The sequence below is a fragment of the Pseudomonas sp. 1152_12 genome (genome assembly GCF_052850675.1).
This window is the reverse complement of sequence record NZ_VXCW01000009.1, coordinates 55,620-170,962: the sequence shown is the minus strand read 5'-3', so window position 1 is coordinate 170,962 and position 115,343 is coordinate 55,620. Positions and strand designations below refer to the sequence as shown.

Below are 115,343 nucleotides of genomic sequence, written 5' to 3'. Positions count from 1 at the left end.
CCCATGCCCTGAGACATCCCGAACATGAACAACAACAAGTCATGATCAGGCTTGACCGCCACACTCGCCTTGGCGACGCGCGGTAACAGGCATTGCCCGCTACCTTGCACCGCACTGAGCACTTGTGTGCGAGGCTGTTCCCACGCAGCCAGCGCAAGGGCTGCTATACCCAACGCCCCGACCAGGAACAAACCTCGTGCTATTTCTAGCTTCATCTGGTTAAACCCTTGATGGCGCTGCCAAACGCCGTTTCATAAAAGTAGCTGAGTTTTTTCCAGTCAGTATCACTCCACGACGAATGGCGCCGCAGTTGCTGCATGTCATGGGACGCGGCCCGATAAGCGGTCAAACGCTGACGGCACTTTTCAAAATCCAGCAACGCTACTTCCACGTTGGCCGAGTCGCCCTCACCTGTCACCCGTACAAAGATGTGCTTGATGTACAAGCAGCCATGCTGCCAGCGGCCCTTATGCATGCGCGCCAAGGTGCCCGCCACTTCCTTGAGCAAGCGCTCATGCACGACCTCGCCGTACTGGTCACGGCCACCGGCGGCATACCACTTTTCGATCTCGTCGTAACCATCAAGGGACGCCGTCACCAACAGCGCCTTCCATTGATGTTCCGGGTCGCGACGCGCCTCGCAGAACACCAATTCCGGCACCCGTACATCCAATGAGCGCAGGCCCTTGAGGGCATCGCGTTCGCGCAACACAGTCGGGCGCCCGAACGGGTGCAGTAAACTGCGGTAGATATGCCCGGTCTGGCGTTTGCTGTAGAGCAAGCGGCCGTTAGGGCTCAACACACGTTGCACACCACTTTCACCACCGCGTCGACGATTAGGCTCTTCAACCCACTCGCCCTGCTGGCGCCAAAAAAAATCAAACCGTTCTTCGGGAGCTACATGACTGCCTACTACGCACTCAACTGCCATCCTGTTACCTCTTACGCAATACATACACACGCCACATGGCGTAAAGCGGTATGAAGTCCAGGGATTCCTGAACACGGAAACCGGCTTGCTCAAACTCTGCCTCAACAGTAGCAGCCGGTAACACGAACCGGTTTTGGTAACCTGCCTGCTCACCTTTACTACGACGTTTCACTTCGGCGCGCTTGCGTTTCCAGGCTTTGAAATTGCCATCCACCCACAGCGAAATAATCACGCTATCGCGAGTAACCCGCTGAAACTCCCGCAAAATCGCTAGTCTGTGCTCCGGATCACCAATATGGTGCATCAAGCGCATGCAGAAAATGCTGTCGACCGAGTTATCAGGCAAATCGATATCGAACGCAGAGGTGTGCAAAGGGCGTACCCGTTTCACCACGTCCGCCGGCTGAGCGACGGTCGCGACCTTCAGCATCGACTCGGAATTGTCAGCCCCGATAATCACACGGTTGGGTTTCTCTGCCAACAACGGCCAGAAACGCCCGGCCCCGCATGGTAAGTCCAGCACCAGGCCCGGCTCGCCGGCCATGGCCAACGCACCGCGGGCCAATTGCTCGTCGCGTTTGTGGGACAACCGGCGAGCCAGATTGTCCTGATGCTTGAGCAAATAATTCTGCGCGTGATGATCGTCGTACTTTTCAGAAAAATCGAGCTTGATCGGGGTAGACATCAGCGGATCTCCAGTAGCTGTTGCCTACAACCTTAAGCAGCAACCTGTGATCAACAGGTCAACCCGTTGTGAAAAACTTGTCCTGTCCAATCTCATACATTTCAAGACTTTACAGAAACAACCAATGGCATGGGGCCATCTTCGCCGAAAAGCACGGTATCTGCCGCAGGATAGCGGCAGGGTGGGAAGTCAGGATTTGACCTGGCTCAACTCGACATGAAAGCGGCATCCGTGAGGTTCCATCGTGCTCAGGCTGACGCTCCAGCCTTGGCTCTCGCAGATGCGTTGCACCAACGACAAGCCCAAGCCCAGGCCCTCGCCGCGCTTCTCGCTGCCACGCACGAAAGGCTCGAACATCGCTTCACGTTTGTCTTCAGGAATACCGACCCCGGAGTCTTCCACCACGAACCCGCTGGGTTCGAGGGTCAACCGGATAAAGCCCTGTTCGGTGTAATGCAGGGCATTGCGCAGCAGGTTACCCATCACCGCGTGCAAGAAGGTGGTGTTGTAGCGGGTGCCCAGGGGGTTACCCGGCAGGTAGATCAGCTCCAGGCCCTTTTGCTCAATGGGCTGGCGCCAGATGCCAAGCAAATCGTCGGCCACCTGAGTCAGATTGACTTGGGGTGACATGGCCGCATCATCATGCTTGGCACGCGCCAGCATCAGGAAGGTTTGCACCAGTTCGCGCATCTCTTCACAGGCACGGGCGATTCGCAGTACCTGGTTGCGACCGCGCTGATCAATCGCCGGATTTTCCAGCAGCAGTTCGCAAGAACTGGCCAGTACCATCAATGGGGTGCGTAATTCATGGCTTACATCGCTGGTAAACAATTGCTCGCGGGACAGCGCCTGGCGCAAGCGGCCCAGCGTGGCGTCAAAGGCCACGGCCAGCTCGCCGACTTCATCGGCTGCATAATCCGGCGCCAGTGGCGGCGCCAGGCCAAGCAACTGGTCGCGATGACGCACCTGGCGGGCGAGACGCACAACCGGCGCCATCACTTTACGGGCCAATACCCAACCTAGGAACACCGCCAGCGCCAGACTGAGCACAAAGCCCACCAGCACCACGGCAAATAACACGCGCTCACGTTCTTCGAAATCGCTCTGGTCTTGCAGCAGTACATACCGACGACCATCCACCACTTCGACCATAGAGTGGTACGAGAGCGACTCGCGAAACACCTCATGAAAGCCCGGTTCCAGATGGCGCAAATCCTTGGGCAGCTCGAAATCCCCAGGCCCGCCACTGAAATAAAACAGCTGGTCAGGCTCCGGCCGGTGGCTCCAATCCTCGACACTGTCCATCAATAACAGGCGTTGCAAATCCCCGCCCAGACCTGCCGAAATCAGTTTTTCTTCCACCAGGTGCACCGTCGCAACGATGCCCATGGCGAACGCCCCAGCCACCAACGCACTCATCAAGGCAAAGGCGATGATGATCCGCTGAGCAAGGCTTTGCTTAAACTCCATCACGTCCCTCGGCCAGGCGATAACCCACACCGTGCACCGTTTGCAGCAGCGGCTTGGCGAAAGGTTTATCGATCACTTGGCGCAGTTGGTGAACATGACTGCGAAGGCTATCGCTATCAGGGCAGTCATCACCCCACAGCGCTTCTTCGAGAATTTCCCGACGCAGCACATGTGGGCTCTTCTGCATCAACACCGCGAGCAACTTCAGCCCCACTGGGTTGAGCTTGAGCAAACGCCCTTCGCGGGTGACTTCCAGGGTATCGAGGTCGTAATGCAGGTCAGCCACTTGCAGGGCGCGGCGTCCACCCCCTTGGGCACGGCGAAGCACGGCTTCGATGCGTGCGGCCAATTCCGACAAGGCAAAGGGTTTGAGCAGGTAATCGTCAGCGCCGGACTTGAAGCCCTGCAGCCGGTCATCCAACTGGTCGCGGGCGGTGAGCATGATCACCGGTGTGTCGCGACGGGCGTCTTCACGCAGGCGTTTGCACAGGGTGTAACCATCGATGCCGGGTAACATGATGTCGAGTACGATCAAGTCGTAATGTTCTGTAGCAGCCAAGTGCAGGCCTGACAAACCGTCCTGCGCACAGTCCACTGTATAGCCTTTGAGCCCCAGGTAGTCGGCCAGATTGGCCAGAATATCGCGGTTGTCTTCAACCAATAGAATTCGCATGGGCAGTGTCTCCGTTCTTTCGTGCCAGCCTTGTTGGCTCGCGCAGCTTAAGGCCAAGTGAGGCTCAGGGATAGACCTGTGGCGCGCTTCGATAAATGTTTTCAACCAATCACCCAAACCGACAAGTTTTTCACTATAGCTTCACAAACTGACTACAGTGGCCGACCGAAGATCACACCCATCGATATAAGGAAAATGGACATGGGGTTTCTCAAAACAGCGCCTATGCGCTTTTTGCTGCTTGTAACCGGTGCCTGGTTGGTGGTTTTTCTGCTCACGCGCAGCGTGCTGCTTGTTACCCATCTGGATGAAGTCGGTGGCAACCTGCTGCCGGTATTTGGCGTGGGCTTGCTGTACGACCTGGCTTTCCTGGCCTTTGCCGCCTTGCCGCTTGGGCTGTACCTGCTGCTCTGCCCGCCCGCATTGTGGCGCCGCCGCGGCCACCGCTGGTTCCTGCAGGCGGTGCTGACCGTCAGTCTGTTCGCCATGCTGTTCACGTCAGTGGCCGAATGGCTGTTCTGGGATGAATTCGGCGTGCGCTTCAACTTTATCGCCGTCGATTACCTGGTGTATTCCAACGAGGTGATGAACAACCTGCTCGAGTCCTACCCGATCGGCAAGTTGCTCAGCCTGTTGGCAATGCTCGCGATTGTGTTAAGCGTGGTCCTGCGCAAGCCCTTTAACAGCGCGATAAACGCGCCTGTGCCGCCGATGCGCGGCCGGCTGCTGAGTGCCTTGGGCCTGTTCGTAGTCGCCGGCCTCAGCCTGCAACTGATCAGCCAGGACAGCCCACGTGCCCAAGGCGGTAACGCCTACAACAATGAACTGGCCAGTAACGGCCCCTATCAGTTTTTCGCCGCCTTCCGTAACAATGAGCTGGATTACACCCAGTTCTACAAGAGCCTGCCCACTGAGGTGGTCGCCAAACAATTACGCGCCGAACTCAGCGAACCCAACGCACGCTTTATCGGCACAGACCCACTGGACATCCGCCGCGTAATCACCAACCCAGGCACCTTGCGCACGCCCAACATCGTGCTGGTGACCATCGAGAGCTTCAGCGCCAAGTACATGGGCAGCAATGGCGACGGGCGCAACCTCACGCCCAACCTGGATGCCCTGCGTAAACAAAGCCTGTACTTCAATAACTTCTATGCCACCGGCACCCGCACGGACCGTGGCCTTGAAGCGATCACCCTGGCGATTCCACCCACGCCCGGCCGTTCGATCGTCAAGCGCATCGGCCGTGAAAGCGGTTTCGCCAGCCTTGGCCAACACCTCAGTGCTATCGGTTATGACAGCGTGTTTGTCTATGGTGGGCGCGGTTACTTCGACAACATGAACGCATTTTTCAGCGGCAACGGTTATCGGGTCGTGGACCAGAGCAGCGTGCCGGAAACAGACATCTCATTCAAAAACGCCTGGGGCATGGCCGATGAAGACCTCTACCGGCAAACCCTGAAACTGGCCGACGCCGATTACGCCAAGCAGCAGCCCTTCTTGCTGCAACTGATGACCACCTCCAACCATCGCCCCTACACCTACCCAGAAGGGCGCATCGATATCAGATCCGGCAACGGCCGTGACGGCGCGGTGAAATACACCGACCACGCCATCGGTGAGTTCCTCGACGCGGCGCGCCAGAAACCCTGGTTCGATAACACTATTTTTGTGTTCGTCGCCGACCATACCGCTGGCAGCGCGGGCAAAGAAGACCTGCCCATTGCCAACTACCAGATCCCGCTCTTTATTTATGCACCTAAACTGATCGACGCCCGGGAAACCGCACAACTGGCCAGCCAAATCGACCTTGCGCCCACATTGCTGGGCCTGCTCAACCTGAGCTACGAGTCGACCTTCTTTGGCCGTAACCTGTTGCAAGACAACCCGCTGCCGCCGCGCGTGGTGGTCGGCAACTACCAGCATCTAGGCTTGTTTGACGGCAAAGACCTGGCGATCCTCAGCCCACGCATGGCCTTGCGTCGGCACGACCAAGCCCTGGCTGAGAGCCAGGAATTGCGGGTGGGCGGTGAGGATCCGCTGATCCAACGGGCAATTACCTACTACCAGGCCGCCAGCTATGACTTCAAACAGCAATTGTTGAGCTGGAAAGCACCGAAAGCTGAGGCTCCCGCGATCAGCGCCCGCTGACAGCCCACTTGAGCCCTTGCCTGCCACAGGGCAAGGGCGTAACACTTGCGCCATTCTCCGGCGACGACGCCCTTTCATGTCTAACACCCTGCTGCTGATTGAAGATGACCGCCCACTGGCCGCGCTGACTGCCGAGTTTCTGCGCGCCGAAGGTTTCACCGTCGCCATTGAGCACCGGGGCGACCGTGCCGCCCAGCGTATCCGCGACGAGCAGCCTGCGCTGTTGATCCTGGATGTGATGTTGCCGGGTATCGACGGCTTCACCCTGTGCCGCCAGATTCGCGACGAGTACCCCGGGCTGATCCTGATGATGACCGCACTGGACGAAAACGCCGAGCAACTCACCGGGTTCAACGTTGGGGCGGACGATTACGTGGTCAAGCCTGTCGACCCATTGCTGTTGCTGGCCAGGATTCGCTCGCTGCTGCGCCGCCACCCGCAAACGCCTCGCGCGTATTACCAGTGGGGCGTATTTCGCCTGGACCTGAACAGCCATTTCGCCTGGCTGAATGACACACCCTTGCAGTTCTCGGTCGCCGAGTTCGAACTGCTGGCGATTTTTGCCCGCCATTGCGGCGTCTTGCTGACGCGGGAAAAACTCCTGCAGAGCCTGCGCGGCCTGGAATACGACGGGCTCAATCGCTCCATTGATATGCGCGTATCGCGCTTGCGCAAAAAACTGATGAGCCTGGATTGCCCCGTGACCATCCAGACCATCACGGCCCAAGGCTACCTATTCGTCGAAATCCCGCAGGAACCTGCGCATGTTATCTAAACTGCGGCCTTGGATGGTGGCGATGGCTGGCGCGGGCTGGACCGGCTTGACCCTTTATCTGCTGTGGCTGTGCACCAACGCCTCAGTGTTTGTCGGCGAAGACAGTTTTTTGCGCCTGATGGCCGGACCGGGTTATCTGGTGGCCGAACAGCTCAAAGGCTTGCCCGCCGACCAGCGGGAAGCGCGGATGGACATCCTGCGCGCGCACTTTCAGTACCCGGTGAATCTGATCACGCTGGACGATGTCGAGCTGCCCCCGGAAGCCATGGTCATGTTGGAACATCAACAACCGGCGCTGAACAGCGACGAAGACATCAGCTACTTCCCGCTTGACGACGATACCGTAATCCGATTCGGCCCCATGTGGGGGAGCGCCGAGGTCAAGGACCTGCTGAAATTTCCGGTTTTCTGGATCACCGCCTGCGTCGCAGGCTTGCCGGTCATGCTCCTGCTCGGGGTGGGTTTGCTTATACACCGGCGTCGTAACACCGACCTGATCACACTCAATACCTGCCTGGCCACACTGGCGCGTACCCCTAACGTGATGTTACCCGCCATGAGCAAGGAATGGACGCCGTTGCTGCTGACGTTGCAACAACATGCGCGGGACATCAGCGCCATGGGTGAACGCCATCGCGAAGTCTCCCAGGCGGTATCCCACGAACTGCGCACGCCCCTGGCACGCATGCGTTTTGCGTTGTCGCTGCTGAGCAAAAGCGAAGACCCGATCACCCGCACCCGCCTACAGGAACGCTTGCTCATCGATGTCGAAGAGCTCGAAGCCTTGGTACGTGCCAGCCTGGCGTTTGCGCGCCTTGCCGGTGCCCCGAACGATTTGCAGCATGAGCCGATCAACCTACGTGACTGGCTGCACCAAGAGTTTGCCTTGCTCGACGGGCACCATCGTCGGCTGAGCCTGGAAACCGAGCCTGCCCACCTTGAACTGATCGGCGACCGAGCCTTGCTGCACCTGATCGTGCGCAACCTGTTGAGCAACGCCATCACCTACGCCCGCGATCACGTGTGCGTCAGCGCCGCTTATCAGGGCCAACACCATCTGGTGCTGCACATCGACGACGACGGGCCGGGCATCCTCGCGGAAAACCGCGAAAAAATCTTCGAACCCTTTGTGCGGCTGGCCATGGGCGGCGATGCGCCCGGCGGCTTCGGTCTTGGCCTGGCGCTGGCCAAACGCGCGACCCAGTGGCACCGCGGCGAATTGTCGGCGGCCCGTAGCCCGTTGGGCGGTGCGCGCCTGACACTGGTTTTGCCACTGCGCCCGCTGTAGGCAGCGTGTTACAGCCTGTGACAGCGAGACGTCGCCACTGCCCGTAGTCTCTGCCGCCTGAATCCCAGGTTGGAGAGCCCGTTCATGCATCCCCCCAAAAAGCATGTGTTCACACTGATGCTGTCGTTGTGCATCGTTACCGGCTCGCTCGTGCCCGCTACGACGATCACAAATCAGCCATCGCAACGGGCGCCAAATAAAAACCAAAGTGCGAATGCCTGGACCCCAAGCACGCCGGGCTCGGGGGTGCCAGCCGAGCGCCGGAGGAGGCCCAGAGCCACCGCTGCTGAAAAACTCGCGTACCTGCTTGTCCCTCACCCACTCTACGAAGCTGCTGCATCGCAACCCCTGGCACTGGTGTCGAATGCCCAACTGACCCTGGCGCGCGGCATGACCTTCAAGAGGCTGTTGCGCCGACGTTCAATCGGCTGAGCCCTCAGCGATATATAGAGAGCCATCAGTTGCGCATAAAAAAACCCCGCCTGCATCACTGCAGGCGGGGTTTTTCAGGTGCCGGGTGAGGCTGGCTTACATCATGCCGCCCATGCCACCCATGCCGCCCATACCGCCCATGTCTGGCATACCGCCGCCAGCCGAGCCGCCTTCAGCCGGTGCATCAGCGATCGCCGCTTCGGTGGTCAGGATCAGACCGCCGATAGAGGCCGCTGCTTGCAATGCCGAACGAGTCACCTTGGTAGGGTCCAGGATGCCCATTTCGATCATGTCGCCGTAGACGCCAGTTGCGGCGTTGTAACCGTAGTTACCTTTGCCGTTCTTGACTTCGTTGACTACAACGCTTGGCTCGTCGCCGGAGTTGGCAGCGATCTGGCGCAGTGGAGCTTCAACAGCACGACGCAGTACAGCGATACCGACGTCCTGGTCAGCGTTGTCGCCTTTGAGGTCGACCAAAGCTTCCAGAGCACGGATCAGCGCAACGCCACCGCCAGGTACCACGCCTTCTTCAACGGCTGCACGGGTTGCGTGCAGGGCGTCTTCAACGCGGGCTTTCTTCTCTTTCATTTCAACTTCGGAACCCGCGCCAACCTTGATCACTGCAACGCCGCCGGACAGCTTGGCCAGACGCTCTTGCAGTTTTTCACGGTCGTAGTCCGAGGAAGTTTCAGCAACCTGGGCACGGATCTGAGTGATACGCGCCTGGATGTCCTGCTCTACGCCAGCACCGTCAACGATGATGGTGTTTTCTTTGGAGATGGTCACGCGCTTGGCGCTACCCAGGTTTTCCAGGGTTGCGCTTTCCAGGCTCAGACCGATCTCTTCGGAGATAACGGTACCGCCGGTCAGCACAGCGATGTCCTGCAGCATGGCCTTGCGACGGTCACCGAAGCCTGGCGCCTTGACGGCTGCGACTTTAACGATGCCACGCATGTTGTTCACAACCAGCGTCGCCAGGGCTTCGCCTTCAACGTCTTCGGAAACGATCAGCAGTGGGCGGCCGGCTTTGGCAACGGCTTCCAGTACTGGCAGCATTTCGCGGATGTTGGAGATTTTTTTGTCGACCAGCAGGATCAGCGGGCTGTCCAGCTCGGCAACCATGGTTTCTGGCTTGTTGACGAAGTACGGGGACAGGTAGCCACGGTCGAACTGCATGCCTTCTACAACCGACAGTTCGTTTTCCAGGCCAGTGCCTTCTTCAACGGTGATCACGCCTTCTTTACCGACTTTTTCCATGGCTTCGGCAATGATGTCGCCGATGGAGCTGTCGGAGTTGGCGGAGATGGTGCCTACCTGAGCGATCGCCTTGGTGTCGGCGCATGGCTTGGACAGGTTTTTCAGCTCAGCCACAACGGCGATGGTCGCCTTGTCGATGCCGCGCTTGAGGTCCATCGGGTTCATGCCGGCAGCGACGGCTTTGTAGCCTTCGTTGACGATTGCCTGAGCCAGAACGGTAGCGGTGGTGGTGCCGTCGCCTGCGTCATCGTTGGCACGGGAGGCAACGTCTTTGACCAGCTGCGCGCCCATGTTCTCGAAGCGATCTTTCAGCTCGATTTCTTTTGCTACGGAAACGCCGTCCTTGGTGATGGTCGGAGCGCCGAAGCTCTTCTCGATGATCACGTTACGGCCTTTAGGGCCCAGGGTCGCTTTTACTGCGTCAGCCAGGACGTTGACACCGGTGAGCATTTTCTTGCGGGCGGAATCGCCGAATTTAACTTCTTTAGCAGCCATGATCGATATTCCTTAAATACTTTGTAGTAACGGGAAAATGAGCGGGGAATCAGTCTTCCAGAACGGCGAGAATTTCGTTCTCGCTCATTACCAGCAGGTCTTCGCCGTCGACTTTCACAGTGTTGCTGCCGGAGTAAGGGCCGAAAACAACCTTGTCACCCACTTTCACAGCCAGCGCACGTACTTCACCGTTTTCCAGAGCCTTGCCTGGGCCAGCAGCGATGATCACACCGTGGTTGGCTTTTTCAGCAGCCGAACCTGGCAGAACGATACCGCCAGCGGTTTTCTTTTCTTCTTCGCTGCGACGGATTACGACGCGGTCGTGCAGAGGACGAAGCTTGCTCATTGTCGATCTCTCCTAATTGTGTTTTGCATCGGCCGGTATCGGTACCGGCGGGTTGTATTCCGGCTGTGCCGGTCGCGCCTCGCCAAGCAAGACGCGGAAGTCTGTCTGGTGTCGCCACCAGAAACCTTGCGGTGACCGTTACATAAGGGCGCATAAGCTTATTACAAGGGGCCGCAAAGGAATTTTTTTGTGTCTGCTGTCGACCAAAAGCAACACGGCACCCGAAGGTGCCGTGCCCATAGAGCGGTTATTTGCCGTCGCGGTGTTCGAACTCGCCTTCGAGCACATCCCCTTCACGCCCCAGCGGCTGGCGCGGAGCCGGGCCTCCACGCGGTTGCAGGTCGTCGGCGAACGCACGTTGGCGAATCGCCGCCTCTTCGGCGCGCTGGCGCATCTTGCCGGCCAGCAGCTTGCGGGTAAACGGCAGCAGCATGACCAGGCCGACCACGTCACTGATGAAACCCGGCAAGATCAACAGGCCACCGGCCAACGCCATCATCAGGCCTTCAAGCATGGTCTGAGCAGGCAGTTCGCCGCGGTTCAAGCTTTCACGAGCACGCAACGCCGTGGCCAGGCCGGCGACGCGCAGCACCAGAACGCCGAGCATCGAGCCGAGAATGATCAGTAACAGGGCCGGAAAAAACCCGATCGCGCTGCTGACTTGAACGAATACGAACAGCTCCAACACCGGGAACAGCAGAAAGAGCAATAAAAAAGGGCGCATCAAATGGTTCCTCAACGCAAGAATGCCTTGCCAGTCCACCCTAGATGACGTCGCCGTTTCGTGAATTCAAGCGCTGGCAGGCTCTTTTTTCGGCCACACCTCGGCGTGAGCCAATAAAACCAGGGCTTCGCGTACTTGTGTCGGATTATTGCAAGGCTCCGCGAAAGGCAACCAATGCAAGGATTGGCCAATGCGCAGGTGCATGCCTTCGCTGTCGATGCCAGCCAATTGCGCAGGCTCGGTGGTCGGCAAACCGGCCAGGTCGACGTAATGCGCGATGGCCTTGGTGTGATCGCTGTTCATGTGCTCGATCATGCTGCGCTCAGCCTTGCCCGCGAACGGGTTGGCCAGTGTCAGTTGGTCGACCCAATGAATCGCACCAAACCCACCTATATAACGGTGACGCACCGGTTTGAGCACCCAGAAGTCGAAATCGTGGGCCTTGTGATAATTGGCTGAATCGGGGAAGTAGCGGTAATAACGCTCGGCGGCCGCTTCAATGGCTGCGGCGTCTTCGAGCTTCTCGGCTTCGGCCAAGTAGGTCAGGCGTCCCACTGCCTGTACATCGTCGGCCTCGCGCTCACCCACCAGCAGCGAACACTTGGGGTCTTTTTGCAGGTTATGGGTGTGCTGGGCAATACGGCTGATCAGGATCAGCGGGCGGCCCTGCTCGTCGAGGCAATACGGCACGACGGAGCCGAAGGGAAACCCGGGCATGGCTTTAGACAATGTGGAGAGAGCCCCACGGTATTCCTTGAGCAACAGCTCTCGGGCGTTCTTGGCAACGTGCGCGCTCAACGTATGACTCCTCGGGTATTCCGCCGCCCATAGCATATGGGAATGGATCTCAACACAAGGTAATCAATATCCGCGCAGGTTGCCAGAGTGCTCTTACCAGGCCACGCCAAACCCTGCGGTGTAACGGGTCTTGCTCAAGCTGCTTTCCGATTCGCCACTGATGATGTCGCGCTCAGCCTTAAGGTTAAGCGAAGCCCATTCGGTGACTTTGTAACGCAGGCCCATTTCCGCATCCAAGGAGTATTCGGACGGCCCGGAGAGTGGCTTGCCCACCTCGCCATTGGTGAAAAACTCCACGGTCTTGCCTACGAGGTAGCGGTTGTAGTTCCACTTCATGGCCAGCGAGTAGAAGTTGGTCTTGCGGCCGTTTTCATATTCATAATCGGTGCGGTTTACCAAGGAGCCGAGGGAGAATGCACCCAGCTCATCATCCCAGAATTGGTAACCCGGGCCGGTACCGACGGTGCGCTGGCGGGACAAGTCTTCAACCTTGTCACGCTTGTAGGTCAGGCGACCCTGCCAGTACCAATGCTCGGTGATGAAGCGGTCCAGATCATATTCCAACGCCCAGTTATCGGTGGTGGTGACGTCGTCCTGGAACTCGCGGTTGTATTCGCCCTGGCCGGTATGGCGCCACTGACCATGACGGGCGGTGGTCTTGAAGTCGATGTCGTAGTCGTTGGTGTCTTTGTCGGCACGCTTGTAGTCCAGTGCCAGGTCGACGTTACCCTTCCACACCAAGTCTTCGATCACAGGTTTGGGCTTGATGATTTGCTGGATGCTTGCCAACTCAACTGTTTTCGGTGCCTCGCCATTGGCAAGCACCACCTTGCCGTCATCCGCCGCCTTCAACGATTTGGCCTTCTCGCCGGTGTAAGCGTCCTGCTTGACCAGCAGTTCCTGATCGCTTTCCAGGGTTTTCACCTGTTTCCAATCCACCGGGATTGCCCCTGCGTAGCTGGTCTGAATCAACAGCTTGCCACCGTCAAAGACTTTGATCTTGCCGGTCAGGCGGTCACCGTTTTTCAACCAGACGGTGTCGGCGAGCAGGGGCGTGGAGGCGCTGAAAACAGCAAGGCACAGCAGGGTTCTGGACAACATAAGCGTATTCGGGGCTCAAGGTTGGCGAAATGGGGGCGCTATCGTGTTAGATAGCTAGGACTGACTCAAGGATTTATGTTGAGTTCAATTCTCAACAGCATGATTACAGACGTTTCTTACAAAGACCCTGACGATGCCCAGAGTGAATCAACCCGCCGATATCCCCCAAAGCCCGGCCGAAATGCGCCGCACGTCGTTGTACCTGACCTTGGCGCAAGTGCCCGAAGGCTGCGTGGTGAGCTACGGCGAATTGGCGCAGCTGGCCGGGCTTGGCCGCGCAGCCCGCTGGGTAGGGCGTACGCTGAGCCAATTGCCCGAAGACACCCGGCTGCCTTGGCATCGGGTGCTGGGTGCCGGTGGTCGGATAAGCTTGCCAGCGGGCAGTGCCTCAGGCGACGAACAACGTGCGCGTTTACGCAGCGAAGGTGTCAGTATCCTGAACAATCGCGTTGATATTCAGCGTCATGGCTGGCGCCCGGTAGAGCACAGCGGTTAGAGTGCGCGCTTTGTTTCCGCAAATCTGAGGCAGACTCCAGCCCATGCCCCGTAAAACCTGGCGCGCCGCGCTCGCCGCCTATGCCAGCCCCTCGACGTTAGTGTTGTTGTTGCTCGGTTTCGCCGCTGGCTTACCTTACATGCTGGTGTTCTCGACGCTTTCCGTGTGGTTGCGCGAGGCCGGTGTGGCCCGCGAGACCATCGGTTATGCGAGCCTGATCGGTTTGGCCTACGCCTTCAAATGGGTCTGGTCGCCGCTGCTCGACCAATGGCGCTTGCCACTGCTCGGTAAACTCGGACGTCGTCGCTCCTGGCTGGTACTTGCCCAGACGCTGGTGATCCTCGGGTTGATCGGCATGGGCTTTTGCGACCCGCAAAAACACCTGTCCTGGCTGATCGCCATTGCCGTAATCGTCGCCTTCGCGTCGGCTACCCAAGACATCGCGGTGGATGCCTACCGCCTGGAAATCGCCGACGACAGCCGCCAGGCTGCACTGGCCGCCAGCTATATGTCCGGTTATCGCATCGCCGCCCTGCTGGCCACAGCCGGCGCACTGTTTTTCGCCGAAGGCTTCGGCTCCACCGGCTTCAACTATAAACACTCGGCGTGGACCGGCACTTACGTGCTGTTCGGCTTACTGATGATCCCGGCGCTGCTGACCACCTTCTTTATGCGCGAGCCCAATGTGCCACTGCGCACCCAGTTGCAGGCCGGCCGCTACAGCTTCGTGCATCAGCTTGTTTCTGTATTTGTGCTGATCGTGCTGCTGGTGTCGGTCCCGGCGATGTTCACCCAGTTGTACAACACCGATTTCGCCAGCGTGCTGTTCCACGGCGTAAGCCTGTGGGAGCTGTTGATGGAAGACCGCGCGTTCCTGCGCGCCATCCTCTATATCCTCCTCACCGCACTGTGCCTGTCGGCCATGGGTCGCCGGGGGCTGGCGCCGGTGCTGACGCCGGTCAACGACTTTATCCTGCGCTACCGCTGGCAGGCGTTGCTGCTGCTCGGGTTGATTGCGACCTATCGCATGTCCGACACGGTGATGGGCGTGATGGCCAACGTGTTCTACATCGACCAAGGCTTTACCAAAGACCAGATTGCCGGGGTCAGCAAGATTTTCGGCCTGATCATGACCCTGGTCGGCGCCGGCATGGGGGGCCTGCTGATCGTGCGTTTCGGGATTCTGCCGATCCTGTTTATCGGCGGCATCGCCTCGGCCGCCACCAACCTGCTGTTCGTGATGCTCGCCGACATGGGCCCCGACCTGCAGATGCTGATCTTCACCATCTCCCTGGACAACTTCAGCTCGGGCCTCGCCACATCGGCATTTGTGGCTTACCTGTCGAGCCTGACCAACCTCAAGTTCTCCGCCACCCAATACGCCCTGCTCAGCTCGATCATGCTGTTGCTACCGCGTTTGATCGGTGGGTATTCGGGGGTGATGGTGGAGAAGTTCGGGTATCACAACTTCTTCATGATCACCTGCTTACTGGGTGTGCCGACGCTGTTCCTGATTGCGCTGCATTGGTTTCAGGAAAATCGACGAATTCGTTTGAACCCGCCCACTGAAGACTGACTCACCTCAGTCAATGTGGGAGCGGGCTTGCTCGCGAAGGCGCAGTGTCAGTTGATACATGCATGACTGATACACCGCCTTCGCGAGCAAGCCCGCTCCCACAGACCCCTCTGTATTCTGATACCTGTACTCCAGCAGTTTGCGCCCGTACAATCCCAAGTCATTTCAAGTCCAAGCAACCGACAACGGCCTACCATGCGTACCAGTCAATATTTGCTCGCCACACAGAAAGAAACGCCTTCCGATGCGGTCGTGATCAGCCATCAGCTGATGCTGCGCGCCGGTATGATCCGCAAACTGGCCTCCGGCCTGTACACCTGGCTGCCCATGGGCTTGAAGGTGATGCGCAAGGTCGAAGCGATCGTTCGCGAAGAAATGAACGCCGCCGGCTCTCTGGAAGTATTGATGCCGAGCACCCAACCGGCTGAGCTGTGGCAGGAATCCGGGCGCTGGGAAGAGTACGGCCCTGAGTTGCTGCGCTTCAAGGACCGTCATGGCCGCGATTTCTGCGCCGGCCCGACGCATGAAGAAGTGATCACTGACCTGATGCGCAACGAGCTGAGCAGCTACAAACAGCTGCCGCTGAACCTGTATCAGATCCAGACCAAATTCCGTGACGAAATCCGCCCACGCTTCGGTTTGATGCGCGGCCGCGAATTCATCATGAAGGACGCCTATTCGTTCCACGCGGACCAAGCCTCGTTGCAGGCCACCTACGACCGCATGCACACTGCCTACTGCAACGTGTTTACGCGCCTGGGCCTGAAATTCCGCCCGGTTGAAGCGGACAACGGCTCCATCGGCGGCGCCGGCTCCCACGAATTCCACGTGCTGGCCGAGTCCGGCGAAGACGATATCGTGTTCAGCAACGGCTCCGACTACGCGGCGAACATCGAAAAAGCCGAAGCCGTACCGCGCGAAACGTCCCGCCCTGCGCCAAGCGAAGAGCTGCGCCTGGTCGATACGCCAGAAACCAAGACCATCGCGGCCCTGGTGGAAAAATTCAATCTGCCGATTGAAAAGACCATCAAGACCCTGATCGTGCACGCCGAAGAAGAAGGCAAGCTGATCGCCCTGGTGATCCGTGGCGACCACGAACTCAACGAAATCAAGGCTGCCCAGCAACCTGGCGTGGCCAGCCCGCTGGTCATGGCCAGCGATGCCGAACTGCGCGACGCCATTGGCGCCGGTGCCGGTTCGCTCGGCCCGCTGAACCTGCCTCTGCCGATCATCATCGACCGCTCGGTCGAGCTGATGAGCGACTTCGGTATCGGCGCCAACATCGACGACAAGCACTACTTCGGCGTGAACTGGGAACGTGACCTGCCGGTTCCGACCGTGGCCGACCTGCGTAACGTCGTGGCCGGCGATCCAAGCCCGGACGGCAAGGGCACCCTGGAGATCAAGCGCGGCATCGAAGTCGGGCACATCTTCCAGCTGGGCAACAAGTACAGCAAGGCGATGAAGTGCGAAGTGCTGGGCGAGAACGGCAAGCCGATCACCCTGGACATGGGCTGCTACGGCATTGGCGTTTCCCGCGTGGTGGCGGCTGCCATCGAGCAGAACAACGACGAGAAAGGCATTATCTGGAGTGACGCCCTGGCGCCGTTCCAGGTGGCGCTGGTTCCGCTGCGCTACGAAACCGAGCAAGTACGCGAAGCCACCGACAAACTGTATGCCGAACTGACGGCTGCCGGTTTTGAAGTGCTGCTGGATGACCGGGACAAGAAAACCAGCCCGGGCATCAAGTTCGCCGACATGGAGCTGATTGGCATCCCGCACCGGATCGTGGTCAGTGACCGCGGCCTGGCCGATGGCAATCTGGAATACAAGAGCCGGACCGAAGCCGAAGCCCAACCGTTGCCGGTGGCTGACGTGCTGTCTTTCCTTCAGGCGCGTATTCGTCGCTGAAAACCAGATCAAGAGAAGTCATGTTCAAGCGAAACACCAGAGCCCTGGGGGGCGCCGCCTTGGGGGGCGCCGCCTTGTGCGGCGCCCTGCTGGTCAGCGGCTGCGCCAACCAAATGTCGCAACGCAGTGAGCACGAGGAGCGGATCGAGCGTAAGTTGCTCGACCACAGCCTGCAGATTGATGTAGGCGAACCCAAAGTGCTGGAGCTGCCGCAACGCCGGGTTCGCATTCACGAGCAAAAGACCTTTGAGGTCACCGAGTTCGAAGTCACCCGCCGTTACGACCGCTACACCCCTTACCAACCCTGGCGAAAACTCTACGAGATGCCACTGGGCGCGGTCGCATTAGTTGCGGGCGCGGGCGCCAACGTGGCGAATATCTTCGCCCTCGGCAACCTGCCCACCAGCATGACCCGCGACTGGCTGAGCTACGGAGTGGAGGGCATAAACCCATTCATGAACGTACAGTCCCACGGCCGTGCGCAACAGAACCTGGCGGGTATTGATGAAGTCCAGCGCGACAAGCGCACAGAGTATTCGAGCCTGCCCTGGAGCGAACGCCCGGTACAGGTCACCGCCGGCAAGCAAACCCACGAGCTGACCACCGACCGCAATGGCGTACTGCGCTTGAACCTGTTGGACAGCCCGTTCGCCGAGCAGGACTTGAACCGCATAACGACCTTGAAGATCAGCGTGGAAGATGGTCAGGACGACGTGCATTCGGACTCAACCCTGGCGATCAGCAACACCCTGCGCGGCAAGCTGCTGGAAGCCCATGACCTTATCTACGACGATCTGGAAGACGATGAGGTCAACCAATGGGTACACCGGGTCAAGCGTCTGTCGGCGCTGGGACTAGAGGAAGAAGCCAGTGAGCTGGAACAGAGCCTAATCGAACTGACCCGCAATGATCCCGAGTTGCAGCAGGAGTTTCTGCAAGCGCTGACCAAGGATGCGGGGCGATTGGTGGCGGACCCTGGGGCGCGCTAGGCCCTCAATACGGGCGCAGATCTAAATGTGGGAGCGGGCTTGCTCGCTCCCACATCTGGCTTTCGGTTTTTACCAGGGAAACTGCAGCTGTTCATTGCCGCTGCTGAGGTCGAGCAACCGCACCCCAATCCCCAACAACCGCACCGGCTTCCCACCGCGATTGAACGCCTGGGTCAACAGCTGTTGATAACTCTCCAGGTCCCGCCCCGCCCCGGCCTGCTCCAAGGTGGTCTGGGTAAAGTCATGAAACTTCACTTTCACAAACGGCTTGCCCGCCCGATAGCTGCTGTCGATACGCGCCATGCGCCCAGCCAGGGTTTCCATTAGTTCGGGCAGTTTTGCCAAACAACTTGAGAGATCCGGCAGGTCCACGTCGTAGGTGTTTTCCACACTGATGGATTGCCGGCGACTGTCGTTCTGCACCACGCGATCATCAATCCCACGGGCCAGGCTCCAGAGCCGCTCGCCGAAACTGCCGAATTCACGCACCAGCGCCAGCTTGTTCCACTCACGCAATTGCAGGCAATCCTCAATGCCCAGGCGCGCCAGCTTGTCGGCCGTGACCTTGCCGACACCGTGCAATTTTTTCACCGGCAACTGCGACACAAAGTCTTCGACCTGATCCGGAGTGATCACAAACAAACCATTGGGTTTTTTCCAGTCGCTGGCGATTTTGGCCAGAAACTTGTTCGGCGCCACACCGGCGGACACGGTGATGTGCAACTGGTTGGAGACCCGACGACGAATGTCTTGGGCGATACGCGTGGCACTGCCGCCAAAATGCGGGCTATCGGAGACATCCAGATAGGCTTCATCCAACGACAGCGGTTCGATCAGGTCGGTGTAATCGCGAAAAATCGTCTGGATTTCCTTCGACGCCTCCTTATAAGCATCCATGCGCGGCTTGACGATGGTCAGGTCCGGGCACAGCTTCAAGGCGTGGCGTGAGGACATGGCCGAACGCACACCATAGGCCCGCGCCTCATAGTTGCAGGTAGCGATCACCCCTCTTCTGTCCGCCGAGCCGCCAACGGCAAGAGGCTTTTGTGCCAGGCTCGGGTCGTCGCGCATCTCGATGGCGGCGTAGAAGCAATCACAGTCGACGTGGATAATTTTGCGCTGCGTCATATAAACAGAGGGTGTAATCCTACGGGCGGCCAGTATCGCACTCACCCCTGTATATAGCACCAGTAGTTTTATTCTTCCGCTTCAGCGGTAGGAAATCTCCAAGATGAATTTATTTTCTCAATCGAAATCAGGCTGCCGATAGAGCTGAAACCCTCAGCCCGACTGGGCCAGAGCCCCTTCAAGAGCCGTCTTGCAAACCTAACCGATTGAACCACAAGCGCTTTTCTTCGATTCACCGGTTGACACACCTGCGTTCCGCTGTAGAATGCCGACACACAGACGCGGGATGGAGCAGTCTGGTAGCTCGTCGGGCTCATAACCCGAAGGTCGTCGGTTCAAATCCGGCTCCCGCAACCAAACATCAAAAAAGGCTACTCGAAAGAGTGGCCTTTTTTGTGCGCGCCTGTTTTTTCTAAAGATCAGACCGCGTGAGCTTCACGACGCGCAACTCCACAGCCCATCGCGGGCGGTGCGACGATTCGATAAGCGCACTCACTACAAAACCGTTTCCAAACGAGAACTTAGGTCGCCTGAGCAACTAATTCACACTTTTTTGACCCATCGGCCGATTAACGGTTGACACCCCGTCGCTGGACTGTAGAATGCCGCCCACAGACGCGGGATGGAGCAGTCTGGTAGCTCGTCGGGCTCATAACCCGAAGGTCGTCGGTTCAAATCCGGCTCCCGCAACCACACATCAAAAAAGGCTACTCGAAAGAGTGGCCTTTTTTGTATCCGCTGAAAAAGTTCTTCTGAAACAATGGCATGGCATCTTTCATGAAACCCTGCGCGGTTTGTTGAGTCCATGTCTTGGCACGCTATGCTCAACGCTCAAGCGCTACCCTCTACGACCAATGGCCGCAGTCGCCGCCCCCGGCGATAAGCGTTAATATTTGTAATTATTTTGTCCATAGGGATTGGTAACTTGGCTGGATACCTCCATCCTGTCGCGCACAATCCACGAGGTGATTGATGCGCGCCAACTCGTCTGAACCACAAGACACCGTCACAGCGACACAACCGATCACACCCAGCCGTTTGCGTTGGCTGGATCTGTTGAGCAAATACCGTCAACCCATCGGGCTGGCCGTTACCCTATTGCTATTCGCCATCGCCCTGGTCGCCTGCCGGCACCTGCTGCTGGAGCTGGACCTGTACGCCCTCCACGACTCGATCCTGGAAGTGCCAAAGCCAGCCCTGCTGGGCGCCTTTGCAGCGGCGGTCGCCGGTTTCATCATTCTATTAGGCTATGAATTCTCCGGCGCACGTTATGCAGGGGTGAAGTTACCTGCCAAAACACTGGCCCTGGGTGGTTTCACTGCCTTCGCCATCGGCAACGCCATTGGCCTGTCAATGCTCTCGGGCGGTTCGGTGCGTTACCGGTTATATGCGCGCAATGGGATCGGGGCTTCAGAAATTGCCCACATGACCGTGTTCGCCAGTCTCGCACTGGGTACGGCGCTGCCACCGTTGGCCGCATTGGCCACGCTGAGCAACTTGCCGGCGGCCTCGACCTACCTGCATTTGTCGCAAGGCTTGCTCGGCGGTATTGCCGGAGCGGTGCTGCTATTGTCGGCCGCGCTGTGCATCGGTATTTATCGCCGTCGCCTACCAGAACAACCCTACCCGGACAACCTGCTGGTCAAAGCCGGGCGCCGCACCCTGCGCCTGCCTGGCCGGCGTCTGACGCTCCTGCAACTGATCATTACCGCGCTGGACGTGGCCGCTGCCGCCACCGTCCTCTATATGTTGCTGCCCGAAGCGCCGCCATTTGCCCCCTTCCTACTGGTGTACCTGCTGGCCCTGGCTGCCGGTGTGCTCAGCCATGTGCCGGGCGGCGTGGGGGTATTCGAAGCAATTCTGCTCGCAGCATTCGCCGATAAGCTCGGCGCCGCACCATTGGCCGCCGCCTTGCTGCTGTATCGCATGATCTATGTGGTGCTGCCGTTGCTGATCGCCTGTGTGTTCCTGCTGGTCAACGAAGCCCAGCGCCTGTTCCAGACCCAGCAAAGCCTGCGGGTTGCTTCCGGCCTGGCCGCACCCGTGCTGGCCGTACTGGTTTTTTTGTCCGGCGTGGTCCTGCTGTTTTCCGGCGCAACGCCGGAAATCGACTCACGCCTGGAAAACATCGGTTTCCTGATTCCCCATCGTCTGATTGACGCTTCGCACTTTGGTGCCAGCCTGATCGGCGTACTGTGCCTGTTGCTCGCCCAGGGTTTGCGTCGGCGTTTATCCGCCGCCTGGATGCTGACCATGGTGTTGCTGCTGACCGGCGCCCTGCTCTCGCTGCTTAAAGGCTTCGACTGGGAAGAAGCCAGCCTGATGACCATGACCGCCGTGTTGCTGGCGATCTTCCGGCGTTCGTTCTACCGCGCCAGCCGCCTGACCGAGCTGCCGTTCTCGCCGCTGTACCTGGTGGCCAGCGTGTGCGTGTTGGGGGCCTCGATCTGGCTGCTGCTGTTTGCCTATCAAGACGTACCCTACAGCCATCAACTGTGGTGGCAGTTCACTCTGGATGCCAACGCCCCACGCGGCCTGCGCTCGTTGCTGGGTGCGGCGGTGCTGCTGGTGATCGTCTCGTTGACCTGGCTGCTGCGCACCGCACGCCCAGTGATCCATCTGCCGACCCCGGATGAACTGGAACGCGCCACCAAGATCCTGATGGCCTCGTCGCAACCCGATGGAGGCTTGGCGCTGACCGGCGACAAGGCGCTGCTGTTTCACCCTAACGATGAAGCCTTCCTGATGTACGCCCGTCGCGGGCGCAGTCTGGTGGCCTTGTATGATCCGATCGGCCCGACCCAACCGCGCGCCGAGATGATCTGGCAGTTCCGTGATCTGTGCGACATCCATCACGCCCGCCCGGTGTTCTACCAGGTACGCGCCGAGAACCTGCCGTACTACATGGACATCGGCCTCACCGCGATCAAGCTGGGTGAAGAAGCCCGCGTCGACCTCAAACGCTTTGACCTGGAAGCCAAGGGCAAAGAGATGAAGGATTTGCGCTACACCTGGAACCGTGGCACTCGGGACGGTCTGTCCCTGGAGATCTTCGAGCCGGGCCAGGCGCCGATGGATGAACTCAAAGTCATCTCCGATGCCTGGCTGACCGGCAAGAACGTGCGGGAAAAGGGCTTCTCACTGGGCCGTTTCAGCGACGACTACCTCAAGCACTTTCGTATCGCGATCATTCGCTTCGAAGAGCGACCAGTGGCCTTCGCCAACTTGCTCGAGACTTACAACCACGACCTGGCCAGTCTCGACCTGATGCGTGCGCACCCGGACGCGCCGAAGCTGACCATGGAATTCATGATGGTTGGCCTGATTCAACATTATAAGAATCACGGCTACGCCCGGTTTAGCCTCGGCATGGTGCCATTGTCGGGCTTGCAACCACGCCGTGGTGCGCCACTGACCCAACGCCTGGGCTCAATGGTGTTCCGCCGTGGCGAGCAACTGTATAACTTCCAAGGTTTGCGCCGCTTTAAAGACAAATTCCAGCCTGACTGGGAACCCCGTTATATGGCCGTGCCCGCAGGACTTGATCCGCTAGTGGCACTGGCCGATACCGCCGCCCTGATTGCGGGCGGCTTGACTGGATTGGTGAAACGCTGATGATTCGACGCTCCTGGCGGTATGTATTGGCCTTTGTAGTGCTGCTCGCGCTGATCGCGGCGGGTGGCTTTTGGTACTGGAACCGCCCTGCCCCGCAACCGACCGTGGAGCAACTGCCCCAGGCCGACGGGTCGGTGATGACCCGTGTGACGCCTAACGGCTCGGCAAAAGCCCGTGTGGCCGTGGCCGTGATGGCCGATGAAACCCTGACCGACAGCCAGCTGATTGCCCTGAGCCAGGGCGGCGCGGCGCAGATTGTTCAAGTGGTCCTGCCAAAAGATGACTGCAAGCTGCAGGAACAAGCGCTGCAAAGCGCACTGGCCCAGCTTAAAGGCCCGGCGACCTTGGTCAGCGGCATTGGCCCTGGCGCCGCGCTCGCCTGGCGCTGGTTGGCCACACAGAACGATGACAAAGCCAACGCCATCTCCGTCGGCTTCACCTTGGTACAGGAAGGCTGCAAGGACCCGCTGCCGAAAACCTCCGCCCATGGCAACTGGCTGGTGGCCTGGAACGACAACCCTGACGATGAAAGCGCCAGTTTCGTACGCGACACCCCGCGCGCAACAACCAGCATCAGCGACTACGACATTCACTACCCGCAAGTGCTGAACAACGAATTGCGCAAGCAATTGGTCGGTTCGGACAACGGCGGCCTGGCGATTCCTGTGGTGGAAGTACCGGCCGGCCAAGCCAAAGACACCGTCACCCTGTTCCTCTCCGGTGACGGCGGCTGGCGTGATCTGGACCGTGACGTGGCCGGTGAAATGGCCAAGATCGGTTACCCGGTGGTCGGCATCGACACCCTGCGCTACTACTGGCAGCACAAGACCCCGGAACAGAGCGCCAAAGACCTCACCGAACTGATGCAGCACTACCGGCAGAAGTGGGGCACCAAGCGCTTCGTCCTGACCGGCTACTCATTCGGCGCAGATGTACTGCCGGCGATCTACAACCGCATGCCGGAAAACGAGCAGCAGCGTGTCGACGCGATCATCCTGTTGGCATTCGCACGTACCGGCAGCTTTGAAATCGAAGTGGAAGGTTGGTTAGGCAACGCCGGCAAAGAAGCCGCGACCGGCCCGGAAATGGCCAAGCTGCCCGCTGACAAAGTGGTGTGCATCTACGGTGCCGAAGAAGTCAACGAGAGTGGCTGCACCGACAAGACCGCTGTCGGCGAAGCGGTGAAGCTGCCGGGCGGGCATCACTTTGATGAAAACTACCCGGCGCTGGCGCAGCGGCTGGTGGATATCATCGTGAAGCACCAGGCCAAGGACAAAGCCGAGTAACGCTAGGCTTTATGCAAAACCAAATGTGGGAGCGAGCTTGCTCCCACATTTGTTTGCGGCGTACCGAATAACTAACGCGGTTCGATATGCGCAATCATCAACTGCACCGTTTCATTGCCACGAAACTCGTTCACGTCCAGCTTGTAGGCCAACTCCACCCAACGCACCGTCGGGTTAGGCCAGACCTCACGGTCCACACCAAACGCAATGCCATCAAGCTTCACTGACCCGCATTCGCTCTTGAGCACCACCTTCAGGTGCCGCTCGCCAACGACGCGCTGCTCGACCAACTGAAACACACCATGAAACAGCGGCTCGGGAAAATGCTGCCCCCACGGCCCGGCATGCCGCAATGCGCGCGCCAGTTCCAGGTGAAACTCTTCCACCGCCAACGTACCGTCGGACAGCAGTCGGCCAGTCAGGTCTTCTTCGCGCAGCTGCCGACGCACTTCAGCATCAAAAGCCTCGGCAAACAGTGGGAAATTCGCCTCGGGCAAGGTCAGACCGGCCGCCATCGCGTGACCGCCGTATTTGGCGATCAGGTTGGGATGCTGGCTCGCGACGACCGCCAGCGCATCACGAATGTGAAAACCCTGCACAGAGCGCCCTGAGCCCTTGAGCAGGCCATCACCGGCATCGGCGAAGGCGATCGTCGGGCGGAAATAGCGTTCTTTCATGCGTGACGCCAAAATGCCGATCACGCCTTGATGCCATTCAGGGTCGAACAGGCACAAGCCGTAAGGCATGGATTCCACCGGCAAGTCCTTGAGCTGGGCGAGCGCCTCTCGCTGCATGCCCTGCTCGATGGATTTACGGTCCTGGTTCATGCCGTCCAGTTGCGCCGCCATTTCCCGTGCCGCCGCGAAGTCGCTGGTCAGCAGGCATTCAATGCCCAGGCTCATATCATCCAGGCGCCCGGCAGCGTTCAGGCGCGGCCCGAGAATGAACCCGAGATCGGTTGAGGTAATGCGGGCGTGGTCGCGCTTGGCAACTTCAAGAATCGCCTTGATCCCCGGTCGCGCACGACCAGCGCGAATACGCTCCAAGCCCTGATGGACCAGAATGCGGTTGTTGGCGTCCAGGGGCACCACGTCGGCGACACTGCCCAAGGCCACCAGGTCGAGTAACTCGCCAATGTTCGGCTGGGGTTTGTTGTCATACCAACCCTGGCTGCGCAAACGCGCACGCAAGGCCATCAGCACGTAAAAAATCACGCCGACACCTGCCAGCGCCTTACTGGGAAACTCACAACCTGGCTGGTTGGGGTTGACGATGGCATCCGCCGCTGGCAATTCATCTCCCGGCAAGTGGTGGTCGGTGACTAACACCTTCAACCCCGCCGCCTTAGCCGCCGCTACACCTTCGACGCTGGAAATTCCGTTATCTACCGTGATCAGCAACTGCGGCTCGCGCTGCAGCGCCACCGCGACGATTTCCGGGGTCAGGCCGTAGCCGTATTCAAAGCGGTTGGGCACCAGGTAGTCGACATGCGCCGCCCCGAGCAAACGCAGGCCCAGGGTGCCCACGGTGCTGGCAGTGGCGCCATCAGCGTCGAAGTCGCCGACGATCAGGATGCGCTGGCGCTGCTCCAGGGCAGTCACCAGCAGGTCCACCGCCGCGTCGATACCCTTGAGCTGCTGGTAGGGAATCAACCGCGCCAGGCTCTTGTCCAGTTCGGCTTCCGACTGCACCCCGCGCGCGGCGTAGAGACGGGTCAACAGCGGTGGCAATTCACCGAGAAACGGCAGGACAGCGGGCAATGGGCGAGGATCGATACGCATGGGGTGACGGGCGCTTCTCTTCTAATACAACGGTTAAACAACAATTCAGAAATCAACAGCTCCCACAGTTTTCAACCGCGTTCGCCAACCAACCATTGCAGTTGCACTTCGTGCTGGCCACGGTCGTCAGTGACGAAAATGGTGCCCTCACTGATCATCACATCCCACTTGATCACGCGCGGCATGTCCTTGGCCAGGGTCTCGAGGACTTCCTGGGGCACGGCGGCGATGTGTACGTTTTTCAGGTTGCTGGCCACCGGCACCACCTTGCCTTCCCACACACGCAGGCTGCCGTAGGTCAGCAAGCTGGTGCGTTCGGTACGGCGCGAACACCAGGTGAGACGATCGGTGTCAGGCTGGCCGACCTCAATCCAGTGAAGAACACGGTCATCCAGGCTTTTTTCCCACAGGGCTGGCTCGTCTACATCTGACAGACCACGGCCGAACGACAATTGCTCGTTGTACCAAAGGGCGTAGGCCAGCAGACGCACGGTCATGCGCTCTTCGGTTTCCGATGGGTGGCGGGCGATGGTCTGTTTGACGCTCTCGTACACCGAGCGATCGAGGTCGGTGAGGTTGAGTTCGAATTTGTAGGTCGTGGACGGCTGGGCCATGAACGGGCTTCTAGAGACAGGAAAAGGCGGTCAGTCTAACCGATGGCGAGAGCAATCAACGAATACTGCGCTGTATCATCCTTATCCCTGGGCCGCAGGCTATGTTAAAAGGCATCACACCACCGCCCCACGCGTGCTAAGGATCCTCATGTCGTTGAATGCCAAACCGCTTGCCGGCCTGAAAGTCATCGAATTGGGCACCCTGATCGCCGGCCCGTTTGCGTCACGCATCTGTGCCGAATTCGGTGCCGAGGTGATCAAGGTCGAATCCCCGGACGGCGGCGACCCGCTGCGCAAATGGCGCAAGCTGTATGAAGGCACGTCGCTGTGGTGGTTTGTACAGGCGCGCAACAAAAAGTCGCTGACACTCAACCTCAAGCACCCCGATGGCCTGAAAATCCTTAAACAGCTGTTGGCAGACGCCGACATACTGATCGAAAACTTTCGCCCCGGCGTGCTGGAAAAACTCGGTTTGAGCTGGGAAACCCTGCACGCGCTCAACCCGAAATTGGTGATGGTGCGTCTTTCGGGCTTCGGCCAGACCGGACCGATGAAAGACCAACCGGGGTTCGGCGCAGTGGGCGAGTCGATGGGTGGCTTGCGCTATATCACCGGTTTCGAAGACCGCCCGCCGGTGCGCACCGGGATTTCCATCGGCGACTCAATCGCCGCCTTGTGGGCGGTGATCGGCGCGCTGATGGCGCTACGTCATCGCGAGGTCAACGGCGGGCTTGGCCAGGTGGTGGATGTGGCGCTGTATGAAGCCATTTTTGCCATGATGGAAAGCATGATCCCGGAGTTCGATGTGTTCGGCTTTATCCGCGAGCGCACCGGCAACATCATGCCCGGCATCACACCTTCGTCGATCCATACCAGCGCCGATGGCAAGCATGTGCAGATTGGTGCCAATGGCGATGCGATCTTCAAGCGTTTCATGAGTGCCATCGGCCGCGAAGACTTAGCCAACGACCCGGTATTGGCCAGCAATGACGGGCGCGACAGCCGCCGTGATGAGCTGTACGGCGTGATCGACCGCTGGGTCAACTCACTGCCGCTGGAGCACGTGGTTGAGCAGCTCAACAAGGCTGAGGTCCCGGCAAGTCGCATCTACAGCGCCGAAGACATGCTCGGTGACCCGCAGTTTCTGGCGCGGGAGATGTTCCTCAAGGCCAAGTTGCCCGACGGCAAGGATTTCAAGATGCCGGGGATCGTGCCCAAACTCTCGGACACGCCAGGCAGTTGTGAGTGGGTCGGCCCGCAGTTGGGTGAACACAACAGCATGGTGCTCAGTGCGCTGGGCTACGACACGGCCGCCATTACCCGCTTGCGCGAGGACGGCGCGATCTGATGGCTCGCCCGCGCATGCGTCGATTCATTCATCTGTGCCTGCTTGGCTCGGTGTTCGGCGTATGGCCACCAACCTCGCACGCGCAGGACACCTTGACCTGGCTGCTGCGCGACTTGCCGCCAGTGACCATCTTCGAGGGGCCACAAAAAGGCCAAGGGGCGCTGGATCAGTTGCTGCCGGAGCTCCAAGAACGGTTGCCGCAATACCGTCACAAGGTGATGCACGTCAACCGTGCCCGTGGCATCCAGATGTTGCGGGCAGCGTCCTTGACCTGCGACCCATCGCTGCTGTGGACCGCTGAGCGTGCGAAGTACGTTGTGTTCTCTGCCCAGGCATTCGCGGTGGCCAGCAATGGGGTAACGATCCGACGCAGCCAGCAAGCAGAAATGGCGCCCTTTGTTGCCGAGGGGCAATTTGACCTGCAGGCCTTTCTCGATTCCCATAAAGCGCGAGTTGGCGCAACCGCCGAGCGCAGTTATGGCCCTTTTATCGATGAGCAGCTCAAGGGCATCGACCCACCCACGTTAGCGCTCCATTACGGCAATGATGCCCTTGGCAGCTTGCTGCAAATGCAACGCCTTGGGCGGCTGGAAGCGGTGCTGGGTTATTGGCCTGAAATCCGCTATCACGCCACTCAACAGGGCATCAACACTGAAGACCTGATGTTCTATCCAATCAAGGGCTCAGCGCCTTACCAGCTTACGCGTATCGGCTGCTCGGATACACCTCAAGGCCGCCAGGCTATCGCGCGGATCAATCAGGTATTACGCAAGATCCCGCAGGAGCGGCTACAGCAGTCTTACGCTTCGTGGTTGGACCCAGTCATGCGTGCGCAGTATTTGCGCGATAACCCGAGCTTTTTTCAGGACTCCCCGGAGCGCTGAGCACTCGCAGGGCAAATCGCAGGCAAAAAGAAACCCCGAAGAGTGGGGAGACACTTCGGGGTTAAACGTGGCCTACAAAGACCAGTACAGCAAGCCACAAACACCGGAGCACAATGTCTGCTCTTGCTGTTACAAAATCTGACCGGCCATGTCGTAGGAAGTTTCCACGATTAAATTTTTCTTCATGCAGCGGCAACGCCACGTGTTTGGGCAGCGTTACGCAGGGCTGCGATAACCGAAGGTTCGAGGCGTCCTTCGGCGATTTTCAAGTCGCGCAGCAAGCAATCCACCACATCCACCAGCACGCGCTTGTCAGTCAATTGCGCGCGGTCGACTTGACGCTCGACAACGATGGCGCCGACAGGATTTTTCACGGTCACCAGGCACTCGCCCTGCACGCCAGCGGCGGTCAACGTAACCTGATAAGGGCTCAGTGCTTCTTCGAGCAATAGGCTGATACTTTCCATCTCGATCACCACTCAATAGTTCGGGAACAATCGTTTCAACGGCAGCTGCCTCTATCCTAAGTGACTGGTTATGACGTAGGAAAGTTCGCTTTATCGTCTTTATGGGGCCGTCAGGGAGTGAGGTGAACCAGCATGCGCTTGCAACATGACAGGCAAAAAACGAGTCCACATACCGGCTTACGCAATGGGCGGCGGTTTTGGGGGTTACCGGGCACGCGGGCCAGGACTGAATCCTATACTCGGTAAGCACTGATCACGCTGCCTTATGGGCAGGAGCACATGTCAAAAGGCCCTGATCACGAAGGATAATCAGAGGTTGGAACACGATATAGAACAGGCGGCACTCGAGAAGATTCACGCTGACATATCACGAATCTATGCCGAGCAACGCAAACTCAACGCCGACGCTCACAAAGATAACCCGAGAGAATTTCTGGTACCCCGTGAGCATCGTCCTGGCCATGTTTACGGCTATCGGAACAATAATGGCCCTGGCGCAAAAACTACTCTCATAACGATCAGCCAGCCGGGTCTGCCAGAAACAAAAACGCCGCTGACCCAAGGAAGGGAAAGCGGCGCTTTTACCTACGCAGTCAGCCTTACAACGGCTTACCACGATTGCCATGCTGGCTCACAAACGCCTGCACTGCTTTCAAGTCATTGGCCAACACCGTGCAACGCTCTTCGCGTTCGAACAGGTCAGCCAAGTGCTCCGGCAATTCCAGCGCTTTGCCTACGCCGGCCTTTTCCACCGCTTCCGGGAATTTGACCGGGTGAGCAGTACCCAGAATGACCATCGGAATATCCAGACTGCGACGGCATTCGCGCGCGGCCTTCACGCCGATAGCGGTGTGCGGGTCCAGCAGTTCGCCGGTCTGGGCGTAGACCTCAGCAATGGTTTCACAGGTCTGCGCGTCGTCCACGGCCAGCGAGTCGAACAGCTTGCGGGTTTCGGTCCAGCGCTCTTGTTCGACGCTGAAACCACCACCTTGCTTGAAGCTGTCCATCAGGCCAGCCAGGGCGGCGCCATTGCGACCGTGCATGTCGAACAGCAGCCGTTCGAAGTTCGACGACACCATAATGTCCATCGACGGCGACAGTGTGGCGTGCAGGGTTTCCTTGACGTACTGGTTGCCGCTCATGAAGCGGTGCAGGATGTCGTTGCGGTTCGTGGCGACGATCAACTGGTTGATCGGCAGGCCCATGTTGCGCGCCAGGTAACCGGCAAATATATCGCCGAAGTTGCCGGTCGGCACCGAGAACGACACCGAACGCGCCGGGCCGCCCAACTGCAGGGACGCATGGAAGTAGTAGACGATCTGGGCCATGATCCGCGCCCAGTTGATCGAGTTCACCGCCACCAGGCGCGTACCTTTGAGGAAGCTCTGGTCAGCGAAGCTGTTCTTGACCATTTCCTGGCAGTCATCGAAGTTGCCTTCGATGGCGATGTTGTGGATGTTTTCACCGAAAATGGTCGTCATCTGGCGACGCTGTACTTCCGACACGCGCTTGTGCGGGTGCAGGATGAAGATGTCGACGTTTTCGCAGTGCTTGCAACCTTCGATGGCGGCCGAGCCGGTGTCACCAGAGGTCGCGCCAATGATCACCACGCGCTCGCCGCGCTTTTCCAGCACGTAGTCCAACAGACGACCGAGCAGTTGCAGGGCGAAGTCTTTGAACGCCAGGGTCGGGCCGTGGAACAGCTCAAGCACCCACTCGTTGCCGTTCAGCTGACGCAGTGGCGCGATGGCGCTGTGGGAAAACACGCCGTAAGTCTCTTCCAGGATCTTCTTGAAATCCGCGTCCGGAATGCTGCCAGTGACGAACGGGCGCATCACTCGGAACGCCAGCTCGTGGTAAGGCAGGCCAGCCCACGAAGCGATTTCTTCCTGAGTAAAACGTGGCAGGTTTTCCGGCACGTACAGGCCGCCGTCAGTGGCAAGGCCTGCGAGCAAAACGTCTTCGAAATTCAGGGCCGGTGCCTGGCCGCGGGTGCTGATATAACGCATGACTGGCTCCTCTAAAACATTCTCGAACAGAGGCCGCCGAACACACGGGGCCCCTGGATCAAATCGGTTAGTTCAAGTGTTCGACGCGAATCCGCACCACCGGGCCGACCACGCCTTGCAGGGCTTCGAGGGCGGCAATGGCATCGTTCATGCGTTGTTCGAGCACGCGGTGGGTCAACAGGATCATCGGCACCTGGCCGTTTTGCTCCTCGACTTCCTTCTGCATGATCGACTCGATGTTGATACCGCGTTCCGACAGGATGCTCGCCACCTGGGCCAACACGCCCGGATGATCCTGGGCCTGGATGCGCAGGTAGTAGGCACTTTCGCACGCTTCGATCGGCAGGATCGGGTGAGCCGACAACGAGTCCGGCTGGAAGGCCAGGTGCGGCACACGGTTCTCCGGGTCGCTGGTCATGGCGCGAACCACGTCCACCAGGTCGGCAATCACCGACGAAGCGGTTGGCTCCATGCCGGCACCGGCGCCGTAGAACAGTGTGGAGCCGGCAGCATCACCGTTGACCATCACGGCGTTCATCACGCCGTTGACGTTGGCGATCAGGCGGTCGGCCGGGATCAACGTCGGGTGCACACGCAGCTCGATACCGGCCGGGGTGCTGCGCGCCACACCGAGGTGCTTGATGCGGTAGCCCAGGGCTTCAGCGTAATTCACGTCGGCAGTAGTCAGCTTGGTGATGCCTTCGGTGTAGGCCTTGTCGAACTGCAGCGGGATACCAAAGGCGATGGACGCCAGAATGGTCAGCTTGTGTGCGGCGTCGATGCCTTCCACGTCGAAGGTCGGGTCGGCTTCGGCGTAACCCAGGGCCTGGGCTTCGGCCAGCACGTCTTCGAAGGTACGGCCCTTCTCGCGCATTTCAGTGAGGATGAAGTTGCCCGTGCCGTTGATGATACCGGCCACCCAGTTGATACGGTTGGCGGACAGGCCTTCACGGATCGCCTTGATCACCGGGATGCCACCGGCCACGGCAGCTTCGAACGCAACGATCACGCCCTTCTCACGCGCCTTGGCGAAGATCTCGTTGCCGTGCACGGCGATCAGCGCCTTGTTGGCGGTGACCACGTGCTTGCCGTTCTCGATAGCCTTGAGCACCAGCTCGCGGGCTACGGTGTAGCCGCCGACCAGTTCGATGACGATATCGATTTCAGGGTTGGTGGCCACGGCGAAGACATCGTTGGTAATCGCAATACCGGTCGTTTGGAACTGAGGCTTTGGCGTACGCGTGGCAATTTGCGCCACTTCAATCCCACGCCCTGCACGGCGGGAAATTTCTTCAGCGTTACGCTGAAGTACGTTGAAGGTGCCGCCACCGACGGTCCCTAACCCACAGATGCCTACTTTGACCGGTTTCACTGAAGAACTCCCCATGAAACGGCCGACTCAAGGTCGGCCGTGGAAAACAGCCGCACAACTGCGGCTCTCAATTAATGCCCCGCCGACTGTTCGGCGGGGCATGATCGTCAAGGCTCGACGATTACTGCTTACTCGCACCCAGTGCCAGTTTGGCAACTTGTGGCGCCGGCTGGTAGCCCGGAATCACTTGGCCGTCAGCCAAAACGATGGCCGGCGTACCGTTCACGCCAATCGACTGGCCCAGGGCAAACTGTTTGGAAACCGGGTTGGCACATTTGGCCGCCTTGATTTCCTTGCCATCGACCATTTTGTCCATGGCGGCTTTCTTGTCGGCCGAGCACCAGACTGCCTGCAACTGTTCGTCACCCGGCGAGCCCAGGCCTTGGCGCGGGAAGGCTACATAGCGCACTTCCACACCGGCCTTGTTCAGCGCAGGCACTTCGGCGTGCAGCTTATGGCAGTAGGGGCAGGTGGTGTCGGTGAACACAGTGATGTGGGTCTTGGTCTCGCCGATGGCTGGGTAAACCACGGTTTCAGCCACGGGAATACCATTGATCAGCTTGGACACACCCAGGCGCTCGGCTTTCTCGGTCAGGTTGACCGGCTTGCCGTCTTTGAGCTGGAACAGATAGCCCTGGACGATGTACTGGCCATCGGCGCTGGCGTACAGCACGCGGCTGCCCTTGAGCTTGACTTCATACAGCCCGGCCATCGGGCTGGCACTGATGCTTTCGATTGGCGTGTCGAGCGCCAGGTTGGCCAGGCTCTTGCGAATCGTTTGCTCGGCGGCGTCGTCGGCGACAACAAAGGTGGAAACCAACGCAATCGCTGCGGCGGCAATAATCTGGGTCAAGCGCATGGGAACTCCTGAAGGCAGATGCAGGGACGGGGGTGGAGCACCGTTCTGGAAATACGGGCTGAGACCGTCCCCTTTGCTAACCGGCAAAGCCTACCACAGTTGGGCCGCAGGGCAGACTACAGTGGGTAAATAGGGCCTTTTCCGACGTTATTTTATCCGCGCGGGTGATGCTTGGCGTGCATGTCCTGCAGACGTGCGCGCGCGACATGGGTGTAGATCTGGGTGGTGGATAAGTCACTGTGCCCCAGCAGCATTTGCACGACGCGCAAATCCGCACCATGGTTGAGCAAATGGGTGGCAAATGCGTGGCGCAATGTGTGAGGCGAGAGTGCCTTGCCGATCCCGGCCACCTTGGCCTGGTGCTTGATACGGTGCCAGAAGGTCTGGCGGGTCATCTGCTCGCCGCGCAGGCTGGGGAACAGCACATCGCTGGGCCGCCCGCCGAGCAATTCAGCGCGCGCATCACGCAGGTAGCGCTCGACCCACACAATCGCCTCTTCGCCCATGGGCACCAAGCGCTCCTTGCTACCCTTGCCCATCACCCGCAACACACCCTGACGCAGGTTGACTTGCTCCAGGGTCAGACTGATCAGCTCGGTCACGCGCAGGCCGCAGGCGTAGAGCACTTCGAGCATGGCGCGATCACGCTGGCCGATGGCCTCGCTCAAGTCGGGCGCGGCGAGTAAGGCGTCGACGTCAGCTTCCGACAGGGACTTGGGCAATGGCCTGCCGAGTTGTGGCATATCGATTTGCAGGGTCGGGTCGACGGCGATGAGTTTTTCCCGCAGCAGGTAGCGATAAAAGCCACGCACGCCCGATAGAAATCGCGCAGTGGAACGGGGTTTGTAGTTCTGCTCCAACCGCCACGCCAGGTGATCGAGGATCAACTCACGTCCAGCGTTGATCAGCTCGAGGTTTTTCTCCTGCAGCCAGCCGTTGAACAGGGCCAAATCACTGCGATAAGCCTGGCGGGTGTTGTCCGACAGGCCTTTTTCCAGCCACAGGGCGTCGAGGAAACGGTCGATCAGGGGATGGTCAATGGCGGGCATGGGCACTCAAGCAGCGCAGCACAGGGCTTTGCGCAAATTATTTAGTGAACTGTGACAACGGCCACTAGTCTTTCATAGCCCGCTATTTCAAGGAACAGGGAGCTTCAATGAGCGAACAACAGATTCTGCTGGCGTTTGGTGGCATTGGCGTCGCCGCGTTGGCCTGCCAATGGCTCGCATGGCGCCTGAAACTTCCCGCCATTCTTTTTCTGTTGGTCAGCGGAATCCTGGCAGGGCCGGTGCTGGGCTGGCTGAATCCTCAGGAAATGTTCGGTCCGTTGCTGATGCCATTGGTATCCCTGGCCGTGGCACTGATCCTGTTTGAAGGCAGCCTCACACTGCACCTGTCGGAATGGAAGGAGATCGGCAGCGTCGTGCATCGCCTTGTCACGGTCGGCGCCCTGTCGACATGGGCCGTCATTACCCTGGCTACCCACTGGCTGCTGGGTTTTGACTGGATGCTCGCGCTGCTTTTCGGCACCTTGACTCTGGTGACCGGGCCTACCGTGATTGTGCCCATGTTACGTGTCGTGCGGCCAAAAGCCTCGATCGCCAATATCTTACGCTGGGAAGGCATTGTCATTGACCCGATTGGTGCGCTGCTCGCCGTGGTGGTCTACAGCTTTATCATCGCTCGCGCGTCAGGCGACGGTTTGAGTCACAGCCTGCTGACCTTTGGCGGCGTGATCCTGTGCGGCAGCCTCTTCGGAGTCGCCGGTGGCTGGGTGTTGGGGCAGATCATGCGCCGGCAATGGCTGCCGGAATACCTGCATAACCTGGCTACGCTGGCTGGCGTTCTGGGAATCTTTATCGCCTCCAACGAGGTGATGCATGAGTCCGGCCTGCTGGCCGTGACGCTGATGGGCATGTGGATGGCCAATATGAAGGGCGTTGACGTACGCCACATCCTGCACTTCAAGGAAAATCTCAGCGTCCTGCTGATTTCCGGGTTATTCATTCTGCTGGCCGCGCGCCTGGACCTGAACGCCCTGATTGCCTTGGGGCCGTTCGTACTGATCCTGTTACTGATCATTCAGTTTATTGCGCGACCTTTGAACGTCGCGCTTTCGACCTTCGGGTCCGGCCTGAACTGGCGTGAACGTGCCCTGCTGTCTTGGATTGCACCACGCGGGATCGTGGCGGCAGCCGTGTCGGCGATTTTCGCCATTCGCCTGGATGAGGCCGGTCATGAAGGCGCACTGTTATTGGTGCCGCTGACATTCGCCGTGATTATCGGCACCGTCGTCCTGCAAAGCGCCACTGCCCGCCCGTTGGCACGCCTGCTGAAAGTCGCCGAGCCTGCGCCCAGCGGCTTCCTGATCGTCGGCGCGAACGGCCCGGCGCGGATCCTGGGCAAAGCCTTGCAACAACTGGGCAGCCGTGTGCTGCTGACCGACTCCAGCTGGGAAAACATCCGTGCCAGCCGAATGGAAGGGCTGCCCACCTACTTCGGCAACCCGGCATCACAGCATGCCGAATCGCATTTGGATCTGGTCGGCCTCGGGCATTTGCTGGCGCTCTCACCTTCAGGCGAACTGAACACCCTGGCCGCCATGCGTTTTCGCCACGATTTTGGGCATCGTCTGTTCGCCCTGGCCAGCAGCCAGGAAAGCCGTCGCACCGATAAACACCGGGCCAGCCACGAGCACCGTGGCCATTTGCTGGGCAGCCAACCCCTGAGTTACACCAAACTTGCCAGCCTGCTGGGCCAAGGCGCAGAGCTGTATAGCACCAACCTGACCGAAGGCTTCAGCTGGGAACAGTACCAGGCGCTCCATGGTGACCGCGCGACGCTGCTGTTTGCCCGCGATACCGGCGGCTGGGTACACGTGGTGACCCCGGACAGCAACTTGACGCCCGTAGCTGGCTGGACCTTGCTGGCCATGATTCAACCAGAAAACAACACAGCCGAATAAGTCAGTCGGTAAAACCCGGTAAGACCGGCACAGGGCGTTTGTCAGCATCAATTGCCACGAAACTGAACACGCCCTGGATCGCCTTTTCGCGGCCATCGGCGCTCATGCTCTCGACGAACACTTCGACTTCCACCTTGAGGCTGGTATTACCCACTTTGACCACGCGTCCGATCAGCTCAACGATGGAGCCGGCTGGAATCGCGTGATTGAAATCGATTCGATCAGTGGAAACCGTCACCAGCGGCAAGCGGCAAAAACGCGTGGCGGTGATAAACGAAACTTCATCCATCCACGCCAGCGCAGTGCCACCGAACAAGGTGTTGTGGTGGTTGGTGGTCGGCGGAAACACGGCTTTGGTCACGTGGGTCACGGACAGGTCGGTGCGACGCTGGATTTCTTCGAGGCGGGTGGTCATGGGGAAATACCGGCAAATTGACAAATTTCAGGCACAAAAAAGCAGCCCGCAGGCTGCTTTTTTCTGCATCGGGAAGCTGGACTTAAGCCAGTTTTTCCTTGATGCGAGCTGCTTTACCGGACAGGTCACGCAGGTAGTACAGCTTGGCTTTACGCACGTCACCGCGACGCTTAACGGCCATGCTGTCGATTTGCGGGCTGTAGGTCTGGAAAGTACGCTCTACGCCAACACCGTTGGAGATTTTACGAACAGTGAAAGCACTGTTCACACCACGGTTACGCTTGGCGATTACCACGCCTTCGAACGCTTGCAGACGCGAACGGTCGCCTTCCTTCACTTTCACCTGAACGACAATAGTGTCGCCCGGGGCAAAGGTAGGGATCTCTTTGGTCATCTGCTCTGCTTCGAGTGCAAGGATGATTTTGTTAGTCATGCTGTGCTCCTAAGGTAAGTCGTCGGACCTACCATCGATACGTTGTTAACTATCGTCCCGCGCGAGGATGTATTCCTCGAGCAGCTTCTTCTCTTCTCCAGAAAGCGAGCGGCTTTCCAGAAGATCGGCGCGTCGTTCATAGGTCCGACCAAGGGACTGCTGTAAACGCCAACGCCGGATGTGTGCGTGATTGCCACTTAGCAATACGTCGGGAACACGCTGATCCGCATACACCTCCGGTCGGGTGTAGTGCGGGCAATCCAGCAAACCATCCGTGAAGGAGTCTTCCTCCGCGGAGTCCGCATGCCCTAAAGCTCCAGGCAGCAGTCGTGTAACCGCATCTATCAGGACCATCGCCGGCAGCTCGCCACCAGACAGAACATAGTCCCCAATCGACCACTCTTCATCGACATGAGCTTCAATAAACCGCTCGTCAATGCCTTCATAGCGACCGGCAATCAGGATCAGTGCTTCCTCATTCGCCAGTTCGCGGACCCCAGCCTGTTTCAGCTGACGGCCTTGAGGGGACAGGTAAATTACCTTCGCCTTCTCCCCGGCGGCGGCCTTGGCCTGAACCAACGCGTCTTCCAGGGGCTTGATCTTCATCACCATGCCCGGGCCACCGCCAAATGGGCGGTCATCCACAGTGTGATGTCGATCTGTCGTGTAGTCTCGCGGGTTCCAACAGGTAAGCTGCAACAGCCCCTGTTTCACCGCCCGACTGGTGATGCCGTACTCGCTGATGGCGGAGAACATCTCGGTAAACAAACTGATCACTTCAATGCGCAAATTAGCCACGCTTAGAAGTCCGCGTCCCATTCCACCTTCATCTCGCCCGCTGCCAGGTCGACGGCCAACACGCATTGCTCGGTATACGGCAACAGGCGTTCGCGATCATCCAGGCTGCCAGCGCAAGGCTTGACCACCATTACATCATTGGCGCCGGTTTCCAGAAGATGGTCGATTTTCCCGAACAATTGCCCGAGTTGATCAATAACCTTCAGACCTTCCAGCTGGTACCAGTAGTACTCGCCGTCGGTCAATTCAGGGAACAGGTTGCGCGGCACACAGATCTCATAACCGGCCAGAAGACGCGCTTCTTCACGATCATCAAGACCCTTGAGCTTTGCGACCAGGAACTTATCGCTCCCGCGCCCACTGACCAGCTCGACCTGTTTCACACTACCTTCGCGCTTGAGCGTCCAGGTTTTGTACTGCAACAGGTTTTCAGTCGGATCAGTAAAGGAATACACCTTCACTTCGCCGCGAACGCCATGAACAGAGTAAATCTTGCCAATAACGATCAAATCATCGGCAACAGCTGGCGTCGCGTTCATATTGCTCAGGCTGCGGCCTTAGCCGAGTCCTTCAACAACTTAGCAACACGCTCAGACGGTTGTGCACCAACGCTCAGCCAGTAGGCTACGCGCTCTTGGTTCACGGACAGACGAACTTCTTGACCGCGAGCGATCGGGTTGAAGAAGCCAACTTGTTCCTTGTGAGAGCCGTCACGCGGGTTGCGGCTGTCAGTTACGGTCAAGTGGTAAAACGGGCGCTTTTTGGAGCCGCCAAGGGCAAGACGGATTGTTAGCATGTGAACATCGTTCCTGTAGTCGGTGCTGCAAATCTAAATGCACAGCGGGCATAGGTGCCCGAAAGGCCGCATATTCTAAGGAATATCCGGACTTTTGCAAATGTCTTTTTCTGGCGCCTATCAGCGTGCCACTCAGATCTGCTATAGAGCCGTCGGTTAAAACGGCGAGTCAGCGCCCGCCAATGGCGGGTTTGCTGGAGATCCCACTTCCGTGTGGGTCGGAGCGCAAGCGTGCTTGCGCTCGAATACTTTACATTTTCGGCATGCCGCCGCCGGGCAACATACCACCCATGCCGCGCATCATCTTGGCCATTCCGCCTTTCGCGGAGAATTTCTTCATCATCTTCTGCATCTGCTTGTGCTGCTTGATCAAGCGACCGATGTCCTGCACCTGGGTGCCGGAACCCATGGCGATCCGACGCTTACGCGAACCGCTGATCAGCTCAGGGTCGCGGCGCTCGGCCGGGGTCATGGAGTTGATGATGGCTTCCATCTGCTTGAACTGCTTCTCTGCCGCGCCCTGGGCATTGCCCATTTGCGCCAGGTTCACACCGCCGATGTTCGGCAGCTTGTCCATCAGGCCGCCGAGGCCGCCCATGTTCTTCATCTGTTGCAGCTGATCACGGAAGTCTTCGAGGTCGAAGCCCTTGCCCTTCTTCAGCTTCTTGGCCAGCTTGTCGGCCTTGTCTTTGTCGAGCGTGGCTTCGGCCTGCTCGATCAGGCTGAGCACGTCGCCCATACCGAGGATACGCGAGGCAATACGCTCAGGGTGGAACGGCTCGAGCGCGTCGCTCTTTTCGCCCATGCCGATGAACTTGATCGGCTTGCCGGTGATTGCACGTACCGACAGCGCAGCACCGCCACGGGCGTCGCCGTCGACCTTGGTCAGGATCACGCCGGTCAGCGGCAGTGCATCACCGAAGGCCTTCGCGGTGTTGGCCGCATCCTGGCCGGTCATGGCGTCGACCACGAACAGCGTCTCGACCGGGTTGATCGCGGCATGCAGCGCCTTGATCTCGCCCATCATCTCTTCATCGATGTGCAGGCGACCGGCGGTATCGACGATGACCACGTCGATGAACTTCAGTTTGGCTTCTTTAATAGCTGCGTTGGCAATGTCGACCGGCTTCTGGCTCAGGTCGGACGGGAAGAAGGTCACGCCCACTTCACCCGCAAGCATTTCAAGCTGCTTGATGGCCGCCGGACGGTACACGTCGGCCGAGACCACCATCACGGATTTCTTCTTGCGCTCTTTAAGGAAGCGCGCCAGCTTGCCGGCGGTGGTGGTCTTACCCGCACCTTGCAAACCCGCCATCAGCACGACGGCCGGCGGCACGGCGCTGAGGTTCAAATCTTCGTTGGCCGCGCCCATCAGGCTTTCGAGCTCGGCCTGCACGATCTTCACAAAGGCCTGGCCCGGAGTCAGGCTGCGGGACACTTCAGTGCCGACCGCACGTTCCTTGACCGAGTTGACGAAGTCCTTGACCACAGGCAAGGCCACGTCGGCTTCCAGCAACGCCATGCGTACTTCACGCAGGGTGTCTTTAATATTGTCCTCGGTCAGCTTGGCCTTGCCGGTTACGTGGCGCAGCGTCTGCGAGAGACGGTCAGTCAAGTTTTCAAACATGCGCGATCCTTTCAGGCCCTATTCAACGAAGTGCATTGGTAGACCGAGGTAATGACGGCCCAGGCTGTGGTAAATCGCTATTAAAAACAGCGCTCGGCGAGCCTGCGGCGTGGGCAGGTCGCGGATTATAGCGAAGACTGCGCCTGTGCACACCCGCTGTCTGGCCCAGGAGTCTTTCGTGCAGCGCAGGTGTGTGCCAAACTCAGCGCCTTTCGGGCTTGTCTATCAGGATTTATGGTCCCCTTGTCACCCAGTTTGCTACCCAGCCTCGCCGCCGCCGTCTTATATGCCGCTGCGACTCTTTATCAGGGCACTCGCCTGGCCAAAGGCGCCAAGGCGGACAAACGCCTGTTGGTGGGCCTTGGTGTCGTCGCCCTGCTGGCCCACGCTGCGAGCCTGTACACCCACTTGATGACGCCGGTCGGCCTGGGCCTGGATTTTTTCAGCGCCGCCAGCCTGATTGCGGCCTCCGTTATCGCACTGACCCTGCTGGCCTGCTACCGCATTCCGGTCGAGAACCTGCTGGTGCTGCTATTCCCGCTGGGTATGCTGACGGTGTTGCTGGCGCACTTCACACCGACCGGCACCGTGCAGGTGATTGACGAAGAACCGGGCATCCTCGCCCACATCCTGTTGTCGATCCTGGCCTACGGCATGTTCACCATCGCGGTGTTCCAGGCATTGCTCGTACTGCTGCAAGACCACCAGCTGAAAAACAAACACCCGTCCGGGCTGATAAAAAATTTCCCGCCACTGCAAACCATGGAAAGCCTGCTGTTCGGTTTCCTGTGGGCCGGCTGGACGTTGCTGTCGCTGTCGCTGATTTCGGGTTGGCTGTTCGTCGAAAACCTGTTCGCCCAGCACCTGGTGCACAAAACCCTGCTGGCGTGTCTGGCGTGGGTGGTGTTCAGCGTGTTGCTGTGGGGGCGTAACCGCCTCGGCTGGCGTGGGCACAAGGCGATCCGCTGGACCCTGGCCGGTTTCTGCCTGCTGATGCTGGCCTATTTCGGCAGCAAGCTGGTTCGCGAATACATCCTGCATATCTGACGGGCAGCGATCATGGACAACTTGCCCCTTGGGCCGATGCTCGCAGTAATCGCCTTACTGGTGTTATGGGCGGCGCTGTTTACCGCCATCGAGGCCGCGCAACAGCAGTTGCTGGCCCTTCGCCCCGGTACACGCCAGGGCGACAAGGCTGCCGCCCGCCTCAACTTCCCGCGTCACAGCTTGATTCTATGCAACAGCCTGTGTCGCGCCGCCGTGGTAATTCTGTGTACGCTGCTAGCGATCTACGCTTGGGCGCAGAACGGCCCGTGGCTCGGCTGGCTGATCTCTTGCGCGATTTTGCTGGTGCTCGCCGACTACTTGCCGCGCACCCTCGCCGTTCGTCACCCTCAGGCCGTACTGGGCTTTGGCAATGCACTGCTGGGCGTGCCGCTGAAAATCCTCTACCCCCTGGCGTGGCTGCTCAATGGCATCAGCCTGTTGTTGTTGCGCCCGTTCGCGCGCAAATCCGGCGTGGTGAAAAAGAGCGACGAGCCACTGCCTGATCACGACGATGAACCGGAGCCCGAGGCCGACGACAATCGCACGCCCGGCATGCCCGGCATCCATGCACTGGACAACATCACGGTCAACGACATTCTGGTGCCACGCAGTGAAGTGGACGGCATCAACCTGGATGATTCGCTCGAAGAAATCATCGAGCAACTGCGCACCTCCCAGCGCACCCGCTTGCCAGTGTTCCACAGCGATATCAACCAGGTCGAAGCTGTGCTCAACACGCGGCAGATCCAACACCTGCTGCCCGACGCCAGCCTGACGAAGGAAGCCTTGCTCGCGGCCTGTCACGAGCCCTACTTCGTCCCAGAGAGCACGCCTCTGCAACTGCAACTGCTGAACTTCCATAAACAGCAGCGGCGCCTGGGTATGGTGGTGGACGAATACGGCGAAGTGCTGGGCATCGTCACCCTGGAAGATATTCTCGAAGAGATCGTCGGCGAGTTCGAAAGCGATCAGGCAGCGGACAACCCGCATATCGAAGCGCAGGCGGATGGCCGCTACATCATCGACGGCGCCGCTTCGATCCGCGAACTGAACAAGAGCCTGGGCTGGCACCTGCCCAGCGACGGCCCCAAGACTCTCAATGGCTTGGTCACCGAGGCGCTGGAGACCATTCCGGATTGCGCGGTGTGCCTGAAAATCGGCCGCTATCGCCTGGAAATCCTCGAGACCGAAGACAACCGCGTGAGCAAAGTGCTGATCTGGCACACCAGCCGCATGCCGGTCGCCGCATAACCTCTTGGCATAACACAATCCAATGTGGGAGCGAGCTTGCTCCCACAGTTGATTTGCAGCGTTTGATAGATCGTGATTGAGCCCCTTGTTGTCTGCTCAAACCCCTTCCTATAATCGGCTTGGCTTACCCAAGCCCCGCCCGACCGCGTGCTACCCGCACTCAGCGCGTCCAGGCACCGCTTTACCGTGTCTGACCGGTGTTTGCTCCCATCCCGAGCCGCCCCGCGTGCCCCCTGATCCATGGGTGTTCGACCAATAATAATCCGCGTCCAAACGCGCAATGACTGCCAGGGATACCTCAATGAGCACCACCTATAACGAGGCAGCGACCGCCGCCCCGCTCAACTCGACCGCACGGGTCGCGACCGCAAGCATCGTCGGCACCGCCATCGAGTTCTACGATTTCTACATCTACGCCACGGCTGCTGCGCTGGTGATCGGCCCGGTGTTCTTCCCGCAGACCTCCGGCACCGCGCAGATGCTGGCGTCGTTCCTGACCTTCGGCATCGCCTTTATCGCACGCCCATTGGGCTCGGCGCTGTTCGGCCACTTCGGTGACCGTATCGGGCGCAAATCAACCCTGGTCGCCTCGTTGCTGCTGATGGGCGTGTGCACCACGCTGATCGGCTTACTGCCGGGCTATGACAGCATCGGCGCCTGGGCCCCGATTCTGTTGTGTGTGCTGCGTTTCGGCCAGGGCCTCGGGCTTGGCGGGGAATGGGGTGGCGCGGCATTGCTGGCGACCGAGAACGCCCCAAAGGGCAAGCGCGCCTGGTTCGGCATGTTCCCGCAACTCGGCCCGTCGATTGGTTTTCTGGCCGCGAACGGCTTGTTCCTGATCCTGGCTATGAGCCTGAACGACGAGCAATTCCGCAGCTGGGGCTGGCGCATCCCGTTCATCCTCAGCGCAGCGTTGGTGATGGTCGGCCTGTATGCGCGCTTGAAGCTGCATGAAACCCCGGTGTTCGCCAACGCCGTGGCCAAAGAAGCACCGGTGAAAGTGCCGTTGGTGGAACTGTTCAGCCAGCATTGGCTGCCGGTACTGCTGGGCGCGGCGTCAATGGTGGTGTGTTATGCACTGTTCTACATCACCACCGCGTTTTCCCTGAGCTACGGCGTTTCCACCCTGGGCTACAGCCGCGAAACGTTCCTTGGCTTGCTGTGCTTTGCGGTGTTGTTCATGGGTTTGGCCACACCGCTGGCAGCCTTGGCCAGTGATCGTTACGGGCGCAAGCCGGTGCTGATTGTCGGCGCAGTGCTGGCGATTCTGTCGGGCTTCACCATGGAACCGCTGCTGACCCACGGCTCGACCTGGGCGGTGGCGTTGTTCCTGGCGCTGGAGCTGTTCCTGATGGGCGTGACCTTCGCGCCGATGGGCGCCTTGCTGCCGGAACTGTTCCCGACGCGCGTGCGTTATACCGGCGCTTCGGCGGCGTATAACCTGGGGGGAATTGTCGGTGCGTCGGCCGCACCATTCTTCGCGACCAAGCTGGTGGCGATGGGCGGGCTGAGTTATGTCGGCGGGTATGTGTCGGCAGCAGCGTTGCTCAGCTTGATTGCTGTGCTGTGCCTGAAAGAGACGCGGGATAATGATTTGAACAAGGTCGCCTGATAGACCGCCTTCGCGAGCAAGCCCGCTCCCACATTCGACCGCATTTATCCTGTAGGAATGCGGTCAACTGTGGGAGCGGGCTTGCTCGCGAAAGGCGCGCCTCGGTTACAGCTCTACGACAACAGCTTTGGAAGCACGGGTAGCCTTCGCCCGAGCCGCCTCAATCGACTCATCCCGCGCCAACGCCACACCCATCCGACGCTGACCATTCACTTCTGGCTTACCAAACAGACGCAACGCCGTGTCCGGCTCGCTCAAGGCGGCGCCGAGGTTGGCGAATGCCGTCTGGGTGGACTGCCCTTCCACCAGAATCACTGCCGAAGCCGAAGGCCCGAACTGACGGATCAACGGAATCGGCAGCCCCAGGATGGCGCGAGCGTGCAGCGCGAACTGCGACAGATCCTGAGAAATCAGCGTCACCAAACCGGTGTCATGCGGGCGCGGCGACACTTCGCTGAACCACACCTGATCGCCCTTGATGAACAATTCCACGCCAAACAGGCCACGGCCACCCAGCGCCTCGGTCACGGCTTTGGCCACCCGCTCGGATTCCGCCAGGGCAATCGGGCTCATGGCTTGCGGCTGCCAGGATTCCTGGTAGTCACCCTTCTCCTGACGGTGGCCGACCGGCGCGCAGAAGGTGGTGCCGCCGATGTGGCGCACGGTCAGCAGGGTGATTTCGTAGTCGAAGTCGATGAAGCCTTCGATGATCACTCGGCCTTTACCCGCCCGCCCGCCTTCCTGGGCGTAATCCCAGGCTTTGCGCACGTCATCAGTGCTGCGCAGCAGGCTCTGGCCCTTGCCCGAGGAACTCATCACCGGCTTGACCACGCAGGGGAAGCCCAGATCCTGAACGGCCTTGCTGTAGTCTTCGAAGGTGTCGGCAAAGTGGTACGGCGAGGTCGGCAGGTCCAGCTCTTCGGCGGCCAGGCGGCGAATGCCTTCGCGGTTCATGGTCAGCGAGGTGGCACGCGCGGTCGGGATCACGGTGAAGCCTTCGGCCTCCAGCTCCACCAGCGTAGCGGTGGCGATGGCTTCGATTTCCGGCACGATGAAATGCGGCTTTTCGGCTTCGATCACCGCACGCAGGGCGGCGCCGTCGAGCATGTTGATCACGTGGCTACGGTGCGCGACCTGCATGGCCGGCGCGTTGGCGTAGCGATCCACGGCAATCACTTCAACGCCCAGGCGTTGCAGTTCGATTACCACTTCCTTGCCCAGCTCACCGCAGCCACACAGCAAAACGCGGGTCGCGGTTGGCGACAATGGAGTTCCGATTCGGGTCATCTCAGGTCCTCAGGGGAGCGGATCATGGGGAGAAAGGCCGGCATTTTACATGAACTGCAAGAATTGGCCTCAGTTGGCGACGGCGCGTTTGCGCATGCGCCAGGCCATGATCAGCCACACCACGGTGACCCCGGCGAATTTCGACACCAACGCCGTGCCGGCCACCGCTGGCGTCAGCGCGCCGATCAGGCCAAAGAAGATAAAGGTATCGATGGGAATGCTCAGCGCCGAACTTATCCACAGGCGATCGTGCAGCGGGCGCTTGGTGATGCTGAACACCAGCCAGTCGATGCACTCGGACACGGCAAACGCCGTGGCGCTGGCCAGGGCGATAGACGGGTCGGAGGTGATATACGACAGCACCAACGCCGCCAGCATGGCGATAATCGCGCCGTGGCCGAAGCGGGTTTGCACCATGTCGCGCAGGATAAACACCAGGCCGCCCCAGGCCGACCAGATGACATCCAAGTGCGGTGCAGTGGAAAAGGCGAAGTTAATCAGCACGACACTGCTGATGTAGGCGATCAGGAAGAACATGAGGGGATTGGCCTGTGGGTAATGCGCAACAGGGTACACAAATAAAGGGATATCGTCTGGCAGGGCCTCTTCGCGAGCAAGCCCGCCCCCACACTTTGACCCTATTCCTACAGGATAAACACGATCAAATGTGGGAGCGGGCTGGCTCGCGAAAGCGGTCTATCAGGCACCCGACTTACCGGGCATCATCCACACCAACCCACTCGCCTTCGCCCGCTCATGGCACAACCCCAGCACTACCCGGCGTTCGGCATTGTCCATGCGGCTCCAGCGCGTGATCTCGCCCACCGTGCGCTGGCAACCGGTGCACACGTCGTCATCGTCCAGCGCGCAAATGTTCACGCACGGTGAGGCAACAGGCCGTTCAATCGGGTTCATGTTTCCTGCTCAACCAGGTCACGCGCATAGCGCTGCGCGTTATGCACATAGTGCGCGGCGCTGGCTTCGAGCATGCGTTTTTGCGCCTCGGTCAGCTCGCGCACCACCTTGCCCGGCGAGCCCATCACCAACGAGCCATCGGGAATTTCCTTGCCTTCGCCGATCAACGAATTGGCGCCGATGATGCAATGCTTGCCGATCTTGGCGCCGTTGAGGATCACCGCGTTAATGCCGATCAAACTGTAGTCGTCGACGGTGCAGCCATGCAGCATGGCGTTGTGGCCGATGGTCACACCAGTGCCCAGGGTCAGCGGATAGCCCATGTCGGTGTGCATCACGCTGCCGTCCTGCACATTACTGTTCTTGCCGATCAGGATCAGCTCGTTGTCGCCACGCAACACCGCGTTAAACCACACGTTGGCGCCCTCTTCCAGCTTGACCTTGCCGACCAGCGTGGCATTCGGCGCCACCCAGCTGTGCGGGTGAGTCTCGACGCGGGCGTCGCCCAGGCGGTATTTCATGGTGTGTCCTCACGGCGGTGCCATTCAAACGATGGCTTAGGTATTGATGAAACTCTTGGGCGGCTGGTGCAGGCTGATGTGGGTGTCGTCATAGAGCAGGTTGATCAACTCGACGATCATGATTGCCGTCAGCCCCCAGATCTTGTACTCGCCAAACCGATAGCTGGGCACATACCAACTGCGGCCCTGGTAATCGATGCGGTGGGTATGTTCGCGCGGGTCCTGGCGAAAAAACTCCAGGGGCACGCTGAACACGGCGGCAATCTCGGCGTCATTGGCCAGGTATTCAACGTAATCAGGGATAACACCGACATAGGGCGTTACACGAATACCGTGCAAGGAGATCAGTGGGCTCAACGGGCCGATGACTTCCACCAGGCCGGGCGGCAAGCCGATTTCTTCTTCGGCTTCACGTAGCGCGGTGAATATCAGGTCCGGGTCCTCCGGGTCACGCCGCCCACCGGGGAACGCCACTTCGCCGCCGTGGGTCGACAGGCCGCTGGCGCGCAGGGTCAAAATCAGCTCAGGTTCGTCGCTGCGGGTAATCGGCACCAACACCGCGGCCTCGGGGAAACGCCCGTCAGTTTCAAGCCGATGAGGGGTGTGATTGCTTACCCGGCGAAGTAGCTCGTCCAGCATGAGTCATCTCGGTCTGTTGGCTACCTCGCATCATGCACCAAAGCTGGCAGGCACCCAACCCCAAAACCCGGCGTATATCGCGAAACGACAACTTGCAGGGCCCTGCCCGCCAAGCCAAGATAGGCCCACTCTCCAGGAACCCCAGCATGAACTTCTGCAGCCAGTGCGGTAAACCGGTTACCCAGCGCATTCCCGAAGGCGACGCACGCCTGCGCTTTGTGTGTGATCACTGCTCGACCATTCACTACCAGAACCCCAATATCGTCGCCGGCACCGTGCCGGTGTGGGGCGATAAAGTGCTGCTGTGCCGGCGCGCCATCGAGCCGCGCCTGGGTTACTGGACCTTACCTGCAGGCTTTATGGAAAACGGCGAGACCGTAGAACAGGCCGCCCTGCGCGAAACCCAAGAAGAAGCCTGCGCCCGCGTGCGCAACCTGAGCCTCTACACCCTGATCGACGTGCCGCACATCAGCCAAGTGCACATTTTCTACCGCGCCGAATTGGTCGACCTGGACTTCGCCGCAGGCCCTGAAAGCCTTGAAGTAAAACTGTTCGATGAAGCCGACATCCCTTGGTCAGAGCTGGCTTTCCGCACGGTCGGGCGTACCTTAGAATGCTTCTTCGCCGACCGTAAACAACAGCTGTTCCCAGTACGCAGCGAGTCGGTGCCGCCGATGACGCGGCCGGCCACATAACACTTCCAGGCAGCACCGTCTTACAAGGAAAACCGTTTTAATGCGTTGGTTGCTCGCTTTTATCTGCCTGTCGTTCGCTACCCTGTCTTCGGCCTCCACGGTGGAAACCCTGGGCGGCAAACCTGTCGAGAAAATCCTGGTGCTCAAGTCGGCCCACCAGTTGCAGTTGATCAACGACGGCAAGCCGCTGAAGACTTATCGCATCTCGCTCGGCAAAAACCCCAAGGGCACCAAGCTGGTCGAAGGCGACCGCCGCACGCCGGAAGGCTTGTATTGGATCGACTGGCGCAAAACCAGCGACCGCTTCAACCTGGCCATGCATATCTCCTACCCGAATATCAGCGACTCCGCGCGCGCGCGCCGTGAAGGCGTGAAACCGGGCAGCATGATCATGATCCACGGCACCCCCGACACCGAGGAATACCCGGAGCAGTGGTTCCACACCCTGGACTGGACCGACGGCTGCATCGGCATGCGCAATGTGGATATGCGCGAAGTCTGGAACCTGGTCAAAGACGGCACCCTGATCGAGATTCGGCCGTAAACACCTACCGTTGGTAAAATAATCAAAAAATAATTCCTGCCCCTGGCAGCGCCTGCCGGTGAATACCAGTTCACCGCGCCGGGCTGCGTAGTTCTGCGCGCGATACAGACCTCTCTAATACCACTTGATACCAGGCACCAATAAAGCGCCCTGAAGCCGGGCTCCGCACCGTTTTGGCAGCATTGACATGGTATTTAAGTGGTATTAATTTCCGGCCATTACCGGGCGACAACACTCCAATAACCGCATCGGAAACTTCACAGATGAATCCCATCCAGACGCTGCGCCCCGACGACAAGCAATCCACGCCGCTCTACCTGCAACTGGCCCGCAACCTTGAAGCGGCGATCCATGCCGGCCAGTGGAAATCCGAGCAGGCTTTGCCCTCGGAACGCGCCCTCAGCGAGCAACTGAGCATCTCGCGGGTGACCGCGCGTAAAGCGCTGGAAGTGTTGTTTGCCCAAGGGCTGATTCGCCGTAGCCAAGGCTCCGGCACCTTTATCACGCCGCGCTTGGAACAACCGCTGTCACGCCTGTCGGGCTTCAGCGAGATGCTGCGTCTCAAGGGTTTCGTGCCCACGTCTCAATGGCTGGAACGCGACATCAGCCCGCCAACCCATGAAGAGCTGATCCGCTTGTGCCTGTCGCCTACCGACAAAGTCGCGCGCCTCAAACGTCTGCGTAAGGCCGATGACACGGTGATGGCAATTGAAATGACCGCCATGCCCGCCTCGGTGCTGCCGCACCCGCAAGCCATCGGCAATTCGCTGTACGAATACCTGGAAAGCATCGGCAAGCCTATCGTGCGTGCCCTGCAGCATATCCAGGCGATTAACGCCTCGGATGAGTTCGCCAAGCTGGTGGGCATTGCCCCCGGCACCGCCATGCTGCTGATGACGCGGGTCGGCTACACCGCCGACAACACGCCGATTGAAATCACCGACACCTACTGCCGCAACGACTACTACGACTTCGTCGCAGAACTGCGCCGCCACGACTATTCCGCTGAACTGCGAACTTAGAGAACTGCCCATGTCCGAAGACAATATCCTCACGCCCAGCGGCTGGATGCGCGGCCGCCTGGTGCACGAACACGGCAAGGTGGTCGGCATCGACGGCACGCCGTGCGACCCGGCTGACAACGACCTGCCCTACTTGCTGCCAGGTTTCATCGACCTGCACGTACACGGCGGTGGAGGCAAAGACATCATGGAAGGCGTGGCTGCCTTCGAGACCATCACCCGCACCCACGTGCGGTTTGGCACGACGTCACTGCTGGCTACCACGATGACGGCACCGGTGGATGAAATCTCCCGTGTGCTCGGCGAACTCGGCACCTTCTGCGAACAGCGCCCGACCGGCAGCGCCCGTGTACTCGGCGTGCACCTGGAAGGCCCCTACATCAACCCCGGTAAACTCGGCGCCCAACCCAACTTCGCCCACACCGCGTTGATGGCCGAAGTGGAAGCCTACCTGCGTCTGGCGCCGATCCGGGTGATCACCATCGCCCCGGAAATCGCCGGCCACGACGCACTGATTCGCACATTCAGCCAACGCGGCGTGCGCATGCAAATCGGCCACACGTTGGGCAGCTATGAAGAAGGCGTCGCCGCCCTCGCCGCCGGGGCCACCAGCTTCACGCATTTGTACAACGCCATGAGCCCGCTGCATCACCGCGAGCCGGGCATCGTCGGCGCCGCCCTGGCGCACGCCAAATACGCTGAGTTGATCCCGGATTTGCTCCACGTACACCCCGGCGCCATCCGCGTGGCCCTGCGCTCGATCCCGTGTCTGTACTGCGTCACCGATTCCACCGCCGCCGCCGGCATGCCCGACGGCGAATACAAGCTGGGCAGCCACACCGTGACCAAATGCCTGGGTGGCGTACGCCTGGCTGACGGCACCCTCGCCGGCAGCACCCTGACCATGGATCAGGCACTGCGCAACCTGGTGAAAATCGGCCTGCCGATCAGCGAAGCCTCACAACGCCTGTCGCAATTTCCTGCGGACTACCTGGGCCTGGAAGAACGCGGGCGCCTGCAACCCGGCAGCTTTGCCGACTGCGTACGCATGGACCGCTCCCTGCACCTCACCGACGTAATGGTCGAAGGAGAAACCATTGACTTCAAAAATGCTTGAAGAGGCCTTGGCCTCTTGTGATGCCGTCGCGGCGCAACTGCAACGCCTGGACCCGCTGCTGGAAGAGGTCGCCGGGCGCCTGCGTCGTCAGCCACCGCAAGTGGCGATGACCATCGCCCGTGGCAGCTCGGACCATGCCGCCAGCTACTTCGCCTACCTGGCCATGCAGCACGTGGGTATCCCGGTGGCGTCGTTGCCAATGTCGGTGGTGACCTTGTTGCAGGCACCGCTGAAGGTCAGTGGGCAGGTGGCGTTTGGTTTCTCGCAGTCGGGGCAAAGCCCGGACCTGGTCAACAGCCTGCGCCTGTTGCGCAAACGCGGTGCCCTGAGCATTTCGCTGGTCAACGCCGAAGACTCGCCACTGCAAGCCGCCTGCGAATTCCACCTGCCGCTGTGCGCCGGGCCGGAACACAGTGTGGCGGCGACCAAAAGTTTTATCGCCACCCTCAGCGCCAGCGCGCAGTTGATCGGCCACTGGAACCAAGAAGCCGACTTGCTGCAAGCCTGCCGCGCCCTGCCCGATGAGTTGCGTGCCGCCGCCAAACAGGATTGGAGCCGCGCCATCGAGGCCCTGCGCGGTTGCCAGCAATTGATGGTGATCGGCCGTGGCGCCGGTTTTGCCATCGCCCAGGAAGCCGCGCTCAAGCTCAAGGAAACCTCGGCGATCCAGGCCGAAGCCTTCAGCAGCGCCGAAGTGCGCCACGGGCCGATGGCCCTGATCGACCAAAACTACCCGCTGCTGGTATTCGCCCCTCGCGGTGCCGAACAGCCCGGCCTGCTGAGCCTGGCCGCCGACATGCGCCAACGCGGTGCCCGTGTACTGCTGGCTGCGCCGGACGATATCGCCGAACGCGACCTGACCCTGAGCCGCGCCGAACACCCAAGCCTGGACCCGATCCTGGCGATCCAAAGCTTTTACGTAATGGCCGCTGGCCTGGCGCAAGCCCGGGGCATGGACCCGGACCAGCCGCGCCACCTGAGCAAAGTTACCCGCACTCACTGAGTCGCGTTTTCCTGATGAGTACCGTGCCCATGTCTTACAACAATAATGAATTGACCCTAAGCGCCCCCCTCAGTGGCCCGGTGCTGAGCCTGGGCAACGTTCCCGACGAAGTGTTCGCCAGCGGCGCCATGGGCGACGGCATCGCCATCGACCCGCTGAATGACTGCCTGCACGCGCCCTGTGACGGGGTGATTATCCATGTCGCCCGCACCGGGCATGCGCTGACGATTCGTGCCGAAAACGGTGCGGAGGTGCTGATGCATGTGGGCATCGACACCGTGGAGCTGAATGGCGAAGGGTTTGCGCTGCTGGTTAAGGAAGGCGCGCGGGTGAGCAAGGGTCAGGCCCTGGTGCAGTTTGATCTGGACCGGATTGCGCGCCAGTGCAAAAGCCTGATCAGCCTGATCATTCTGACCAATGGCGAGCGCTTTGAGCTGCGGCCGGTAGCGGGAAAAACCGTCAAGGTGGGTGAGCCGTTGCTGCACATTGTTGCGCGCTCGGCAGCAACGTCGCCAGCGGCTGTGGATAACTCGGTCACCGAAGTCCGCGCCAGCGTGCGCATTACTCACCGTGGCGGTTTGCATGCGCGCCCCGCCGCGCTGGTCCGCAAAACCGCCCAAGGGTTCAGCAGCCAGGCACAGCTGCATTTCGCCGGTAAGTCGGCGCCGTGTGACAGCCTGATTGGCTTGATGGGGCTGGGGATCGGCGAAGGCGACGAGGTGCGTGTCACCTGTCGAGGCAAAGATTGCGAAGCGGCGTTGCAGGCGTTGGTTGCCGCGCTGTCCGTGGCCGTCAGTGAAGAAAAGCACGCGCCGGTAGCCGTTGCTCCACCCCGCGTCCATACCGAAGTCGGCGTACTGCAAGGCGTGTGTGCTGCACCGGGCCTGGTCTGTGGGCCGCTGTTGCGCCTTACCGGTATTGAATTGCCGGCGGACACCGGCAACCACTCGGCCGAGGAACAACTGCAGCGGCTAGATACGGCCCTTGAACACGTGCGTGGCGAAATCCGCAACACCCTGGACGACGCTCACCAACGCAAAAATGTCGAAGAGGAAGAGATCTTCGCCGCCCATCTCGCTCTGCTGGAAGACCCGGCCCTGCTGGAAGCGGCCACCGTTGCTATCGAACACGGCAGCGCCGCCACCCACGCCTGGCGCGACGCGATCCAGGCGCAATGCGCAGTGTTGCTGGCGTTGGGCAAACCACTGTTTGCCGAGCGTTCCAATGACCTGCGGGACTTGCAACAACGGGTGCTGCGCGCACTGCTGGGGGAAACCTGGCATTTCGAATTGCCTGCCGGGGCGATTGTCAGCGCCCATGAGCTGACGCCGTCCGACCTGCTGCAACTGAGTGCGCAACACGCCGCCGGCATCTGCATGGCTGAGGGCGGAGCGACGTCTCATGTGGCTATTTTAGCCCGTGGTAAAGGCCTGCCGTGTGTGGTCGCCCTTGGCGCAGAAGTGCTCGACGTGCCGCAAGGCCAGCGCGTGGTGCTTGACGCAGTCAATGGGCGCCTGGAACTGGCGCCCAGCGACGCACGCCACGCCGAAGTGCACCAGATTCGCGACGAGCAGAAACTGCGCCGCCAGCAACAACAAGCCCAAGCGCAGGAACCGGCGCGCACCACCGATGGCATCAGCATCGAAGTCGCCGCCAATGTCGCCTCCAGTGCCGAAGCCCAGGTGGCCTTTGAAAACGGCGCCGATGGTGTCGGCCTGCTGCGCACCGAGTTCCTCTTCGTCGACCGCCGCACCGCGCCGGATGAACAGGAGCAACGCCAAGCCTATCAAGCCGTGCTGGATGCCATGGGCGACAAGTCGGTGATCATCCGTACCATAGACGTTGGTGGCGACAAACAGCTCGACTACCTGCCGCTGCCCGTGGAGGCTAACCCGGTACTGGGCTTGCGCGGTATTCGCATGGCCCAGGTGCGGCCAGAACTGCTCGACCAGCAATTGCGTGCGCTGCTGCAAGTCAGTCCGCTGCAACGTTGCCGCATCCTGCTGCCGATGGTCAGTGAAGTGGATGAACTGCTGCACATCCGCCAGCGCCTGGATGAGTTGTGTGCCGAGCTGGGGCTGACCCAGCGCCCGGAGCTGGGCGTGATGATCGAAGTCCCCGCTGCCGCGCTGATGGCTGAGCAGCTTGCGCAGTATGCAGACTTCCTGTCCATCGGCACCAATGACCTGTCCCAGTACACCCTGGCCATGGACCGCGACCACGCAGGCCTTGCCGCACGGGTCGATGCCTTGCACCCGGCGCTGTTGCGGTTGATCGCCCAGACCTGCGCCGGCGCGGCCAAACATGGGCGTTGGGTGGGTGTCTGCGGTGCCCTCGCGTCCGACCCACTGGCCACGCCAGTGCTGATCGGCCTGGGCGTCAGCGAGCTGTCGGTGAGCCCGCCGCAAATTGGAGAAATCAAGGACCGCGTCCGCCACCTGGACGCGGCTCAATGCCGGCAACTCAGCCTGGGCCTGCTCGACCTGAGCAGCGCGAAGGCGGTTCGCCAAGCCTGTCAACACCACTGGCCGCTGAGCTGACAACAACAAGAAAAAGGGAGACATGCCATGTACCAACATTTTATCGAAGGCTTGCAACGCCTGGGCCGCGCGCTGATGCTGCCGATTGCGATCTTGCCGATCGCCGGGCTTTTGCTGCGCCTGGGCGACACCGACTTGCTCAACATCGCGGTGATGCACGACGCCGGGCAAGCGATATTCGCCAACCTCGCGTTGATCTTCGCCATCGGTATCGCCGTGGGGTTTGCCCGCGACAATAACGGCACGGCGGGGTTGGCCGGGGCGATTGGTTACCTGGTGATGGTCTCCACGCTCAAGGTGATGGACACCAGCATCAACATGGGCATGCTCGCCGGTATCGCCAGCGGCTTGATGGCGGGCGGGCTGTACAACCGCTTCAAGGACATCAAGCTGCCGGAGTACCTCGCCTTCTTTGGCGGGCGACGGTTTGTACCGATCGTTACCGGTTTTTCGGCGGTGGCCCTGGGCGTGATCTTCGGCCTGATCTGGCCGCCGATCCAGCACGGCATCAACAGCTTCGGCGTGCTGCTGATGGAAAGCGGCAGCTTCGGTGCCTTTGTGTTCGGCGTGTTCAACCGCCTGCTGATCGTCACCGGCCTGCACCATATCCTCAACAACATGGCGTGGTTCGTGTTCGGCACCTTTACCGACCCGACCACCGGCGCCGTCGTCACGGGCGACCTGACCCGCTACTTCGCCGGCGACCCAAAAGGCGGCCAATTCATGACTGGCATGTTCCCGGTGATGCTGTTCGGCCTGCCCGCCGCGTGCCTGGCGATGTACCGCAACGCGCTGCCCGAGCGCCGCAAAGTCATGGGCGGGATTTTCCTGTCGATGGCGCTGACCTCGTTTTTGACCGGCGTGACGGAGCCGATTGAATTCGCGTTCATGTTCCTGGCGCCGTTTTTGTACCTGATTCACGCAGTACTCACGGGCCTGTCGATGGCCGTGACCAACATGCTGAATATCCACCTCGGTTTTACCTTCTCCGGTGGGTTTATCGACATGGTGCTCGGCTGGGGTAAGTCCACCAACGGCTGGCTGGTGTTCCCGGTCGGGTTGGCGTACGCGGTGATCTATTACAGCGTGTTCAACTACTGCATTCGCCGCTTCAACCTGAAAACGCCGGGCCGGGAAGACATCCAGGTGGTGCAGGCCGAGGCGATGAGTGATAACCAACGGGCCAGTGCGTATATCCGTGCGCTGGGCGGTGCGGCGAACTTGCTGAGTGTCGGCGCCTGCACCACGCGTCTGCGCTTGGACATGGTGGATCGCAACAAGGCGGTAGATGCAGAGCTCAAAGCACTCGGCGCGATGGCCGTGGTTCGGCCGGGTAACGGCGGCAGCTTACAGGTGGTGGTCGGGCCGATGGCCGACAGCATTGCCGATGAGATTCGCCTGGCCATGCCGTCATTTGTTGCCAGCGCGCCGGTGGCGGTTGCGCCTGTGGATAAGCCGGTTGCGGTGAATGTGCAGGAGGCCGAGAAATGGCTGAAGGCCTTGGGTGGCCGTGAAAATGTACGGCAGTTGGACGCCGTGGCGGTGACCCGATTGCGGGTGGAACTGGGCGATGATTCGGTGTTGTCTGAAGCTGATCTGACGGCGCTGGGCTGCCAGGGTGTGAGCCAGCTGGACAGTGGTGTTTGGCACCTGTTGATTGGTGACAAGGCCTTAGGTTTGGGTGAGGCTTTGGAGCGGTTGGTTACCCGCCCTATCAACGCCTGACCAACCGCTTGATCGTTCCCACGCTCTGCGTGGGAACGATCAAGCGGTTGGTCGGTGGCCACGGGGTCGGCGCCAGGGTTTACAAGAGTAGCGGCGGCTCTGGCCTCTTCGCGAGCAAGCCCGCTCCCACATTTTGATCCCTGCCCGACGTGGCAATGCGGTCAAATGTGGGAGCGGGCTTGCTCGCGAATGGGCCTCATAGACGCCCGATTACTTCTGTTCAGGCACCTCAAATAGATCCCGCACCCGATCCACCATCAACTGAATACCTTCCAGCATCCGATGAATCCCCAGCACCGCATCACGCTGTGGGCCGTCGATGTCAAACGCCAGATTGCCCGCCAGTGCTTGTACTGATGCCAGGTCTTGGGAGGCGTTGGCGAGCAGGGTTTCGCTGTTCAGATTGGAGAGTATGGTGAAGATTTGGTCGGTGGGTTGATCGCCTGCTAGGTGGGACGCAGCTTGAGGCATGGTTAAATCAGGTCGTAAGTTGTCGCTGATCATCGTAAAACTCCATACAGAATAGGCTCCTGGTGAAATTTCAGGCTTGCAGTCCCGGTCACCACATTGGCAGCGACCCGAGAAGATTAGTGACGCCAGTTCCGAGGGACAACCTGAAAGACCTGTGGGGAAACCTCCGAGACTTGAAGATATCGCAGACAATAAAAAACCCGGTCCAAGCCGGGTTGTTTGTTTGTGATCTATGCCTAAGCAGACGCCGCGCGCTGTTCGGCTTCGTAATGGCGAGTCTGGAAAGGCATCAGCGCTTGAGCCTTTAAACCCAACCCCTCACTCAGCCCCCAAGACACCGCCAGTTCATCACGACGGCTGCGCAGCGCAACGGCGCCTTGTGGCTGCACGTTTTGCTTGGCAGCAGAAGCCGAAAACAATTCAAGCGCCTTCAACGCTTCCATTACCCTGGAATCCGTCGCACATGAAAAGCGCGTAAAGCGCTCAAGCAAGTAGCCTGCGCGACGAAGCTCCACTTCACTGGAATGCGCCTTCAGAAAAGCCCTCACCTCGCCCACAAGGTTCGCGTCCGAGTACCAGACTGCTTTCGCTGCACTGACAAGCGCGGCGTCGTCAGCCTGATTCAAAGGGCTTTTGACCAGCGTATCCAAGGCGGATGAGAGGACGGGAGCGTTAAAAGGCTTCGTCAACTTCAGTCTCCAGATAATCGTGCAGAATATTGGTCAGGATGGATCTAGGTGGTTCCTTGTTGCCAACATACATATCAATCGCCTGCAATGCCAGCCGACGGAACTCAGTGGTCGCAATGAAGCCTGCCCTGAGCAGCGCCATGATGTCGCTTACATCCTGATCAGTCGCTCTGCCCAGTTTTGAGATCGCAATATCGATAGGCGCTGCTATGTGAAGATGCAGTGCAGACTCATCAGGAAACTCTTCGAGGGGAAGACTTCGCTCCCAGTAGTCTTCGTGAAGCGGGCCAAAACCAGTGTTGTATTGCAGATCGTAGTTCAGCTCCATGACACGGCCAGACTGCTCATCGAAAAACTCTTCTGGAAACTCCGCCAGCAATGTCCGTAAACGCAGTTTGTCTCGAGTATTCGCACAATAGATTTCTGCATCGACATCAGTGGAGACGCGGTGATGCGTATACAGATGAACAGCACAACCGCCGAACACTATGACCTTGACCGCGCCTGGTTTGGCGCCCTCAATCATCAACTCCACCTCAATGGACTTGAACATTGAAATCAACGCCTGGCCCAACGGGGTACTCGTATTTAGTCGGGGAACAACGACATCTGGAAAATCCATCATTGAATCTCAAGCCGAGGCAAGGTTGCTGAACGGGTCTTGAGTTCAAATCCCGATCGCTGACTTTTCAGCGACCGAGCAAGGCTATTGAGGCCAGTTCCGAGGGACAACCTGAAAGACCTGTGGGAAAGGTCTGAGGTGCCTGTCCCGACGCCTTCGCAGGCAAGCCAGTTCCCACAGTGGGTCGATGTACGACATGATCGCGCGGTCGAATGTGTGAGCTGGCTTGCCTGCGATTGGCCCGTACAGGCAACAAAAAACCCGCTGACCAAACTGGCCCAGCGGGTTTCTTGTTTTAACAGCCGACGAATCAAAAATCCGCCAGCTGCCACACCTCATACGCCGGTGTCTCGTAGGGATGGCTGAGTTTCAACGCGGCCACAACCGCCACAATCAACTCATCCGCCACCACTAACTCAACCTTCCACTCTTCAACCACTTCAACCTGGCCGACCAGCCCGAGAAACGGCTGGCTGCCGTCCAACGCGCGGAATTGGCCCTGGCCCAGCACTTGCCAGGCGCAGCTGTCGTAGTTGCCGATGCGCCCGCCGCCAGCTGCGAAGACGGCGGTTTTCACCGTCTCCACATGGCTTGCGGGCACAAAGAAGCTGAGCTTGTACACCGCCTTAGTTCACCCACACGCGAGCGTTGCGGAACATGCGCATCCAGGCGCCGTCTTCGTTCCACTCTTCCGGGCGCCACGAGTTCTGCACGGCGCGGAATACACGCTCCGGGTGCGGCATCATGATGGTCACGCGACCGTCGCGGCTGGTAAGGCCGGTGATCCCGCGCGGCGAGCCGTTCGGGTTGGCCGGGTAGCTTTCGGTGACCTTGCCGTGGTTGTCGACGAAACGCATGGCCACGCAGCCGGATAGGTCGGCTTCGAGCAGGGCTTCTTCGCTTTCGAACTCGGCATGGCCTTCACCGTGGGCGATGGCGATTGGCATGCGCGAACCGGCCATGCCTTGCAGGAAGATCGAGTTGGACTCTTGCACCTGCACCATGGCGACACGGGCTTCGAACTGCTCGGAACGGTTACGCACAAAGTGCGGCCAGAACTCGCTGCCCGGGATCAGTTCGTGGAGGTTGGACATCATCTGGCAACCGTTGCACACACCCAGGGTGAAGCTGTCATTGCGCTCGAAGAAGCCCTGGAACGCATCGCGCGCACGGCTGTTGAACAGCGCCGACTTGGCCCAGCCTTCACCGGCACCCAATACGTCGCCGTAGGAGAAACCGCCGCAAGCCACCAGGCCTTTGAACTCGTTGAGGTCGACGCGACCGGCGAGGATGTCGCTCATGTGTACGTCGATCGCATTGAAGCCGGCACGGTCGAATGCGGCCGCCATTTCCACCTGGCCGTTGACGCCCTGCTCACGCAGTACGGCAACTTGTGGGCGAATGCCTTTCTTGATGTACGGCGCGGCGATGTCCTGGTTGACGTCGAAGCTGAGCTTGGTGCTCAAGCCCGGGTTGTCTTCTTCCAGGATCACGTCGAATTCCTGCTCGGCGCAGTCGGCGTTATCACGCAGGCGTTGGATCTGGTAGCTGGTCTCGGCCCACTGGCGTTGCAGCAGACGGCGCTGGCCGGCAAACACGGTATCGCCATTGAAGGAGATATTGATTTCGCCGTTGTTGATCGGCTGGCCAATCACCGCCACGCAGTCGTCCAGGCCAGCAGCGCTGAATTGGGCGAGCACGTCCGGGGTGGCGTCCTGGCGAACCTGGATTACCGCGCCCAACTCTTCGTTGAACAGGATGCCGTTGATCTCGGCGGCATCCTCGGCAACGCTGTCGAGCACGATGTTCAAGCCGCAGTGGCCGGCAAAGGCCATCTCGACAACGCTGGTCAGCAGGCCGCCATCGGAACGGTCGTGGTACGCCAGCAGGTGGCCGTCGGCGTTCAGGCCCTGGATCACAGCGAAGAAGGCTTTGAGGTCTTCAGCGTCATCCACGTCCGGCGCATGCTTGCCGAGCTTGCCGTGGGTTTGCGCAAGGATCGAGGCGCCCATGCGGTTCTGGCCACGGCCCAGGTCGATCAGGATCAGGTCGGTGGTGCCCTTGTCCATGCGCAGCTGCGGGGTCAAGGTCTGGCGGATGTCGGTCACCGGTGCAAAACCGGTAACGATCAGCGACAGCGGCGAGGTCACGCTCTTGTCGGTGCCGTCTTCGTTCCAACGGGTGGCCATGGACATCGAGTCCTTGCCCACCGGAATGGTGATACCCAGCTCGGGGCATAGCTCCATGCCGACGGCCTTGACGGTGTCGTACAGGCGCGCGTCTTCACCGGGGTGGCCGGCCGCGGACATCCAGTTGGCCGACAGTTTGATGTCGGACAGCTTGCCGATGCGGGACGCGGCGATGTTGGTGAGGGTTTCACCAATGGCCATGCGGCCCGACGCCGGAGCGTCCAGCAAGGCCAGCGGCGTGCGCTCGCCCATGGCCATGGCTTCACCGGTGTAAACGTCGAAGCTGGTGGCGGTGACGGCCACGTCGGCCACCGGCACCTGCCATGGGCCGACCATTTGGTCACGGGCAACCAGGCCGGTGATGGTGCGGTCGCCGATGGTGATCAGGAAGCTTTTGCTCGCCACGGCCGGGTGGTGCAGCACGCGTTCGATGCTGTCGGCCAGTTCCAGCGTGCTTGGGTCGAAGTCATCGCCCAGCTCGGCTTCACGTACCGCCGAACGGTGCATGCGCGGGGCTTTGCCCAGCAGCACTTCGAGTGGCATGTCCACCGGGCTGTTGCCGAAGTGGCTGTCGGTGACCGTCAGTTGCGGCTCGGCAGTGGCTTCGCCGACCACGGCGAACGGGCAACGCTCGCGTTCGCAGATGGCCTGGAAGCGCGCGAAGTCTTCAGGGCCGACGGCCAGCACGTAGCGTTCCTGGGATTCGTTGCTCCAGATTTCGTGCGGGGCCATGCCCGGCTCGTCGTTTGGAATGTTGCGCAGTTCAAAACGGCCACCACGGTCGCCATCGTTGACCAGTTCCGGGAAGGCGTTGGACAAACCGCCGGCACCGACGTCGTGGATGAAGCTGATCGGGTTCTTGTCACCCAACTGCCAGCAACGGTCGATGACTTCCTGGCAGCGGCGTTCCATTTCAGGGTTTTCGCGCTGTACGGAAGCGAAGTCCAGGTCAGCCGAGCTGGTGCCGGTGGCCATGGAGGAAGCCGCGCCGCCGCCCAGGCCGATCAGCATGGCCGGGCCGCCGAGTACGATCAGCTTGGAGCCGACCAGAATCTCGCCTTTCTTGACGTGTTCTTCACGGATGTTGCCCATGCCGCCGGCCAACATGATCGGCTTATGGTAGCCGCGCACTTCATCGCCATGCGGGGTGGAGATGGACTGCTCAAACGTACGGAAGTAACCGGTCAGTGCCGGACGCCCGAATTCATTGTTGAACGCGGCGCCGCCCAGCGGGCCTTCGATCATGATGTCCAGCGCGGTGACGATGCGCTCAGGCTTACCGTATGGCACTTCCCACGGCTGTTCAAAGCCTGGGATCTGCAGGTTGGACACGGTGAAGCCGGTCAGGCCTGCCTTTGGCTTGGCGCCACGGCCGGTGGCGCCTTCGTCGCGGATCTCACCGCCCGAACCGGTGGCTGCGCCTGGGAACGGGGCAATCGCGGTCGGGTGGTTGTGGGTTTCAACCTTCATCAGGATGTGCACCGGTTCCTGCACCGCGCCGTACTGGCGGGTCTCAGGGTCCGGGAAGAAACGCCCGGCGACGGAGCCGACGATCACCGAAGCGTTGTCCTTATAAGCCGACAGAACGCCTTCGCTGTGCATCACGTAGGTGTTCTTGATCATGCCGAACAGGCTTTTTTCCTGGCTCTGACCGTCGATGTCCCAACTGGCGTTGAAGATCTTGTGACGGCAGTGCTCGGAGTTGGCCTGGGCGAACATCATCAGTTCGATGTCGTGCGGGTTGCGCGCAAGGCCGGTGAAGGCGTTGACCAGGTAGTCGATCTCGTCTTCGGCCAGGGCCAGGCCCAGTTCGGTGTTGGCCTTCTCGAGGGCGGCGCGGCCACCACCCAGCACGTCAATCGCGGTCAGCGGTTTGGGCTCGGCGTGGCTGAACAGACCGGCAGCCTGTTCCAGCTGGCTGACGATGATCTGGGTCATGCGGTCGTGCAGGCTGCTGGCGATCAGCTCGGCCTCGGCGTCGCTGAACTGGCCAGCCACATAGAAAGCGATACCGCGCTCCAGGCGCTGGATTTTTTCCAGGCCACAGTTGCGGGCGATATCACTGGCCTTGCTCGACCAGGGCGAGATGGTGCCGAACCGTGGCAGAACCAGGAACAAGCGGCCGCTAGGCTCTTGAACGGGAACGCTTGGGCCGTACTTCAGAAGGCGCGCCAGCACTTGCTGTTCGTCGGCGGTCAACACGCCGGTAACGTCGGCGAAGTGAGCAAATTCAGCATACAAGCCTGTAACCGCTGGAACCTTTTGGCTCAGTTGCTCAAGGAGTTTGCTGTGGCGAAAGGCAGAAAGGGCAGGAGCGCCGCGCAGGATCAACATCTTCGGGACAGCCTCGGGAAGGGGTGTGCTTTGAGGCCGTGCATTCTAGCGTAAACCGTCGCCAACGGCACCCGAAACGGCACGGGTGGCCGCTGCCGAACGTCAGTTGGCAGGGTTTGCACGGTATCGGGGCGAAATCCTGGGGTTGGCGCGCAGTTATTTTAACCGTCACAAACCCGCGCCAACCCGCGTTTCTGCGGGCTGCAGCCCAGTTTTGCGGGTGCTAGCAGACAAGTCACCTGCTGTCGAGATATGGCGCCGTGGGTCCTTTGCGTATACTGCGCAGATGTTCTCCCCTACTGCTTTGCGCCCGCGATGCGCCAAATGGCTTATCGCCACCGGACTCTTCCTGATGCTCAGCGCCTGTGTTGATAAACCCAGCACGCTCGAGCGAATCAAGGAGGACGGCGTATTGCGGGTAATTACACGGAACAGCCCGGCGACGTATTTCCAGGACCGCAACGGTGAAACCGGTTTCGAATATGAACTGGTCAAGCGCTTTGCCGATGACCTGGGGGTGAAGCTGGAGATCGAGACCGCTGATAACCTCGATGACCTGTTCGGCCAATTGGGCAAACCCAAGGGCCCGGTCCTGGCCGCCGCTGGCCTGGTCGCCAGCGAGCAGCGCGAGCAGCAGGTGCGTTTCTCCCATCCGTATCTGGAAGTGACGCCGCAGATCATCTACCGCAACGGCCAGTCTCGCCCGACCACCCCGGCGGACCTGGTGGGCAAGAAGATCATGGTGCTCAAGGGCAGCACCCACGCCGAGCAATTGGCCGAGCTTAAAAAGCAGAACCCTGCGATTGAATACGAAGAGTCCGACGCTGTAGAAGTGGTCGACCTGCTGCGCATGGTGGACGAGGGGCAAATCGACCTGACCCTGGTGGACTCCAACGAAGTCGCGATGAACCAGGTGTACTTCCCCAATGTGCGCGTGGCCTTCGACCTCGGCAATGCCAGCCACCAAAGCTGGGCCGTGGCCGCAGGTGACGACAACAGCCTGCTCAACGAGATCAATAGCTACCTGGACAAGGTGGAAAAGAACGGCACCCTGCAGCGTCTGAAAGATCGCTATTACGGGCACGTCGATGTACTCGGTTACGTCGGCGCCTACACCTTTGCCCAGCACTTGCAGCAACGCCTGCCCAAATACGAAAAGCACTTTCGGGCCTACGCCAAGGCAGAAAAAGTCGATTGGCGATTACTCGCAGCCATTGGCTATCAAGAATCGCTGTGGCAACCGACCGTCACCTCCAAGACCGGCGTGCGTGGCCTGATGATGCTGACCCAGAACACCGCCCAGGCGATGGGCGTGTCCAACCGCCTGGACGCCAAGCAAAGTATTATGGGCGGCGCCAAGTACCTGGCCAAGATCAAGGATGAGCTGGACGACAGCATCGCCGAGCCTGACCGCACTTGGTTCGCCCTCGCCGCCTACAACGTCGGCACTGGCCATCTGGAAGACGCGCGCACGTTGGCGAAGAAGGACGGTCTGAACCCCAACAAGTGGCTGGACGTGAAGAAGATGTTGCCACGCCTCGCACAGAAGCAGTGGTACAGCAAGACCCGTTACGGCTACGCGCGCGGCGGTGAGCCGGTGCACTTTGTGGCGAACATCCGGCGTTACTACGACATACTCACCTGGGTGACGCAGCCGCAGTTGGAAGGCAACCAAGTGGTCGAAGGCAACTTGCATGTGCCGGGTGTGGATAAGACCAAGCCGCCGGAAGATAACCCGAAGCTGTAGCGCTCTCCCAAACATCACAAAACTAATGTGGGAGCGGGCTTGCTCGCGAAAGCGGTGGGTCAGTCGATACACCTGGTGACTGACACTCCCTCTTCGCGAGCAAGCCCGCTCCCACATTTAGATCTGCTCTTGGCTTAGAGACCGGTGATCAAATGAACGACCCCACCGGTCAATACCATCACACCCGGCACACCCGCCGCCTTGAGTGCAGGTTCATCCAAGCGCGCCGCATCCTGCAATTGCACACGCACCCGCGTCAGCGCTACACGTTGTTGTGACGTGAGATTATTCGCGCCGCCCAATGCATTCAGTACATCGGCCGACAACAGACTCGGGGTCGCCGTCACAGTCGTCTCGGCCATCTCGGCAATCAAGTCCGGGGTCAGGGCTTTCCAGAACGCCCGCTGCAATTTCTCGAACATGCTCAGTGCTCCACGACAGATGAGGTTTCAACGGTGGCCGCGTGGTACAGGCGCAGGGCCTCGCGCACTTGGGCGGCTTCTTCCAGGCCCAGCACTTGGCGAGCGATGCTCTGGCAGTCGGTCAGGTCCAGCTCGCGCACAGTGGCCTTGATGGTCGGGATCAGCGGTACGCTGACTGACAACTCGTCCACGCCGAGCCCGATCAACACCGGCACCGCCAGCGCTTCGGACGCCAACGCGCCACATACGCCCACCCACTTGCCGTGGGCATGCGCCGCCTTGACGGTGCTAGCAATCAGGCGCAGTACCGACGGGTGAAAACTGTCTGCCTGACTGGCCAGGCGTGGGTGGTCGCGGTCCATCGCCAGGGTGTATTGGGTCAGGTCATTGGTGCCGATCGAGAAAAAATCCACATGGGGTGCAAAGACATCGGCCATCAATGCTGCAGACGGCACCTCGATCATGATCCCCAGCTTCGGCAGTTCTGTGAGCCCCAGCGCCAGCGCTTCCTCCTCAAGAATCGTGCGTGCCAGGTGCAGTTCCGACAGCAGGCTGACCATCGGCAACATGATATGCAGCCGCGCGAAACCGGCGCTGGCGAGGATCGCGCGGAACTGTTCACGCAACAGTTCAGGGCGCTCAAGGCACAGGCGAATACCGCGCAAGCCGAGGAACGGGTTGGTCTCGCTGTCCATCGGCACATAGGCCAGCGGCTTGTCGCCACCCACGTCCAAGGTGCGTACCACCAAGTTGCGCTCAGTGCCCAGGGCGCGGGCGATGGCACTGTAGGTGCCGGCTTGCTCCTCAGGGCTGGGGGCACGGTTACGGTCCAGGTAAAGAAACTCCGAACGCAACAGGCCGACACCTTCACCGCCCAACGTCAGGGATTGCTCTACTTCCTGCAACGAAGCGACGTTGGCGGTGACCTCGACGTGATGACCATCGCGGGTCATCGCCGGTAAAGCAGCCTGCGCCACTTCACGCTGACGGCGCAGCACTTGCTGGTCGCGGGCAGCCTGCAGCTGCTCGATTTCGGCCAGGTCCGGGTCCAGGTGCAGTTCGCCTTTATCGGCGTCGAGCAATACCTTTTTGCCATTGGCCAGCGCCAGCACGTGCACCGGCACGCCGCAAATAGCTGGCAGGCCGAGTGCACGTGCGAGAATCGCGACATGGCTGGTCGCCCCACCGCCGACGGTGACAAACCCCAACACCTTGCGCGTATCCAGGCTGGCGGTTTGCGATGGGGTCAGTTGCTCAGCGATCAGGATGGCTTGCTCCGGCAAGTCCCATGCACGGTCCTGGATACCGAGGATCAGTTTGAGCACACGTTGGCCAACATCGGCCAAGTCCGCCGCCCGTTCGGCGAGCAGCGCGTTGCCCAGCCCCTGAAACAAGGTGGCAGTGGCTACCGTGGCGCGGTTCCAGGCAAAGGCAGCACTTTTGCCACTGGCTAACTGGGCATGCGCTTGTTCCAGCAAAGTGGGGTCTTCGAGCAGTTCTTGATGGGCGCGGAAGATCTCGGCCTGGGCACTGCCAGCGGCTTTGGTTTGCAGGGCTTGCAGCGCTTCGGCTGCCGCCAGCAAGCCACGCTCGAGTGCGGCGCGCTCAAGCGCTTCGCCACTTCCGGCTTCAGTAATGTTCAGTTGTGGCTCAGCCACTTGCACCACCTGGCCGAACGCCGAACCTGGCGAGGCACATACGCCGCGCAGCAAGGTTGCCGACGACAGCGGCGCGCAAGGCTCAACCACCGCAGTGGGTGCCGCAACCGTCTCACCACAGCCTTCAGCCAGCAATGCAACCAGCGCCCTGATCGCGGCATCGGCATCGTCACCCGCTGCGCTCACTTGCAAGGTATCGCCCTGAACGGTTTGCAGCGCCATGATCGCCACCAAGGATTTTGCGTTGGCGCTCTGGGTTTGCTTGTGCAGGTAAATGCTCGCGTTGAAGCCCTTCGCTGCCTGGGCAAACACCGCCGCAGGACGCGCGTGCAAGCCGTTGGCGTTGGGCAAGGTCAGGGGTTTGGAGAACAGTGCATCACCCTCCTCCTCACCCACTGTTTCAGCCGCTTCTCCAGGTGACACACGCAGCAGCGGCTGGCCCACATCCACGAGAGCACCGTTCGGCGTCAGCAACGTAAACGGCTCGCCGCTGACCACCAGCATCAAGGTCAGCAAACTGCGTGCGTGGAGCGCCAAGTAGTCGGCATCGAATTCAATCAGTGGCTGCCCCACCTCCACCCGCTGGCCTTCCTGCACCCGCGGCGTGAAGCCCTGGCCTGCCAGGTTTACGGTGTCCAGGCCGATGTGCATCAGCACCTGGACGCCGTTGTCGTCGGTAACGCTGACCGCATGACCACTGTCCTGGAGGCTGCTGATCACCCCAGCCAATGGTGCGCAAAGGGTCTGCGAGGTGGGATCGATGCACAGGCCGTCGCCGATCATGCGAGCGGCGAACACCGGGTCGGGCACCTGATCCAGTGCCAGCAGCACACCGGACAGCGGCGCCAGCAATTCCAGGGGTTGAGTTGTGGTCATGACTTCACCTGCTGTTTTGTTCTGTAAAAATCATAAGGCCAACAACGGTCCAATGTGGGAGCTGACTTGCCTGCGATAACATCGCCTCGGTATCACTGAAAAACCGAGTCGCTCGCATCGCAGGCAAGCCAGCTCCCACATTGAGTCCGCGTTCATTTCCACCAGTATTCGACCTGCACACCCACGTTCGAACCATGCCGCGCCGTGCCGTACGCGCCGGTGTCGGACAACGCCGAGCCCGCCGCCAGCTCATTTGCCGCACGCTTGGCGGCTTCGTTCCAGCTTGCATAGGTGTAGTACAAACGCACTTCCGGTCGCGCCCAGAAATCCGGACCTTTAGGCGACCAGGTTGGGGCGAAGGTAAATTTGCTCAGTTTGCGCGTGCCACCGGCGGCGTCGACCTGGTCATGCCCAAGTTCGGTGACCAGTTTGAACTGTTCGCTGATGGCATACGCCGGGCGCACACCGATGGACATCCAGGTCTGGTCCTGGCTGCCTGGGCGAATGTCTTTCTGGTACACCGCCTCGACCTGCCCGCCGAAACGCGGGGTGATTTGCCAGTCAAAAAACTCCACGGCGCGGTAGCTTTTGCTGCTGTTATCCAGGGCCGTATTACCGGTGTAGCCCAAGCCGGTGCCGGGGCCTTCGCCGTACTGCAAGGCAAATTTGTTCTTGCCGCCAAGAAAAGCTTTTTGCACATGCTGCGTCGTGATCGCCCAACCGCTGTTGGCATCACGCCCGCCAGCTTTTTCGATGTAACTCAAACCCACCTCAAGCTCACCGCCAGGGTTGGTCTTGAAGCCCGCGACGTTGAAGTCGTGGCGGGTGGCGTACTCCTTCTGGTACAGGTTGTCTTTGCGAGACAGGGCGTAGCTGTATTTGAGGTCGCCAATTTTTACGTCCTCGACACCGCCACCTGTGGCGCTCTGGTTCCAGTAGTAGAAGTCGGAGATATGGATGTCATTACGTTTGTAGTAACGCCGGCCAGCCCACACCGAGCCTCCATTAAGGCTAGGCAAGTTGGACCACTGCGCATACATCTGCGGCATGCGTGCCGAGCCGTTGTCTTCGCCCTGGAATTTCAGGGCACGGTCGTACTTGTTGTACAGCGAGGCCATGGCATCGACGCTGAGCACCGAGCCGTCGTCGAGGGTCAGCAGGTCCTGGCGCAATTCAAGCTCGGCGTATTGCTCGCATTCGTTGCCCAAACGGTATTTGGATTGCGCCCCCGGCAGTTGGAAGCATTGCTGCTTGCCACTCCCGGTTGAGGTGCCCGCGCCGCTGCGCAAGTAACCAGCAAATTCGAGGGCCTGGGCGGCAAAAGGTACGGTAAGACATGACGCAATGAGGCCCAGCTTTATTGTTGTTTTCATGTAGCACTCCGGTATTTTTATTATGTTTTTTTAAAGCCCCTCGCACGCTCATACGAGGGGTTACAGCGGGCCTCAATCCTTGAGGTGCAGCACAAACGATTCGTAAGGTCGCAACACCAGCGGGCGCGTAAGCACCGGGAAGTCGGGGTAGTTGCTGATCAACAGGCGTTGCTCGCTCGCCGCGTCGATGACGCCTTGCGGCAGTTGGATTTCGCAGGGCTTGCCGTAGAAGTTGTTGAGGACCAGCAAGCGCTCGCCATCGCCTTCGCGCAGATATGCCCAAACCTGGAGATGGTCTTGCAGCAGTTGGCGATAAACGCCCTTCTGGATCAGCGGCTCGTGGCGACGCAACGCAATCAGCGCGCGGTAGTGATGCAGCACCGAATCCGGGTCATCCAGCTGGCGCTCGACGTTGATCTGCGCCGCGTTGGCCGGGATACCAATCCACGGCTCGCCCGTGCTGAAACCGGCATTGACCTGGGTGTTCCATTGCATCGGTGTGCGGCCGTTATCGCGGGACTTCTGCATGATCGCCGCCATGCTCGACGCTTCAGACTCACCCGCATCACGCTTGAGGCGAAAGATGTTCAACGTCTCCACATCACGGTACTGATCAATCTTGTCGAAACCGGGATTGGTCATGCCCAGCTCTTCGCCCTGGTACACGTACGGCGTGCCCTGAAGGAAGTGCAGCGCGGTGGCGAGCATCTTGGCCGAGACCACGCGGTACTCGCCGTCGTCGCCAAAACGCGAGACCACCCGCGGCTGGTCGTGGTTACACCAAAACAGCGCGTTCCAGCCGCCACCGGCCTGCATGCCCAGTTGCCAGTCGGAGAAAATCTGCTTGAGTTGCAGGAAGTCGAAGTCGGCTTTCACCCACTTCTGCAGGTTCGGGTAATCGACTTTCAAGTGATGAAAGTTGAAGGTCATCGACAGCTCTTTCGACTCAGGATTCGAATAACGAATGCAGTGTTCCAGGCTGGTGGACGACATCTCGCCGACGTTGATCAGGTCATGCCCTTCGAAGACTTCGCGGTGCATTTCCTGCAGGTATTCGTGCACATTCGGACCGTCGGTGTAGAAGCGCCGGCCGTCAGTGTTGTCTTCGGGGAAATCGGCGGGTTTGGAGATCAGGTTGATCACGTCCAGGCGGAAACCACCCACGCCTTTGTCACGCCAGAAGCGCATCAACTTGAACACTTCGGCGCGCACCTTGGGGTTGTCCCAATTGAGGTCAGCCTGGGTGTGATCGAACAGGTGCAGGAAGTACTGGCCGGTTTGCGCCTCGTATTCCCAGGCCGAACCGCCGAACTTGGACTCCCAGTTGTTCGGCTGGTCGCGCCAGATGTAGAATTCGCGGTACGGGTTGTCGAGGCTACTGCGCGCTTGCTGGAACCACGTGTGCTCAATAGAGGTGTGGTTGACCACAATGTCGAGCATCAGCGTGATGCCGCGCTTGGCCGCTTCGCTGATCAGCAGGTCGCAGTCGGCCATGGTGCCGTAGCTGGGGTCGATAGCGTAGTAGTCGCTGATGTCATAGCCGTTGTCGCGTTGCGGCGAGCGCAGGAACGGGGTGATCCACAGGCAATCCACGCCCAGCCATTTGAGGTAATCGAGCTTGTCCACGATGCCCAGCAGGTCACCGGTGGCGTTACCCGCATGGCTATGGAAGCTTTTAGGGTAGATCTGGTAGATCACCGAGTGTTGCCAGTTTTGCATGGAGACTCCTTCAGCTTGGAATGCGATCAAATGTGGGAGCGGGCTTGCTCGCGAAAGCGGTCGGTCAGGCGACGCGATACCCCGGCCGCACAATTTTCATGCTTAACGCACAGGTCAGAACAAACGGCACCACAATCGCGATGATCATCCCGATCACAAAACTTGGGATGAACTGCGGAATGATCGAGATAAACCCAGGCAAGCCACCCACGCCGATAGCCGAGGCGATCACCTTGTTCATCGACAGGAAAATGCTGCCCAGTGCCGACCCCAGCAGGGCGGCATAGAACGGAAACTTGAAGCGCAGGTTCACCCCAAACATCGCCGGTTCAGTGATGCCGAAGTAGGCGGATATCGCCGAGGTCGAGGCCATGCTTTTGTCCCGCGCATTACGCGTCGTGTAGAACACGGCGAGCGCGGCGCTGCCCTGGGCCAGGTTGGACATAACGATCATCGGCCAGATAAAGGTGCCCCCCTGGGTGGAGATAAGCTGCAGGTCCACGGCAAGGAACATGTGGTGCATGCCGGTGATCACCAGCGGCGCATACAGCAGGCCAAAAATCGCCCCGCCGACCATGGGTGCCAGGTCAAACAGGGTGACCACGCCTTCGGTAATCAGGATGCCGAGGTGACGCGTCACCGGGCCGATGATTGCCAGGGCCAGCACGCCGGTGACGACGATGGTGGTGATGGGCACAACAAGCAGTTGAATCGCATTCGGCACCCGTGCCCGCAGCCACTTTTCAATCACGCTCATCACGTAGGCCGCCATCAGGATTGGCAGGATCTGCCCCTGGTAGCCGACTTTTTCAATCTTGAACCAGCCAAAAATATCGAAGTACGGCAGGCTCTGACCGTCGAGGCCGGCCACCGCCTTGCCGTAGTTCCAGGCATTTAGCAGGTCCGGGTGAACCAGCATCAGGCCGAGCACGATGCCAAGGATTTCACTGCCGCCAAACCGCTTGGCCGCCGACCAGCCCACCAGCGCCGGCAAGAACACGAACGAGGTGTTGGCCATCAGGTTGATCAGGCTCCATAGGCCATCCAGGTTCGGATACGCCTCCAGCAGCGTCTTGCCCTCGATGAACATGCCCTTGGCGCCCATCAGGTTGTTAATGCCCATCAGCAGGCCAGCGATGATCAGCGCGGGCAGGATCGGCATGAACACATCGGAAAATACGCGCACCAGACGCTGCATGGCGTTGGTCTTGTCGGCGCCCTTCTTCTTCACGTCGGCGATGGTGGCGGCGGCAAGGCCGGTCTGTTCGCGCAGGGCGGCGTAGACCTTTTCCACATCGCCGGGGCCAATCACCACCTGGAACAGGCCGCCGGTAAAGAACGAGCCCTTGACCAGATCAACCTGGTTCAACGCGCCGCTGTTGACCAGGCTCGGGTCCTTGAGCGCCAGGCGCAGGCGCGTCACGCAGTGGGCAGCTTGCTCAAGATTGTCGCTACCCCCGAGGTTCTCGAGGATCTGGCGGGCAATATTCGAATAGTCGTGGCTCATGCTTGGTTTCCACTTTGATTTTTTTATTTGGGGGCAGTCATTGGCAGCACGCCGAGGCCAAAAGTACTCGTACAGACGAGTTAAATCAACAACTCGTCTGTACGAGTCACAAATTGTTTATATTTCTGAATTTTGAGTCAGATATTTCCCTTTCTTCCACGCCAGTCCAATGGACAAACCCCACCTGTGCCACTAAGGTTCCTGCCTTGAATGCGCAGTTCACCTCCATCAAGCCGGGCATAGAGCCATCCCATGAGCAAATACAACCAGATCTATACGGATCTGCTTGCCAGTATCACCACCGAACGCCTGCAACGCGGCACGCGCCTTCCCTCCGAAACCGAACTGATGGACGCCTACCAAGCCAGCCGTGGCACCGTGCGTCGTGCGATCGAGCAGTTGCAGGAACGTGGGTTTGCGCAAAAAATCCACGGCAAGGGCACCTTTGTGTTGTCGCCCAACCCCATCGAGTTCCAGTTGGGCGGCATCGTTAGCTTCCACGAAACCCATGCCGACCTGGGCGATGACGTACGCACTGAAGTCGTCGATTTCAGCCAATTCCCGCTTGAAGGCTCGCTGCTGCAACACATCGAAGCCGAACCCGGCACCCTGATCACCCGCATCAAACGGGTACGGCGCATCGGCGGCAAACGGGTGATCCTCGACATCAACCACTTCGTCGCCGAGCTGATCCCAGGCCTTGACCGCGACATCGCCAAGCAGTCGATCTACGCGTTTATCGAGCAAACGCTGCAGCTGCAGATCAGCTATGCGCAACGCACCATCGAGGCACTGCCGCGCAGCAAGGACGACCAGGCACACCTGGACCTCGATGGCCAAAGCCATGTGATCGTGGTGAGCAACCAGACGTTTTTGCAGGACGGGCGGCAGTTCGAGTACACCGAGTCGCGGCATACGTTGGATAAGTTTTACTTTTCGGATATTGCGCGGCGCTGACGGCGTTGCATCACGGTCGCCGCCTAACTATGTAGTGCCCGAAGCGGCTGGCCGCGAGGGAACCTCATCGTTCTTTTTGAAGGATGAGCGCCCCCATGAGTTTGATTACTAACCCTGCCAACCCTGCCCTGCCCAATGCCGCCGACAAAGCCGCACTGAAGGCACTGGCCACTCGCTTGATCCAGGCCTGCCCCGGCCTGCATGACAGCGCCCACCAGACCGCCTGTGACATTCTGAAAAAGCACGGCGTACAAGACCTGGACCCTGACGAGGTCTATTACCATCGTTTCAAGGCAGCCCAGAGTAGCTCCAAGACCTTTACCGGTTGGGAGCACCTACAGGAAAAACCGTATGAGTCGACCACCCTGACCCAATTGGTGATCAAACGGTTTCGTGCCACTGACTACGACAACGCCGACCTGCTCGACCTGTATGGCGGCTTCTACACCGCTGGGCCAGAATTTGGCGACTTCAATGAAACACACGAAGTGCGCCTGCATGGCAACGAGGTGCTGAAAGACTTCTGGCGCATCAAATTCGACAGTCTCTACACCGATAAACTCGACGAGTTCTGGCACACCTTCCACGGCGACTTTCGCGCCCTGGCCAAATGCAATTTTCTCACCAAGGCCGTTCAGGCGGTTGAACTCAAGCAACTGACTGACGACGACTTTCAGACCTGCCTCAACGCTGTCGCCTCCAACCTGAGCTGGCCAGTCACCCAGCAGATGCTGAAAACCGAAGTGACCCCCACTGAAGGCTTACAAGTGTGTGCCCTTGACGTTGACGGCTATGTCGCGATCAATCTGCTGCGCATCGTCGACAAGACGGGTCGGCAAATTCTCTATACGCCGGGCGACACACCAGCATTCCAAGTACTCGAAACGCCCTCGGACATGCATTGGTGGGTGCTGGGCAGGATGAACGAGGAAAAAAACCGCAACGCCTTCCTCTGCCACTTCTCCCTGACCGACCGCCAGGCCATCACCGATAACATCACTGATCTCATGAACCGTTTGGTCGACACTTGGGGCAGCGCTGATCATCACCTGATCAATCGAAAGAACCAGGCGATCACCCACGATGCATTCTCCTGGCTGCAGGACCGTACACGCTGGTCGATGTACGACGAAGCCCAACAATCACTGACCACTCAGAAAGAGCTGACGAAAAAACTCTGGATAGGCTACCTGAGCGCCGGCCTGAAAATATTTGGCCCATTGGCTGTCATCGGCTGGCCAGTCGCACTGCCCGTATTGGGCGCCAGCATTGCCAACCTGGGGCTGAATATCGATCAGGCGGTCAATGGCCGTACCAGCGCGGAACGCAAAGCCGGAGTGATCGGCGCGGTGTTCAGCGGGATTGATACTTTGTTCAATCTGCTCGCGCTGCACGGGCCAGGCCCGATAGCGGAGCTCGGCCCGGAAATCGACGAAGCAGAAGCGGCCGAGATGGCCAAGTTCAAAGACGCGACGGCGGCGGTCGACGATACGGCAGTGGTATCACCACCCGGTGAAACACCTGCGCCAGCACCCGACCCAGCACCACCAGCACCCGCGCTGGAGCCCGCCCCTACCGAACCGGAAATACCGGCAGCCTGGAAGCGCCAACAGCATTTGGAGGGCGCAAACTTGATGACCGAAGGAGGACGTTATCGAAATATCTACACCGTCAACTCAAACCCGTCGATCGTCATCCCGTTCAAAGGCGACGTCTGTTACGTGCGTTACGAAGCGGATGTCAACGGCGGCGGGACCTGGGCAATCATCGACCCCAATAACCCCAACGCCTTTTCCGGCTCGCGCCCGGTACGTCTGAACGCCGACGGCGAATGGGAATACTCCCCGCGCGCTTCTGAGGCCGTCAAGGGCGGCAGCCCGGTGGATGTTCCCACAACGAGCGAAGGCTCATTAGAAGCCGAATTTGAATCCGACTCAGCCACTCCTGACGCCTATGAGCCACACAGATCCAGTTATCCCCCTTCAAGCCTGACGACACCGTATGACCTCAACAACATGGACAGCTTCCAGATTGAGCTTGCGATGTCCGGCCAGCCGGATTATTTCAAGCTGGTCCCTAAACCTGGAGGAGGTTTTACCGAATTCAAATCGTCAGATTATTTTATCAACCCCGCGCGGACGAAAATCACGAGCGATGCCCGTGCCTTTTTCTCCCGCCCCTTTTTCATCCATACCCTACCCGAACGTCCTGCACTCCCCACTCTCACGCCTGAATTGTCATCCAGCGAAGCGCTCGAAGATATATTGGAAGGTGCACCTCGCCTGATTGTCGCCGAAAGCCCGAAACGCGTCGCCAGCCTGTACACCCTGATAAAGCAAATGCCTGCCCTGGCGCGTAAAGGCTTCAAGGTGATCTACCTGAATCGCCTGTTCAATGACCTCCACCAATTTGACCTCGATACCTTCGCCAGCAGCGGGGAACTGTCCGAGAACCTGAAAAACTACCTCAATGAGATGGACAGGGCCCTGCCCATGCGTTTCAACACCCTGGAACTGCTCACCGCCGCCCGGGCCAATGGCGTACGCGTTCAGGCCACAGGCCTCTTGGCCAACTATCTCCCGCTTCCGGTTGCCGTTGATGAGCAAATGGCCAAGAGCTTTTTGACCAGCGAGATCATCCGTCTCGACCAAGCCAAGTACGGCGCAAGTAAATATGTGGTACTGACCAACGCACAAAACACCAACACGTTCAGGGGTGTGGCGGGTATCAGTGAAATAAACGGCGCTACCAGCCTGCGGATCGGCGAAGTGAGCGACGCCACCTCAGGGATCAAAATTGATTACGGCCCCAAGGTAAGTAATGTCAGCACCGACAATCCGACCGTTCCTAACACCAGTGCGCTGGATACTGACCTCATCCTGCAAATGCCCCTGAGGCAGCAAAAAGACGCGCTCTCCTTCCTTTTGAGTCCAAAAAAAATCGACGAGCTGCTCAAAGCCCCTGGCGATTACCTCCTGCAGGAGACGCAGGCAGAATTGACGCTGATCCATCGCAATCGCTTCAATGCGCTGATACGCAATACCATCCAGCGTACAGCCAGCCAGGGTTATTTTATTGACCCGGTAAACTTTCCGCGGCTCAAAGGCACCGTCTACCCAACATTGACCGACCTCTGCCAAGCCCTCGACACAGAGGGGCTGAAACTCAAAGGGGCTCCTCTTATTAATAAATGGTACCCAGCGGTAGAGATGGACACCCATCCATCGCCAATGACCTCTGAAAACATCGAGTCAGGCGCAGAGCTTGCCCCACTGGCCAACCCCGAACCTTTGGTACTGCCGCCAACCGTGAGTGAAATCCCTGCTGGCTGGGAAGCCAATGAAATCCTCGACGGCATCGACCCGGTCAGTGAGCCTGGCCGGGATCAAGGTATTTATCGACTCAACTCCAACCCATCGACCGCCATCTTGCTGAACGACACCGCGTATTACGTGCGCTATGTCGAAGACATCAACGGCAGCGGTCATTGGGCAATCATCAATCCGCAAAACCCTCTCTCGTTCTCCGATGCCATTCCGGTACGCTTCAATGCCGAGGGGCAATGGGAGCTCGTCCCCAGACACGGCCTGAGAGGAGGTGCCGGGCAATTAATCAACAGGGTGCTAGGTCGCAGGCCCACGCCCATGCTTGAAAGCCCGGCCGTCGCCTACGAAATACCGCAGGAACTGCGCCAGCCACTGGAGAAAGCCGCCGCCGGACCACTCTATGAAAAATATGCCTTAAGCGATGAAGGTGTGGAGCTGTCGCCTCATGAGTCCGACCCTTATGCGCCGTTCAAGACCAGAAGACAGCGCCTGTTCAAGGATGCCGTGGCGTTCCTGAGCCGGTTTACCGCGAAAAATCGGCCACCGGTGCCCGCGCTGCCCGCCAGTGCATCCACCGCTACCTGGCTGGAGGAACTGCTCAAGGATGTGCGCGGCATCGTGGTCGGTGAAGCCCACAGTGGCGTAGGCAGCAAACAGTTGCTGATCGACAACATGGAGTTGCTGGCCCAGAAGAACGTCAAAACCCTATATTGCGAACACCTGCTCAGGGACTTTCACCAAGCGGCCCTTGATACGTTCGCCGAGACTGGCGAGATGCCCGAGGTACTCAAACGCTACCTCCAGTCACTCGATATTGGTCAAGGGACAGACCCACTGGGGCAATACAACTTCATGGAGTTGGTCAAGGCCGCCCGCGTCCATAAAATTCGTATCCAAGCCATTGATTGCCTGGCAAGTTACCGAACCCAGGGGTTCTTGCCCGCCGTGGCAGACAGTCAGGTTGCCACCGGTTCGGAGCGCCAGGCCCTGATGAACTACTACGCCAGCACTGTGATCCGTGCCGACCAGGCAGCTCAAGGTGCGCATAAATGGCTGGCACTGGTGGGCAATACTCACGTCAGTACCTATAAGGGCGTTCCCGGGCTCAGCGAACTGGAAGAGGTCAATGGGCTGAGGGTGGAAGACCTTGCAGCCGGCCAATCGAAAGGCGTCATCCCAGACCCTGGTATCCCCGCAGCTGGAAGCGCAGGGGCAGTGAAAAGCGACCTGCTGCTACAGCTGGAAATGCCCCGCAAACCTGAAACCACACAAGACTTCGGTAGACTGCTCAGCCGCCCGGGCTTTTTTACCGTCGATTCCACCACGGTGGTGCCGACCCTGAAGCATCGCAGCAGCTCGGGTGACCTGATCTCAACACCGCTCGTTCACCAGAACGGGTACTTCTTCATTGAGCGCCCCACCAGGCCGAGCGTGGACGGCCGTCGTTTCGACAGCCTGAAAGAGTTATTTGCCGCACTCGAACGCACGGGTATGGTGCTGGTTGGCAAACCTGCACCGCTATAAATAACAAAGCCCCGGCAGAGGCCGGGGCTTTGTTGATTCAATCAAGCGAATAACGCTGGTTCATTCCACTCTATTATAAATTGAAAAAAACCCTTATAAAACAGAGCCTTCAGACATTGAAGAATTGAACAACCATGAGAAATGCCAGGCACAGTAAACGTTCAAGAAGTTGAATTAGCCTCTCTATTGGCAAAGGCTGCCGAGCGCTGACGCTTAGTGAAAATGGAAAAGCGTTTAGGATCAGGCCCGAGGCCTTCTCATCGTCGGCCTCGTAGAGGCAGCGCAATGAAGCTTGATCGGTGAGTTTGTGCAGGTTGAATTGGTTATAGAACGCTTGGCCTAATCACTGATGCTTGAAGCTGCCTATGTGTTATCGCAGATGCAGAATTACCCCTACTCCCGACTTGGCGTTGCCCCATAAGTATTCAGCCCAAAGTCAGACCTGCTAACGCTTTACGAAATAGACGCTTGGGTCAGCGAAACTTCGGTAGTTGGATCAATTCTAGATTGCAGTTGACAGCCACCGGTCGTCTAATCACTCAAAACATCATGTAGCGCCTCAACTACCGGGCTTGGCTGCCGTTATTAATTACAGCTAACCTTAATTTTGTGGAGCTTCAGCATGTCGCTACTTCCCAACCGCATCGCAGGGCGAATGACTCTAGGGATCCTGACGCTGCTGGTTCTCACGGCATTGGCGATTTACTCAGTCATGACCTTGGGCGGCAAGCCTCAGTTAGTGGCCGCAGGAACCGAGGCAGCGGAACAATCGGCCAGTGCGATTACACGCCAGTTAGCCCTGCAAGTGAATCGCATTGAGGGCACCGCTGCAGCGATGGCGCACCTGGCCGAAACCCTGCCCCATGACGAAACCCTGCTCAAGGCTAATCTGCCTAATGTAATCGACAGCCAAGGCGATGCAGCCATTGCAGGCGGCGGGCTGTGGCCAGAACCCAACAGTTTTACTGCCGGTACTGATCGCCGAAGTTTTTTCTGGGCACGTAACGTCAGCAATGGGTTGGATTACTCGGACGAGTACAACGCCGCGCAAACCCCGCCGTATCAGGCTGAGTCCTGGTACACCGGAGCTAAATCCGCTCCATCGGGACGTTGCGTCTGGTCAGATGCTTACCAGGACGCGGTCAGTGGCGTGGCAATGACGACCTGTAGCGTGCCCTACCTCGCAAAGGGCGCGTTTGCCGGTGTCGCCACTATCGACCTCAAGCTTGACGGCCTCGCAGCGTTTCTCAAGGCCAATGGCAATGTCACAGGCGGCTACGCTTTTGCGGTCGATCCTTCAGGGAACCTGCTGTTTTTCCCAGATGCAAAGAGCACCAAGGGCCTGCCGACCATTGCCGGGTTGAGCCAGGAACAACCGTGGTTGAAGCCGGTCGCCGAAAGCCTGTCGAGCAAGCCGGCCGGAACGACAACGCTGTATCTGGAACACGATGCGCGCCTGGATGGACCGGCTTACATCACATTGGAAACCATGGAAGGCACCGGCTGGCGCATTGGGCTGGTCACGCCTGAGGCCCGCGTGGTCGGACTCGCGAACAAGCTGACCGGGCAGATCTTGCTGTTCTTGCTACCGCTGTTGGGCATCCTGCTGGGGCTGGCATGGCTGGCTGGCAAACGGCTGCTCACTCAACTTGAAGAAACCACTGCGCAAATCGAACGTCTGGGCCAAGGCGGTCAGGCAGGCGCTCAGCTAGAGATTCTGCGGTCAGATGAACTCGGCGCGTTGCGCATTGCGGTCAACCATTACGCTGGCTCTCTGCAGGCCATGCTGCGACGCATTGCCGATGAGTCGGTGTCACTGGAAGTCCAGGCCAACGAACTGGCGCAACTGTCCAATGGCCTGGCTGAACGGGCAGAGACCCAACGCATGGACAACACCCTGCTCGCCACCGCTATTACTGAAATGTCGGCCAGCGCCAACGAGGTCGCACGCAACACCACAGACTGCTCGGACACGGCCCGCAGCTCACTGGTAGAAGCGCAAAAGAGTCAGGACCAAGTCAACCGCAACGGTGAATCCATCGAAAGCCTGGCGACCGACATCTCAGGCGCGGCCACCGCTATGACTCAGTTAGGTGAAGACATCGAGCGAGTTGGCAGCGTGCTGGAGGTAATCAAATCGATCTCTCAGCAGACGAATCTATTGGCGCTCAACGCTGCTATCGAGGCCGCAAGAGCCGGTGAGCAAGGACGTGGCTTTGCGGTGGTGGCAGATGAAGTGCGCACACTCGCAGGCCGCACACAAACGTCTGCCAACGAAATTCAGGAGATGATCACCCAGCTGCGCCAGGCATCAAATTCTGCCGTCACAACCATGCAGAACGGCGCTCAACGCACTCGCGAGTCAGTGCAACAGGCAGTCGGCGTGTCCGCGACATTGGGCACTACGGTGGGCAGTTTCGATGACATCGTCCAGCGCGCCCAGCAGATCGCCGTTGCCGCCCAAGAGCAGAGCCACGTGACTCAGGAAATCAACGAGCTGGCGGTACGTATCCATGCGGCCAGCGAAGAAGGCGCCCGAGATGCGAGCACGCTTCGGGAACTGGGCAAAGGCATGCAGTCGATCTCAACCCGTCTGGGTGGATTGAGCCGCGGCACCCACTAGCCCTCAACCCAGGGGCAAACCGGCATCAGTTTAACGAAGCTGATGCCAGTTAACCTTTGCGGCTAAGCGTGGACCACCGCCAACGCCATTAATGAAGTAGAAACCCTCGTAACCATTGAAAATAGCTTAATAAAAATCAAATAGTTACGAATCAGCCCTACTCCCACTCGAACATAAAAAATGTAAAAACCCAAAATAAATCATAGTTTTATTTTGAACACACCTGCTGATACCACGAAAAATACCATAGACGAAAAACTGTTTTCACAAGTACTGCTTCATTCATGCGATGGGGTGATCGGCTGGGGAATTGACCCGTCTGCCAATACCGCACTGATCCTATAATATTTACTCAAGATCCAATGCCGGAAAGTGCTCGCAGGCCAGGAGTCACGGTCAATGACATGTTGGTAAATGGGCCAATACTTCAAAAGCTGAAACACGCTCGCCTATGGGAATACTAAACGTGCTGTACGGCACTCAAAAGTGCACAACCGCTATTAGGAGGCCGAGGCCGCTTGCAAGCCCTTCTAGAGCGACTCACCCTACGGCGTCTCACACTTATCCGGATCAAACCATGAGGAGGAACGCCATGTTCACCTGGCGCCTGTTGCTGAGTTTTTGCGCGTTGTTACTGGTTGGCTGCACGGGAAGGGGCTTTCAACCGCCGCCGCCGGAATTTACCAATTGGAAAAAAAGCGGGGTCTCGCAAGAGGGTGTCAAGAGCGCTATGACCGCATGCGGCTATACCAACCTGACAGGGACGGGGGACAAGACGCCGATTGACCAGGTACTCACGCAGTTTTATTGCATGAAAGACTCCGGTTTCAAGCGCACAGATAACATTGACCTGTGCAAGGAAGGCCGCATCGGAGAATCACCGGTATGCGAAGGCCGCCGGTAATCCATTAGGGATTGAGCGATCTATGCGGACTGTAAGGCACCGCAGGGATGTCGGCGGTAGCAGCGCTGGGCAGTTGCGCCTTCTCGACCGCCAGCATCGGCGAGCCAGGGGAGCCCCAAAAAGCCACAAGCCCGCAATTACGCGGGCTCCTGGGCAGTTCTTGCTAGATCGTGCCGGACAATGCCGGACGTCCCATCATTCCCACTCAATCGTCGCCGGCGGCTTGCTCGACACGTCATACGTCACGCGCGAAATACCTTCGATCTCATTGATGATACGGCCGCTGACAGTTTCCAGCAGTTCGTACGGCAGGTGTGCCCAACGGGCGGTCATGAAGTCGATGGTTTCTACGGCGCGCAGCGCAACAACCCACGCGTAACGACGGCCATCGCCTACAACACCCACCGATTTCACCGGCTGGAACACCACGAACGCCTGGCTGACTTTGTGGTACCAGTCGGCCTTGCGCAGTTCTTCGATGAAGATGTGGTCGGCACGACGCAGCAGGTCGGCGTATTCCTTCTTCACTTCACCGAGGATGCGCACGCCCAGGCCTGGGCCTGGGAATGGGTGGCGGTAGACCATGTCGTACGGCAGGCCGAGTTCCAGGCCTAGACGGCGGACTTCGTCCTTGAACAGTTCGCGCAGCGGTTCTACCAGCTTGAGGTTCATTTCCTCAGGCAGCCCACCCACGTTGTGGTGGGACTTGATCACGTGGGCCTTGCCGCTCTTGGCGCCAGCCGACTCGATCACGTCCGGGTAGATGGTGCCCTGGGCGAGGTACTTGATGTTGTCCAGTTTGTTGGACTGGGCATCGAATACGTCGATGAAGGTGCGGCCAATAATCTTGCGCTTCTTCTCTGGGTCGGACTCGCCGGCCAGGTTGTTCAAGAACTGATCTTCAGCGTTGGCGCGGATCACCTTGACGCCCATGTTCTCGGCGAACATGGCCATCACCTGCTCACCTTCGTGCAGGCGCAGCAGGCCGTTGTCGACGAAGACGCAAGTCAGCTGGTCGCCGATGGCTTTGTGCAGCAGCGCGGCAACCACGGAGGAGTCAACGCCGCCGGACAGGCCGAGCAGCACGTTGTCGGTGCCGACTTGGGCACGCACGTTGGCGATGGCGTCTTCAGCGATTTTCGACGGGGTCCACAGCGCTTCACACTGGCAGATGTCGAGGATGAAGCGCGACAGGATGCGCCCGCCCTGCTTGGTGTGGGTCACTTCCGGGTGGAACTGCACGCCGTAGTAGCCGCGCTCGTCGTTGAACATGCCGGCGATCGGGCAGCTCGGGGTGCTGGCCAGGATGTGGAAGTCTTCCGGCATCTTGGTGACCTTGTCACCGTGGCTCATCCACACGTCGAGGCCGAACAGGCCGTCGGCGTCGATGTGGTCTTCGATGCCGTCCAGCAGGCGGCTCTTGCCGACCACGTCGACACGGGCGTAACCGAATTCACGCAGTTCGGAACCTTCAACCTTGCCGCCCAGTTGCTCGGCCATGGTCTGCATGCCGTAGCAGATACCGAAGACGGGCACGCCCAGGTCAAATACGGCTTGTGGGCAGCGCGGGCTGTTGGCTTCGTGCACAGACTCGGGGCCACCAGCGAGGATGACGCCTTTAGGTGCGAATTCGCGGATCGCTTCGTCATCCATGTCGAACGGGTGCAGTTCGCAGTACACGCCGATTTCACGCACGCGGCGGGCGATCAGTTGGGTGTACTGGGAACCGAAGTCGAGGATCAGAATGCGGTGGGCGTGAATGTCGAGGGCCATGAAGTCAGTCTCGTCTAATGAATCAGAAACAACTCGGGGCTGAATAAAACAGCCCCGGTTACTTAACATTTTGCTGGAAGCCTCAACCTACGCGGTAGTTTGGCGCTTCCTTGGTGATCTGCACGTCGTGGACATGGGATTCAGCCATGCCGGCGCCGGTGATCCGTACGAACTCTGGCTTGGTGCGCATTTCTTCGATGTCGGCGCTACCGGTGTAGCCCATCGAGGAACGCAGGCCGCCCATCAGTTGATGGATGATCGCGCTGAGGGTGCCTTTGTACGGCACACGGCCTTCGATGCCTTCCGGCACGAGCTTCTCGGCGCCTGCCGAGGAGTCCTGGAAGTAACGGTCGGAAGAGCCTTGCGCCTGGGACATGGCGCCCAGCGAACCCATGCCGCGGTAAGCCTTGTACGAACGGCCCTGGAACAGTTCGATCTCGCCCGGCGCTTCTTCGGTACCGGCGAACATCGAGCCCATCATCACGCAGGAAGCCCCGGCGACGATGGCCTTGGACAGGTCACCGGAGAAGCGGATGCCGCCGTCGGCGATCAATGGAACGCCCGTGCCTTCAAGCGCAGCGGCGACGTTGGCGATGGCGCTGATTTGCGGCACGCCCACACCCGCGACGATACGCGTGGTGCAGATCGAGCCAGGGCCGATACCGACCTTGACTGCGTCGGCGCCCGCTTCGGCCAGAGCCTTGGCAGCTGCGCCGGTGGCGATGTTGCCGCCGATCACCTGCACGTCAGGAAAATTTTGTTTGACCCAGCGAACGCGATCGATCACGCCTTTGGAATGGCCGTGAGCAGTGTCAACCACTACCACGTCAACACCGGCAGCGACCAGGGCCGAAACGCGGTCACCGGTGTCTTTACCGGTACCGACCGCAGCGCCAACGCGCAGACGACCTTGGTCATCCTTGCTGGCCAGCGGGTAGGCCTTGGCTTTTTCGATATCGTTGACGGTCATCATGCCTTTGAGGGCGAATTTGTCGTCGACGATCAGCACGCGCTCGATGCGGTGCTTGTGCAGCAGTTCGCGCACATCGTTCTTGTCGGCGCCTTCCTTAACAGTAACGAGGCGCTCTTTAGGCGTCATCACGTCGCGGACGGTGACTTCAAGACGGTTCTCGAAACGCACGTCACGGGAAGTGACGATGCCGACCAGGTCGCCATCGTGCAGTACCGGAACGCCGGAGATATTGTGCAGGCGGGTCAGTTCGAACAAGTCACGCACGGTGGCGTCGGCATCGATGGTGATTGGATCTTTCACCACACCGGCTTCGTAACGCTTGACCTTACGCACTTCGGCAGCTTGCTGCTCGATGGTCATGTTCTTGTGGATGATGCCGATGCCGCCTTCCTGAGCCATGGCAATGGCCAAACGGGCTTCGGTGACGGTGTCCATGGCAGCGGAAACCAGGGGAATATTCAGCTCGATGCCACGGGTTAGGCGGGTCTTGAGACTGACTTCGTTAGGAAGCACCTCGGAATAACCGGGCACTAGGAGAATGTCGTCGAATGTCAGAGCTTCTTGGCTGATACGCAGCATCGCGGGGGCTCCCGAGCGGGAAAATGGAAGCGCGCCATTATATACATGCACCCTGCCAGGCTCAATGTAAAACTCTGACAAACTTGGTAATACTGATAGAAGGGTGAACCGTGCTGCCTTAATCGGGTTAAAGCTCGACTTTGACCCAACTCATCTTTTGGTCCAACCAATCGGCAAACTCGTCGATAAAACTCTGCTTGAACCCTGCCTCCGCCCAGTTGTTGAAGATGAAACCCAGGTTGGAAAACCCGCACTCCTGCAGGAACAGAAACCCGTTGATGTCATCTTCGTGCCCACACAGCGGGCAGGTAAAGTTGTCGGTGTGACCGGGCATCCAGTCTTCCAGGCTTTCGAACAATGCCTCGCCGACTTCTTTAAGGCATTCCGGGCAGCCCGCTTCTTCGAGAAAGCCTTTGGCCGGCGTATAAATGCAGCGTTTGTAGATGATCTCCAGACCATTGATCGGCTCGTTAAACGGCAGCGCTTGCGGGTGCAACACCACCGCACGGGCGCCGTCGGCCAGGGCGTAAGCCATGCGGTTGCCGGTGCGCCCGCACGTGGTCAGCTCTTCCTTGATGATGTTCTTGCGCACCAGCCAACGCACAATCGCCCGGGCGCGGGGTTCGTGGACGGGCAAGGTGGAGATTTTCGGGACAAGGATGCTTTGGGAGTTCATGAGGCCTGGGAGTCCTGCGGTGTAGCGTCTGGCGCCTTCGCGAGCAAGCCCGCTCCCACATTTTGAAATGTGTTCACAATGCCAAATGTGGGAGCGGGCTTGCTCGCGAAGAGGCCCTAAAGGCTGGCAGCTTAATCCCTGAAAAAATCAGGTCAAGTGCTCAAGTACCGCCCGATCAACGCAATACCGCTGGCCAACACCAACCACGTCACCAACCGCACAAAGGCATCACGGGACATACGCATCGTCAGACTGCGCCCAACCCACAGCCCCACGGCCATCGCCGGCAACAGGCACAGCGCCAAGATCAACAGTGGCAAGTCCGCGTACACCCCGGCAATCAGGAACAGGCTGAGGCGCACCACGGTGCTGCAACTGATCAACGCACTTTGCGTGGCCCGCGCCGCGTCCTTGGGCAAACGGCTGTTGAGGTAGATCGCATATAAAAAGCCACCACTGCCGAACAGCGCCCCAAACAAACCGCCGACGGTGCCCATGGGAATCGACCAACCTGCCGCCAACTGCGTCGGCCGAGCTTTCATCGCCAAGCTGTAAATCGCATAGGCGCTGATAAACACCCCCATCAATAGCAGCAACAGGTCCGAATGCAGGTTGAGCAAAAAGATCACACCGAGCGTGCAACCGATTGCCATGCACGGCAGCAATCGCCGCAGCTCCGGTTTGTTAACGTCCCGACGTGATTGCAGCAGGTTGCCAAAGGCCGCGACGAAATCCAGCAGCACCAGCAGCGGGATAATTTTCGACAACGGCATAAACACGATCAGGACCGGCCCGGCGACCAGCGCCGTACCGAATCCGGCAATACCGAACACGATGTACGCCACGACAATACCGAGGCCGATCACCAGCCAATCAACGCCGCCAAACGACCACTGACTCATCAGCTCAACCGGGCTCATGGGCACTTCCTTGAAAGAGATAGCCCTCACTTTAGCCATCGTTGAGTGTTGCGACTAATATGTTCAAGGCCCTCTACCTATCTCGAAAAGGCATAACGTGTGATCTCCACTCGCCAACTGCGCTACTTCGTCGAAATCGCCGAAAGCGGCAGCTTCAGCGCCGCCGCCGAGCGCTTGTTTGTGGCGCAATCGGCCCTGAGCCGACAGATCAAGGAGCTGGAAGCCCAGCTGCAAACCCCGCTGTTCGAACGCACCGCGCGTCAACCGCGACTGACGGCAGCCGGTGAAGCCTTCTACCCACGGGCGCGCAACCTGCTGAGCGAGTTGCTCAAAGCCAGTGAAATGGCAACGCAGGTGGGTAATGGCCAACTTGGTACTTTGCGCTTGAGCCATTCGAGTACCGTGCCGATGAGCGGGCCGTTGCTGCAAGGCATCAGCACCTGGCTGGCGCGCTGTCCTGGCGTGTCGATGGATATCGTCAAACTGTCCTCCGAAGCACAGCTGGAGGAAATTGCCGACGGTCGCCTGGACGTCGGGCTGTTGCGCGTGCCGGTGTTGCGCCAGCGCGAAGGTGTGCGCGTGGTGCCTTTATACAGCGAGCAACTGTTGCTGGCGGTGCCGCCTGATCACCCGTTGGCGCGCAACGACACACCAGTGGAATTGGCGCAGCTCAGGGACGAAGCGTTTATCTCTATCCCTCATCCCCAACGTGGTGGCCTGAGTTATCTGTCAGCCGAGTTATGCATGCGTGCCGGTTTTTTCCCCAAGGCCGCGCGGGTGATGTCGCGCAAGACCACCCAACTGCAATTGATCCAGGCTGGCTTCGGCATTGCCTTGTTACCAAAATCCATGCAGGACATCGCCCCTGCCAACGTGCACTTTTTGCCCCTGGCCGACCCGGACTGCTTCAGCACCGTGGCCCTGGCCTGTGCGCAAACGCCGAGCGCGCTGGTCGAGCAATTCTGCCAAACCTTGCGCGAATGCCTATAAACTGCCGCCCATGATTAAAGATCCTTTTGCCCGCCTGGGCCTGGACCGCGAAGTCCTGACTGTCAGCCAGCTCAACGGCCGCGCGCGGGTGTTGCTGGAAGACGTGTTCACCAATATCTGGGTCGAAGGCGAGATCTCCAACCTCGCTCGCCCGGCCTCTGGCCATGTGTATTTCACCCTCAAGGACAGCGGCGCCCAAGTGCGTTGCGCGTTGTTTCGCAACAATGCCGCACGCGTGCGCCAGGCGTTGAAGGATGGCCTGGCCGTTAAAGTGCGTGGCAAGGTCTCGCTGTTTGAGGGCCGTGGCGACTACCAGTTGATCCTCGATACCGTGGAGCCTGCCGGTGATGGCGCGCTGCGCCTGGCCTTTGATGCGCTGAAGGAAAAGCTCAGCGCCGAAGGCCTGTTCAGTGCCGAGCGCAAAGTGCCGCTGCCGGCGCACCCTCGGCGCATCGGCATTATCAGTTCGCCGACCGGCGCGGTGATCCGCGACATCATCAGCGTGTTCGGCCGCAGGGCGCCAAACGTTGAACTGACACTGATCCCTACGGCGGTACAAGGCCGCGAAGCCGTGTCGCAGATTGTGCGCGCCCTGAAGCTGGCCGATGCGCGAGGCTTTGATGCGCTGATCCTGGCCCGTGGCGGTGGTTCGCTGGAAGACCTGTGGTGCTTCAACGAAGAAGCCGTGGCGCGTGCAGTGGATGCCTGCGCTACGCCGATCGTCAGCGCCGTCGGCCATGAGACCGATGTGTCAATCTGCGACTTCGTCGCCGACGTGCGCGCGCCTACACCCTCGGCTGCCGCTGAATTGCTCGCACCCGACGCCAGCCACTTGGTGCGCCAAGTCGAAAACCTGCACCGCCGGCTGGTGATGTTGATGCGCAACCGGCTGTCCCACGAGCGTCTGCGCCTGGAAGGCATGGCCCGCCGCCTGCGCCACCCTGGCGAACGGCTGCGCCAGCAAGCCCAGCGCCTGGATGACCTGGACATGCGCATGCGCCGCGCCTTCGAGCGCAGCCTCAATACTCGCCGCGAGCGCCTGATTCGCTTGGAAACCCGCCTCGCTGGCCAACATCCGGGCCGCCAATTGGCCCTGCTGCGCCAACGCCTGGACAGCCTCGCCGAACGCCTGCCACGTGCCATGCGCGAAGGCCTGAAGGCGCGCCGTCTGCAACTGCAAAGCCAAGTGCAGACGCTGCAAGTGGTCAGCCCGCTGGCGACTCTCGGCCGTGGCTATAGCATTTTGCTGGACGAGCGTGGCCAGGCGATCCGCAACGCTGCGCAAACCCACACCGGCCAGCGCCTGACCGCGCGACTCGGTGAAGGCCAATTACAGGTGCGGGTGGAAGATAACCACCTGACACCCGTCACCCTTTCGTTATTGAATTGATTGATGCCTCGTCTATTTAGCCTGCTGATGCTGTTGTGCCTGACCTTCAACGCCCACGCCGACAGCTACATCACGCGGTTGTTGAACAAGCCGGTGCCCGGCGGCGTAGCAGTGGTCGACCTGGGCCCTTCGGCAACTGCGCCGAAAGCGACCTACCAGAACCGACCGGTGTTGGTGGTCAAGGAACAGAACAACTGGCTGGCGATTGTCGGGATTGCGCTGACGATCAAACCCGGCACCCAACGCATCGCCAGTGGCGGGCAAAACCTGCCGTTTGTGGTGGGCTTCAAGAAGTACCCCGAGCAGCACATCACCCTGAAGAACAAAAGCCAGGTCAACCCAGACCCGGCACAGCTCAAACGCATCGAAGGCGAACTGGCCGTACAACTCAAGGCCTACCGCAGCTTCAGCCCGAACACACCCAGCAACCTGTTGTTGGACAAGCCCGTCAACGGGCCGCTGTCGAGCAAGTTTGGTGTGCGCCGGTTCTTTAACGGCGAGGAGCGCAACCCGCATTCGGGCCTGGACTTCGCTGTCGGTGCAGGCACGCCGATCAAGACCCCTGCGGCAGGCAAGGTGATCCTGACCGGAAACTACTTTTTCAACGGCAACACTGTCTTTGTGGACCATGGTCAGGGCTTTATCAGCATGTTCTGCCATATGTCGAAGATCGACGTGAAGGTGGGCGACCAACTGGCGCGCGGTGCGGTAGTGGGCAAGGTCGGCTCGACGGGCCGTGCGACCGGCCCACATATGCACTGGAACATCAGCCTCAACGATGCAAGGGTCGACCCGGCGATCTTTATCGGCGCATTCCAACCCTGAATCACGCAATTGCGCGCTCTACAACGGGCGCGCAATTAAAAAGAGCTTCCAGCACACTTAAAACCATAAAATCTCGTTTCCTACGCCAATAGCAGAACTTCTCTCAATTTTTCTCGACTGCTTGCCATCTTTCACCTCGACGGTTAGGGTTGAGCTTATGAAAACCTCTCATACCCTCATTCAGCTCCGCCAGCACCGCAGCCTGTGCCTCGTCAGCGCACGACTGCCAGGCTGAATCGATCTGCCTCGTCCCACGCTCCATCCCCAAAAATAGTTATACGGCAGGCCGCCTTTTCTCGGCCCCTACAACAAAGGATTTCCCGATGAGCATGCTCAAAGACCCGTCTTCGAAGTACCGCGCGTTCCCGACCATCGATATCCCGGACCGCACCTGGCCGTCCAAAACCATCACCGAAGCACCGATCTGGTGCAGCTCCGACCTGCGTGATGGTAACCAGTCGCTGATCGAGCCGATGGACGCCGCGAAAAAACTGCGCTTCTGGAAGACCCTGGTTGCGGTGGGCGTGAAGGAAATCGAAGCCTCGTTCCCGGCCGCTTCGCAAACCGACTTTGACTTCGTGCGCACTCTGATCGAAGACAACCACATCCCCGCGGACACCACCATCCAGGTGCTGACCCAGGGCCGTGAAGACTTGATCGCCCGTACCTTCGAATCCCTGCGCGGCGCCAAAAAAGCCATCGTGCATTTGTACAACGCCACCTCGCCGTCGTTCCGCCGCATCGTGTTTAACCAGGACAAGGACGGCATCAAGGCCATCGCCGTCAACGCGGCCAAGTTGTTCGTCAAATATGCCGCGCAGCAGCCGGAAACCCAGTGGACCTTCGAATACTCCCCGGAGACCTTCAGCGCCACCGAGCTGGAGTTCGCCAAAGAAGTGTGTGACGCGGTGATCGAGGTATGGAACCCGACGCCTGAGCACAAGATGATCCTCAACTTGCCAGCCACCGTTGAATGCGCCACGCCGAACATCTATGCCGACCAGATCGAGTGGTTCGGTCGCCATATCAACCGCCGTGACAGCGTGATCATCAGCCTGCACACCCACAACGACCGTGGCACCGGCGTGGCCGCCACCGAGCTGGGCTTGATGGCCGGCGCCGACCGTGTCGAAGGCTGCCTGTTCGGCAACGGCGAACGCACCGGTAACGTCGACCTGGTCACTGTGGCACTGAACATGTACACCCAGGGCCTCGACCCGCAGCTGGACTTCTCCGACATCGACGGCGTGCGCAAAGTCGTCGAGGAATGCAACCAGATCCAGGTGCACCCACGTCACCCCTACGTCGGCGACCTGGTGCACACCGCGTTCTCCGGCTCCCACCAGGACGCAATCCGCAAAGGTTTCACGCAGCAGAAAGCCGATGCACTGTGGGAAGTACCGTACTTGCCGATCGACCCTGCCGACATTGGCCGCAGCTACGAGGCCGTCATTCGTGTGAATAGCCAGTCAGGCAAAGGCGGCATCGCTTACCTGCTGGAGCAGGAATACGACATCAGCTTGCCGCGTCGCATGCAGATCGAGTTCAGCCAAGTGGTACAGGCTGAAACCGACCGCGTCGGCCTGGAAATGACCGCGCCGCAGATCTACGCTTTGCTGCAGCGTGAATACCTGCAGGCCAACACCCCGTACGCCTTGGTCAGCCATCGCCTGCAGGAAGAGAACGGCAACAGCTTTGTCGAGGTGGAAGTCTCGGGCAAGGGCCAGGGCGAAACCAACCTGCACTGGAAAGGCAAAGGCAACGGCGCCCTGGAAGCGTTGGTGGCTGGCCTGCCGATTGGCGTGGAGATCATGGACTACAACGAACATGCAATCGGTGCTGGCACCAACGCCAAGGCGGCGGCCTACATCGAATTGCGTGTGAACGGCGAGCGCCCGGTGCATGGCGTGGGCATTGATGAAAACATCACCACGGCCAGCTTCAAGGCGCTGTTCAGTGCGCTGAACCGCTCGTTGAGCCAGCAGGAAGCGAAAGCGGCGTAACGGACCTCTGAAATGCGAAAGGCCCCTGGGTGTGAGTCCAGGGGCCTTTTTATTGAGCTTCAGATTTGGGTTGCCTGTCAGGGCCTTGCTCCCGGCAGCGGTCTTTCAGACAAACTGAAAACTATCAGCATCCAGATTCGCCGGAAATTTGGTGCGATACGCCGCCAGCTCCATCGAATCCAAGCAGACCTGAAACACTCCATTGGCCTCCCCCGCACTCAGCAAGGTCTCACCCTGGAAATCCAGCACCTGACTATCCCCGGTGTAGGCAAAGCCTTTGCCATCCGTACCCACCCGATTCACTGCAGCCACGTAGCACAGGTTCTCGATGGCTCGCGCTGGCAACAGCCGATTCCAATGCTGGCGCCGTGCACCCGGCCAGTTGGCGGTGTACAGCAGCAAGTCCGTGTCCTGCGCATCACGGCTCCACACCGGGAAGCGCAGGTCATAGCAAATCAACGGGCGAATGCGCCAGCCTTTCAGCTCAAACTGCACCTGGCGCTCGCCCGGCGTGTAGTGGTCGTGCTCGCCCGCCATACGGAACAGGTGGCGCTTGTCGTAATGCAGCACTTCGCCATCCGGCCGCGCCCACAGCAGGCGGTTGCGATCGCTGCCGTCGGCGGCCTGGATGATCACGCTGCCGGTGATCACTGCGTTGTATTTGGCCGCCTGGGCCTTGAGCCACTCATGGGTGGGGCCATTTTCGCGCTCGGCGAGCGTAGCCGACTCCATCGAGAAGCCGGTAGTGAACATCTCCGGCAGTACAATCAGGTCGGCGCCTTGGGCCTGTTCCAGCAGCAACTCGAAATGCTCAAAGTTGGCCTGACGGTCATGCCACACCAGGCTGGTCTGGACCAGGGCGACATTCAAGTTGGGTAGTGCACTCAGATCACGCATAGTTTTTCGGCTGCTTGTTGCAGCGTTTCCTCGCGTTTGGCAAAGCACAGGCGCACCAGGCGCTGGCCTTGGGGTGGGTGCTGGTAGAACACCGAGACCGGAATCGTCGCAACGCCGTGCTCGCGGGTCATCCACAGTGACATGGCGATGTCATCCAGGTCCGGGCGAATCTGCGAGTAATCCACCAGTTGAAAGTAAGTGCCGGTCACCCGGGTAAAGCTGAAACGCGACGGCGCCAGCAGGTCGCAGAACAGGTCGCGCTTGACCTGGTAGAAGGCCGGCAGTTCTTCGACGTGTTCCGGGTGTTCGGCCATGAAGTCCGCCAAAGCGTACTGCAACGGGGTCACGCCGCAGAAGTTGACATATTGATGCACCTTGCGCAGCTCAGCAGTCAGCGCCGGCGGCGCGACCACGTAGCCGGTTTTCCAGCCGGTGACGTGGTAAGTCTTGCCGAAGGAACTGACCACGAACGCACGCTGATACAGCTCTTCGTGGGCCAGCACGCTGACATGGGCCACGCCGTCGAACACCAAGTGTTCGTAGACTTCATCGCTGACCAGATAGATATCGCGGTCGCGCATCAGTTCGGCCAACTGGTCCAGTTCGGCGCGGCTGATCAGTGCGCCGGTCGGGTTGTGCGGGGTGTTGAGAAGGATCATGCGTGTACGCGGTGACAACGCGGCCTTGATCCTTTCTAAATCCAAGGCGAAGCCTTGCAGGCTCAGTTGCACATGCACACAGCGGCCACCGGCCAGTTCGACCGAAGGTTCGTAACTGTCGTAGCAGGGGTCGAAAACGATGACTTCATCGCCGTTGCGAATCACGGCCTGAATGGCACAGAAGATTGCCTCGGTGGCGCCAGGCGTGACGGTCACTTCGCTGTCGGCATTCACCGTGACGCCATAGCTGCGGGCGATCTTGGCTGCCACTTGTTGACGCAGCACCGGCAGGCCGGTCATCGGTGCGTATTGGTTATGGCCGAGGGCGATATGTTTGCCCACCGCATCAAGCAACGCCTGCGGGCCATTGAAATCGGGAAAGCCCTGGGACAGGTTGAGCGCGCCGGTCTCGGCAGCGAGTTGCGACATGGTGGTGAAAATGGTCGTGCCGACATTCGGCAGCTTGCTGGTGATCATCGGAGGCCCCTGCAGGTTAGCCCCAAGTTTTAAGCTGCTGGCCACGTGGGGTCAAGGCACAAACCGTCGCGCACAAAAAAGGGCTCCAAAGGAGCCCTCTTTTGCAGCGTGCAGGTTACAACGTGAGGCGGCGTTTATTTCTTGTCGCGGCGCTTCTTGTCGGCCTTCTTGTGGTGAGTCATCAAACGACGCTTCTTGTTCACCTGACGGTCAGTCAAGGTGTTCTTGTTGCCTTCGTATGGATTCTCGCCACCTTTGAACTCGATGCGAATCGGCGTGCCGACCAGTTTCAAGACACGGCGGTAGGTGTTTTCCAGGTAACGCACATAGGACTTTGGCACCTTCTCGATCTGGTTACCGTGAATCACGATAATCGGCGGGTTGGCACCACCCAAGTGGGCATAACGCAGTTTGATCCGGCGGTTGTTGACCATCGGCGGCGCGTGCTCGCCAACTGCGTCTTCCAGGATCTGGGTCAGACGGTTGGTCGGCCAGCGGGTAACTGCGGACTTGAACGAGTTTTGTACGGAGGCGTAGAGGTTGCCCACGCCGGTGCCGTGCAGTGCCGAGATAAAGTGGATATCGGCGAACTCAACGAAGAACAAGCGGCGCTGCAGCTCGATCTTGACGAAATCGCGCTCGCTTGGCGTCATGCCGTCCCACTTGTTGATTGCGATCACCAGGGCGCGACCGGCTTCCAGGGCAAAGCCCAGCAAGTTGAGGTCGTGATCCACTACGCCTTCGCGGGCGTCCATTACGAAGATCACTACGTTAGCGTCTTTGATCGCCTGCAGGGTTTTGACCACCGAGAACTTTTCAACTTCCTCGTGGATCTTGCCGCGCTTGCGCACACCCGCGGTGTCGATCAGCGTGTACTTCTCGTCGTTACGTTCGAACGGGATGTAGATACTGTCGCGGGTGGTGCCCGGTTGGTCATACACGATGACCCGGTCTTCACCAAGCATGCGGTTAACCAGGGTCGACTTGCCGACGTTCGGACGGCCGATGATGGCGATCTTGATACCGTCTTTTTCGCTCGGGCCAGGGATGCGCTTGGCTTCCTCACCTTCGGCGACGATCTCTTCCTCGCCCTCTTCTTCCTCGGCGTCATCCTTAGGGAAGTCGCGAAGGGCGATTTCCAGCATCTGGGTGATGCCGCGACCGTGAGCACCGGCGACCGGGAGCGCGTCGCCCAGGCCCATCGGGCTGAATTCGGCACGGGCCGCCTCAGGATCGATGTTGTCGATCTTGTTGGCGACCAGATAGGAACGCTTGTTGCGCTTGCGCAGGTGCTCGCCAATCATCTGGTCGGCAGCGGTGTAGCCCGCGCGGGCGTCCACCAGGAACAACACAACATCGGCTTCTTCGATGGCCAGCAGCGACTGCTCGGCCATCTTTTCGTCCATGCCATGCTCGTCACCGGAGATACCCCCGGTGTCGACAATAATGTAGGAGCGCCCTTGCCACTTTGCCTCACCGTATTGGCGATCACGGGTCAGACCGGACAAGTCGCCGACGATGGCGTCGCGAGTCCTGGTCAGGCGGTTGAACAAGGTGGACTTGCCGACGTTAGGTCGGCCCACCAGGGCGATTACGGGAACCATGCGGCTCTCCACTTCGTTATTTCAGAAAATACAAAAGCCGCTGCAAGGCAGCGGCTGGTGCTCGGGGCAGCATATTCAAATGCCGCATGCCCCGCCGAAGCGGGGCCGCCTGGGTTTTACCCCAAGCATAGTGCTTTACTTAATGGTCAGGGCTTCCAGCTTGCCGCTGTTGCCAAACACGTAAAGCATGTTACCCACAACCAGCGGACGTGCACGCAGGCCGTCGCTGTCGATACGCTCGCGGCCGACAAAACGACCGTCCACCTGGCTCAGCAGATGCAGGTAACCTTCGAAGTCACCTACCGCTACGTAGCTGGAGAACACTTCTGGAGCCGACAGTTGACGGCGGGCCAGGGAGTCGTTGCTCCACAGTGCCGTGGTGGAACGTTCGTCGACACTTTCAACAGTGCCTGACGCCAGGCTTACGTAGACGCTGCCAAACCCTTGGGCGACACCGGCATAACTGGAAGCATCACGCTGCCAGTTGATGCGGCCGCTTTGCAGGTCCAGCGCCGCAACACGGCCCTGGTAGGTGGCGACGTAAATGGTTTCACCCGACAGCAGCAAGCCGCCGTCGATGTCCACCACGCGATCCAGCTCGGAACGACCCTGAGGGATGGCAACACGGGTTTCCCAGGCCGGCACGCCGTTCTGAGTATCCAGGGCGACCACTTTACCGGTCGACAGGCCTGCAACGGCCAGGTTGTTGGTCACAATCGGACCACTGGTGCCGCGCAGGGTCAACACCGCAGGGGTGCTGTCATATAGCCAGCGCTGATTGCCCGTGGCGGCATCCAGGCCGATCACACGGTCATCCTGGGTCTGCACCACGACGATATCGCCGTTGGTGGCAGGCGCAGCAAGCACTTCACTGGTCACCCGAGCACGCCATTTCTCTTCGCCCGTTGCCGAGTCCAGAGCCACCACGTCGCCTTTGAGCGTACCGACCAGCACCATGCCGTAGCCGACACCCACGCCACCGGAAACCGGCAGCTCGAGGTCTTTCTTCCACTTCACATCGCCGTTCATGCGATCCATGGCCATGATCACACCGGTGGAGTCAGTGGCCACGATGTTGTCGCCGTCGATTGCCGGCTGCAACAGGTTGTACAGGTCGCCCTGGCCATCACCCACGGAGCGGCTCCACTGCTTTTGCAGGACCACTTCTTCCTTGAAGCTGGTCAGCTCGGCAGGAGGCAGTTCTTTTTTACTGTTGCTGCTGCAACCCGCGGCCAGAACGGCCAGAGCCAGCAATGCTGCATGTTTCCAACGGATCACGTCACGCATCCCCTTTGGCCAAGTCGTCCAGCTTGATTTGTAAGCCACCGACCGCTGCTTCATCAGACAGCGCCGCCTTGGCTTTTTGGTACGCAGCATGGGCTTCGTCGGTACGACCCAATTGGACCAACAGGTCGCCCTTGAGCTCTTCACGAGTGGCCACAAATGCCTTGTCAGCATCGCCGTCGAGCAGTTTGAGTGCTTCGTCAGCCTTGTTCTGTGCCGCCAATACTTGCGCCAGGCGCTGACGTGCGATTTCACCCAGGGTCGGGTTGGTCGGCTTGTCGGCGATGGCCTTCAGCTCGGTGGCGGCGTCATCCAGCTTGCCGGTGTCGACCGCGACTTTCGCGACGAACAGGCTACCGTATTGGGCGTAGCTGCTACCGCCGAAATCGGCTTTCAGCTTGCCGGCCAGGTAGGTGACTTTGGCAGCATCAGGCTTGCCGTCTGGCGTCAGCGTGGTTTCCAGCAATTGCTGATAGAGAACCGAGGCGCCTTGGGACTGGTTGGCCTGATACTTGTGCCAGGCTTGCCAGCCGAACACCACCACTAAAGCCAGCAGGCCGCCGGTAACCAGGGGCTTGCCGTTACGCTGCCACCAGTCCTTGAACTCGGCCAGCTGCTCATCATCAGTACTCGACACCCCAATACTCCTTAATCGCTAAATTCGGCTGTTTGACAGCTTCAACCCTGCACGACGCAGGTGGCCAAGTGCGCGGCGAGCGCATCAAAGGCAATGTTCTGTTGCTCGCCCTGGCCACGCAGGGGTTTGAAACCTATCACTTGCTGGGCCAGTTCGTCATCGCCGAGGATCAGTGCATACAGCGCACCGCTCTTATCGGCCTTCTTGAATTGGCTCTTGAAGCTGCCGGCGCCGGCATTGATCTGCAGGCGCAGGTTCGGCAGTTGGTCGCGTACTTTTTCGCTCAAGGCCAGGGCGGCCAACTCGGCGGCCTCGCCAAAGGCGCACAGGTACACATCCACCTGACGGGAGATTTCTTCCGGGACCTGCTCCAGGGTTTCCAGCAGCAGGATCAGCCGCTCGATGCCCATGGCAAAACCCACGCCCGTGGTCGGCTTGCCACCCATTTGCTCGACCAGGCCGTCGTAACGGCCACCGGCACACACGGTACCCTGGGCGCCGAGCTTGTCAGTGACCCACTCGAACACGGTCTTGCTGTAGTAATCGAGGCCACGTACCAGCTTCGGATTGATCACGTACGGAATACCCGCCGCGTCCAGTCGAGCCTTGAGGCCCTCGAAGTGCGTACGCGACTCGTCGTCCAGGTAGTCGGCCATTTTCGGCGCGTCGACCAGTACGGCCTGAGTGTCGGGGTTCTTGGTGTCCAGCACGCGCAACGGGTTGGTTTTCAGACGGCGCTGGCTGTCTTCATCCAACTTGTCGAGGTGGGCGGACAGGTACTCGACGAGGGCGACACGGTAGCGGCCCCGGGATTCGCTGGTGCCCAGGCTGTTGAGTTCAAGCTTGACCGCGTCACGGATGCCCAACTGGCCCCAAAGGCGCCATGTCAGCACGATCAGCTCGGCGTCGATGTCCGGACCGTCAAGGTTGAAGACTTCGCAACCAATCTGATGGAACTGACGATAGCGACCTTTCTGCGGGCGCTCGTGGCGGAACATCGGGCCGATGTACCAGAGCTTCTGGGTCTGGCCACCACCGGTGATACCATGCTCGAGTACAGCGCGCACGCACGCGGCCGTGCCTTCCGGACGCAGGGTCAGGGAGTCGCCGTTGCGGTCTTCAAAGGTGTACATCTCTTTTTCGACGATGTCGGTCACTTCACCAATGGAGCGCTTGAACAGCTCGGTGAACTCGACGATCGGCATGCGGATCTGCTTGTAACCGTAGTTATCCAGCAGGCGCGCGACCGTGCTCTCGAAGTAGCGCCACAGTGGCGTCTGCTCCGGCAGGATGTCGTTCATGCCACGAATGGCTTGCAGAGACTTGCTCACATCTGATCCTTAAATTCGTTCTTAGCCGCGCGCGATCAGCGCTGCGTCAGCCGCGACCTTCTCGGCCGCTTTCTGGCGGATCAGTCTTTCGAGCTCATCCACCAGATTGTCATTCGTCAACTTCTGCGACGGCTTGCCGTCGATGTAAATCAGATTCGGTGTACCGCCAGTCAGACCGATGTGCGCTTCTTTGGCTTCACCCGGGCCGTTGACCACGCAACCGATCACCGCAACATCCAGCGGCACCAGCAGATCCTCGAGGCGCCCTTCCAGCTCGTTCATGGTTTTCACCACGTCGAAGTTCTGCCGCGAGCAGCTCGGGCAGGCAATGAAGTTGATGCCACGGGAACGCAAATGCAGGGATTTGAGAATGTCGTAACCGACCTTCACTTCCTCTACCGGGTCTGCCGCCAGGGAGATGCGGATAGTATCGCCAATCCCTTCGGCGAGCAGCATACCGAGACCCACCGCAGATTTCACTGTGCCTGAGCGCAAACCGCCCGCTTCAGTGATACCCAAGTGCAGTGGCTGCACAATTTCCTTGGCCAGCAGGCGATAAGCTTCTACCGCCATGAACACGTCGGAAGCCTTTACGCTGACCTTGAAGTCCTGGAAGTTCAGGCGCTCAAGGTGCTCAACGTGGCGCAGCGCCGATTCAACCAGCGCGGCCGGGGTCGGCTCGCCGTATTTCTTTTGCAGGTCTTTTTCCAGGGAACCGGCGTTGACGCCGATACGGATCGGAATTCCGCGGTCACGGGCCGCATCTACCACCGCGCGCACACGGTCTTCGCGACCGATGTTGCCCGGGTTGATGCGCAGGCAGTCGACGCCCAGTTCGGCCACGCGCAATGCGATCTTGTAGTCGAAGTGAATGTCGGCAACCAGGGGCACCTTGACCAACTGCTTGATGCGGCCAAACGCTTCGGCGGCATCCATGTCGGGCACGGAGACCCGCACGATGTCCACGCCGGCGGCTTCAAGACGGTTAATCTGGGCGACGGTGGCGGCGACATCATTGGTGTCGCTGTTGGTCATACTCTGTACCGCGATGGGGGCATCGCCACCCACCGGCACCGTGCCGACCCAAATCTTGCGCGATACGCGACGTTTAATTGGAGATTCGCCGTGCATGACTATTGTCCCAACTTGAGGCGAGCAGTCTCGCCACTGGTGAACGGCGCTACGTCCACAGGCTGGCCGTTGTAGACCACTTGCGCGCCACGGGCAAAGCCCAGACGCAGCGTCAAAGGAGGCTTGCCGCCTTGGTCAAGCGTATCTCCCTTACGCTTCAAACCGCTAAACAGCACTTTGCCGTTGCTATCGGTGACTTGCGTCCAGCAGTCAGCGACAAAGGTAATCTGGATATGCCCGTCACCAGCGATCAAAGCCGGTGCAGTAGCTGGCGCAACTGCCGGCGCTGCCGGTGCCGCCGGCGTGGTGGCCGCAGGAGCCGGTGCCGCAACAGCCGGCGTATGGGCCTGGGCAGCCGAAGCGGCCGGGGTTTCCGGCACAGTGGGAGCCGTCACGACGGCGGCGGCAGGCGCAGTGCCAGCTTCCGGCACCGGCTGCTCAACAGTGGCTGGCGCTTGCGTCGCAGCTTGCCCTTCGACAACGGCCTGGTCTTCCGGCTCATCCAGCGGATGAATCTGGGTGGTGCCGTCCGCGCTTTCGACTTCGACGTGCTCCATGGCGCTGCTGGTCAGGTCCTTGCTGCGCAGGGAGGCCTGGTCTTGCCACCAGACGAAACCGCCGCCAATCACGGCAATCAGCAGCAATAGGCTGACAATTCGCAAAATCGTGTGGGAAACCCGCACCGGCTCTTCGATACGACCCAGGCCATGCACACTACTGCCCTGGGAGTCGGTGCCGGTGAATTGATCAAATTCCTGTACCAACACGGTCTGGTCAATGCCCAGCAACTTGGCATAAGCGCGGATATAGCCGCGGGCGAAGGTATGCCCAGGCAGCTTGTCGAATGCGCCGGCTTCCAGGTTGCCCAGGGATGTCGTGGTCAAATTGAGCTTGAGGGCCACTTCTGCCAGCGACCAACCATTGCTTTCGCGGGCCTGACGCAAGGTCTCGCCTGGGTTTACGCGATTAGCTGCTACAACTTCCGGGTGCGCCGCTTTCATCATTGCTCCGACAGGTATTGCTGATATTCCGGCGTACCGGGATAGAGTCGTTCGAGTTGCTGGCCAAAACGTGCGGCCGTGTCGCGTTCTTCATGAACAGTCGCCAGGCGCGCACCGAGCAATAGACTACGTGCATTTTGCCCGCTGAGCAGACTAAAACGCTCGTAATAGTCACGTGCTGGCACATAATGCCTGTCTTCGTAAGACATCTCAGCCATTTCGAGCAACGCGCGTGGCTGGCGACTGTTCAAATGCAGGGCTTTTTCCAGTTGCTGGCGCGCGCTGTCACGCTGGCCGAGGCGCACCGAGGTAACCCCAAGGTTCTCGAATACCCGCGACCGCTCCGGGTAGAGGGTATCGGCAGAGGCTTGCTGGAAATAACGGAAAGCCTGGTCATAACGCTTCTGCTCGAACAGGAAGCTGCCGTAGTTGTTCAGCAGCCGAGGGTCGGCAGCACGGGAGGCCAGGGCCTTTCGAAAATAGTGATCAGCCAGCTCAGGCTCGGCCTGAGCCTGAAACACCAAGGCCAATGCGGCATTCGCGTCAGCATCGTCGCTGTCCAGCTCCAGGGCCTTTTTCAACGGCACCTTGGCCTGCTCGCTCATACCTTGGCGCAGATAACCCAGACCCAGTTGCACATAGGCAACTCGCGCCTCATCACGGCCTTTATCGGTTTGCAACGGGCTGTCATAGCCCGATGAAACACAACCGGCCACAAGGCCGGTAAAAAGTAAAAGCAGCGCAAGGCGCAAGGGCATAGAGTTCCTCTCTCAGATTCGATTCACCGCAATTTGCGGCAAATCTTCGGCGGCATTAAGTTCGCGCACGGCGATATAACGTTCGCTGCGACGGGTGCGATCCAGCACCTGCCCTACCAATTGGCCACAGGCGGCGTCGATATCTTCACCACGGGTGGTGCGTACGGTGACGTTGTAGCCGGCCTGGTGCAGTTGATCCTGGAAACGGCGGATAGCATTGTTACTCGGCCGCTCGTAGCCAGAATGTGGAAACGGGTTAAACGGAATCAGGTTGATCTTGCACGGGGTGTTCTTGAGCAACTCGATCATCTCTACGGCGTGCTCAACCTTGTCGTTGATATCCTTGAGCATGGTGTACTCAATGGTCAACACACGCTTCTCGCCCAAGGTCGCCATGTAACGCTGGCAAGATTCGAGCAGCATCTTAAGCGGATACTTCTTGTTGATCGGCACCAATTGGTTACGCAATGCATCATTGGGTGCGTGCAGCGACAACGCCAAGGAGACGTCGATGTGCTTGGCCAGCTCATCGATCATCGGCACCACGCCGGAGGTGGATAGGGTTACACGGCGCTTGGAAATGCCGTAGCCCAGGTCGTCCATCATCAAATGCATGGCCGCGATCACGTTGTCGAAGTTCAGCAGCGGCTCACCCATGCCCATCATCACCACGTTGGTGATGGCACGGTCGACGGTTGCCGGGACGCTGCCAAAGGATTTGTTGGCAATCCACACTTGGCCGATGACTTCGGCGGCAGTGAGGTTGCTATTGAAGCCTTGCTTGCCGGTGGAGCAGAAACTGCAGTCCAGGGCACAGCCTGCCTGGGACGAAACGCACAATGTGCCGCGCTTGCCCTGGGGAATGTAAACGGTCTCGACGCAGCTGCCGGACGCCACGCGCACCACCCACTTACGGGTGCCGTCGCTGGAGATGTCCTCGCTGACCACTTCGGGGCCACGGACCTCAGCAATAGCCTTGAGCTTGTCGCGCAGGGCCTTGCTGACGTTCGTCATGGCGTCGAAATCGTCGACGCCAAAGTGGTGAATCCACTTCATTACCTGACCGGCACGGAAACGCTTCTCCCCGATTGAGTCGAAGAATTTCTCCATTTCCGGCTGAGTCAGACCCAGCAGGTTGGTTTTAACAGTCGATGTAGTCATGGATTCACCCTCACTCTTTAAGCCAGTGCTTAGCGAGCGGTTACTTCAGTAGCAGCGAAAAAGTACGAGATTTCGCGAGCAGCAGCGGCTTCGGAGTCCGAACCGTGAACAGCGTTAGCGTCGATGGATTCAGCAAAGTCAGCACGGATGGTGCCGGCAGCTGCTTCTTTAGGGTTGGTAGCGCCCATCAGCTCACGGTTCAGAGCGATAGCGTTTTCGCCTTCCAGAACCTGAACAACAACAGGACCGGAGATCATGAAGGAGACCAGGTCGCCGAAGAAGCCACGAGCGCTGTGCTCAGCGTAGAAGCCTTCAGCTTCAGCTTTGGACAGTTGCTTGAGTTTCGAAGCTACAACCTTCAGGCCGGCTTTTTCGAAACGAGTGGTGATCTCGCCGATGACGTTTTTTGCAACAGCGTCAGGCTTGATGATGGAGAAAGTACGTTGAACAGCCATGGTGTAACTCCAGAAACGGTAATTTACGAAAAATTAAACCCGCGAATTATACGCGGGTTATTGGGTATTGCCTAACTGCGTAAAGGGAGGCTTCAGTCCTGCTCTTCTTTCCAGGCAGTCTGAATAGCCTCCAGAACCTTCTCACCGCCGCGATCCCGCTCATCTTCAAACCCCGGCAACGCCATGACCATGTCACGCAAAGCTACAAAGTTCAGGGAGTAAGGATCCAGATCCGGGTTGGCATCAGCCAACAGGATAGCGATCTCTTGTACATCAACCCATTTAAGACTCATGACACTTCCTTGAATCAATGCGGCGCTTCGGCCGCATGGTTGAGCGAATATTTCGGAATTTCGACAGTGATGTCTTCAGTCCCAACCTTAGCCTGACAGCTTAGGCGAGAAGTCGCCTCCAGGCCCCACGCGCGGTCCAGAAAGTCCTCTTCCAGCTCATCCGCTTCGTCCAGAGAGTTGAAACCCTCGCGAATCACGCAGTGGCAGGTGGTGCAGGCGCACACACCGCCGCACGCGCTTTCGATCTCGATGTGGTTGTCATGGGCAACTTCGAGGATGGACTTGCCGGTCTCAGCCTCCACAACCATACCGTCCGGGCAGTGCTCGGCGTGTGGCAGAAAAATGACCTGCGGCATTAATTATTCCTCGATTTCATTCAGGTTGCGCCCGGCCAGTGCGGCTTTCACCGTCTGATCCATGCGGCGGGCGGCAAAGGCATCAGTGACTTGCGACAGGCGCTTGGTCTGTTGCTCGATGGCGTAACCATCGTTGCCTTTCATCAGTTCGGCCAGTTCCTGCATCTGCAGGTCGATGACCATGCGCTCTTCGGCGTCCAGCAGGCGCTCGCCGTCGGCATCCAAGGCGCCCTGCACGGCTTCGAGCAGGCGCTGGGCATCGACTTGCTGCTCGCGTAGTACACGGGCAACTTTGTCGTCACCGGCATACTGGAACGAATCCTTGAGCATCTTGGCGATTTCGCCGTCGGTCAGGCCGTAGGACGGCTTGACCTGGATGCTGGCTTCAACGCCCGAGGCCAGCTCACGTGCAGCCACGCTAAGCAGACCATCGGCATCGACCTGGTAGGTCACACGAATCTTTGCAGCACCGGCCACCATCGCTGGAATACCGCGCAACTCAAAGCGCGCCAGGGAACGACAGTCGCTGATCAGCTCACGTTCACCTTGCAGCACATGGATCATCATGGCCGTCTGGCCATCTTTGTAAGTGGTGAAGTCCTGGGCGCGCGCGACGGGGATAGTGGTGTTGCGTGGAATCACCTTCTCCATCAGGCCGCCCATGGTTTCCAGCCCCAGGGATAGCGGGATCACATCGAGCAGCAGCAATTCGCCACCATCGCGCTTGTTGCCGGCCAGGGTGTCGGCCTGGATCGCAGCACCGATGGCGACAACTTGATCCGGGTCGATTTCAGTCAGCGGCTGGCGACCAAAGGCTTCGGCAACGGCTTCGCGAACCCGTGGGACGCGGGTTGAGCCGCCGACCATGACCACGGCCGCGACGTCTTCCAGCTCAACACCGGAATCACGCACCGCGCGGCGGCAGGCTTTAAGGCTGCGCGCGACCATCGGCTCGATCAGCGCGTCGAAAGCTTCACGGGTCAGCAGGGCCGACCAGGAGCCGTAAGAAACGTCTACCGATCGGGCAGCAGTCAGTGCTTCTTTGGCCGCACAGGCGGTTTGCAGCAGATTACGCTGCTCGCCCGGGTCCAGGTCGGCCGACAAACCGGCGCTGGTGATGATCCAGCCGGCAATCGCGTGATCGAAATCATCGCCGCCCAGGGCAGTGTCGCCACCGGTGGCCAGTACTTCGAACACACCGCCGGTCAGGCGCAGGATAGAAATATCAAAGGTGCCGCCGCCCAGGTCATAGATAGCAACCAAGCCTTCGGCGTGCTGATCCAAGCCGTAGGCCACAGCGGCTGCAGTCGGCTCATTGAGCAAGCGCAGCACGTTGAGACCGGCGAGTTTCGCCGCGTCCTTGGTGGCTTGGCGCTGAGCGTCGTCGAAATACGCCGGAACGGTGATCACCGCGCCGACCAGTTCGCCGCCCAAGGTGGTTTCCGCGCGCTGGCGCAGTACCTTGAGGATATCGGCCGACACTTCCACCGGGCTTTTCGGGCCCTGGACGGTGTCGATGAACGGCATATGCGATTCGCCGCCGACAAAGCGGTAGGGCAGTTGCTCGCCCAGTTGCTTGACGTCGGACAGACCACGACCCATCAAGCGCTTGACCGACAGTACTGTGTTCAGAGGATCGGAGGACGCCGCCAGCTTGGCGGACTCACCGACTTCGATGTGGTCAGCGTGATAGCGGACGGCGGATGGCAGGATAACCTGGCCATCGGCGTCGGGCAGCGGCTCGGACAGGCCGCTGCGCAAGGCGGCAACCAGGGAATTGGTGGTGCCCAGGTCAATCCCGACCGCCAGGCGACGCTGGTGCGGTTGAGGGCTTTGGCCGGGTTCGGCGATCTGCAGTAGGGCCATGGTGATCAGGTCTTATCTGTCTATCAGGCGTGCACGGGCAGCACTGGGTTAATCGTCGAGGCGCTCTTCTAGCTGGCGCACTTCGTAGGTGAGCTTGTCGAGGAACTGCATGCGCCGCATCAGGCGTTCGGCCTGTTCACGTTGCGCTGCATCATCCCAACAGGCTGCGAAGCGTTCGTTGAGCTCATCCTGGGCCACTTTCAGACGGCGCTTGAAGACTGCGACGCCAGCCACATCGGCCTCGTCCTGCAAATCTTCGAGTTCTTCACGCCACTGCATCTGCTGCATCAGGAAGTCCGGGTCGTGCACCGTAACTTCAATCGGCAACTCGCCACCGTTCATCGCGAGCAGGTAGCGCGCGCGTTTCGGGGGACTTTTAAGCGTCTGATAGGCTTCATTGAGGCTGGCCGACTGCTCCAGCGCCAGGCGTTGCTCACGCTCGGAAGCGTCCGCGAAGCGGTCCGGATGCACACCACGCGCCAACTCTCGGTAGCGCGTGGCAAGCTGCTCGAGGTCCAGCCGAAAGCTCGGCTGCAGCTCGAATAAAGCGAAATGACAAGGAGTACCCACAAATAGCCTCAGATATTGAAGCTTTCGCCGCAGCCACATTCACCGCGTACGTTAGGGTTGTTGAACTTGAAGCCTTCGTTCAAACCTTCCTTGACGAAATCGAGCTCGGTGCCGTCCAGGTAGGTGAGGCTTTTAGGGTCGATGATCACTTTCTCGCCGTGACTTTCGAACACCTGATCCTCTTCAACCACCTCGTCGACAAACTCCAGCACGTAGGCAAGGCCGGAACAGCCCGTGGTGCGAACACCCAGACGAATCCCCTCACCTTTACCGCGTCCATTCAGGGAGCGGCGAATGTGCTGCGCAGCCGCTTCTGTCATGCTGATAGCCATCGTTGACTCCTTACTCGTCGCCAAATGCTTAGATCAAGCCTTTCTTCTGCTTGTAGTCGCGAACGGCCGCTTTGATAGCGTCTTCTGCGAGCACGGAGCAGTGAATTTTCACTGGCGGCAGGGCCAGTTCTTCGGCCAGTTGGGTGTTGCTGATAGTGACAGCCTCATCCAGTGTCTTGCCTTTCATCCACTCGGTAGCGAGGGAGCTGGAGGCAATGGCGGAACCGCAGCCGTAAGTCTTGAACTTGGCATCTTCGATAACGCCAGCGTCGTTGACCTTGATCTGCAGGCGCATAACGTCGCCGCACGCCGGAGCGCCGACCATGCCAGTGCCGACATCAGGGTCTTCCGCGTTCATCTTGCCGACGTTGCGCGGGTTTTCGTAGTGGTCGATGACCTTTTCGCTGTAAGCCATGGTACTGAATCCTCACTCATCAGGGCCGCTCTGGAACCCTGTAAAAACGCCTGCGTTTTCCGCCACGTTCCTACAGAGCTTGGGTGGCGGCTTCTATATTTAGTGTGCCGCCCACTCGATCTTGGAAATGTCGACACCGTCTTTGTACATGTCCCACAGCGGCGACAGAACGCGCAGCTTGTTGACGGCTTCGCAGACTTTCTGCGCGGCGTAGTCGATTTGCTCTTCGGTGGTGAAGCGGCCGAACGTAAAGCGGATTGAGCTGTGTGCCAGTTCGTCGTTGCGGCCCAGGGCGCGCAGTACATACGAAGGCTCAAGCGAGGCCGAGGTGCAGGCCGAACCGGACGAAACCGCCAGGTCCTTAAGTGCCATGATCAGCGACTCGCCTTCGACATAGTTGAAACTCAAATTCAGGTTGTGCGGTACACGGGCGGTCATGCTGCCGTTGATGTACAGCTCTTCAAGGTTCTCGACCTGCTTGTAGAAGCGATCGCTGAGGGCCTTGATGCGCACGTTTTCGGCAGCCATGTCTTCTTTGGCTACCCGGAAAGCTTCGCCCATGCCGACGATCTGGTGGGTCGCCAGGGTACCCGAACGCATGCCGCGCTCATGACCGCCGCCGTGCATGGTGGCTTCGATACGCACGCGAGGCTTGCGGCTCACGTACAGCGCGCCGATGCCTTTAGGACCGTAGGTCTTGTGGGCCGAGAACGACATCAGGTCGACTTTAAGCTTGGACAGGTCGATGTCGACCTTGCCGGTGGACTGAGCAGCGTCGACGTGCAGCAGAATGCCCTTGGAACGGGTCAGCTCGCCGATGGCCTCGATGTCATTGATGGTGCCAATTTCGTTGTTCACGTGGATCACGGAAACCAGAATGGTGTCTTCACGCAGCGCGGCTTCGATCATGGCCGGGGTGACGATACCGTCGGTGGTTGGCTCGAGATAGGTGACCTCGAAACCCTCACGTTCCAGTTGGCGCATGGTGTCGAGGACAGCCTTGTGCTCAATCTTGGTGGTGATCAGGTGCTTGCCTTTGGTCGCGTAGAAGTGTGCCGCGCCCTTGATTGCCAGGTTGTCGGATTCGGTAGCACCGGAGGTCCAGACGATCTCGCGCGGGTCAGCACCCACCAGGTCAGCAACTTGGCGACGAGCGTTCTCGACCGCTTCCTCGGCTTTCCAGCCGAATACGTGGGAACGGGAGGCCGGGTTGCCGAAATTTCCGTCAACCAGCAGGCATTCGCTCATCTTTTGCGCGACACGCGGATCAACCGGGGTGGTCGCTGAGTAATCAAGGTAAATCGGCAATTTCATGGACTTTCTCCTAAATCAGGCTGGCTGGCGTGCCGTTAGCTCTGCGGCTGTCACTCGACGGCGGACGCTTCGATCTTGTCCAGACGCGGCGCCTTGGTGTTGCAACGGCGCTGGTCCTGACGCTGGGCTACTTCTTGCACCTCACGGCGAGTCACAAGATCAGCCAAGCTGATACCACTCAAAAACTCATGGATCTGCAGGCTCAAGTCACACCACAAGTGGTGCGTCAGGCAGGTGTCGCCAGCGTGGCAATCACCCAAACCCTGGCATTTGGTGGCATCGACGGACTCGTTGACTGCGTCGATCACCTGGGCTACCTGGATGCCCTGCATATCGCGGGACAGTTGGTAGCCGCCGCCCGGCCCACGCACGCTGGAAACCAAGTTGCTACGGCGCAATTTGGCGAACAGCTGCTCGAGGTAGGACAGGGAAATGCCTTGGCGCTCGGAGATATCGGCCAGGGACACCGGCCCAGTTTGCGCGTGCAAGGCCAGGTCTAGCATGGCGGTTACCGCGTATCGGCCTTTTGTAGTCAGTCTCATGGACAAGTACCAAGGTGTTTCAGAATGGGAGCAAGTATGCGATTCCCGAGTATTTAAGTCAACTATAAGACCTAGTGCTTTAGTCGGGATTACCCGTAAAAAGGGCGCGCGAATCATAGCAGGATGGGGTGGGATGGAACAGCGGGAACGGACAACCAGCACTGCCAGAGACAACGAAGACCAAATGTGGGAGCGGGCTTGCTCGCGACGGCGCTGGGTCAGCCAGTATATTCAGCGACTGACACACCGCTTTCGCGAGCAAGCCCGCTCCCACAGGGGTCTTGCGGTGATTGCGAGACCTCAGCCAGCCTTGGTGGTGGCAGCCTCGTTCTTGATCTCGGCGAAGTCTTCTTCGCGCAGCTCAGGCAGGTCCTTGGCGCAGTAGCTGCTGCCCAGTTCCTTCAGCGCGCCGCACATACCGTCCAGCTTGCCGTCGACTGCCTGCAAGTGGTCAAGCAACTGGCCGATGGCGCGGGCGACCGGGTCGGGCATGTCTTCGCTGACGCCGTAGGCATCAAAACCGATCTTCTCGGCCATGGCCTTGCGCTTGGCTTCCTGCTCGTCGCCGACTTCCGGCTTGACGATGATACGACCCGGAATACCCACCACGGTGGCGCCAGGCGGCACGGCTTTAGTCACTACCGCATTGGAACCGACCTTGGCACCCGCCCCCACGGTAAATGGACCGAGCACCTTGGCACCCGCCCCCACCACCACACCATCACCCAAGGTCGGGTGGCGCTTGCCTTTATTCCAACTGGTGCCGCCGAGGGTCACGCCTTGATAAAGCGTCACGTCATCACCTATTTCGGCGGTCTCGCCAATCACGATACCCATGCCATGATCGATAAAGAAGCGACGCCCCACCTTGGCGCCCGGGTGAATCTCGATCCCGGTCAACCAGCGACCAAAGTTCGACACCAGCCGCGCCAGCCATTTCCAACCCATACCCCACAACACGGCGGACAGGCGGTGAATCCAGATCGCATGCATGCCTGGGTAGCAGGTCAGCACTTCAAAGGCGTTGCGCGCCGCCGGGTCACGGTGGAAAACACTCTGGATATCTTCTCGCAAACGCTCGAACATTTTTAATCCTTCCGCTTAAGAAGCTCGCCACGGGCCGCTTTCTGGGTTTCCGTGAGGATGCCACGCAATATATTCATTTCCGCTCGGCTCACCGAGCTGCGCCCGTACAGGCGACGCAGGCGCGCCATCAAGTGGCGTGGCTTTTCCGGATCAAGGAATTCGATGGCCACCAGGGTTTGCTCCAGGTGCTCATAAAATCGCTCCAACTCGTCCATGGTGGCCAATTCACCACTCTTGGTCGATGCAACCTCATCCTTTTCAACCTTGCTTGGCTGACCTTCAGCGGCCAGCCAGGCCATGCGCACTTCATAACTCAACACCTGCACCGCCGCGCCGAGGTTCAGCGAACTAAACTCAGGGTCTGATGGGATGTGCACGTGATAGTGACATCGCTGCAACTCCTCATTGGTCAGGCCGGAATCTTCACGACCGAATACCAAGGCGATTTCAGCGCCGCCGGCAGCCTCTTCCACTACTTTGGTACCGCACTCGCGCGGATCCAGCAGCGGCCAGGGGATACGACGGTCGCGGGCGCTGGTGCCGAGCACCAAGTTGCAGCCGACCAAGGCGTCTTCCAGCGTGGCGACGACCTGGGCTTTTTCCAGGATGTCATTGGCGCCAGACGCACGGGCATCGGCCTCGTGGTGCGGGAACACGCGCGGTTCGACCAGCACCAGGCGCGTCAGCCCCATGTTTTTCATGGCTCGCGCCACCCCGCCGATATTGCCGGGATGACTGGTATTGACCAAGACGACACGAATGTTTTGCAGCAAGGGAGGCGCTCTCGGACACGGGAAAGGGGAGCAAATCTTACAGAACAGCCTAAGGTTATGCCATGAAAGGTAACGTCGTCCTTCACCTGAAGAAAGTTTCTGCTAGAATGCTCGGCTTTCTTTAACAACCTTAGGTGACACATCCATGCAGCCCATGCTGAATATCGCGCTGCGCGCCGCCCGCAGCGCCAGTGAATTGATCTTCCGCTCCATCGAGCGCCTGGATACCATCAAGGTCGACGAAAAAGACGCCAAGGATTATGTGTCCGAGGTGGATCGCGCCGCCGAACAGAAGATCATCGACGCGCTGCGCAAGGCCTACCCTACCCATGGCATCCTCGGTGAAGAAACCGGCTTGCACAAAGGCAGCGGCGAAGGCGAAGACTACCTGTGGATCATCGACCCACTGGATGGCACCACCAACTTCCTGCGCGGCATCCCACACTTTGCTGTGAGCATTGCCTGCAAATACCGCGGCCGCCTGGAACACGCTGTTGTGCTCGACCCGGTTCGCCAAGAAGAATTCACTGCCAGCCGTGGCCGTGGCGCCCAGCTGAACGGTCGTCGCTTGCGTGTAAGCGGCCGCACCAGCCTGGACGGCGCCCTGCTGGGCACGGGCTTCCCGTTCCGTGACGACCAGATGGATAACCTGGAAAACTACCTGGGCATGTTCCGCGCCTTGGTTGGCCAAACCGCCGGCATCCGTCGCGCCGGCGCTGCCAGCCTGGACCTGGCCTACGTGGCTGCCGGTCGTTTTGATGCGTTCTGGGAGTCAGGCTTGTCCGAGTGGGACATGGCCGCAGGCGCTCTGCTGATCCAAGAAGCTGGCGGCTTGGTGAGCGACTTCACCGGCGGTCATGACTTCCTTGAGAAAGGCCACGTCGTTGCTGGCAACACCAAATGCTTCAAGGCAGTTTTGACGGCGATCCAGCCGCACCTGCCGGCTTCGCTGAAGCGTTAAGCGAGCAAGCACAAAAAAGCACCCCGAGAGGTGCTTTTTTTATGCCTGGGATTTGGGCGATACGGCAATTCCAGCTACAACCGATATCCAATGTGGGAGCGGGCTTGCTCGCGAAAGCAGCGGGCCAGTCAATAAATCTGTTGATTGACACTACGCCTTCGCGAGCAAGCCCGCTCCCACATTTTGAACCGCACCCGACTTGGAATTACTGCTGGTTCTGACCCAAGATCAAACGACCGTCTTTATCGACTGGAATCTGGCCGCCTGGATCACGGTCCATGCGCACCGAACCTTCTTTACCATTCAGGTTGTACCGCACGTCATAACCGACAACCTTGTCACTGATGTCGTTAACGGTATTACAACGAGTTTGCGTGGTGGTGTAGGTATCGCGGTTCTGCATGCCTTCCTGAACCTTGTTACCGGCATAACCGCCGCCGACCGCACCCGCTACAGTCGCCAGCTTCTTACCGTTACCGCCACCGACCTGGTTACCCAACAGGCCACCGGCCAGCGCACCCACCACGGTGCCGACGATTTGATGCTGATCCTGCACCGGCTTCTGCCGGGTCACAGCGACATCCTTACAGACCTCGCGCGGGGTTTTAATCTGGGTCTTCACCGGCTGCACCGCCAGCACTTGCGCATACTCAGGGCCGCTTTTTACCAAGCTGTAGGTGGCAACAGCACCCCCGGCGGTTACACCGACAGCACCCAATACCGCACCAACCAGCAATGACTTGTTCACGTGAACCTCCTGACCATCACAAGCGGACCGAAACGTCCGCGCTATACCCAGCCTTGGAGCAAAAAAAAAGGCGCGAGTTCAATACTCGCGCCTTCTTTGTAACAGCGTGTCAACAAGCGCCCATCAAGGGCGGTCGTCGATCTCCTTACCGGTAGCAGCAGGAGGGATCAAATCTTCGCTGTTGAGGTTCAGCCAGATCAACACCACGTTGGCAATGTAGATCGACGAATAGGTGCCCGCCAGGACGCCAATGAACAGCGCCAGGGAGAAGCCCCACAGGTTGTCGCCACCGAAGATCATCAATGCACCAATCGCCAGCAAAGTGGAGATCGACGTTGCCATGGTCCGCAGCAGGGTCTGGGTGGTCGAGATGTTGATGTTCTCGATCAACGTCGCTTTACGCAGTACGCGGAAGTTCTCACGAACCCGGTCGAATACCACGATAGTGTCGTTGAGCGAGTAACCAATGATCGCCAGCACCGCCGCCAATACCGTTAGATCGAAGGTGATCTGGAAGTAGGACAGGATACCCACGGTCACGATCACGTCGTGGATCAGCGACACAATGGCGCCTACACCGAACTTCCACTGAAAGCGGAACGCGAGGTAGATCATGATGCCGCCCAGCGCCATCAGCATGCCGAGGCCACCCTGGTCGCGCAACTCCTCACCCACCTGCGGGCCCACGAACTCGACGCGCTTGACCGATGCCGGGTTATCGCCACCCACCTTCTGCAAAGCCTCGGCCACCTGGTGACCCAGTTGCGGGTCTTCACCAGGCATACGCACCAGCAGATCGGTGGTCGCGCCAAAGCTCTGCACGATAGCCTCGTGATAGCCGGCCTTGACCAGCTCGTTGCGCACCAGAGTGACGTCGGCCGGCTTCTCGTAGGTCAGCTCAATGAGCGTGCCGCCGGTGAAGTCCAGACCGTAGTTCAGACCCTTATGGAACCAGCTGAACAACGCCAGAACGGTAAGGAGCACTGTGGCGCCGAACGCAATGTTGCGAACGCCCATGAAGTTGATTGTACGTAACATGGCAGCCCCTTAAATCCACAACTTCTTGAAGTCACGCCCGCCAAAGATCAGGTTGACCATTGCGCGGGTCACCATGATGGCCGTGAACATCGAGGTAAAGATACCGAGGGACATGGTCACCGCAAAACCTTTGACCGGGCCGGTGCCCATGGCAAAGAGAATCCCGCCGACCAGCAAGGTGGTCAAGTTGGAGTCGAGAATTGCGGTAAATGCCCGGCCGAAGCCTTCGTTGATTGCACGCTGTACGGTCATGCCCGCTGCAATCTCTTCACGAATCCGCGAGAAGATCAGTACGTTGGCGTCTACCGCCATACCCATGGTGAGTACGATACCGGCGATACCTGGCAGGGTCAGCGTAGCGCCCAGCAGCGACATCAGGGCCAGCAGCATGACCATGTTGCCCGCGAGGGCCACGGTGGCGATGACGCCGAAGAAGCGGTAGATGGCGATGATGAACAGCGACACAAACAGCATGCCCCACAAGGCTGCGTCGATACCCTTGGTGATGTTGTCGGCACCCAGGCTCGGGCCAATGGTGCGTTCTTCAGCGAAGTACATCGGCGCCGCCAGCCCACCGGCACGCAGCAACAGCGCGAGCTCGGACGATTCGCCCTGGCCGTTCAGGCCAGTGATGCGGAATTGAGCACCCAGCGGCGACTGGATAGTCGCCAGGCTGATGATCTTCTTCTCTTCTTTGAAGGTCTGCACCGGCACGTCTTTCTCGACGCCGTTGACCATTTGCTTGGTGTAAGTAGTGACCGGGCGTTGCTCGATGAAGATCACCGCCATGCTGCGACCGACGTTGCTGCGCGTGGCACGACTCATCAGCTCACCGCCGTGACCATCCAGACGGATGTTCACTTCAGGAGAGCCGTGCTGCGAGTCGAAACCCGCTTTAGCGTCGGTTACCTGATCACCAGTGATGATCAAGCCACGCTCGATCAACGCAGGAGGACGGTTGCCTTCGCGGAACTCGAACTCTTCGGCAGTGGCGCGCGAAGCACCCGGCTCAGCCGCCAGGCGGAACTCCAGGTTGGCGGTTTTACCCAGGATACGCTTGGCTTCAGCCGTGTCCTGCACGCCCGGCAGCTCAACCACGATACGGTTGGCGCCCTGACGCTGCACGATCGGCTCGGCCACCCCCAGCTCGTTGACGCGGTTACGTACCGTGGTCAAGTTCTGCTTGATGGAGTATTCGCGGATTTCCGCCAGCTTGGCTGGGGTCATCGCCAGACGAAGTACAGGTTGACCATTAAGGTCGGCCGGTACGATGTCGAAATCGTTGAAATTCTTGCGGACCAGCGCACGGGCCTGTTCACGAGACGCTTCGTCAGCGAAACCGAGCTGGATGGCGCCGTTGAGCTGCGGCAGGCTGCGATAACGCAGTTTCTCTTTACGCAGCAGGCTCTTCACATCGCCTTCGTAGACTTTCAGGCGTGCGTCGAGGGCTTTGTCCATGTCAACTTCCAGCAGGAAGTGCACACCACCAGACAAGTCCAGACCCAGCTTCATCGGGTGCGCGCCAATGGCACGCAGCCATTTTGGCGTGGTCTGCGCCAGGTTCAGCGCGACAACGTAGTCATCACCCATGGCCTTACGCACAACATCTTTAGCCGGCAATTGGTCTTCTTGCTTGGCCAGGCGCAACAAACCGCCCTTCGCATCAGCCGCCAACGTTGCCGCTTTAACCTGGATACCTGCATCGGTGAGCGCTTTGCTCGCGCGCTCCAGGTCAGCCTGATTGACCTGCAGCGAAGTGCTGGCGCCCGTGATCTGGATCGCAGGGTCATCAGGATAAAGATTGGGAGCGGAATAAATAAAACCGATCGCCAGCACCGCCAGGATCAGTAGGTATTTCCACAGAGGGTATTTGTTCAGCATCACGCCGCCCGCTTATAACGCGGGGCGCCTTGCGCGCCCCGTCGATTGGTAAAAGTTGTTACTCAGATCGCTTTGAGCGTGCCTTTTGGCAGCGTGGCGGCGATGGCGCCCTTCTGGAACTTCATTTCAACGGTGTCGGACACTTCCAGAACCACGAAAGCATCAGAAACTTTGGTGATCTTGCCGGCGATGCCGCCAGTGGTCACAACTTCGTCGCCTTTCTGCAGGCTGCCCAGCAGGTTTTTCTGCTCTTTGGCGCGCTTGGCCTGTGGACGCCAGATCATCAGGTA

General features: G+C 59.5%; 101 protein-coding genes, 2 tRNA genes and 1 pseudogene (2 of these 104 cut by a window edge). 36 read left to right on the top strand and 68 right to left on the bottom strand.

Annotation, left to right across the window (positions count from 1 at the left end; genetic code table 11):
• From FW764_RS18485 to colR, 5 genes are all read right to left on the bottom strand, one after another.
• Positions 1-215 carry the 5' portion of a hypothetical protein gene (locus tag FW764_RS18485; protein ID WP_446435101.1) on the bottom strand. It extends 13 nt beyond the left edge of the window, so 215 of the gene's 228 nt are visible here — the first part of the coding sequence; its start codon is at positions 213-215; its stop codon lies off the left edge, out of view.
• Positions 212-931 carry a lipopolysaccharide kinase InaA family protein gene (locus tag FW764_RS18480; RefSeq protein ID WP_446435100.1) on the bottom strand — a complete coding sequence of 240 codons (720 nt, stop codon included), beginning with the start codon at positions 929-931 and terminating at the stop codon, positions 212-214. Before FW764_RS18480 ends, FW764_RS18485 begins: the two co-directional genes overlap by 4 nt.
• 4 nt (positions 932-935) lie before the next feature.
• Positions 936-1,616, bottom strand: a complete 681-nt coding sequence (locus FW764_RS18475; protein WP_446435099.1) for a class I SAM-dependent methyltransferase — start codon at positions 1,614-1,616, stop codon at positions 936-938.
• 189 nt (positions 1,617-1,805) lie between these two features.
• Entirely contained in the window at positions 1,806-3,086 is a 1,281-nt protein-coding gene (locus FW764_RS18470) for a sensor histidine kinase (protein WP_446435098.1), read from the bottom strand.
• The gene (colR, locus tag FW764_RS18465) at positions 3,076-3,759 is read right to left on the bottom strand and encodes a two-component system response regulator ColR (RefSeq protein ID WP_016975511.1); all 684 of its coding nucleotides are present in this window, start codon (positions 3,757-3,759) and stop codon (positions 3,076-3,078) included. Before colR ends, FW764_RS18470 begins: the two co-directional genes overlap by 11 nt.
• 201 nt (positions 3,760-3,960) lie before the next feature.
• Here colR and FW764_RS18460 point away from each other — a divergent pair, with 201 nt between their 5' ends.
• From FW764_RS18460 to FW764_RS18445, 4 genes are all read left to right on the top strand, one after another.
• Complete coding sequence (locus tag FW764_RS18460; protein ID WP_446435097.1) at positions 3,961-5,910, top strand: LTA synthase family protein; 1,950 nt, start codon at positions 3,961-3,963, stop codon at positions 5,908-5,910.
• A 76-nt stretch (positions 5,911-5,986) separates the two neighbouring features.
• Entirely contained in the window at positions 5,987-6,685 is a 699-nt protein-coding gene (locus FW764_RS18455) for a response regulator (RefSeq protein WP_446435096.1), read from the top strand.
• Entirely contained in the window at positions 6,675-7,973 is a 1,299-nt protein-coding gene (locus FW764_RS18450; RefSeq protein WP_446435095.1) for a sensor histidine kinase, read from the top strand. Before FW764_RS18455 ends, FW764_RS18450 begins: the two co-directional genes overlap by 11 nt.
• A gap of 84 nt (positions 7,974-8,057) precedes the next feature.
• Positions 8,058-8,405 carry a hypothetical protein gene (locus FW764_RS18445; protein WP_446435094.1) on the top strand — a complete coding sequence of 116 codons (348 nt, stop codon included), beginning with the start codon at positions 8,058-8,060 and terminating at the stop codon, positions 8,403-8,405.
• Between the two features lie 96 nt (positions 8,406-8,501).
• On the opposite strand, the gene groL is transcribed toward FW764_RS18445, so the two are convergent.
• From groL to FW764_RS18420, 5 genes are all read right to left on the bottom strand, one after another.
• The gene (groL, locus tag FW764_RS18440; protein WP_446435093.1) at positions 8,502-10,157 is read right to left on the bottom strand and encodes a chaperonin GroEL; all 1,656 of its coding nucleotides are present in this window, start codon (positions 10,155-10,157) and stop codon (positions 8,502-8,504) included.
• A 49-nt stretch (positions 10,158-10,206) separates the two neighbouring features.
• The gene (locus tag FW764_RS18435) at positions 10,207-10,503 is read right to left on the bottom strand and encodes a co-chaperone GroES (RefSeq protein WP_094953007.1); all 297 of its coding nucleotides are present in this window, start codon (positions 10,501-10,503) and stop codon (positions 10,207-10,209) included.
• A 247-nt stretch (positions 10,504-10,750) separates the two neighbouring features.
• Positions 10,751-11,227, bottom strand: a complete 477-nt coding sequence (locus FW764_RS18430) for an FxsA family protein (RefSeq protein ID WP_446435092.1) — start codon at positions 11,225-11,227, stop codon at positions 10,751-10,753.
• 66 nt (positions 11,228-11,293) lie between these two features.
• A complete protein-coding gene (locus tag FW764_RS18425; protein WP_446435091.1) occupies positions 11,294-12,025 on the bottom strand; it encodes a HugZ family pyridoxamine 5'-phosphate oxidase in 732 nt (243 codons plus the stop codon).
• A 93-nt stretch (positions 12,026-12,118) separates the two neighbouring features.
• Positions 12,119-13,126 (bottom strand): DUF481 domain-containing protein, encoded by a 1,008-nt coding sequence (locus tag FW764_RS18420; protein WP_446435090.1) that lies wholly within the window; start codon positions 13,124-13,126, stop codon positions 12,119-12,121.
• Between the two features lie 133 nt (positions 13,127-13,259).
• On the opposite strand from FW764_RS18420, the gene FW764_RS18415 reads away from it, so the two are divergent.
• The 4 genes from FW764_RS18415 to FW764_RS18400 all read left to right on the top strand — a co-directional run bounded on the left by FW764_RS18415 (position 13,260) and on the right by FW764_RS18400 (position 18,098).
• Entirely contained in the window at positions 13,260-13,622 is a 363-nt protein-coding gene (locus tag FW764_RS18415; protein WP_446435089.1) for an MGMT family protein, read from the top strand.
• A gap of 43 nt (positions 13,623-13,665) precedes the next feature.
• Complete coding sequence (locus FW764_RS18410; protein WP_446435088.1) at positions 13,666-15,198, top strand: AmpG family muropeptide MFS transporter; 1,533 nt, start codon at positions 13,666-13,668, stop codon at positions 15,196-15,198.
• A 195-nt stretch (positions 15,199-15,393) separates the two neighbouring features.
• Positions 15,394-17,109: a proline--tRNA ligase gene (locus FW764_RS18405; RefSeq protein WP_446435087.1), complete on the top strand. Its 1,716-nt coding sequence runs from the start codon at positions 15,394-15,396 to the stop codon at positions 17,107-17,109.
• Between the two features lie 20 nt (positions 17,110-17,129).
• Positions 17,130-18,098, top strand: coding sequence for a hypothetical protein (locus FW764_RS18400; RefSeq protein WP_446435086.1), 969 nt, complete (start codon positions 17,130-17,132; stop codon positions 18,096-18,098).
• Positions 18,099-18,167: 69 nt separating this feature from the next.
• On the opposite strand, the gene dinB is transcribed toward FW764_RS18400, so the two are convergent.
• Entirely contained in the window at positions 18,168-19,226 is a 1,059-nt protein-coding gene (dinB, locus tag FW764_RS18395; RefSeq protein WP_446435085.1) for a DNA polymerase IV, read from the bottom strand.
• Positions 19,227-19,506: 280 nt separating this feature from the next.
• Here dinB and FW764_RS18390 point away from each other — a divergent pair.
• The 4 genes from FW764_RS18390 (at position 19,507) to FW764_RS18375 (ending at position 24,127) form a co-directional block, all read left to right on the top strand.
• Positions 19,507-19,583: transfer RNA gene (locus FW764_RS18390), tRNA-Met, on the top strand.
• Positions 19,584-19,842: 259 nt separating this feature from the next.
• A tRNA-Met gene (locus FW764_RS18385) sits at positions 19,843-19,919 on the top strand.
• 279 nt (positions 19,920-20,198) lie between these two features.
• Entirely contained in the window at positions 20,199-22,841 is a 2,643-nt protein-coding gene (mprF, locus tag FW764_RS18380) for a bifunctional lysylphosphatidylglycerol flippase/synthetase MprF (protein WP_446435084.1), read from the top strand.
• Positions 22,841-24,127 carry a virulence factor family protein gene (locus FW764_RS18375; RefSeq protein ID WP_446435083.1) on the top strand — a complete coding sequence of 429 codons (1,287 nt, stop codon included), beginning with the start codon at positions 22,841-22,843 and terminating at the stop codon, positions 24,125-24,127. Before mprF ends, FW764_RS18375 begins: the two co-directional genes overlap by 1 nt.
• A 71-nt stretch (positions 24,128-24,198) precedes the next feature.
• Here the strand turns inward: FW764_RS18375 and recJ are convergent, their stop codons facing one another.
• Positions 24,199-25,908, bottom strand: a complete 1,710-nt coding sequence (gene recJ, locus FW764_RS18370; RefSeq protein ID WP_446435082.1) for a single-stranded-DNA-specific exonuclease RecJ — start codon at positions 25,906-25,908, stop codon at positions 24,199-24,201.
• A gap of 71 nt (positions 25,909-25,979) precedes the next feature.
• A complete protein-coding gene (locus FW764_RS18365; protein ID WP_446435081.1) occupies positions 25,980-26,522 on the bottom strand; it encodes a YaeQ family protein in 543 nt (180 codons plus the stop codon).
• Between the two features lie 148 nt (positions 26,523-26,670).
• Between FW764_RS18365 and FW764_RS18360 the strand changes: the two genes are divergently transcribed.
• Both FW764_RS18360 and FW764_RS18355 read left to right on the top strand, forming a co-directional pair.
• Positions 26,671-27,870: a CaiB/BaiF CoA transferase family protein gene (locus tag FW764_RS18360; RefSeq protein ID WP_446435080.1), complete on the top strand. Its 1,200-nt coding sequence runs from the start codon at positions 26,671-26,673 to the stop codon at positions 27,868-27,870.
• Positions 27,870-28,754, top strand: coding sequence for a TIGR02285 family protein (locus tag FW764_RS18355; RefSeq protein WP_446435079.1), 885 nt, complete (start codon positions 27,870-27,872; stop codon positions 28,752-28,754). The genes FW764_RS18360 and FW764_RS18355 overlap by 1 nt, the downstream gene beginning before the upstream one ends.
• A gap of 182 nt (positions 28,755-28,936) precedes the next feature.
• On the opposite strand, the gene FW764_RS18350 is transcribed toward FW764_RS18355, so the two are convergent.
• The 5 genes from FW764_RS18350 to xerD all read right to left on the bottom strand — a co-directional run bounded on the left by FW764_RS18350 (position 28,937) and on the right by xerD (position 34,510).
• Entirely contained in the window at positions 28,937-29,221 is a 285-nt protein-coding gene (locus FW764_RS18350; RefSeq protein WP_446435078.1) for a DUF3509 domain-containing protein, read from the bottom strand.
• A gap of 599 nt (positions 29,222-29,820) precedes the next feature.
• The gene (gene thrC / locus FW764_RS18345; RefSeq protein WP_446435077.1) at positions 29,821-31,230 is read right to left on the bottom strand and encodes a threonine synthase; all 1,410 of its coding nucleotides are present in this window, start codon (positions 31,228-31,230) and stop codon (positions 29,821-29,823) included.
• Between the two features lie 67 nt (positions 31,231-31,297).
• On the bottom strand, positions 31,298-32,602 hold the full coding sequence (locus tag FW764_RS18340; protein ID WP_446435076.1) for a homoserine dehydrogenase: 1,305 nt from the start codon (positions 32,600-32,602) through the stop codon (positions 31,298-31,300).
• Between the two features lie 121 nt (positions 32,603-32,723).
• Positions 32,724-33,461: a thioredoxin fold domain-containing protein gene (locus FW764_RS18335; protein ID WP_446435075.1), complete on the bottom strand. Its 738-nt coding sequence runs from the start codon at positions 33,459-33,461 to the stop codon at positions 32,724-32,726.
• Positions 33,462-33,613: 152 nt separating this feature from the next.
• Entirely contained in the window at positions 33,614-34,510 is an 897-nt protein-coding gene (gene xerD, locus FW764_RS18330; RefSeq protein ID WP_446435074.1) for a site-specific tyrosine recombinase XerD, read from the bottom strand.
• A 107-nt stretch (positions 34,511-34,617) separates the two neighbouring features.
• On the opposite strand from xerD, the gene FW764_RS18325 reads away from it, so the two are divergent.
• Complete coding sequence (locus tag FW764_RS18325) at positions 34,618-36,426, top strand: cation:proton antiporter (RefSeq protein ID WP_446435073.1); 1,809 nt, start codon at positions 34,618-34,620, stop codon at positions 36,424-36,426.
• A gap of 1 nt (position 36,427) precedes the next feature.
• Here FW764_RS18325 and FW764_RS18320 read toward each other — a convergent pair whose 3' ends face one another.
• The 6 genes from FW764_RS18320 to ffh form a co-directional block, all read right to left on the bottom strand.
• Positions 36,428-36,841, bottom strand: coding sequence for an acyl-CoA thioesterase (locus tag FW764_RS18320; protein WP_446435072.1), 414 nt, complete (start codon positions 36,839-36,841; stop codon positions 36,428-36,430).
• Positions 36,842-36,923: 82 nt separating this feature from the next.
• The gene (gene rplS / locus FW764_RS18315; RefSeq protein ID WP_003175895.1) at positions 36,924-37,274 is read right to left on the bottom strand and encodes a 50S ribosomal protein L19; all 351 of its coding nucleotides are present in this window, start codon (positions 37,272-37,274) and stop codon (positions 36,924-36,926) included.
• 45 nt (positions 37,275-37,319) lie between these two features.
• On the bottom strand, positions 37,320-38,093 hold the full coding sequence (gene trmD / locus FW764_RS18310; protein ID WP_446435071.1) for a tRNA (guanosine(37)-N1)-methyltransferase TrmD: 774 nt from the start codon (positions 38,091-38,093) through the stop codon (positions 37,320-37,322).
• Positions 38,075-38,611 (bottom strand): ribosome maturation factor RimM, encoded by a 537-nt coding sequence (gene rimM, locus FW764_RS18305; protein WP_053135622.1) that lies wholly within the window; start codon positions 38,609-38,611, stop codon positions 38,075-38,077. Before rimM ends, trmD begins: the two co-directional genes overlap by 19 nt.
• 5 nt (positions 38,612-38,616) lie before the next feature.
• On the bottom strand, positions 38,617-38,868 hold the full coding sequence (gene rpsP / locus FW764_RS18300; protein ID WP_003238923.1) for a 30S ribosomal protein S16: 252 nt from the start codon (positions 38,866-38,868) through the stop codon (positions 38,617-38,619).
• Between the two features lie 250 nt (positions 38,869-39,118).
• Positions 39,119-40,495, bottom strand: a complete 1,377-nt coding sequence (ffh, locus tag FW764_RS18295) for a signal recognition particle protein (protein WP_010207982.1) — start codon at positions 40,493-40,495, stop codon at positions 39,119-39,121.
• Between the two features lie 234 nt (positions 40,496-40,729).
• Between ffh and FW764_RS18290 the strand changes: the two genes are divergently transcribed.
• The 3 genes from FW764_RS18290 to FW764_RS18280 all read left to right on the top strand — a co-directional run bounded on the left by FW764_RS18290 (position 40,730) and on the right by FW764_RS18280 (position 44,405).
• On the top strand, positions 40,730-41,542 hold the full coding sequence (locus tag FW764_RS18290) for a cytochrome C assembly family protein (RefSeq protein WP_407019933.1): 813 nt from the start codon (positions 40,730-40,732) through the stop codon (positions 41,540-41,542).
• 12 nt (positions 41,543-41,554) lie between these two features.
• A complete protein-coding gene (locus FW764_RS18285) occupies positions 41,555-42,793 on the top strand; it encodes a transporter associated domain-containing protein (protein WP_446435070.1) in 1,239 nt (412 codons plus the stop codon).
• A gap of 301 nt (positions 42,794-43,094) precedes the next feature.
• Entirely contained in the window at positions 43,095-44,405 is a 1,311-nt protein-coding gene (locus tag FW764_RS18280) for an MFS transporter (RefSeq protein WP_053257838.1), read from the top strand.
• 105 nt (positions 44,406-44,510) lie between these two features.
• Here the strand turns inward: FW764_RS18280 and purT are convergent, their stop codons facing one another.
• The 5 genes from purT to FW764_RS18255 all read right to left on the bottom strand — a co-directional run bounded on the left by purT (position 44,511) and on the right by FW764_RS18255 (position 47,767).
• Complete coding sequence (purT, locus tag FW764_RS18275) at positions 44,511-45,692, bottom strand: formate-dependent phosphoribosylglycinamide formyltransferase (protein WP_446435069.1); 1,182 nt, start codon at positions 45,690-45,692, stop codon at positions 44,511-44,513.
• A gap of 69 nt (positions 45,693-45,761) precedes the next feature.
• The gene (locus tag FW764_RS18270; RefSeq protein WP_446435068.1) at positions 45,762-46,229 is read right to left on the bottom strand and encodes a preQ0 transporter; all 468 of its coding nucleotides are present in this window, start codon (positions 46,227-46,229) and stop codon (positions 45,762-45,764) included.
• 162 nt (positions 46,230-46,391) lie between these two features.
• A complete protein-coding gene (locus FW764_RS18265; protein ID WP_446435067.1) occupies positions 46,392-46,607 on the bottom strand; it encodes a DUF1289 domain-containing protein in 216 nt (71 codons plus the stop codon).
• Positions 46,604-47,128, bottom strand: a complete 525-nt coding sequence (locus FW764_RS18260) for a gamma carbonic anhydrase family protein (protein WP_446435066.1) — start codon at positions 47,126-47,128, stop codon at positions 46,604-46,606. Before FW764_RS18260 ends, FW764_RS18265 begins: the two co-directional genes overlap by 4 nt.
• A gap of 36 nt (positions 47,129-47,164) precedes the next feature.
• Complete coding sequence (locus tag FW764_RS18255; RefSeq protein ID WP_446435065.1) at positions 47,165-47,767, bottom strand: CoA pyrophosphatase; 603 nt, start codon at positions 47,765-47,767, stop codon at positions 47,165-47,167.
• Positions 47,768-47,913: 146 nt separating this feature from the next.
• On the opposite strand from FW764_RS18255, the gene FW764_RS18250 reads away from it, so the two are divergent.
• The 7 genes from FW764_RS18250 to nagE all read left to right on the top strand — a co-directional run bounded on the left by FW764_RS18250 (position 47,914) and on the right by nagE (position 56,413).
• Positions 47,914-48,462: an NUDIX hydrolase gene (locus FW764_RS18250; RefSeq protein ID WP_446435064.1), complete on the top strand. Its 549-nt coding sequence runs from the start codon at positions 47,914-47,916 to the stop codon at positions 48,460-48,462.
• A gap of 40 nt (positions 48,463-48,502) precedes the next feature.
• A complete protein-coding gene (locus FW764_RS18245; RefSeq protein ID WP_446435063.1) occupies positions 48,503-49,006 on the top strand; it encodes a L,D-transpeptidase family protein in 504 nt (167 codons plus the stop codon).
• Between the two features lie 263 nt (positions 49,007-49,269).
• Positions 49,270-50,028: a GntR family transcriptional regulator gene (locus FW764_RS18240; protein ID WP_446435062.1), complete on the top strand. Its 759-nt coding sequence runs from the start codon at positions 49,270-49,272 to the stop codon at positions 50,026-50,028.
• 10 nt (positions 50,029-50,038) lie between these two features.
• Positions 50,039-51,145, top strand: a complete 1,107-nt coding sequence (nagA, locus tag FW764_RS18235; RefSeq protein WP_446435061.1) for an N-acetylglucosamine-6-phosphate deacetylase — start codon at positions 50,039-50,041, stop codon at positions 51,143-51,145.
• Complete coding sequence (locus FW764_RS18230; RefSeq protein ID WP_446435060.1) at positions 51,126-52,148, top strand: SIS domain-containing protein; 1,023 nt, start codon at positions 51,126-51,128, stop codon at positions 52,146-52,148. Before nagA ends, FW764_RS18230 begins: the two co-directional genes overlap by 20 nt.
• Before the next feature lie 29 nt (positions 52,149-52,177).
• The gene (gene ptsP, locus FW764_RS18225; protein WP_446435059.1) at positions 52,178-54,688 is read left to right on the top strand and encodes a phosphoenolpyruvate--protein phosphotransferase; all 2,511 of its coding nucleotides are present in this window, start codon (positions 52,178-52,180) and stop codon (positions 54,686-54,688) included.
• Between the two features lie 27 nt (positions 54,689-54,715).
• Entirely contained in the window at positions 54,716-56,413 is a 1,698-nt protein-coding gene (gene nagE, locus FW764_RS18220; RefSeq protein ID WP_446435058.1) for an N-acetylglucosamine-specific PTS transporter subunit IIBC, read from the top strand.
• A gap of 210 nt (positions 56,414-56,623) precedes the next feature.
• Here the strand turns inward: nagE and FW764_RS18215 are convergent, their stop codons facing one another.
• From FW764_RS18215 to purL, 5 genes are all read right to left on the bottom strand, one after another.
• Positions 56,624-56,884 carry a DUF6124 family protein gene (locus tag FW764_RS18215; RefSeq protein WP_446435191.1) on the bottom strand — a complete coding sequence of 87 codons (261 nt, stop codon included), beginning with the start codon at positions 56,882-56,884 and terminating at the stop codon, positions 56,624-56,626.
• 236 nt (positions 56,885-57,120) lie between these two features.
• Positions 57,121-57,573 (bottom strand): hypothetical protein, encoded by a 453-nt coding sequence (locus FW764_RS18210; RefSeq protein WP_177017076.1) that lies wholly within the window; start codon positions 57,571-57,573, stop codon positions 57,121-57,123.
• A complete protein-coding gene (locus FW764_RS18205) occupies positions 57,557-58,126 on the bottom strand; it encodes a DUF6036 family nucleotidyltransferase (RefSeq protein ID WP_446435057.1) in 570 nt (189 codons plus the stop codon). The genes FW764_RS18210 and FW764_RS18205 overlap by 17 nt, the downstream gene beginning before the upstream one ends.
• 379 nt (positions 58,127-58,505) lie before the next feature.
• Positions 58,506-58,817, bottom strand: a complete 312-nt coding sequence (locus tag FW764_RS18200) for an NGG1p interacting factor NIF3 (RefSeq protein WP_446435056.1) — start codon at positions 58,815-58,817, stop codon at positions 58,506-58,508.
• Positions 58,818-58,821: 4 nt separating this feature from the next.
• Complete coding sequence (gene purL, locus FW764_RS18195) at positions 58,822-62,718, bottom strand: phosphoribosylformylglycinamidine synthase (protein WP_446435055.1); 3,897 nt, start codon at positions 62,716-62,718, stop codon at positions 58,822-58,824.
• A 286-nt stretch (positions 62,719-63,004) separates the two neighbouring features.
• Here purL and mltF point away from each other — a divergent pair, with 286 nt between their 5' ends.
• Entirely contained in the window at positions 63,005-64,465 is a 1,461-nt protein-coding gene (gene mltF, locus FW764_RS18190; protein ID WP_446435054.1) for a membrane-bound lytic murein transglycosylase MltF, read from the top strand.
• Between the two features lie 134 nt (positions 64,466-64,599).
• Here the strand turns inward: mltF and FW764_RS18185 are convergent, their stop codons facing one another.
• The 5 genes from FW764_RS18185 to treP form a co-directional block, all read right to left on the bottom strand.
• The gene (locus FW764_RS18185; RefSeq protein WP_446435053.1) at positions 64,600-64,887 is read right to left on the bottom strand and encodes a PTS transporter subunit EIIB; all 288 of its coding nucleotides are present in this window, start codon (positions 64,885-64,887) and stop codon (positions 64,600-64,602) included.
• 2 nt (positions 64,888-64,889) lie between these two features.
• Positions 64,890-67,421 (bottom strand): phosphoenolpyruvate--protein phosphotransferase, encoded by a 2,532-nt coding sequence (gene ptsP, locus FW764_RS18180; RefSeq protein ID WP_446435052.1) that lies wholly within the window; start codon positions 67,419-67,421, stop codon positions 64,890-64,892.
• 152 nt (positions 67,422-67,573) lie between these two features.
• Positions 67,574-68,794 (bottom strand): carbohydrate porin, encoded by a 1,221-nt coding sequence (locus FW764_RS18175; RefSeq protein WP_446435051.1) that lies wholly within the window; start codon positions 68,792-68,794, stop codon positions 67,574-67,576.
• Between the two features lie 72 nt (positions 68,795-68,866).
• Complete coding sequence (treC, locus tag FW764_RS18170; RefSeq protein WP_446435050.1) at positions 68,867-70,513, bottom strand: alpha,alpha-phosphotrehalase; 1,647 nt, start codon at positions 70,511-70,513, stop codon at positions 68,867-68,869.
• Between the two features lie 64 nt (positions 70,514-70,577).
• Positions 70,578-72,020 (bottom strand): PTS system trehalose-specific EIIBC component, encoded by a 1,443-nt coding sequence (gene treP, locus FW764_RS18165; protein WP_446435049.1) that lies wholly within the window; start codon positions 72,018-72,020, stop codon positions 70,578-70,580.
• A gap of 252 nt (positions 72,021-72,272) precedes the next feature.
• On the opposite strand from treP, the gene treR reads away from it, so the two are divergent.
• The 5 genes and pseudogenes from treR (at position 72,273) to FW764_RS18140 (ending at position 81,354) form a co-directional block, all read left to right on the top strand.
• A complete protein-coding gene (gene treR / locus FW764_RS18160; RefSeq protein WP_446435048.1) occupies positions 72,273-72,977 on the top strand; it encodes a trehalose operon repressor in 705 nt (234 codons plus the stop codon).
• A gap of 176 nt (positions 72,978-73,153) precedes the next feature.
• Positions 73,154-77,827: a dermonecrotic toxin domain-containing protein gene (locus FW764_RS18155; RefSeq protein WP_446435047.1), complete on the top strand. Its 4,674-nt coding sequence runs from the start codon at positions 73,154-73,156 to the stop codon at positions 77,825-77,827.
• 622 nt (positions 77,828-78,449) lie between these two features.
• A pseudogene (locus FW764_RS18150) lies at positions 78,450-79,331 on the top strand (cache domain-containing protein); the annotation flags it as partial.
• Positions 79,317-80,450, top strand: a complete 1,134-nt coding sequence (locus FW764_RS18145) for a methyl-accepting chemotaxis protein (RefSeq protein WP_408003434.1) — start codon at positions 79,317-79,319, stop codon at positions 80,448-80,450. The pseudogene FW764_RS18150 and the gene FW764_RS18145, both read left to right, overlap by 15 nt.
• Positions 80,451-81,042: 592 nt before the next feature.
• Complete coding sequence (locus FW764_RS18140) at positions 81,043-81,354, top strand: hypothetical protein (RefSeq protein WP_083356887.1); 312 nt, start codon at positions 81,043-81,045, stop codon at positions 81,352-81,354.
• 195 nt (positions 81,355-81,549) lie between these two features.
• Here the strand turns inward: FW764_RS18140 and guaA are convergent, their stop codons facing one another.
• From guaA to FW764_RS18120, 4 genes are all read right to left on the bottom strand, one after another.
• Positions 81,550-83,127 carry a glutamine-hydrolyzing GMP synthase gene (gene guaA, locus FW764_RS18135; protein ID WP_017134673.1) on the bottom strand — a complete coding sequence of 526 codons (1,578 nt, stop codon included), beginning with the start codon at positions 83,125-83,127 and terminating at the stop codon, positions 81,550-81,552.
• A gap of 82 nt (positions 83,128-83,209) precedes the next feature.
• Entirely contained in the window at positions 83,210-84,679 is a 1,470-nt protein-coding gene (gene guaB, locus FW764_RS18130; RefSeq protein WP_446435046.1) for an IMP dehydrogenase, read from the bottom strand.
• Positions 84,680-84,806: 127 nt separating this feature from the next.
• Positions 84,807-85,355: a sugar ABC transporter ATPase gene (locus FW764_RS18125; protein ID WP_446435045.1), complete on the bottom strand. Its 549-nt coding sequence runs from the start codon at positions 85,353-85,355 to the stop codon at positions 84,807-84,809.
• A 152-nt stretch (positions 85,356-85,507) separates the two neighbouring features.
• Positions 85,508-86,275, bottom strand: coding sequence for a sulfite exporter TauE/SafE family protein (locus tag FW764_RS18120; protein ID WP_446435044.1), 768 nt, complete (start codon positions 86,273-86,275; stop codon positions 85,508-85,510).
• A 99-nt stretch (positions 86,276-86,374) separates the two neighbouring features.
• Between FW764_RS18120 and FW764_RS18115 the strand changes: the two genes are divergently transcribed.
• The 4 genes from FW764_RS18115 (at position 86,375) to leuA (ending at position 91,483) form a co-directional block, all read left to right on the top strand.
• Positions 86,375-87,265, top strand: a complete 891-nt coding sequence (locus tag FW764_RS18115) for a LysR family transcriptional regulator (protein WP_446435043.1) — start codon at positions 86,375-86,377, stop codon at positions 87,263-87,265.
• A 10-nt stretch (positions 87,266-87,275) separates the two neighbouring features.
• The gene (xseA, locus tag FW764_RS18110; RefSeq protein ID WP_446435042.1) at positions 87,276-88,655 is read left to right on the top strand and encodes an exodeoxyribonuclease VII large subunit; all 1,380 of its coding nucleotides are present in this window, start codon (positions 87,276-87,278) and stop codon (positions 88,653-88,655) included.
• A 3-nt stretch (positions 88,656-88,658) separates the two neighbouring features.
• Positions 88,659-89,480: a peptidoglycan DD-metalloendopeptidase family protein gene (locus FW764_RS18105; protein ID WP_446435041.1), complete on the top strand. Its 822-nt coding sequence runs from the start codon at positions 88,659-88,661 to the stop codon at positions 89,478-89,480.
• A gap of 323 nt (positions 89,481-89,803) precedes the next feature.
• Positions 89,804-91,483, top strand: coding sequence for a 2-isopropylmalate synthase (gene leuA, locus FW764_RS18100; protein ID WP_446435040.1), 1,680 nt, complete (start codon positions 89,804-89,806; stop codon positions 91,481-91,483).
• Between the two features lie 105 nt (positions 91,484-91,588).
• Here leuA and FW764_RS18095 read toward each other — a convergent pair whose 3' ends face one another.
• The 21 genes from FW764_RS18095 to trmJ all read right to left on the bottom strand — a co-directional run bounded on the left by FW764_RS18095 (position 91,589) and on the right by trmJ (position 110,425).
• A complete protein-coding gene (locus tag FW764_RS18095; protein WP_446435039.1) occupies positions 91,589-92,380 on the bottom strand; it encodes an amidohydrolase in 792 nt (263 codons plus the stop codon).
• Complete coding sequence (locus FW764_RS18090; RefSeq protein WP_446435038.1) at positions 92,368-93,516, bottom strand: pyridoxal phosphate-dependent aminotransferase; 1,149 nt, start codon at positions 93,514-93,516, stop codon at positions 92,368-92,370. The genes FW764_RS18095 and FW764_RS18090 overlap by 13 nt, the downstream gene beginning before the upstream one ends.
• Before the next feature lie 134 nt (positions 93,517-93,650).
• Positions 93,651-95,120: a ribosome biogenesis GTPase Der gene (der, locus tag FW764_RS18085; protein ID WP_446435037.1), complete on the bottom strand. Its 1,470-nt coding sequence runs from the start codon at positions 95,118-95,120 to the stop codon at positions 93,651-93,653.
• 135 nt (positions 95,121-95,255) lie between these two features.
• Positions 95,256-96,407, bottom strand: coding sequence for an outer membrane protein assembly factor BamB (gene bamB / locus FW764_RS18080; RefSeq protein ID WP_446435036.1), 1,152 nt, complete (start codon positions 96,405-96,407; stop codon positions 95,256-95,258).
• Positions 96,400-97,041, bottom strand: a complete 642-nt coding sequence (locus FW764_RS18075) for a YfgM family protein (protein ID WP_446435035.1) — start codon at positions 97,039-97,041, stop codon at positions 96,400-96,402. The genes bamB and FW764_RS18075 overlap by 8 nt, the downstream gene beginning before the upstream one ends.
• 41 nt (positions 97,042-97,082) lie before the next feature.
• A complete protein-coding gene (gene hisS, locus FW764_RS18070; protein WP_446435034.1) occupies positions 97,083-98,372 on the bottom strand; it encodes a histidine--tRNA ligase in 1,290 nt (429 codons plus the stop codon).
• Between the two features lie 21 nt (positions 98,373-98,393).
• A complete protein-coding gene (ispG, locus tag FW764_RS18065) occupies positions 98,394-99,503 on the bottom strand; it encodes a flavodoxin-dependent (E)-4-hydroxy-3-methylbut-2-enyl-diphosphate synthase (protein ID WP_446435033.1) in 1,110 nt (369 codons plus the stop codon).
• A gap of 2 nt (positions 99,504-99,505) precedes the next feature.
• Positions 99,506-100,504, bottom strand: a complete 999-nt coding sequence (locus FW764_RS18060) for a RodZ domain-containing protein (RefSeq protein WP_446435032.1) — start codon at positions 100,502-100,504, stop codon at positions 99,506-99,508.
• Positions 100,504-101,262 (bottom strand): type IV pilus biogenesis/stability protein PilW, encoded by a 759-nt coding sequence (pilW, locus tag FW764_RS18055; RefSeq protein WP_446435031.1) that lies wholly within the window; start codon positions 101,260-101,262, stop codon positions 100,504-100,506. The genes FW764_RS18060 and pilW overlap by 1 nt, the downstream gene beginning before the upstream one ends.
• A gap of 12 nt (positions 101,263-101,274) precedes the next feature.
• Positions 101,275-102,423 carry a 23S rRNA (adenine(2503)-C(2))-methyltransferase RlmN gene (gene rlmN / locus FW764_RS18050; protein WP_083356870.1) on the bottom strand — a complete coding sequence of 383 codons (1,149 nt, stop codon included), beginning with the start codon at positions 102,421-102,423 and terminating at the stop codon, positions 101,275-101,277.
• Between the two features lie 29 nt (positions 102,424-102,452).
• Positions 102,453-102,878 (bottom strand): nucleoside-diphosphate kinase, encoded by a 426-nt coding sequence (gene ndk / locus FW764_RS18045; RefSeq protein WP_083356869.1) that lies wholly within the window; start codon positions 102,876-102,878, stop codon positions 102,453-102,455.
• A gap of 92 nt (positions 102,879-102,970) precedes the next feature.
• Complete coding sequence (iscX, locus tag FW764_RS18040) at positions 102,971-103,171, bottom strand: Fe-S cluster assembly protein IscX (protein ID WP_016977667.1); 201 nt, start codon at positions 103,169-103,171, stop codon at positions 102,971-102,973.
• Positions 103,172-103,185: 14 nt separating this feature from the next.
• Positions 103,186-103,527 carry an ISC system 2Fe-2S type ferredoxin gene (gene fdx, locus FW764_RS18035; RefSeq protein ID WP_446435030.1) on the bottom strand — a complete coding sequence of 114 codons (342 nt, stop codon included), beginning with the start codon at positions 103,525-103,527 and terminating at the stop codon, positions 103,186-103,188.
• 3 nt (positions 103,528-103,530) lie between these two features.
• Entirely contained in the window at positions 103,531-105,393 is a 1,863-nt protein-coding gene (hscA, locus tag FW764_RS18030) for a Fe-S protein assembly chaperone HscA (RefSeq protein ID WP_446435029.1), read from the bottom strand.
• A 48-nt stretch (positions 105,394-105,441) separates the two neighbouring features.
• Complete coding sequence (gene hscB, locus FW764_RS18025) at positions 105,442-105,963, bottom strand: co-chaperone HscB (RefSeq protein WP_446435028.1); 522 nt, start codon at positions 105,961-105,963, stop codon at positions 105,442-105,444.
• Positions 105,964-105,971: 8 nt separating this feature from the next.
• Positions 105,972-106,295 (bottom strand): iron-sulfur cluster assembly protein IscA, encoded by a 324-nt coding sequence (iscA, locus tag FW764_RS18020; RefSeq protein ID WP_003209680.1) that lies wholly within the window; start codon positions 106,293-106,295, stop codon positions 105,972-105,974.
• Positions 106,296-106,323: 28 nt separating this feature from the next.
• Positions 106,324-106,710 carry a Fe-S cluster assembly scaffold IscU gene (gene iscU / locus FW764_RS18015; RefSeq protein ID WP_003175965.1) on the bottom strand — a complete coding sequence of 129 codons (387 nt, stop codon included), beginning with the start codon at positions 106,708-106,710 and terminating at the stop codon, positions 106,324-106,326.
• A gap of 99 nt (positions 106,711-106,809) precedes the next feature.
• On the bottom strand, positions 106,810-108,024 hold the full coding sequence (locus tag FW764_RS18010) for an IscS subfamily cysteine desulfurase (RefSeq protein ID WP_446435027.1): 1,215 nt from the start codon (positions 108,022-108,024) through the stop codon (positions 106,810-106,812).
• Positions 108,025-108,074: 50 nt separating this feature from the next.
• Positions 108,075-108,566, bottom strand: coding sequence for a Fe-S cluster assembly transcriptional regulator IscR (gene iscR, locus FW764_RS18005; RefSeq protein WP_003194020.1), 492 nt, complete (start codon positions 108,564-108,566; stop codon positions 108,075-108,077).
• Between the two features lie 300 nt (positions 108,567-108,866).
• Complete coding sequence (gene cysE / locus FW764_RS18000; protein ID WP_446435026.1) at positions 108,867-109,652, bottom strand: serine O-acetyltransferase; 786 nt, start codon at positions 109,650-109,652, stop codon at positions 108,867-108,869.
• Between the two features lie 2 nt (positions 109,653-109,654).
• Positions 109,655-110,425: a tRNA (cytosine(32)/uridine(32)-2'-O)-methyltransferase TrmJ gene (gene trmJ, locus FW764_RS17995; protein WP_003210307.1), complete on the bottom strand. Its 771-nt coding sequence runs from the start codon at positions 110,423-110,425 to the stop codon at positions 109,655-109,657.
• Positions 110,426-110,570: 145 nt separating this feature from the next.
• Between trmJ and suhB the strand changes: the two genes are divergently transcribed.
• Positions 110,571-111,386: a type III secretion system regulator SuhB gene (gene suhB, locus FW764_RS17990; protein WP_003175971.1), complete on the top strand. Its 816-nt coding sequence runs from the start codon at positions 110,571-110,573 to the stop codon at positions 111,384-111,386.
• Between the two features lie 205 nt (positions 111,387-111,591).
• Here suhB and FW764_RS17985 read toward each other — a convergent pair whose 3' ends face one another.
• The 4 genes from FW764_RS17985 to yajC form a co-directional block, all read right to left on the bottom strand.
• A complete protein-coding gene (locus FW764_RS17985) occupies positions 111,592-112,134 on the bottom strand; it encodes a glycine zipper 2TM domain-containing protein (protein ID WP_446435025.1) in 543 nt (180 codons plus the stop codon).
• 123 nt (positions 112,135-112,257) lie between these two features.
• Positions 112,258-113,172, bottom strand: coding sequence for a protein translocase subunit SecF (gene secF, locus FW764_RS17980; protein ID WP_446435024.1), 915 nt, complete (start codon positions 113,170-113,172; stop codon positions 112,258-112,260).
• A 9-nt stretch (positions 113,173-113,181) separates the two neighbouring features.
• Positions 113,182-115,053: a protein translocase subunit SecD gene (gene secD, locus FW764_RS17975; protein ID WP_446435023.1), complete on the bottom strand. Its 1,872-nt coding sequence runs from the start codon at positions 115,051-115,053 to the stop codon at positions 113,182-113,184.
• Between the two features lie 62 nt (positions 115,054-115,115).
• On the bottom strand, positions 115,116-115,343 hold the 3' portion of the coding sequence (gene yajC, locus FW764_RS17970) for a preprotein translocase subunit YajC (RefSeq protein WP_003175975.1). The gene runs 111 nt beyond the window's last position; only the last 228 of its 339 coding nucleotides appear in the window; its start codon lies off the right edge, out of view; it ends in the stop codon at positions 115,116-115,118.

Bases quoted from the DNA above. Each gene is read 5' to 3' on its own strand.
- FW764_RS18480 (WP_446435100.1), bottom strand. From the start codon at position 931: ATGGCAGTTGAGTGCGTAGTAGGCAGTCATGTAGCTCCCGAAGAACGG.
- FW764_RS18475 (WP_446435099.1), bottom strand. From the start codon at position 1,616: ATGTCTACCCCGATCAAGCTCGATTTTTCTGAAAAGTACGACGATCAT.
- FW764_RS18470 (WP_446435098.1), bottom strand. From the start codon at position 3,086: ATGGAGTTTAAGCAAAGCCTTGCTCAGCGGATCATCATCGCCTTTGCC.
- colR (WP_016975511.1), bottom strand. From the start codon at position 3,759: ATGCGAATTCTATTGGTTGAAGACAACCGCGATATTCTGGCCAATCTG.
- FW764_RS18460 (WP_446435097.1), top strand. From the start codon at position 3,961: ATGGGGTTTCTCAAAACAGCGCCTATGCGCTTTTTGCTGCTTGTAACC.
- FW764_RS18455 (WP_446435096.1), top strand. From the start codon at position 5,987: ATGTCTAACACCCTGCTGCTGATTGAAGATGACCGCCCACTGGCCGCG.
- FW764_RS18450 (WP_446435095.1), top strand. From the start codon at position 6,675: ATGTTATCTAAACTGCGGCCTTGGATGGTGGCGATGGCTGGCGCGGGC.
- FW764_RS18445 (WP_446435094.1), top strand. From the start codon at position 8,058: ATGCATCCCCCCAAAAAGCATGTGTTCACACTGATGCTGTCGTTGTGC.
- groL (WP_446435093.1), bottom strand. From the start codon at position 10,157: ATGGCTGCTAAAGAAGTTAAATTCGGCGATTCCGCCCGCAAGAAAATG.
- FW764_RS18435 (WP_094953007.1), bottom strand. From the start codon at position 10,503: ATGAGCAAGCTTCGTCCTCTGCACGACCGCGTCGTAATCCGTCGCAGC.
- FW764_RS18430 (WP_446435092.1), bottom strand. From the start codon at position 11,227: ATGCGCCCTTTTTTATTGCTCTTTCTGCTGTTCCCGGTGTTGGAGCTG.
- FW764_RS18420 (WP_446435090.1), bottom strand. From the start codon at position 13,126: ATGTTGTCCAGAACCCTGCTGTGCCTTGCTGTTTTCAGCGCCTCCACG.
- FW764_RS18415 (WP_446435089.1), top strand. From the start codon at position 13,260: ATGCCCAGAGTGAATCAACCCGCCGATATCCCCCAAAGCCCGGCCGAA.
- FW764_RS18410 (WP_446435088.1), top strand. From the start codon at position 13,666: ATGCCCCGTAAAACCTGGCGCGCCGCGCTCGCCGCCTATGCCAGCCCC.
- FW764_RS18405 (WP_446435087.1), top strand. From the start codon at position 15,394: ATGCGTACCAGTCAATATTTGCTCGCCACACAGAAAGAAACGCCTTCC.
- FW764_RS18400 (WP_446435086.1), top strand. From the start codon at position 17,130: ATGTTCAAGCGAAACACCAGAGCCCTGGGGGGCGCCGCCTTGGGGGGC.
- dinB (WP_446435085.1), bottom strand. From the start codon at position 19,226: ATGACGCAGCGCAAAATTATCCACGTCGACTGTGATTGCTTCTACGCC.
- mprF (WP_446435084.1), top strand. From the start codon at position 20,199: ATGCGCGCCAACTCGTCTGAACCACAAGACACCGTCACAGCGACACAA.
- FW764_RS18375 (WP_446435083.1), top strand. From the start codon at position 22,841: ATGATTCGACGCTCCTGGCGGTATGTATTGGCCTTTGTAGTGCTGCTC.
- recJ (WP_446435082.1), bottom strand. From the start codon at position 25,908: ATGCGTATCGATCCTCGCCCATTGCCCGCTGTCCTGCCGTTTCTCGGT.
- FW764_RS18365 (WP_446435081.1), bottom strand. From the start codon at position 26,522: ATGGCCCAGCCGTCCACGACCTACAAATTCGAACTCAACCTCACCGAC.
- FW764_RS18360 (WP_446435080.1), top strand. From the start codon at position 26,671: ATGTCGTTGAATGCCAAACCGCTTGCCGGCCTGAAAGTCATCGAATTG.
- FW764_RS18355 (WP_446435079.1), top strand. From the start codon at position 27,870: ATGGCTCGCCCGCGCATGCGTCGATTCATTCATCTGTGCCTGCTTGGC.
- FW764_RS18350 (WP_446435078.1), bottom strand. From the start codon at position 29,221: ATGGAAAGTATCAGCCTATTGCTCGAAGAAGCACTGAGCCCTTATCAG.
- thrC (WP_446435077.1), bottom strand. From the start codon at position 31,230: ATGCGTTATATCAGCACCCGCGGCCAGGCACCGGCCCTGAATTTCGAA.
- FW764_RS18335 (WP_446435075.1), bottom strand. From the start codon at position 33,461: ATGCGCTTGACCCAGATTATTGCCGCCGCAGCGATTGCGTTGGTTTCC.
- xerD (WP_446435074.1), bottom strand. From the start codon at position 34,510: ATGCCCGCCATTGACCATCCCCTGATCGACCGTTTCCTCGACGCCCTG.
- FW764_RS18325 (WP_446435073.1), top strand. From the start codon at position 34,618: ATGAGCGAACAACAGATTCTGCTGGCGTTTGGTGGCATTGGCGTCGCC.
- FW764_RS18320 (WP_446435072.1), bottom strand. From the start codon at position 36,841: ATGACCACCCGCCTCGAAGAAATCCAGCGTCGCACCGACCTGTCCGTG.
- rplS (WP_003175895.1), bottom strand. From the start codon at position 37,274: ATGACTAACAAAATCATCCTTGCACTCGAAGCAGAGCAGATGACCAAA.
- trmD (WP_446435071.1), bottom strand. From the start codon at position 38,093: ATGGGACGCGGACTTCTAAGCGTGGCTAATTTGCGCATTGAAGTGATC.
- rimM (WP_053135622.1), bottom strand. From the start codon at position 38,611: ATGAACGCGACGCCAGCTGTTGCCGATGATTTGATCGTTATTGGCAAG.
- rpsP (WP_003238923.1), bottom strand. From the start codon at position 38,868: ATGCTAACAATCCGTCTTGCCCTTGGCGGCTCCAAAAAGCGCCCGTTT.
- ffh (WP_010207982.1), bottom strand. From the start codon at position 40,495: ATGTTTGAAAACTTGACTGACCGTCTCTCGCAGACGCTGCGCCACGTA.
- FW764_RS18290 (WP_407019933.1), top strand. From the start codon at position 40,730: ATGGTCCCCTTGTCACCCAGTTTGCTACCCAGCCTCGCCGCCGCCGTC.
- FW764_RS18285 (WP_446435070.1), top strand. From the start codon at position 41,555: ATGGACAACTTGCCCCTTGGGCCGATGCTCGCAGTAATCGCCTTACTG.
- FW764_RS18280 (WP_053257838.1), top strand. From the start codon at position 43,095: ATGAGCACCACCTATAACGAGGCAGCGACCGCCGCCCCGCTCAACTCG.
- purT (WP_446435069.1), bottom strand. From the start codon at position 45,692: ATGACCCGAATCGGAACTCCATTGTCGCCAACCGCGACCCGCGTTTTG.
- FW764_RS18270 (WP_446435068.1), bottom strand. From the start codon at position 46,229: ATGTTCTTCCTGATCGCCTACATCAGCAGTGTCGTGCTGATTAACTTC.
- FW764_RS18265 (WP_446435067.1), bottom strand. From the start codon at position 46,607: ATGAACCCGATTGAACGGCCTGTTGCCTCACCGTGCGTGAACATTTGC.
- FW764_RS18260 (WP_446435066.1), bottom strand. From the start codon at position 47,128: ATGAAATACCGCCTGGGCGACGCCCGCGTCGAGACTCACCCGCACAGC.
- FW764_RS18255 (WP_446435065.1), bottom strand. From the start codon at position 47,767: ATGCTGGACGAGCTACTTCGCCGGGTAAGCAATCACACCCCTCATCGG.
- FW764_RS18250 (WP_446435064.1), top strand. From the start codon at position 47,914: ATGAACTTCTGCAGCCAGTGCGGTAAACCGGTTACCCAGCGCATTCCC.
- FW764_RS18245 (WP_446435063.1), top strand. From the start codon at position 48,503: ATGCGTTGGTTGCTCGCTTTTATCTGCCTGTCGTTCGCTACCCTGTCT.
- FW764_RS18240 (WP_446435062.1), top strand. From the start codon at position 49,270: ATGAATCCCATCCAGACGCTGCGCCCCGACGACAAGCAATCCACGCCG.
- nagA (WP_446435061.1), top strand. From the start codon at position 50,039: ATGTCCGAAGACAATATCCTCACGCCCAGCGGCTGGATGCGCGGCCGC.
- ptsP (WP_446435059.1), top strand. From the start codon at position 52,178: ATGTCTTACAACAATAATGAATTGACCCTAAGCGCCCCCCTCAGTGGC.
- nagE (WP_446435058.1), top strand. From the start codon at position 54,716: ATGTACCAACATTTTATCGAAGGCTTGCAACGCCTGGGCCGCGCGCTG.
- FW764_RS18215 (WP_446435191.1), bottom strand. From the start codon at position 56,884: ATGCCTCAAGCTGCGTCCCACCTAGCAGGCGATCAACCCACCGACCAA.
- FW764_RS18205 (WP_446435057.1), bottom strand. From the start codon at position 58,126: ATGTTCAAGTCCATTGAGGTGGAGTTGATGATTGAGGGCGCCAAACCA.
- purL (WP_446435055.1), bottom strand. From the start codon at position 62,718: ATGTTGATCCTGCGCGGCGCTCCTGCCCTTTCTGCCTTTCGCCACAGC.
- mltF (WP_446435054.1), top strand. From the start codon at position 63,005: ATGTTCTCCCCTACTGCTTTGCGCCCGCGATGCGCCAAATGGCTTATC.
- FW764_RS18185 (WP_446435053.1), bottom strand. From the start codon at position 64,887: ATGTTCGAGAAATTGCAGCGGGCGTTCTGGAAAGCCCTGACCCCGGAC.
- ptsP (WP_446435052.1), bottom strand. From the start codon at position 67,421: ATGACCACAACTCAACCCCTGGAATTGCTGGCGCCGCTGTCCGGTGTG.
- FW764_RS18175 (WP_446435051.1), bottom strand. From the start codon at position 68,794: ATGAAAACAACAATAAAGCTGGGCCTCATTGCGTCATGTCTTACCGTA.
- treC (WP_446435050.1), bottom strand. From the start codon at position 70,513: ATGCAAAACTGGCAACACTCGGTGATCTACCAGATCTACCCTAAAAGC.
- treP (WP_446435049.1), bottom strand. From the start codon at position 72,020: ATGAGCCACGACTATTCGAATATTGCCCGCCAGATCCTCGAGAACCTC.
- treR (WP_446435048.1), top strand. From the start codon at position 72,273: ATGAGCAAATACAACCAGATCTATACGGATCTGCTTGCCAGTATCACC.
- FW764_RS18145 (WP_408003434.1), top strand. From the start codon at position 79,317: ATGGAAGGCACCGGCTGGCGCATTGGGCTGGTCACGCCTGAGGCCCGC.
- FW764_RS18140 (WP_083356887.1), top strand. From the start codon at position 81,043: ATGTTCACCTGGCGCCTGTTGCTGAGTTTTTGCGCGTTGTTACTGGTT.
- guaA (WP_017134673.1), bottom strand. From the start codon at position 83,127: ATGGCCCTCGACATTCACGCCCACCGCATTCTGATCCTCGACTTCGGT.
- guaB (WP_446435046.1), bottom strand. From the start codon at position 84,679: ATGCTGCGTATCAGCCAAGAAGCTCTGACATTCGACGACATTCTCCTA.
- FW764_RS18125 (WP_446435045.1), bottom strand. From the start codon at position 85,355: ATGAACTCCCAAAGCATCCTTGTCCCGAAAATCTCCACCTTGCCCGTC.
- FW764_RS18120 (WP_446435044.1), bottom strand. From the start codon at position 86,275: ATGAGCCCGGTTGAGCTGATGAGTCAGTGGTCGTTTGGCGGCGTTGAT.
- xseA (WP_446435042.1), top strand. From the start codon at position 87,276: ATGATTAAAGATCCTTTTGCCCGCCTGGGCCTGGACCGCGAAGTCCTG.
- FW764_RS18105 (WP_446435041.1), top strand. From the start codon at position 88,659: ATGCCTCGTCTATTTAGCCTGCTGATGCTGTTGTGCCTGACCTTCAAC.
- leuA (WP_446435040.1), top strand. From the start codon at position 89,804: ATGAGCATGCTCAAAGACCCGTCTTCGAAGTACCGCGCGTTCCCGACC.
- FW764_RS18095 (WP_446435039.1), bottom strand. From the start codon at position 92,380: ATGCGTGATCTGAGTGCACTACCCAACTTGAATGTCGCCCTGGTCCAG.
- FW764_RS18090 (WP_446435038.1), bottom strand. From the start codon at position 93,516: ATGATCACCAGCAAGCTGCCGAATGTCGGCACGACCATTTTCACCACC.
- der (WP_446435037.1), bottom strand. From the start codon at position 95,120: ATGGTTCCCGTAATCGCCCTGGTGGGCCGACCTAACGTCGGCAAGTCC.
- bamB (WP_446435036.1), bottom strand. From the start codon at position 96,407: ATGCGTGACGTGATCCGTTGGAAACATGCAGCATTGCTGGCTCTGGCC.
- ispG (WP_446435033.1), bottom strand. From the start codon at position 99,503: ATGCACGGCGAATCTCCAATTAAACGTCGCGTATCGCGCAAGATTTGG.
- FW764_RS18060 (WP_446435032.1), bottom strand. From the start codon at position 100,504: ATGAAAGCGGCGCACCCGGAAGTTGTAGCAGCTAATCGCGTAAACCCA.
- pilW (WP_446435031.1), bottom strand. From the start codon at position 101,262: ATGCCCTTGCGCCTTGCGCTGCTTTTACTTTTTACCGGCCTTGTGGCC.
- rlmN (WP_083356870.1), bottom strand. From the start codon at position 102,423: ATGACTACATCGACTGTTAAAACCAACCTGCTGGGTCTGACTCAGCCG.
- ndk (WP_083356869.1), bottom strand. From the start codon at position 102,878: ATGGCTGTTCAACGTACTTTCTCCATCATCAAGCCTGACGCTGTTGCA.
- iscX (WP_016977667.1), bottom strand. From the start codon at position 103,171: ATGAGTCTTAAATGGGTTGATGTACAAGAGATCGCTATCCTGTTGGCT.
- fdx (WP_446435030.1), bottom strand. From the start codon at position 103,527: ATGCCGCAGGTCATTTTTCTGCCACACGCCGAGCACTGCCCGGACGGT.
- hscA (WP_446435029.1), bottom strand. From the start codon at position 105,393: ATGGCCCTACTGCAGATCGCCGAACCCGGCCAAAGCCCTCAACCGCAC.
- iscA (WP_003209680.1), bottom strand. From the start codon at position 106,295: ATGGCTATCAGCATGACAGAAGCGGCTGCGCAGCACATTCGCCGCTCC.
- iscU (WP_003175965.1), bottom strand. From the start codon at position 106,710: ATGGCTTACAGCGAAAAGGTCATCGACCACTACGAAAACCCGCGCAAC.
- FW764_RS18010 (WP_446435027.1), bottom strand. From the start codon at position 108,024: ATGAAATTGCCGATTTACCTTGATTACTCAGCGACCACCCCGGTTGAT.
- iscR (WP_003194020.1), bottom strand. From the start codon at position 108,566: ATGAGACTGACTACAAAAGGCCGATACGCGGTAACCGCCATGCTAGAC.
- cysE (WP_446435026.1), bottom strand. From the start codon at position 109,652: ATGTTCGAGCGTTTGCGAGAAGATATCCAGAGTGTTTTCCACCGTGAC.
- suhB (WP_003175971.1), top strand. From the start codon at position 110,571: ATGCAGCCCATGCTGAATATCGCGCTGCGCGCCGCCCGCAGCGCCAGT.
- secF (WP_446435024.1), bottom strand. From the start codon at position 113,172: ATGTTACGTACAATCAACTTCATGGGCGTTCGCAACATTGCGTTCGGC.
- secD (WP_446435023.1), bottom strand. From the start codon at position 115,053: ATGCTGAACAAATACCCTCTGTGGAAATACCTACTGATCCTGGCGGTG.